This is a genomic window from Bacteroides sp. 14(A) (assembly GCF_000526555.1).
GTDB classification, from domain to species: domain Bacteria; phylum Bacteroidota; class Bacteroidia; order Bacteroidales; family Bacteroidaceae; genus Bacteroides; species Bacteroides cellulosilyticus.
The window spans coordinates 346,029-461,371 of the sequence record NZ_JAGH01000005.1 but is presented as its reverse complement, the minus strand read 5'-3'; the positions used below and the strand labels follow the sequence as shown (position 1 = coordinate 461,371).

General features: G+C 41.2%; 99 protein-coding genes, 7 tRNA genes and 2 pseudogenes (2 of these 108 cut by a window edge). 52 read left to right on the top strand and 56 right to left on the bottom strand.

Annotated features, from left to right (window positions below; all coding sequences use genetic code 11):
- Nucleotides 1–75: the start of a PspC domain-containing protein gene (locus K429_RS0124765; RefSeq protein WP_029328481.1), read on the bottom strand. Its footprint begins 1,047 nt before the window's first position; the window shows 75 of its 1,122 coding nt (coding positions 1–75); the start codon lies at nt 73–75; its stop codon lies off the left edge, out of view.
- A 52-nt stretch (nt 76–127) separates the two neighbouring features.
- Complete coding sequence (locus K429_RS0124760) at nt 128–454, bottom strand: PadR family transcriptional regulator (RefSeq protein WP_029328479.1); 327 nt, start codon at nt 452–454, stop codon at nt 128–130.
- Between the two features lie 246 nt (nt 455–700).
- Between K429_RS0124760 and K429_RS0124755 the strand changes: the two genes are divergently transcribed.
- Entirely contained in the window at nt 701–1,201 is a 501-nt protein-coding gene (locus K429_RS0124755) for a GNAT family N-acetyltransferase (protein ID WP_007218262.1), read from the top strand.
- 89 nt (nt 1,202–1,290) lie between these two features.
- On the opposite strand, the gene K429_RS0124750 is transcribed toward K429_RS0124755, so the two are convergent.
- The 4 genes from K429_RS0124750 to K429_RS0124735 all read right to left on the bottom strand — a co-directional run bounded on the left by K429_RS0124750 (nt 1,291) and on the right by K429_RS0124735 (nt 7,050).
- Complete coding sequence (locus K429_RS0124750) at nt 1,291–2,853, bottom strand: peptide MFS transporter (RefSeq protein ID WP_029328478.1); 1,563 nt, start codon at nt 2,851–2,853, stop codon at nt 1,291–1,293.
- Between the two features lie 93 nt (nt 2,854–2,946).
- Nucleotides 2,947–3,426 carry a Cys-tRNA(Pro) deacylase gene (gene ybaK, locus K429_RS0124745; RefSeq protein WP_029328476.1) on the bottom strand — a complete coding sequence of 160 codons (480 nt, stop codon included), beginning with the start codon at nt 3,424–3,426 and terminating at the stop codon, nt 2,947–2,949.
- Between the two features lie 3 nt (nt 3,427–3,429).
- Nucleotides 3,430–6,258 (bottom strand): excinuclease ABC subunit UvrA, encoded by a 2,829-nt coding sequence (uvrA, locus tag K429_RS0124740; protein ID WP_029328475.1) that lies wholly within the window; start codon nt 6,256–6,258, stop codon nt 3,430–3,432.
- Nucleotides 6,259–7,050 carry a gliding motility-associated C-terminal domain-containing protein gene (locus tag K429_RS0124735; RefSeq protein ID WP_231501914.1) on the bottom strand — a complete coding sequence of 264 codons (792 nt, stop codon included), beginning with the start codon at nt 7,048–7,050 and terminating at the stop codon, nt 6,259–6,261. It lies immediately after the preceding gene.
- 98 nt (nt 7,051–7,148) lie between these two features.
- Here K429_RS0124735 and K429_RS0124730 point away from each other — a divergent pair, with 98 nt between their 5' ends.
- Complete coding sequence (locus K429_RS0124730) at nt 7,149–8,927, top strand: LysM domain-containing protein (protein WP_022209127.1); 1,779 nt, start codon at nt 7,149–7,151, stop codon at nt 8,925–8,927.
- A gap of 26 nt (nt 8,928–8,953) precedes the next feature.
- The gene (locus K429_RS0124725) at nt 8,954–9,637 is read left to right on the top strand and encodes a porin family protein (RefSeq protein WP_007213884.1); all 684 of its coding nucleotides are present in this window, start codon (nt 8,954–8,956) and stop codon (nt 9,635–9,637) included.
- A 126-nt stretch (nt 9,638–9,763) separates the two neighbouring features.
- Here the strand turns inward: K429_RS0124725 and K429_RS0124720 are convergent, their stop codons facing one another.
- The 5 genes from K429_RS0124720 to K429_RS0124700 form a co-directional block, all read right to left on the bottom strand.
- The gene (locus tag K429_RS0124720) at nt 9,764–10,231 is read right to left on the bottom strand and encodes a DUF4293 domain-containing protein (RefSeq protein ID WP_007213883.1); all 468 of its coding nucleotides are present in this window, start codon (nt 10,229–10,231) and stop codon (nt 9,764–9,766) included.
- Between the two features lie 77 nt (nt 10,232–10,308).
- The gene (locus K429_RS0124715; RefSeq protein WP_007213882.1) at nt 10,309–10,644 is read right to left on the bottom strand and encodes a DNA-directed RNA polymerase subunit omega; all 336 of its coding nucleotides are present in this window, start codon (nt 10,642–10,644) and stop codon (nt 10,309–10,311) included.
- Nucleotides 10,645–10,666: 22 nt separating this feature from the next.
- Nucleotides 10,667–11,482 carry an outer membrane protein assembly factor BamD gene (locus K429_RS0124710; RefSeq protein ID WP_007213881.1) on the bottom strand — a complete coding sequence of 272 codons (816 nt, stop codon included), beginning with the start codon at nt 11,480–11,482 and terminating at the stop codon, nt 10,667–10,669.
- Nucleotides 11,483–11,633: 151 nt separating this feature from the next.
- Entirely contained in the window at nt 11,634–12,059 is a 426-nt protein-coding gene (locus K429_RS0124705) for an amino acid-binding protein (protein ID WP_007213880.1), read from the bottom strand.
- Between the two features lie 100 nt (nt 12,060–12,159).
- The gene (locus tag K429_RS0124700; protein WP_029328473.1) at nt 12,160–13,458 is read right to left on the bottom strand and encodes a phenylacetate--CoA ligase family protein; all 1,299 of its coding nucleotides are present in this window, start codon (nt 13,456–13,458) and stop codon (nt 12,160–12,162) included.
- A 115-nt stretch (nt 13,459–13,573) separates the two neighbouring features.
- Here K429_RS0124700 and uvrB point away from each other — a divergent pair, with 115 nt between their 5' ends.
- Nucleotides 13,574–15,625: an excinuclease ABC subunit UvrB gene (gene uvrB, locus K429_RS0124695; RefSeq protein ID WP_029328472.1), complete on the top strand. Its 2,052-nt coding sequence runs from the start codon at nt 13,574–13,576 to the stop codon at nt 15,623–15,625.
- A gap of 240 nt (nt 15,626–15,865) precedes the next feature.
- On the opposite strand, the gene K429_RS0124690 is transcribed toward uvrB, so the two are convergent.
- Entirely contained in the window at nt 15,866–16,615 is a 750-nt protein-coding gene (locus K429_RS0124690; protein WP_029328471.1) for a DeoR/GlpR family DNA-binding transcription regulator, read from the bottom strand.
- Between the two features lie 228 nt (nt 16,616–16,843).
- Here K429_RS0124690 and K429_RS0124685 point away from each other — a divergent pair, with 228 nt between their 5' ends.
- The 6 genes from K429_RS0124685 to K429_RS0124660 all read left to right on the top strand — a co-directional run bounded on the left by K429_RS0124685 (nt 16,844) and on the right by K429_RS0124660 (nt 27,765).
- Nucleotides 16,844–17,359, top strand: coding sequence for a 5'-nucleotidase (locus tag K429_RS0124685; protein ID WP_029328469.1), 516 nt, complete (start codon nt 16,844–16,846; stop codon nt 17,357–17,359).
- 102 nt (nt 17,360–17,461) lie between these two features.
- Nucleotides 17,462–19,669 (top strand): alpha-galactosidase, encoded by a 2,208-nt coding sequence (locus tag K429_RS0124680; RefSeq protein ID WP_029328468.1) that lies wholly within the window; start codon nt 17,462–17,464, stop codon nt 19,667–19,669.
- A 260-nt stretch (nt 19,670–19,929) separates the two neighbouring features.
- Nucleotides 19,930–23,181: an exodeoxyribonuclease V subunit beta gene (locus K429_RS0124675; protein WP_029328466.1), complete on the top strand. Its 3,252-nt coding sequence runs from the start codon at nt 19,930–19,932 to the stop codon at nt 23,179–23,181.
- A 6-nt stretch (nt 23,182–23,187) separates the two neighbouring features.
- Nucleotides 23,188–23,895 (top strand): energy transducer TonB, encoded by a 708-nt coding sequence (locus K429_RS0124670; RefSeq protein ID WP_029328465.1) that lies wholly within the window; start codon nt 23,188–23,190, stop codon nt 23,893–23,895.
- A 29-nt stretch (nt 23,896–23,924) separates the two neighbouring features.
- Nucleotides 23,925–24,845, top strand: coding sequence for a TonB family protein (locus tag K429_RS0124665; RefSeq protein WP_029328463.1), 921 nt, complete (start codon nt 23,925–23,927; stop codon nt 24,843–24,845).
- Between the two features lie 22 nt (nt 24,846–24,867).
- Entirely contained in the window at nt 24,868–27,765 is a 2,898-nt protein-coding gene (locus tag K429_RS0124660) for a PD-(D/E)XK nuclease family protein (RefSeq protein WP_029328462.1), read from the top strand.
- A gap of 65 nt (nt 27,766–27,830) precedes the next feature.
- Here K429_RS0124660 and K429_RS0124655 read toward each other — a convergent pair whose 3' ends face one another.
- From K429_RS0124655 to K429_RS0124635, 5 genes are all read right to left on the bottom strand, one after another.
- A complete protein-coding gene (locus K429_RS0124655) occupies nt 27,831–28,958 on the bottom strand; it encodes a response regulator (protein ID WP_007213866.1) in 1,128 nt (375 codons plus the stop codon).
- 36 nt (nt 28,959–28,994) lie between these two features.
- On the bottom strand, nt 28,995–29,933 hold the full coding sequence (locus K429_RS0124650) for a UDP-glucuronic acid decarboxylase family protein (protein ID WP_029328461.1): 939 nt from the start codon (nt 29,931–29,933) through the stop codon (nt 28,995–28,997).
- A gap of 163 nt (nt 29,934–30,096) precedes the next feature.
- The gene (locus K429_RS0124645; protein ID WP_007213864.1) at nt 30,097–30,630 is read right to left on the bottom strand and encodes a ParB/RepB/Spo0J family partition protein; all 534 of its coding nucleotides are present in this window, start codon (nt 30,628–30,630) and stop codon (nt 30,097–30,099) included.
- Nucleotides 30,627–31,919 carry a DUF3440 domain-containing protein gene (locus K429_RS0124640; protein WP_007213863.1) on the bottom strand — a complete coding sequence of 431 codons (1,293 nt, stop codon included), beginning with the start codon at nt 31,917–31,919 and terminating at the stop codon, nt 30,627–30,629. Before K429_RS0124640 ends, K429_RS0124645 begins: the two co-directional genes overlap by 4 nt.
- Nucleotide 31,920: 1 nt before the next feature.
- Nucleotides 31,921–32,316, bottom strand: coding sequence for a hypothetical protein (locus tag K429_RS0124635; RefSeq protein ID WP_007213862.1), 396 nt, complete (start codon nt 32,314–32,316; stop codon nt 31,921–31,923).
- Between the two features lie 1,245 nt (nt 32,317–33,561).
- Here K429_RS0124635 and K429_RS0124615 point away from each other — a divergent pair.
- The 24 genes from K429_RS0124615 to K429_RS0124500 all read left to right on the top strand — a co-directional run bounded on the left by K429_RS0124615 (nt 33,562) and on the right by K429_RS0124500 (nt 62,469).
- Entirely contained in the window at nt 33,562–34,764 is a 1,203-nt protein-coding gene (locus K429_RS0124615; RefSeq protein ID WP_029328460.1) for a hypothetical protein, read from the top strand.
- A 26-nt stretch (nt 34,765–34,790) separates the two neighbouring features.
- Nucleotides 34,791–35,663 carry a FimB/Mfa2 family fimbrial subunit gene (locus K429_RS0124610; protein ID WP_007213856.1) on the top strand — a complete coding sequence of 291 codons (873 nt, stop codon included), beginning with the start codon at nt 34,791–34,793 and terminating at the stop codon, nt 35,661–35,663.
- Between the two features lie 12 nt (nt 35,664–35,675).
- Nucleotides 35,676–37,112 carry a DUF4906 domain-containing protein gene (locus K429_RS0124605; protein ID WP_029328457.1) on the top strand — a complete coding sequence of 479 codons (1,437 nt, stop codon included), beginning with the start codon at nt 35,676–35,678 and terminating at the stop codon, nt 37,110–37,112.
- A gap of 8 nt (nt 37,113–37,120) precedes the next feature.
- Nucleotides 37,121–39,088 (top strand): fimbrial protein, encoded by a 1,968-nt coding sequence (locus tag K429_RS0124600; RefSeq protein WP_029328456.1) that lies wholly within the window; start codon nt 37,121–37,123, stop codon nt 39,086–39,088.
- 30 nt (nt 39,089–39,118) lie between these two features.
- Nucleotides 39,119–41,275, top strand: a complete 2,157-nt coding sequence (locus K429_RS0124595; RefSeq protein WP_029328455.1) for a hypothetical protein — start codon at nt 39,119–39,121, stop codon at nt 41,273–41,275.
- A 17-nt stretch (nt 41,276–41,292) separates the two neighbouring features.
- Nucleotides 41,293–41,874 carry a DUF3575 domain-containing protein gene (locus K429_RS0124590; RefSeq protein WP_029328454.1) on the top strand — a complete coding sequence of 194 codons (582 nt, stop codon included), beginning with the start codon at nt 41,293–41,295 and terminating at the stop codon, nt 41,872–41,874.
- Between the two features lie 7 nt (nt 41,875–41,881).
- Entirely contained in the window at nt 41,882–43,321 is a 1,440-nt protein-coding gene (locus tag K429_RS0124585) for a DUF3868 domain-containing protein (protein WP_029328453.1), read from the top strand.
- Between the two features lie 441 nt (nt 43,322–43,762).
- Nucleotides 43,763–44,608, top strand: a complete 846-nt coding sequence (locus tag K429_RS0124580; RefSeq protein ID WP_029328451.1) for an alpha/beta hydrolase — start codon at nt 43,763–43,765, stop codon at nt 44,606–44,608.
- A 169-nt stretch (nt 44,609–44,777) separates the two neighbouring features.
- Complete coding sequence (locus tag K429_RS0124575) at nt 44,778–45,098, top strand: hypothetical protein (RefSeq protein ID WP_022209107.1); 321 nt, start codon at nt 44,778–44,780, stop codon at nt 45,096–45,098.
- 337 nt (nt 45,099–45,435) lie between these two features.
- Nucleotides 45,436–45,996 carry a DUF3575 domain-containing protein gene (locus K429_RS0124570; protein WP_149950730.1) on the top strand — a complete coding sequence of 187 codons (561 nt, stop codon included), beginning with the start codon at nt 45,436–45,438 and terminating at the stop codon, nt 45,994–45,996.
- Nucleotides 45,997–46,030: 34 nt separating this feature from the next.
- The gene (locus K429_RS0124565; protein ID WP_029328449.1) at nt 46,031–47,398 is read left to right on the top strand and encodes a DUF3868 domain-containing protein; all 1,368 of its coding nucleotides are present in this window, start codon (nt 46,031–46,033) and stop codon (nt 47,396–47,398) included.
- Between the two features lie 71 nt (nt 47,399–47,469).
- Nucleotides 47,470–49,212, top strand: a complete 1,743-nt coding sequence (locus K429_RS0124560; protein ID WP_029328448.1) for an Mfa1 family fimbria major subunit — start codon at nt 47,470–47,472, stop codon at nt 49,210–49,212.
- A 99-nt stretch (nt 49,213–49,311) separates the two neighbouring features.
- Nucleotides 49,312–50,328, top strand: a complete 1,017-nt coding sequence (locus K429_RS0124555; RefSeq protein WP_029328447.1) for a FimB/Mfa2 family fimbrial subunit — start codon at nt 49,312–49,314, stop codon at nt 50,326–50,328.
- A gap of 9 nt (nt 50,329–50,337) precedes the next feature.
- Complete coding sequence (locus K429_RS0124550; RefSeq protein WP_029328445.1) at nt 50,338–51,483, top strand: hypothetical protein; 1,146 nt, start codon at nt 50,338–50,340, stop codon at nt 51,481–51,483.
- Nucleotides 51,484–51,496: 13 nt separating this feature from the next.
- On the top strand, nt 51,497–52,591 hold the full coding sequence (locus K429_RS0124545; protein WP_029328443.1) for a fimbrillin family protein: 1,095 nt from the start codon (nt 51,497–51,499) through the stop codon (nt 52,589–52,591).
- Between the two features lie 11 nt (nt 52,592–52,602).
- Nucleotides 52,603–54,078, top strand: a complete 1,476-nt coding sequence (locus K429_RS0124540; RefSeq protein WP_029328442.1) for a hypothetical protein — start codon at nt 52,603–52,605, stop codon at nt 54,076–54,078.
- Nucleotides 54,079–54,085: 7 nt separating this feature from the next.
- Nucleotides 54,086–55,795 carry a fimbrillin family protein gene (locus tag K429_RS0124535; RefSeq protein WP_029328441.1) on the top strand — a complete coding sequence of 570 codons (1,710 nt, stop codon included), beginning with the start codon at nt 54,086–54,088 and terminating at the stop codon, nt 55,793–55,795.
- A 23-nt stretch (nt 55,796–55,818) separates the two neighbouring features.
- Nucleotides 55,819–57,996, top strand: a complete 2,178-nt coding sequence (locus K429_RS0124530) for a fimbrillin family protein (RefSeq protein WP_029328439.1) — start codon at nt 55,819–55,821, stop codon at nt 57,994–57,996.
- Between the two features lie 16 nt (nt 57,997–58,012).
- On the top strand, nt 58,013–59,428 hold the full coding sequence (locus K429_RS0124525) for a hypothetical protein (protein ID WP_155923477.1): 1,416 nt from the start codon (nt 58,013–58,015) through the stop codon (nt 59,426–59,428).
- A gap of 429 nt (nt 59,429–59,857) precedes the next feature.
- Nucleotides 59,858–60,427: a Crp/Fnr family transcriptional regulator gene (locus tag K429_RS0124520; RefSeq protein WP_008660906.1), complete on the top strand. Its 570-nt coding sequence runs from the start codon at nt 59,858–59,860 to the stop codon at nt 60,425–60,427.
- A 76-nt stretch (nt 60,428–60,503) separates the two neighbouring features.
- A complete protein-coding gene (locus K429_RS0124515) occupies nt 60,504–61,385 on the top strand; it encodes a hypothetical protein (protein ID WP_029328436.1) in 882 nt (293 codons plus the stop codon).
- A gap of 17 nt (nt 61,386–61,402) precedes the next feature.
- Entirely contained in the window at nt 61,403–61,642 is a 240-nt protein-coding gene (locus tag K429_RS31040) for a hypothetical protein (protein ID WP_029328434.1), read from the top strand.
- Nucleotides 61,605–62,012 (top strand): RteC domain-containing protein, encoded by a 408-nt coding sequence (locus K429_RS0124505; protein ID WP_197031253.1) that lies wholly within the window; start codon nt 61,605–61,607, stop codon nt 62,010–62,012. The genes K429_RS31040 and K429_RS0124505 overlap by 38 nt, the downstream gene beginning before the upstream one ends.
- Before the next feature lie 130 nt (nt 62,013–62,142).
- Nucleotides 62,143–62,469, top strand: coding sequence for a helix-turn-helix domain-containing protein (locus K429_RS0124500; RefSeq protein ID WP_029328432.1), 327 nt, complete (start codon nt 62,143–62,145; stop codon nt 62,467–62,469).
- Between the two features lie 65 nt (nt 62,470–62,534).
- Here the strand turns inward: K429_RS0124500 and mobA are convergent, their stop codons facing one another.
- Nucleotides 62,535–62,984 (bottom strand): conjugal transfer protein MobA, encoded by a 450-nt coding sequence (mobA, locus tag K429_RS0124495; protein WP_029328431.1) that lies wholly within the window; start codon nt 62,982–62,984, stop codon nt 62,535–62,537.
- A 480-nt stretch (nt 62,985–63,464) separates the two neighbouring features.
- On the opposite strand from mobA, the gene K429_RS0124485 reads away from it, so the two are divergent.
- The 4 genes from K429_RS0124485 to K429_RS0124470 are packed head-to-tail and all read left to right on the top strand — an operon-like array spanning nt 63,465 to nt 64,735.
- The gene (locus tag K429_RS0124485; RefSeq protein WP_029328428.1) at nt 63,465–63,767 is read left to right on the top strand and encodes a DUF3408 domain-containing protein; all 303 of its coding nucleotides are present in this window, start codon (nt 63,465–63,467) and stop codon (nt 63,765–63,767) included.
- Nucleotides 63,764–64,069 carry a helix-turn-helix domain-containing protein gene (locus K429_RS0124480; protein ID WP_029328426.1) on the top strand — a complete coding sequence of 102 codons (306 nt, stop codon included), beginning with the start codon at nt 63,764–63,766 and terminating at the stop codon, nt 64,067–64,069. Before K429_RS0124485 ends, K429_RS0124480 begins: the two co-directional genes overlap by 4 nt.
- 10 nt (nt 64,070–64,079) lie before the next feature.
- Entirely contained in the window at nt 64,080–64,382 is a 303-nt protein-coding gene (locus tag K429_RS0124475) for a DUF3876 domain-containing protein (RefSeq protein ID WP_029328425.1), read from the top strand.
- Between the two features lie 59 nt (nt 64,383–64,441).
- On the top strand, nt 64,442–64,735 hold the full coding sequence (locus tag K429_RS0124470) for a helix-turn-helix domain-containing protein (protein WP_029328424.1): 294 nt from the start codon (nt 64,442–64,444) through the stop codon (nt 64,733–64,735).
- Nucleotides 64,736–64,951: 216 nt separating this feature from the next.
- Here K429_RS0124470 and K429_RS0124465 read toward each other — a convergent pair whose 3' ends face one another.
- The 3 genes from K429_RS0124465 to K429_RS0124455 form a co-directional block, all read right to left on the bottom strand.
- Nucleotides 64,952–65,800 (bottom strand): hypothetical protein, encoded by an 849-nt coding sequence (locus tag K429_RS0124465; RefSeq protein ID WP_029328423.1) that lies wholly within the window; start codon nt 65,798–65,800, stop codon nt 64,952–64,954.
- 42 nt (nt 65,801–65,842) lie between these two features.
- Nucleotides 65,843–67,075 (bottom strand): site-specific integrase, encoded by a 1,233-nt coding sequence (locus tag K429_RS0124460; RefSeq protein ID WP_029328422.1) that lies wholly within the window; start codon nt 67,073–67,075, stop codon nt 65,843–65,845.
- 243 nt (nt 67,076–67,318) lie between these two features.
- Nucleotides 67,319–67,392 (bottom strand) — tRNA-Asp (locus K429_RS0124455).
- A 197-nt stretch (nt 67,393–67,589) separates the two neighbouring features.
- Here K429_RS0124455 and K429_RS0124450 point away from each other — a divergent pair.
- A complete protein-coding gene (locus K429_RS0124450; RefSeq protein ID WP_029328421.1) occupies nt 67,590–68,903 on the top strand; it encodes a pyridoxal phosphate-dependent aminotransferase in 1,314 nt (437 codons plus the stop codon).
- A gap of 10 nt (nt 68,904–68,913) precedes the next feature.
- Here K429_RS0124450 and K429_RS0124445 read toward each other — a convergent pair whose 3' ends face one another.
- Nucleotides 68,914–70,494, bottom strand: coding sequence for a SusD/RagB family nutrient-binding outer membrane lipoprotein (locus tag K429_RS0124445; RefSeq protein WP_029328420.1), 1,581 nt, complete (start codon nt 70,492–70,494; stop codon nt 68,914–68,916).
- A gap of 20 nt (nt 70,495–70,514) precedes the next feature.
- On the bottom strand, nt 70,515–73,487 hold the full coding sequence (locus tag K429_RS0124440) for a TonB-dependent receptor (RefSeq protein WP_231501913.1): 2,973 nt from the start codon (nt 73,485–73,487) through the stop codon (nt 70,515–70,517).
- 279 nt (nt 73,488–73,766) lie between these two features.
- Here K429_RS0124440 and K429_RS0124435 point away from each other — a divergent pair, with 279 nt between their 5' ends.
- The gene (locus K429_RS0124435; protein ID WP_022208600.1) at nt 73,767–74,360 is read left to right on the top strand and encodes a YqgE/AlgH family protein; all 594 of its coding nucleotides are present in this window, start codon (nt 73,767–73,769) and stop codon (nt 74,358–74,360) included.
- Here the strand turns inward: K429_RS0124435 and K429_RS0124430 are convergent.
- The 4 genes from K429_RS0124430 to recR are packed head-to-tail and all read right to left on the bottom strand — an operon-like array spanning nt 74,357 to nt 77,207.
- On the bottom strand, nt 74,357–74,890 hold the full coding sequence (locus K429_RS0124430) for a GNAT family N-acetyltransferase (protein WP_029328418.1): 534 nt from the start codon (nt 74,888–74,890) through the stop codon (nt 74,357–74,359). The genes K429_RS0124435 and K429_RS0124430 overlap by 4 nt on opposite strands.
- Nucleotides 74,891–74,892: 2 nt before the next feature.
- Nucleotides 74,893–76,101: a glycosyltransferase family 2 protein gene (locus tag K429_RS0124425; RefSeq protein WP_029328417.1), complete on the bottom strand. Its 1,209-nt coding sequence runs from the start codon at nt 76,099–76,101 to the stop codon at nt 74,893–74,895.
- Entirely contained in the window at nt 76,098–76,556 is a 459-nt protein-coding gene (locus tag K429_RS0124420) for a hypothetical protein (protein ID WP_022208597.1), read from the bottom strand. The genes K429_RS0124425 and K429_RS0124420 overlap by 4 nt, the downstream gene beginning before the upstream one ends.
- Before the next feature lie 33 nt (nt 76,557–76,589).
- On the bottom strand, nt 76,590–77,207 hold the full coding sequence (gene recR, locus K429_RS0124415) for a recombination mediator RecR (RefSeq protein ID WP_007213814.1): 618 nt from the start codon (nt 77,205–77,207) through the stop codon (nt 76,590–76,592).
- 211 nt (nt 77,208–77,418) lie between these two features.
- Here recR and yihA point away from each other — a divergent pair, with 211 nt between their 5' ends.
- From yihA to K429_RS0124385, 6 genes are all read left to right on the top strand, one after another.
- Nucleotides 77,419–78,024 (top strand): ribosome biogenesis GTP-binding protein YihA/YsxC, encoded by a 606-nt coding sequence (gene yihA, locus K429_RS0124410; RefSeq protein ID WP_007213813.1) that lies wholly within the window; start codon nt 77,419–77,421, stop codon nt 78,022–78,024.
- 13 nt (nt 78,025–78,037) lie between these two features.
- Nucleotides 78,038–78,640 carry a DUF4923 family protein gene (locus K429_RS0124405; protein ID WP_029328416.1) on the top strand — a complete coding sequence of 201 codons (603 nt, stop codon included), beginning with the start codon at nt 78,038–78,040 and terminating at the stop codon, nt 78,638–78,640.
- Nucleotides 78,641–78,726: 86 nt separating this feature from the next.
- On the top strand, nt 78,727–79,089 hold the full coding sequence (locus tag K429_RS0124400) for a transposase family protein (RefSeq protein WP_044096339.1): 363 nt from the start codon (nt 78,727–78,729) through the stop codon (nt 79,087–79,089).
- Between the two features lie 58 nt (nt 79,090–79,147).
- Entirely contained in the window at nt 79,148–79,942 is a 795-nt protein-coding gene (locus K429_RS0124395) for a transposase (protein ID WP_369796100.1), read from the top strand.
- Between the two features lie 48 nt (nt 79,943–79,990).
- Nucleotides 79,991–80,353, top strand: a complete 363-nt coding sequence (locus tag K429_RS0124390) for a transposase family protein (RefSeq protein WP_044096339.1) — start codon at nt 79,991–79,993, stop codon at nt 80,351–80,353.
- 133 nt (nt 80,354–80,486) lie between these two features.
- Entirely contained in the window at nt 80,487–81,332 is an 846-nt protein-coding gene (locus K429_RS0124385) for a transposase (RefSeq protein WP_025726102.1), read from the top strand.
- A 102-nt stretch (nt 81,333–81,434) separates the two neighbouring features.
- Here K429_RS0124385 and K429_RS0124380 read toward each other — a convergent pair.
- From K429_RS0124380 to K429_RS0124345, 8 genes are all read right to left on the bottom strand, one after another.
- Nucleotides 81,435–81,510 (bottom strand) — tRNA-Gly (locus K429_RS0124380).
- Between the two features lie 31 nt (nt 81,511–81,541).
- Nucleotides 81,542–81,623: transfer RNA gene (locus K429_RS0124375), tRNA-Leu, on the bottom strand.
- 34 nt (nt 81,624–81,657) lie between these two features.
- Nucleotides 81,658–81,730 (bottom strand) — tRNA-Gly (locus K429_RS0124370).
- 15 nt (nt 81,731–81,745) lie between these two features.
- Nucleotides 81,746–81,829: transfer RNA gene (locus K429_RS0124365), tRNA-Leu, on the bottom strand.
- A gap of 46 nt (nt 81,830–81,875) precedes the next feature.
- Nucleotides 81,876–81,957: transfer RNA gene (locus tag K429_RS0124360), tRNA-Leu, on the bottom strand.
- A 27-nt stretch (nt 81,958–81,984) separates the two neighbouring features.
- A tRNA-Gly gene (locus K429_RS0124355) sits at nt 81,985–82,057 on the bottom strand.
- Nucleotides 82,058–82,167: 110 nt separating this feature from the next.
- Entirely contained in the window at nt 82,168–83,310 is a 1,143-nt protein-coding gene (nspC, locus tag K429_RS0124350) for a carboxynorspermidine decarboxylase (RefSeq protein ID WP_029328414.1), read from the bottom strand.
- A 10-nt stretch (nt 83,311–83,320) separates the two neighbouring features.
- Complete coding sequence (locus K429_RS0124345) at nt 83,321–85,672, bottom strand: ATP-dependent helicase (RefSeq protein ID WP_029328412.1); 2,352 nt, start codon at nt 85,670–85,672, stop codon at nt 83,321–83,323.
- A gap of 67 nt (nt 85,673–85,739) precedes the next feature.
- Between K429_RS0124345 and K429_RS0124340 the strand changes: the two genes are divergently transcribed.
- Entirely contained in the window at nt 85,740–87,479 is a 1,740-nt protein-coding gene (locus tag K429_RS0124340) for a hypothetical protein (protein WP_052340682.1), read from the top strand.
- A 61-nt stretch (nt 87,480–87,540) separates the two neighbouring features.
- Here K429_RS0124340 and K429_RS0124335 read toward each other — a convergent pair whose 3' ends face one another.
- From K429_RS0124335 to K429_RS0124315, 5 genes are read right to left on the bottom strand one after another with little or no spacing between them, the layout of a single operon-like run.
- The gene (locus K429_RS0124335) at nt 87,541–88,512 is read right to left on the bottom strand and encodes a hypothetical protein (RefSeq protein WP_022208321.1); all 972 of its coding nucleotides are present in this window, start codon (nt 88,510–88,512) and stop codon (nt 87,541–87,543) included.
- A gap of 38 nt (nt 88,513–88,550) precedes the next feature.
- Nucleotides 88,551–89,555 carry a hypothetical protein gene (locus K429_RS0124330; protein ID WP_029328410.1) on the bottom strand — a complete coding sequence of 335 codons (1,005 nt, stop codon included), beginning with the start codon at nt 89,553–89,555 and terminating at the stop codon, nt 88,551–88,553.
- A gap of 2 nt (nt 89,556–89,557) precedes the next feature.
- Entirely contained in the window at nt 89,558–90,487 is a 930-nt protein-coding gene (locus tag K429_RS0124325) for a hypothetical protein (RefSeq protein WP_022208320.1), read from the bottom strand.
- A 27-nt stretch (nt 90,488–90,514) separates the two neighbouring features.
- Nucleotides 90,515–92,791 carry a hypothetical protein gene (locus K429_RS0124320; RefSeq protein WP_029328409.1) on the bottom strand — a complete coding sequence of 759 codons (2,277 nt, stop codon included), beginning with the start codon at nt 92,789–92,791 and terminating at the stop codon, nt 90,515–90,517.
- A gap of 42 nt (nt 92,792–92,833) precedes the next feature.
- Nucleotides 92,834–94,537 carry a tetratricopeptide repeat protein gene (locus K429_RS0124315; RefSeq protein ID WP_029328408.1) on the bottom strand — a complete coding sequence of 568 codons (1,704 nt, stop codon included), beginning with the start codon at nt 94,535–94,537 and terminating at the stop codon, nt 92,834–92,836.
- 205 nt (nt 94,538–94,742) lie between these two features.
- Between K429_RS0124315 and K429_RS0124310 the strand changes: the two genes are divergently transcribed.
- Both K429_RS0124310 and K429_RS0124305 read left to right on the top strand, forming a co-directional pair.
- The gene (locus tag K429_RS0124310) at nt 94,743–95,363 is read left to right on the top strand and encodes a superoxide dismutase (protein ID WP_074435178.1); all 621 of its coding nucleotides are present in this window, start codon (nt 94,743–94,745) and stop codon (nt 95,361–95,363) included.
- 160 nt (nt 95,364–95,523) lie between these two features.
- Nucleotides 95,524–96,132, top strand: a complete 609-nt coding sequence (locus K429_RS0124305) for a thiamine phosphate synthase (RefSeq protein WP_007213801.1) — start codon at nt 95,524–95,526, stop codon at nt 96,130–96,132.
- Between the two features lie 20 nt (nt 96,133–96,152).
- On the opposite strand, the gene K429_RS0124300 is transcribed toward K429_RS0124305, so the two are convergent.
- The gene (locus K429_RS0124300; protein WP_007218054.1) at nt 96,153–97,037 is read right to left on the bottom strand and encodes a sensor histidine kinase KdpD; all 885 of its coding nucleotides are present in this window, start codon (nt 97,035–97,037) and stop codon (nt 96,153–96,155) included.
- A 166-nt stretch (nt 97,038–97,203) separates the two neighbouring features.
- Nucleotides 97,204–99,930 (bottom strand): pyruvate, phosphate dikinase, encoded by a 2,727-nt coding sequence (gene ppdK, locus K429_RS0124295; protein WP_029328406.1) that lies wholly within the window; start codon nt 99,928–99,930, stop codon nt 97,204–97,206.
- Nucleotides 99,931–100,130: 200 nt separating this feature from the next.
- Here ppdK and rlmD point away from each other — a divergent pair, with 200 nt between their 5' ends.
- Together rlmD and K429_RS0124285 are read left to right on the top strand one after the other, a co-directional pair.
- Nucleotides 100,131–101,561: a 23S rRNA (uracil(1939)-C(5))-methyltransferase RlmD gene (rlmD, locus tag K429_RS0124290; RefSeq protein ID WP_029328405.1), complete on the top strand. Its 1,431-nt coding sequence runs from the start codon at nt 100,131–100,133 to the stop codon at nt 101,559–101,561.
- 40 nt (nt 101,562–101,601) lie between these two features.
- Complete coding sequence (locus tag K429_RS0124285) at nt 101,602–102,513, top strand: RluA family pseudouridine synthase (protein WP_007213797.1); 912 nt, start codon at nt 101,602–101,604, stop codon at nt 102,511–102,513.
- Nucleotides 102,514–102,575: 62 nt separating this feature from the next.
- Here the strand turns inward: K429_RS0124285 and K429_RS0124280 are convergent, their stop codons facing one another.
- From K429_RS0124280 to araJ, 3 genes are read right to left on the bottom strand one after another with little or no spacing between them, the layout of a single operon-like run.
- Nucleotides 102,576–102,983, bottom strand: coding sequence for a hypothetical protein (locus tag K429_RS0124280; RefSeq protein ID WP_007213796.1), 408 nt, complete (start codon nt 102,981–102,983; stop codon nt 102,576–102,578).
- A gap of 16 nt (nt 102,984–102,999) precedes the next feature.
- On the bottom strand, nt 103,000–103,416 hold the full coding sequence (locus K429_RS0124275) for a hypothetical protein (RefSeq protein ID WP_029328403.1): 417 nt from the start codon (nt 103,414–103,416) through the stop codon (nt 103,000–103,002).
- A gap of 58 nt (nt 103,417–103,474) precedes the next feature.
- Nucleotides 103,475–104,617, bottom strand: a complete 1,143-nt coding sequence (gene araJ / locus K429_RS0124270; RefSeq protein ID WP_029328402.1) for an MFS transporter AraJ — start codon at nt 104,615–104,617, stop codon at nt 103,475–103,477.
- Between the two features lie 119 nt (nt 104,618–104,736).
- Between araJ and K429_RS0124265 the strand changes: the two genes are divergently transcribed.
- A complete protein-coding gene (locus K429_RS0124265) occupies nt 104,737–105,276 on the top strand; it encodes a glutathione peroxidase (RefSeq protein ID WP_007218048.1) in 540 nt (179 codons plus the stop codon).
- Between the two features lie 71 nt (nt 105,277–105,347).
- Here K429_RS0124265 and K429_RS30480 read toward each other — a convergent pair whose 3' ends face one another.
- From K429_RS30480 to K429_RS0124210, 11 genes and pseudogenes are all read right to left on the bottom strand, one after another.
- Nucleotides 105,348–105,446: a smalltalk protein gene (locus tag K429_RS30480; protein WP_149950450.1), complete on the bottom strand. Its 99-nt coding sequence runs from the start codon at nt 105,444–105,446 to the stop codon at nt 105,348–105,350.
- A gap of 34 nt (nt 105,447–105,480) precedes the next feature.
- Complete coding sequence (locus K429_RS0124255) at nt 105,481–105,990, bottom strand: HU family DNA-binding protein (protein ID WP_007218046.1); 510 nt, start codon at nt 105,988–105,990, stop codon at nt 105,481–105,483.
- Nucleotides 105,991–106,152: 162 nt separating this feature from the next.
- A pseudogene (locus K429_RS29130) lies at nt 106,153–107,718 on the bottom strand (ATP-binding protein).
- 450 nt (nt 107,719–108,168) lie between these two features.
- Nucleotides 108,169–108,352 (bottom strand): annotated as a pseudogene (locus K429_RS31345) (hypothetical protein); the annotation flags it as partial.
- A gap of 99 nt (nt 108,353–108,451) precedes the next feature.
- A complete protein-coding gene (locus K429_RS0124240) occupies nt 108,452–108,946 on the bottom strand; it encodes a hypothetical protein (RefSeq protein WP_155923475.1) in 495 nt (164 codons plus the stop codon).
- An 85-nt stretch (nt 108,947–109,031) separates the two neighbouring features.
- Nucleotides 109,032–110,288 (bottom strand): AAA family ATPase, encoded by a 1,257-nt coding sequence (locus tag K429_RS0124235; RefSeq protein ID WP_029328399.1) that lies wholly within the window; start codon nt 110,286–110,288, stop codon nt 109,032–109,034.
- A 140-nt stretch (nt 110,289–110,428) separates the two neighbouring features.
- The gene (locus K429_RS0124230; RefSeq protein ID WP_029328398.1) at nt 110,429–111,568 is read right to left on the bottom strand and encodes a DegT/DnrJ/EryC1/StrS aminotransferase family protein; all 1,140 of its coding nucleotides are present in this window, start codon (nt 111,566–111,568) and stop codon (nt 110,429–110,431) included.
- Nucleotides 111,569–111,670: 102 nt separating this feature from the next.
- Nucleotides 111,671–112,261, bottom strand: a complete 591-nt coding sequence (locus tag K429_RS0124225) for a sugar transferase (RefSeq protein ID WP_029328397.1) — start codon at nt 112,259–112,261, stop codon at nt 111,671–111,673.
- A 13-nt stretch (nt 112,262–112,274) separates the two neighbouring features.
- Nucleotides 112,275–112,892: a hypothetical protein gene (locus tag K429_RS0124220; RefSeq protein WP_118437671.1), complete on the bottom strand. Its 618-nt coding sequence runs from the start codon at nt 112,890–112,892 to the stop codon at nt 112,275–112,277.
- A 179-nt stretch (nt 112,893–113,071) separates the two neighbouring features.
- Complete coding sequence (locus K429_RS0124215; protein WP_029328395.1) at nt 113,072–114,061, bottom strand: glycosyltransferase family 2 protein; 990 nt, start codon at nt 114,059–114,061, stop codon at nt 113,072–113,074.
- A gap of 3 nt (nt 114,062–114,064) precedes the next feature.
- On the bottom strand, nt 114,065–115,343 hold the 3' portion of the coding sequence (locus K429_RS0124210; protein WP_029328394.1) for a nucleotide sugar dehydrogenase. Its footprint extends 2 nt past the window's final position; only the last 1,279 of its 1,281 coding nucleotides appear in the window; only part of the start codon is in view: it crosses the right edge, with 1 base visible at nt 115,343; it ends in the stop codon at nt 114,065–114,067.

The window sequence follows — 115,343 nt, the reverse complement described above, 5'->3', positions numbered from 1 at the left end:
ATCCAAAAGGCGATAGGCGTCTTCATCAATGTGGAAAACAGTTCCGCCCAAATTTACTGTTAATGTCTTTTTCATTGCTATTTGTTTTTAAAATTTATACTGATACGAGGTTTTTAATATCTTGAATCTAATAGTTGGCTATATGATTCACTGTTTCATTCAACTCACGCCAGGAGATTTCCAACTCTCCAAGAAAAACCTCCCCTTTCGAAGTGAGCTTGTAATATTTACGTGGTGGTCCTTGTGTGGACTCTATCCATTCGTAACTTAATAGATCGTCATTCTTCAGACGAGTAAGCAGGGGGTAAAGCGTTCCTTCCACTACGATCAGCTTGGCTTCCTTTAGTTTCTGGATGATATCCGAAGCGTAGGCCGGTTCTTTGTGAAGCAGCAGCATGATGCAATACTCTAACATGCCCTTACGCATTTGCGACTTTACATTATTTACGTCCATCTCTTATTGGTTTACGATTCGACAATTTTCTATTTTACAGCAAAGATAGCAACTGATTGAAATAGAGCTTTTCTTTGTATGACACAAATATATGTATTATCTTAGTACTATGCAATACAAAGTACCTTGTATTTTATTTAATTAACACTATTATCTATTCACACCTTATTAATAAAGCACCAAGGGAGAGAATAACATATAAGAGAAAAATGTATCTTTGCGGAAAAGATATAAATACAACGAACTATGTTAACTATCAGAAAAGCAACTACAGCCGATTGTGAGCTGATTCATAAACTTGCATGGCAGATATTTCCGGAGACTTACAAGGACATACTTTCACCGGAGCAGAATGACTACATGATGGAATGGATGTACTCCATAGAGAACATCCGTAAGCAAATGGAAGAAGAAGGGCATGTATATTTCATTGGATACAAGGACAAGGAAGTGTGTGGTTATGTATCTGTGCAACAACAAGGTGAAGATCTATTTCACCTACAGAAAATATATGTACTCCCCTCTTTTCAAGGATCACATTGCGGTAGCTTCTTATTCCATGAAGCCGTCAAATATATCAAGGAAGTACATCCTGGTCCATGCCTGATGGAGTTGAATGTGAACCGTAACAATAAAGCGCTGAATTTTTATGAACGTATGGGAATGAAGAAATTGAGGGAAGGGGATTTTCCGATAGGAAACGGATATTATATGAATGACTTTATAATGGGGCTGGAGATCAATTAGAAATTGAAAATTAAAAATTAAAGGCTGCGCAAGATTCTCTTTTGAACTGCGCAGCCTTTAATTTTTAATTTTTAATTTTCAATTTCTAATTATTCCGTTACTCGTTCTAACCATTTTACCATGCCAAACATAACGCCCATTGACACAAGACAAATAACAAAGAACACAGTCCAGCACTGCCAGATAGGAATCTTATTATACATCATAGGACCAAGGAATAAGAAGAGATTTCCTATCGCTGTTGCACCCAGCCACAAGCCTTGACACAAGCCCTGAATATGCTTGGGAGCTACCTTAGAAACAAATGAAAGACCAAGCGGCGAAATGAAAAGCTCAGCTACAGTCAGGAAGAAATAAACCACTATCAATACCCATGGTCCGGCTTTCAACCCAGCTTTGGCAGAATCCGCCATTGCCTTAAATTCAGTACCTGACGGGTAACCTTGCATTGCCGAATAAATGGTAAGGAATAAGAATGCAAGTCCTGCAATACCCATACCAATGGCAATCTTCTTAGGAGTAGAAATTTGCTGACCACGACGGGCAAGTGTACCAAAGAAGAGCATTATGAGCGGGGTAAGTACTATCACAAAGAATGGATTGACAGCTTGCCAAATTTCGGGTGCAATACTATCGGTTACTACGAAGTCGCGGGCAAAAAGTGAAAGCGACTGTCCGTTCTGATGGAATGAGAACCAGAAGAAAATCACGATACCCAATACAGCAAACAGTGCATACAAACGTTGCTTTATCTCCTTTGCCATGGCTGCTTTCTCGGCAGGTGTATAAGTCACCGATTCTTGTTTTTCCTTCTTGCCCGGCGTAGGGAATACCTTCCGACACGCAATGAAAATGAAAAGAGAAATAAGCATAGCTACTACCGAAGCTATGAATGAATAGTGGATACCTGTATTAAATACATCAAGATATTGGGTACAGAAAACGCTCAAATCAGTTGTTAACGTACCTCCCACTTTGACAACCAGTTCATTTAAATTAGAGAGATTATCGGAAGCCATATCTCCACCTTCCTTAATATATTGATGGCACAATGCAGGCAGATCAGCATTGTACATCATGCTATGAACCTTCAACCACCATTCTCTGAGCAGAGGAGCAACAAAAGGTGCAATCAAACCACCAATATTGATAAATACATAGAATATCTGAAAACCAGAATCACGACGACTCTTAGCCAGCTTCAAGGCTTCAGGTCCTTTTTTCTCAGCTTCTTTTTCGAGATTGTCGTACATCTGACCTACGATAGCCTGTAAATTTCCTTTAAAAAGTCCGTTACCGAAAGCAATGAAAAACAAAGAGACACAAGTCAAAGGAAGCAACCAACCAATATTTTCAGTAGTAGACAGTACAGGAATAGATAGAATTACATAACCCAATGACATCACTATCAATCCTGACATGATTGTTCCTTTATAGTTTTGCGTCCTATCGGCAATAATACCGCCTACCAAACTCAGTACATAGATACCACAATAAAAGACCGAGTAGATAATGGAACTGGTTTCGTCACTCAGGCCGAATTTGGAGCAGAGGAACAGTACCAGTACGGCATTCATGATGTAGTAGCCGAACCTTTCGCCCATATTGGAGATAGCAGCTGCCAACAGACCTTTAGGATGATTCTTGAACATAGATATAAGTTTTTAAATTAGTAATTAGATTGATTTTCGTTTATTAAATGCAAATATATACATTTTGCTGAAATAACCTGTAAAAAAGTGAAATTAGTCATGAAAAAGGATGCAAACTTCAGCATGAACCTCCTTAATTAAATCATTTGGATCAAGTTTAAGCTGCAGGCCACGCTGACCTGCACTTATGTAGATATAAGGATAATTGAGACAAGATTCATGAATGTATGTAGGAAAAGGTTTCTTCATACCGATAGGAGTACATCCCCCACGAATATATCCCGTCAAAGGAAGTAATTCTTTCATCGGAATAAGATCACACCTCTTATTACCGGAAGCCTTAGCAGCCAGCTTCAGGTCCACTTCATGTTCGCCAGGAATGACGCAAACAAAATGACCATTCTTGTCACCATGCAGTACAAGGGTTTTGAATACCTGCTCGATATTCTCCCCCAAGCTATCAGCCACATGAATAGCACTCAAATCATTTTCATCCACTTCATAGGGAATCAGTTCGTATGCAATTTTGGCCTTGTCCAAAAGCCTTGCCGCATTTGTTTTATTGATCTTCATAATTTATCCTTTTAATTCTTCTTTCAGGAATTTAGGAGTATATCCCTTCTTACTTTTCGCCACTTCTTCCGGTGTGCCGCAGCTGAGGAGTTGCCCCCCACCCTTACCACCGTCAGGACCCATATCGATGATATAATCAGCCATCTTGATAACATCCAGATTGTGCTCGATGACAATCACTGTGTTACCTTTGTCCACCAATTTATTAAGTACATTCATCAGTACACGAATGTCCTCGAAGTGAAGTCCGGTGGTAGGCTCATCAAGAATATAAAGGGTTTTTCCCGTATCTCGCTTGGAAAGTTCCGTAGCCAATTTCACACGTTGGCTTTCACCACCGGAAAGTGTGGTGGAAGATTGCCCCAACTTTATATATCCCAGACCGACTTCCTGTATCACCTTAATCTTATTCAGAATCTGCGGCACATTTTCAAAGAACTCCACCGCACGGTTAATGGTCATATCCAGTACATCAGCAATAGATTTTCCCTTGAAGCGCACTTCCAATGTCTCACGATTATAGCGTTTGCCATGACAGACTTCACAGGGTACATATACATCGGGCAGGAAGTTCATTTCAATAGTTTTGTAACCATTTCCCTGGCATGCTTCACAACGTCCGCCACTCACATTAAAGGAGAAGCGCCCCGGTTTATAACCGCGTATCTTGGCTTCCGGTAATCCTACAAACAAATTACGAATATCAGAAAAAACTCCCGTATAAGTGGCCGGATTAGAACGCGGTGTACGTCCCAACGGAGACTGATCCACATTTACCACCTTATCGATATTTTCCAATCCTTCGATGCTATCGTATTCCAGAGGATCCTGAAGCGAACGATAGAACTTCTGCGAAAGAATAGGTTGCAATGTTTCGTTGATAAGAGTAGATTTTCCGCTACCGGATACACCGGTGACACAGATCAACTTACCAAGAGGAAATTCCACATCCACCCCTTTCAGGTTATTCCCCCGTGCACCACGCAACCAGAGGCTATGCCCATTACCTTCACGACGTTTTTTGGGTATTTCTATCTCACGTTCACCATTAAGATATTGTGATGTCAATGTATGCGTCTCCAACATTTCCTTCGGAGTTCCTGCAAAAACAACCTCACCACCCAAGCGTCCGGCTTTCGGACCCATATCAATCACATAATCGGCAGCCATCATCATATCCTTATCATGCTCCACAACAATGACGGAGTTACCGATATCCCTCAGTTCCTTCAGAGAATGAATTAGCCGCTGATTATCCCGCTGATGCAAGCCAATACTCGGCTCATCAAGAATATAAAGTACATTTACCAATTGCGAACCGATTTGAGTAGCCAAACGGATACGCTGGCTCTCACCACCGGACAGGGTTACAGAACCACGGTCAAGAGCAAGGTAATCCAGTCCCACATCCAACAGGAATTTCAAACGGGTGCGGATTTCTTTCAATATTTCGACAGCAATTTGTTTTTGTTTATTATCCAGATACTGATCGACATTCATCAGCCAGTCGTAAAGCTCATTGATATCCATACAAGACAGTTCATAGATATTCTTATCATGGATACGGAAATGAAGGGCTTCTTTATTCAACCTCGCTCCTTTACATTCAGGGCATACAGTAGTTTTAGCAAACTGTTCCGCCCACTTTTGCGCAGTAGCGGAAGCATCCTTTTCCTGTAACATCTGAATATACTTCACTACTCCCTCAAACGTTACAAAGTAATCGGAGGAAGTGCCGATAAGAGAGCTTTTAATCTTAATACGCTCATCCGAACCGTAGAGAATTTCATCAATGGCTTCATCCGGCAATTCCTTAACAGGAGTCTTCAAGGTAGCTTCATATTTTTCCAATAAAGCGGCAATCTGCCAGAAAATCATGCTATTCTTGTACTTACCTAATGGAATGACAGCTCCTTCGTATATAGAAAGTTCCCGATCCGGAATCACTTTTTCCACATCAATCTGATTCACAACTCCCAATCCCTTACATTTAGGGCAAGCACCTTGCGGAGAGTTGAATGAAAAATTGTGGGGTGCCGGCTCACGGTAGGACAAGCCTGTAACGGGACACATCAACCGCTTGCTATAATGGCGCACATTTTCGGACTGTAAATCAAGTATCATTAACAAACCGTCACCTTGCTGCATAGCGGTAGCCACACTATTTTTTAAACGGACATCATCTTTGTCCGTCACAATCAGTTTATCAATAACTACCTCGATATCATGGTTCTTATAACGGTCCAACTTCATGCCGGGTAATGCCTCCCTGATTTCACCGTCTACACGAACATAGAGATACCCTTTCTTACGCACCTGTTCGAACAGTTCTTTATAATGTCCCTTACGAGTACGGACTAATGGAGCCAGAATATAAATTTTCTTTCCTTTATAATCATTCAGGATCAAATCAAGGACTTGCTCTTCAGTATATTTTACCATTCTCTCACCCGAAAGATAAGAATAAGCTATACCGGCACGTGCATAAAGCAAACGCAAATAATCATAAATTTCCGTTGTAGTGCCGACTGTAGAACGGGGATTCTTATTCGTCGTTTTTTGTTCAATAGAAATAACCGGACTCAATCCCGTAATCTTATCGACATCGGGACGCTCCAGATTTCCCAGGAAATTACGGGCATACGCAGAAAAGGTTTCGATATACCGACGTTGTCCTTCGGCAAAAATCGTGTCGAATGCCAAGGACGACTTACCGCTTCCGCTCAGTCCCGTAATAACGGTAAGACTGTTACGGGGAATTTCCGCATCGATATTTTTTAGATTGTGCACGCGCGCACCATATACATTGATGTATTCTGTTTCTTCTGTCATTTATCTTAATATATTAATATCACTTTTAATCTTGTAATTAACTCCATCTGCTCCCTCCGCTTCTACCACTATAAAATAAACACCTTCAGGAACATTCTTTCCATGCGCAGTACCGTCCCATCCTGCATCAATATTCTGTAATCCCCAGCGGTAAAGTTCTTGTCCCCAACGATTGAAAATATACGCATTGAAGCGAACCAGCGACTTGTGCTTTACACGAAACACATCATTCACTCCGTCGCCATTAGGCGAAAAAGCATTCGGCACTTTAAGTTCCGATTCAGTAATGCGGATCATAAAAGTACCGGAAATATTCGTTTCTTCCGTCTCAACATCCGTTATAATCAGACGAACATAAAACATACCTGACTCCTGAAAACTATAAATGGTTTCAGCATCAAAACGTGTCAGAAAGATATCGTTGAAAGCAGCGTCGCGAGAAAAATTCCACTCATAACGCAGATTTACCGTTTCGTCCGATTCTCCTCCGGAATCTTCGTCTCTCCACACGAATCGGAATTCAAGAGGAGCAGCACCGGTATATGTATCATCTGGCGAAATGGTAACTTTCTCTTCAGGAATTGCTCCGTTTTCAGAAAGCAAGATTGCCACGGGAGACATATCCAACAGTTCTGTCTTTCCCCCGTCAGCCCACACCGGTAAATATCCAAGCAGCAACATTGCTGCACAACCGATATATGAAAACAATCCGCATCGCATAATACCTGCAAAAATAACGGTTTCCAAGCGAATATCAGCGGATACATGGGATTTTTCAGTTTTAAAATGCACAATATTATTTCTTAACGCATTCCTTTCGTTAATTTTAGGCAAAATTCTTACCTTTGCAGCTACTTTGGGAAATTGTAAACGTAAACCAACGATATCGAATGAGAACGATTAACCGGATTTTCTGCTCCTTGCTGCTTGCCGGCGCATGCAGTCTCGGTGCAATTGCGCAAGAGAACCAGTCATATTTTCTGCATACCATTGAAAAAGGCCAAAGCCTTTATTCCATATCCAGTATGTATGGTGTCACACAGTCGGACATCGTAAAGTTAAATCCAGGAAGTGATGAAAAAATATTCGTAGGACGCACTCTCCGTATTCCACGGACAGCTGCCAATACTCAGACAGAGACCTTTCACACCATAGCACAAGGTGAAACGCTCTATCGGCTAACCGTCAAGTACGGTGTGTCTGCCAAAGCCATTTGTGATGCCAATCCCGGACTGAGTGCGGAAAACTTCCGCATCGGACAGGTAATACGCATACCTTCTGCCAGCGAAGCCGATGTAGTCACCACTGAAAATGTTACAGAAGTTGCCATCCCCACTATCCAAGGCCCCGTACAATCACGTTGCCGGGATATGCACAAGGTAAAACGGAAAGAAACCGTATACAGCATCAGTCGTGAATATGGCATCTCAGAGGCAGAATTAATAGCTGCCAACCCTGAATTGCAAGGTGAAGATAAGATTAAAAAAGGTACTTTCTTATGTATTCCTTATCCTACCGCACAAGTAGAGAAACCCGCGCAACCACAGGTAGCACCCAGCAACAGTGAATTATTCAGCGAAAATAAAAAAGAAACAGAACGCTTCAGCACTATCAAAGCCGCTCTTATCCTTCCTTTCCTGGATGTTTCCAAAAGTGAAGCGGCACGCATGGTAGAGTACTACGAAGGATTCCTCATGGCTGTAGACAGTTTGAAACGCAGTGGAGTTTCCATTGATCTATACACTTACAACTCAGGTCCTGAGAATGCGTCTCTGAACCCCATTCTTTCCAAAAAAGAAATGAAAGATATGGATATTATCTTTGGTCCGTTACACCAGCAGCAAGTCAAACCTTTGGCAGATTTTGCACAGAAGAATGATATCCGCCTGGTAGTACCATTTACCTCCAAAGACAACAACGTATTCCGCAACCCATCCATTTATCAGATTAATACTCCTCAATCATACCTTTATTCTGAAGTGTACGATCACTTTGTACGTCAGTTCCCAAATGCTAACGTAATCTTTATAGAAGCCAGCACGGGCACAAAAGATAAAGTAGAATTTATCAAAGGGCTGAAAGACGAACTGAAAAACCGTTCCATTCCTATGAAATCATTGAAAGAGGATGCAACGGTAGAATCTCTGAAAACTGTATTACGTACCGACCGGGAAAATATATTCATTCCCACTTCGGGAAACAACATGACTTTGATAAAGATACTTCCCCAATTGACTTTGTTGGTTCGCGATAATCCGGAAAGCAATATTCATTTGTTCGGTTATCCGGAATGGCAAACTTATACAAAAGATCACTTGGAAGCATTCTTCGAACTGGATACTTACTTCTATTCATCATTCTATACCAACAACCTGTTACCTGCCGCCATCAATTTCACAAAGAGTTATCGCAGATGGTATGGTAAGGAAATGGACGAACGCTATCCCAAATTCGGAATGTTGGGCTTCGATACCGGCTATTTCTTCCTGAAAGGTCTGTCGCGTTATGGTTCTGAATTAGAAAAGAACATGCAACGCATGGATCTGGTACCTATCCAGACCGGATTCAAATTCCAACGTGTAAACAATTGGGGTGGATTCATCAACAAGAAAGTATTCTTTGTACATTTCACCAAGAATTATGAGTTGGTAAAACTGGATTATGATTGATTACAGAAGTTTTAAATCCAAAGACAATGAAGATAAAAAATAGTATAGGGGCTGCCTTGTTGCTTGCCGCATGGGCTTTGCCCAGTCATGCACAGATTGGCGAACAACGCCAGAACTTTGCAGTAGGCTTCAACGGTGGTATCAATATCAATAGCGTCAGCTTCTCTCCTACGGTCCGGCAAAAAAGCCTGATGGGTATCAACGGAGGCTTAACAGCACGCTATATCTCCGAGAAATACTTCAGCATGATTTGTGGTGCACAAGTCGAACTAAACTTTTCTCAACATGGTTGGAGTGAATTTGATGAAGATCACCCCGAACTGGAATATATACGCAAGATGAATTATGTAGAAATACCGCTTCTAGCACATCTGGCATTCGGCAGAGACCGTGGAGTGCAGTTTTTCGTTCATGCAGGTCCGCAAATAGGCTTTTTTATCAGTGATACCAGGAAGAAGAATGACGCATGGAACAACTACACCTCTACTCCTGAGCAACACGATAAGAATGTAGAAAACAAATTCGATTATGGTATTACCGGTGGTGCCGGATTGGAACTACGTACCAAAGCCGGTAATTTCCTAGTAGAGGGCAGATACTACTATGCCCTGTCCGATTTTTACAAAAGCACCAAGAAAGACTATTTCTCCCGTTCAGCACACGGCACTATAGTAGCGAAAATAACCTATCTGTTTGATCTCAAAAAATAAATTCCCTAATACAGAAGAATAAATTACTCAATACAGAAAAAAGAAATTCCCCAATACAAGATAAAAGAAAGCGTCCCGAGACTTCTGTACGAAATCCCGGGACGTTTCTCTTTTATCTGCTTTCTCTTATTTTCTCAATCTGAAACTATCCGCTGCTTTCACCATTACTTCATCACGATAAATAGCCCGGAAAGACAAATAATTCAAAACAATAGAAACTGCGGGGAGACACAGTGCCCAACCTAATTGGAAAGACATTGCCTCCAAATCATCTTTCAACATAAACATAAATACGAAAAATGCCGCATAATATCCAATCAATAAAATACTGTTGAATACCGTCATACGAACTTGCAACATCCGGTTACGAAACAGGAAAATAGTACAGAATGCCACAACAGTACTCAAAAACAAAATTCCAAATAATCCCCACGTAGATTGAAAGGCATCACTTGCCAGCGTCACACCCAATGGCTTAAAAACAAATGCAGTAACTCCATCCGAAGCTATAAATTGCCCTACCGGCAAACACATAGCTGCTATCAGCAAGCCTGTCACAATTAATAAATAGACAGATTGAATTCGTTGTATCATAGTTCTTTTTCTTTGTTAAAGCAACAAAGGTGTGCCTAAGTAAACTTTACTCGGGCACACCTTTGCAGTAATTTCATTTACTGTAATTTTTCTTTTTCTTTAGCCGGGTTACGATAGTAGATCTTACCTTCAACGTACTCTTGCGTTGCGATCAATGTCGGCTTCGGCAATTTCTCATAATAGCGTGAAATTTCAATCTGCTCCCGATTTTCGAATACCTCTTCCAGGTTGTCATTATAGGAAGCAAATTCTGACAGCTTCTTGGAAAGATCACTTTTGATTTCCACACTGATCTGATTTGCACGCTTACCTATAATAGATACGGTTTCGTACACGTTACCGGTATCTGCACACAACTCCATCATGTCACGGGTAACCGTGCTGCTGGGAGCATTAGTTTTCTTGTAATCCATAAATATCTAAATTAATATTATCCTAACTCTGTTTATCTTCATTCAATATCTTCTCTGAATCTTTAAAGATTCTATCGGCTTCCTTCATATATTTACTTTCAGGAAACTCGTTCTTGAAAGCGTAATATTCATCCACCGTTTCACGATAACGCTCTGCCCTCTTATCTTCCACACTATATATGGCCATTTCATATTTGGCACGCAAAATAAGAATAGACAGGTCTTCGCGAAGGTTTGTATAAGGATAGTCCTTCAAAGCGTTTTGCGCAGTAATTACACAAGACTGATAATTGTTTCCTAGGTAATTACCCAAGTTATAGTACAATTTGGCTGAAAGATATTCTTTCATCACCAATTTATCCTGCAACTTAAATATCATATCCTGAGCTTCTTCCTTCTTTGAACTTTGCGGGAAGTACTCCATAAACATTTGTAATTGCTGAATAGCGGCATAAGTACCAGACTGGTCAAGACGGGGTTCAGGGGTATCCAAATACAATGCTTTTCCTGCATGGAAACGTGCCAGTTCGGTAAACGTACCACGAGGATATACATTAAAATATTGAACGAATGTTTGGGCGGCTGTCTGATAGTCTTTCTGATTATAATAGCTCATACCCAGCATATAGAGGGATTCCTCTGCCTTGTCCGTACCCTTAAGGATAGCAATTAACTCATTAAGCAATGTTGCAGCACGATTATACTGTCCTTTTGCGAAGTAGTTCTTTGCCGCCTCATACTTATACTCATAGTCGGTGCTCTTTAACAGCTTATTGTATTCTCCACACGAGGAGAGCAACACTGCCGCAAGCAAAGTTATTAAGATATTCTTCTTCATTCTTAGCTTTTCAAATAATGTGCAAAGATAAAGGTTCGCACCGAATAAACCAATGATACGAACCTTAATTTTTCAAAAACCAGGAAATGACCGACAAACGCCAATCAATTCACGACGAACCGGGATAATGAACAGTCTGAAAAAACAGTCATTATAATTTATACAAATCGCTCGCCGCAAGCAAATCTACTTTCTTTTCAGTCAGTACACGAATACAGTTTTCCATATCGTTGGGACGAATAATGACATTCGCCGTTTCACCATTGGCAAATGAATACATATATTCAATGAAAACACCCTCATCAGACAAGAAACGCAGGACTTTTGAGAGAGAGCCCGGAATATTAGGACAATTAATGCCCACCACATCCGTCACATTCACAGCAAAATGATTATCTTTTAAAGCTTTATATGCCTTATCCGGTTCAGACACAATGCCACGAAGAATACCAAAATCAGCATTCTCGGCAATACAGAGAGCGGAAAGATTGACACCTTCTTTCGCAAGCACTTCAGTCACTTCTGTCAGACGACCGGACTTATTCTCAAGGAAAATAGAAAGTTGTTTTGCTACCATAATAAATGAATTACAAATTACTAATTATGAATTACAAATCGCGAATTACCAATTATGAATTACAAAATCGCTGTAATTAGTAATCGGTAATTCGTAATTATTAAAGTTTCCGATTATCAATCACACGTTTAGCTTTACCCACACTACGTTCGATGCTGCGAGGTTCTACCAAACGAACATCCACACCCAGTCCCAGGACACTTTGAAGACGACCGGCCAATTTTTTCTTTAATGCCAGCATTTTATTGATTTCATCAGAGTAGTATTCCGGACGCACTTCAACCTGTAATTCCATGGTATCGGTATTATTCTTACGATCCACGATCAAAAGATAATGCGGTTCAAATTCCTCCATTTCAAGGATGACAGACTCTATCTGAGTCGGGAATACATTGACACCACGGATAATGAGCATATCGTCACTACGGCCAAGAATACGATCCATACGAACCAGCGTACGTCCACAAGTACATTTGTCATAATGCAAGGCAGTAAGATCCTTGGTACGGTAACGCAACAGAGGCATACCTTCTTTGGTCAGATGGGTGAATACAAGTTCGCCTGTCTCACCGGGAGCAACCGGTTCCAAGGTATTCGGATTGATAATTTCAGGGAAGTAATGATCTTCGTTAAGATGAGTACCATGCTGACATTCACACTCATAACCTACACCGGGACCAGCAATCTCACTCAATCCATAGATGTCATAGGCTTTAATGCCCAGTTTTTCTTCAATCTCATTACGCATATTCTCTGTCCAGGGTTCTGCACCGAAAGCCCCTATTTTCAGTTTGAATTCTTCGCGGGGCAAACCGGAATCTTTAATGGCATCAGCCAGATAGAGAGCATAAGAAGGTGTACAACAAAGTACCGTAGAACCAAAATCATGCATTAAAGTAATTTGCTTTTCCGTGTTTCCGCTTGACATCGGAATTACGGAAGCACCTATATTTTCAGCGCCTGCATGAGCACCCAGCCCGCCTGTAAACAAGCCATACCCGTAGGCTACATGAAAAAAGTCGGAACTATCCGCACCATAAGCTGTAAAAGCACGCGAAAGACATTCTGCCCAAGACGAAAGGTCCTTGCGGGTGTATCCTACTACGGTGGGCTTACCTGTAGTACCGGACGAGGCATGAATACGTACGATCTGGCTCATAGGCACGGCACAAAGTCCGAAAGGATAATTATCGCGCAAGTCATATTTGGTAGTAAAAGGAAGTTTTACGATATCATCTATACTATTAATATCGTCCGGAGTGATCCCTAGTTCCTGCATTTTCTTACGGTAGAAAGGAGTGTTATGATAAACATGCTCCACGATCTTTTTGAGGCGAATGCTTTGGATTTTACGGAGACTTTCACGATCCATACATTCGATGCTTTCATTCCAAATCATGTCTTTGTTGTATTACATTGATGGTTATTATTAATTCTTATTTCCTGCAAAGGAATAAAAAAATTTTGTTTATCTCAAGTATTTTCCCGAATATTGCCGACCATAAGGAGAGAAAATGAATAAATTTGAATTAACATCCGCCTATAAGCCCACCGGTGATCAGCCGGAAGCTATTGCAGAGCTCACTGAGGGCGTACTTCAGGGAGTTCCGGCACAAACGTTACTTGGTGTCACCGGTTCGGGAAAGACGTTCACCATAGCTAATGTTATTGCTAATATCAATAAACCAACGTTAATATTAAGCCATAATAAAACGTTGGCCGCACAACTTTACAGTGAATTTAAGTCTTTCTTCCCCAATAATGCCGTAGAATACTACGTTTCTTATTATGATTATTATCAGCCGGAAGCTTATCTTCCGTCTTCTGATACATATATAGAAAAGGACCTTGCCATCAATGATGAAATAGACAAACTGCGTCTTGCCGCTACTTCTTCCCTACTCTCGGGCCGGAAAGACGTAGTGGTCGTGTCTTCTGTATCCTGCATCTATGGTATGGGAAATCCGTCCGACTTCTATAACAATGTGATAGAAGTACAGCAAGGAAAAGCATTCAGCCGGAACGTTTTTCTACGTCGTTTGGTGGACAGTCTTTATGTACGCAATGACATTGACCTGAATCGTGGTAACTTCCGTGTGAAAGGAGATACGGTAGACATTTATCTGGCGTATGCCGATAATCTGCTGCGTATCATTTTCTGGGGAGATGACGTAGACAGCATCGAAGAAGTCGATCCGATAAGCGGTGTTACCATCGCCCGCTTTGATGCATATAAGATATATCCCGCTAATCTGTTCATGACCACTAAGGAAGCCACTCTGCGAGCCATTCACGAGATTGAAGACGACTTGCACAAGCAAGTGCAATGGTTTGAAAATGAGGGACGTCCCTTTGAAGCGAAACGCCTTCAGGAGCGGGTTACCTATGATATGGAAATGATACGCGAATTAGGGCACTGTTCAGGCATAGAAAACTATTCGCGCTATTTCGATGGGCGTAAGGCCGGCAGTCGTCCTTACTGTTTATTGGATTTCTTCCCGGAAGACTTTCTGATTGTCATTGATGAAAGCCACGTAAGTGTACCGCAGATTCGAGCCATGTATGGGGGTGACCGCGCACGTAAAATAAACCTTGTGGAATATGGTTTCCGTCTTCCGGCTGCCATGGACAATCGTCCGTTGAAGTTCGAAGAATTTGCGGAAATGGCAAAACAAGTGATTTATGTGAGTGCAACACCTGCCGACTATGAACTTATCCAGTCGGAAGGTATAGTTGTGGAACAAGTGATTCGTCCTACCGGATTGTTAGATCCTATAATCGAAGTACGTCCCAGCCATAATCAGATAGATGATCTCATGGAGGAAATCCAGATACGGATCGAGAAGAACGAACGCACGCTGGTAACAACGCTTACTAAGAGAATGGCGGAAGAGTTAACAGAATTCTTACTGAATAACAATGTGAAGTGTAACTACATCCACAGCGATGTAGATACCTTGGAGCGCGTAAAGATTATGAGTGATTTGCGTGAAGGCATCTATGACGTCCTTATTGGTGTCAACCTGCTGCGTGAGGGGCTAGACTTACCGGAAGTGTCACTTGTAGCCATTCTTGATGCAGATAAGGAAGGTTTCCTACGTTCTCACCGCTCGCTGACCCAGACTGCCGGACGTGCCGCCCGAAATGTAAACGGAATGGTTATCATGTATGCCGACCGTATCACCGATAGTATGCGACTGACAATTGATGAAACGAACCGTCGCCGCGAAAAGCAGCTGAAATATAATGAAGAACATGGCATTACGCCTCAACAAATCAAGAAAGGGAAGAATCTGAATGTATTTGCATCAAATGCTCCAACAGAAGACAGTTATATCGAAAAAGGAGCGACGATCACTCCCCGCCCCTACATCGAACAAGAAAGCTCTGCTCATATTGCCGCCGATCCGATTGTACAATACATGTCTCGCCCGCAATTGGAAAAGAGCATCGAACGTACCAGAAAGCTTATGCAGGAAGCTGCCAAGAAACTTGACTTCATTGAAGCGGCACAATATCGTGACGAATTACTGAAAATGGAAGATATACTGAAAGAAAAAGTCTAATACCACTTTTCTTAAAATAGTCCCCGCCTTTTCTTAAAATAAATAGAGAAAGCGGGGATTTTCACTAATAAGTGTTATTAAACATACTTTTTTTCTTGGATAATTTGCAGTTATCCTGAAAGTACGTATCTTTGCACTGTGTTTTTCATAGTATTAGATTTAAGGTTAACAAAGGTTGGAGTACAGCGGTACTCCTTTTTTTATGCCCATATACTTGGTATGCACAAAATCGGCCGATACTCAAAGTACCTGATAGGAAGATTTCGGCCAGTTCTGCCTGATGTAATCAACTTTACTATCTTCCGTCACCAGATAATCAATGTCTCCTAAAGAAGCAACGCTATAAGCTTCAGCCGTATTCAACTTATGGCTGTCTGCCAGTATAATCCTTTTTTTCGCACGTTCCATCATGAGGCGTTTCATCATAGCCTCTTCCCTATCCGGTCCGGTAAGTCCTTGATGGGGATGTACATTACTGATACCCAGCACCAACCAATCCGGCCGTATAGTCTGTAATGCTTGGAAAACAGAAACTCCGACTGTCACTTGAGAAGAAGGAAATACTTTTCCGCCGAGGAAAATCAATTCCAGATTAGGATGATGCATCAAGACATTTACAATAGGAAAACTATTGGTATAAATGCTTAATTCCGCATCTACAGGAATCTGTCGGGCTACTTCCAGATTGGATGTACCACCATCCATCAACACAATATCTCCGGGACTGAACAATGGAATCACCTTGGTTGCCATCTGCTGCTTTCCTGCTATCCCCGTATTCAGCCTATCGGTAAATTCTACCGGAATACCTGATCGGGCAATGGCACCTCCATGTACTTTAGTCAATAAACCAAGCTCATCCAATTCTGCCAAATCTCGCCGTAAAGTATCATCTGACACTCCCAGTTCTGAACTTAATGCGGTAATGTAAATCCGATAATTCTGATTAATACGGTTTAAAATGTACTGATGTCTTTCTTCTTTAAGCATATCTCCATGTGTTTAAACATTGCATATTACCGCAAACATACTTATATTTAAGCATGAAAACAATAAATACTGAGCGATTATTTGAAATTATGCGGAGTTTTGCAATTTATAAAATAGATAATATATAAAAACCGCAAGTACAAGAAAACCCCGCATAGTAGTAAAATAAGTAATAGCTCGCTTTTTATAAGAAAAACGAATGTTTAATTATTAATAAAACTTAAAAGTATGAGACAACAGATCTTGGTAGACATGGATGGAGTATTGGCAGATGTATATGCCCAGTTGATCATTTTCGAATACAGGGATTCAGGGATCAAACTGAACATTGAAAACACGTATGGAAAAACCGAACTGGAAGCTTTTCCTTCTTTCGAGAAACATGTGAGAAGTAAAGGCTTCTTCAGAACAGCTCCTCTTATTCCCGGAAGCATAGAGGGATTGAAATATCTGAATGAGAAATACAACGTGTTGATTGTATCTTCGGCCACCGAGTTTCCACAAAGTCTGAATGAAAAGGAAGAATGGCTGAGCGAGCATTTTCCATTCATCACGTGGGAACAAATGATATTTTGCGGCCGTAAGGATAGCATCAGAGGAAACATCATGATCGATGATCATCCCAAGAATCTTTCTACATTCGATGGAGAACAGTATTTATTTGCACAACCACATAATATGTGTGTGCCGGACCGTAACTATCACAGAGTATCGGGCTGGCAAGATATTATCAGGCTGTTATAGGCAGACTATCAGAATAAGATAAAACACTATCAATTCATCTTATCGGAATTGCCTATCTTTGCCGCACTTATCAATATTCAGAAATCTAAAAAAAAGAAAAACATGAGCATCAGAAAACGAATGAATGTGTTGTTTGGAACGTTACTGCTGACCGGCAGTCTGTTTTCACAAAATGTATGCGTATCTACCCCTGAAACCTCCCTGGTACTCTCGGCACCTGTCGGTGGTGAGCTAAAACATGTATATTATGGAGATAAACTCTCGGAGGTAGATTTGCAGAATATAAATCTTACAGGAACTCCGGACATGCCCGCTTATCCTGTGTATGGACTTAACTGTCCCGGAGAATCCGCTTTAGCCGTAAAACATGCCGACGGCAACATGACTTTGCAGATGGAAATCGTACAGGTAAAAACGAGCAAAGAAGAAAATGCGGAAATCACTGCCATCGAACTGAAAGACAAGGTATATCCTTTCTATGTAAACGTGTATTATAAAGCCTATCAAGATGCAGATGTCATCGAGATATGGACAGAAATCCGACATCAGGAAAAGAAACCGGTTATACTCAATCAGTTTGCCTCTGCTTTCTTACCTATTCGCCGGGGCAATGTCTGGCTATCTCATCTTTACGGATCATGGGCGAACGAAGGGCGTTTGTGTCAAGAGGCATTGGAACCCGGCATGAAGGTAATAAAGAATAAGGACGGGGTACGAAACTCGCACACCTCACATGCCGAAGTCATGTTCTCACTGGATGGAAAGCCACAGGAAAATGCGGGTTGTGTCATTGGCGCCGCCCTCTGTTACAGTGGTAACTACAAACTGCGCATTGATACGCACGACGATGAATATCACCGGTTCTTTGCCGGAATCAATGAGGAAAATTCAGCTTACTCATTAAAGAAAGATGAGATTTTCCGTACTCCCGAACTTGCTTTAACTTACAGTAATGAAGGATTAAGCGGAAGTAGCCGGAACTTCCATCGCTGGGCACGCCTGCACAAGCTTGCTCATGGCACTGTTCCCCGCAAGATTTTACTGAATAGCTGGGAAGGTGTCTACTTCGACGTTAACCAGGCGGGTATGGATCAGATGATGAGTGATATCGCTTCCATGGGTGGTGAACTGTTCGTGATGGATGATGGTTGGTTTGGCGACAAATATCCGCGTAAAAATGACAGTTCTTCTCTTGGAGATTGGGTAGTGGATAAGAATAAGTTACCCAATGGCATTGAAGGTCTACTGAAAGATGCACAAAAGAACGGTGTCAAGTTCGGCATCTGGATAGAGCCGGAAATGGCCAATACAACCAGTGAATTTTATGAGAAACATCCGGACTGGGTGATTAAGGCTCCCGAACGTGACGTGGTGCAGGGACGTGGTGGTACACAAGTAGTACTGGATCTTGCCAATCCGCAGGTACAGGAATTTATCTTCAAGATTGTAGATGATCTTATGAGTAACTACCCGGAAATCGACTACATCAAATGGGATGCCAATATGTCCATCTTAAATCATGGTTCCAATTATCTGACGAAAGACAATCAAAGCCACATGTATATTGAATTCCACCGTGGCTTTGAGAAAATATGCCAGCAAATACGCGCTAAATATCCGGACCTTACCATACAGGCTTGCGCCAGCGGCGGCGGTCGTGTCAACTATGGCATCCTGCCCTACTTCGATGAGTTTTGGGTAAGTGATAATACGGATGCTCTGCAACGTATCTATATGCAATGGGGAACTTCATATTTCTTCCCTGCCATTGCCATGGCATCGCATATCAGTGCCGCTCCCAACCACCAGACTTTCCGCACCATTCCTTTAAAATATCGCATTGACGTAGCGATGAGTGGTCGCCTGGGTATGGAAATACAACCAAAGAATATGACAGAAGAAGAGAAGACACTTTGCAAGAATGCCATCGCTGAATATAAAACGATCCGTCCGGTAGTGCAACTAGGTGATATCTATCGTTTAATGTCTCCGTATGATAAATTGGGAGTAGCTTCTATGATGTATGTAACGCCCGAAAAAGATAAGTCGGTGTTCTATTGGTGGAAGACAGAACACTTTGTCAACCAGCATCTGCCACGAGTGAAAATGGCAGGACTCTCTCCCGATAAACTTTACAAAGTGCATGAACTGAACCGGATAGATAATGATCCGCTGAGTTTTGAGGGAAAGACATTTAGTGGTGCTTATCTGATGGCGAATGGGTTGGAGATACCTTATAATCATAAGGTAGATTACCATAAGCAGAATGATTATTCAAGCAGGGTGCTTTGGCTGGAAGAGGTGAAATAGCAAAAAGTGATTAGGGTTTAGCGAATAGTGCCATTCGGTATATTATTTTTTAGACGCGGATGACGCAGATAACGCGGATTTAAAAGGCTAGGCTATAGAAGTATTTTATTTAAAATCCGCGTCATCCGTGTCATCCGCGTCTAAAAGATTATTTATTATTTAACTCATAACCTTATAGAAACAAATTAATTCCCCCACCAATCCCAATAATTTCACATTTTTGCGTATGTTTGTACAAAAGTTCAATCCAGCAAATCTACATGGAATTATTAGTATATAAAGCCTCAGCCGGCTCAGGAAAGACATTCACCCTTGCTGTAGAGTATATCAAGCACCTGATACTGAATCCAAGGGCCTATCGGCAAATACTGGCCGTAACTTTTACCAATAAAGCTACGGCAGAAATGAAAGAACGTATTCTGCAACAACTTTACGGTATCTGGTTAAGTGATCCGGCATCAGAGCCCTACCTGAACCGCATCCGGGAAGATTTACGACAGAAAAACTTATCTGACTCTGACATCCGTCGGGCAGCAGGAACAGCATTGCAATACATGCTGCATGATTACAGCCGTTTTCGTGTAGAAACCATCGACTCCTTCTTCCAGTCCGTAATGCGCAATCTGGCACGGGAACTGGAACTGAGTCCGAACCTGAATATAGAACTGAACAATGCCGACGTACTGAGCGATGCCGTGGACAGCCTCATTGAAAAACTGACACCTTCCTCCCCTGTCCTGGCTTGGTTGCTGGATTATATCAACGAACGCATTGCCGATGACAAACGTTGGAATGTATCCGATGAGATCAAGCGATTCGGCTGGAACATCTTCGACGAAGGTTACATAGAACGCGGTGAAGGACTCCGGCAACAACTGAAAGAACCGGACATAATCAAACTGTACCGTAATGTGTTGCGGGAAATGGAGACCGAGGCTCTGGAACAAATGAAAAGCTTCTACGACCAGTTCATCGGAGAATTGGAATCACATGCACTCACCGCCGAAGACCTGAAAGGCGGAACGCGAGGCATAGGCAGTTATTTCCGTAAATTGCGTGACGGACGGCTATCAGACAAAGATGTGCTGAACGCCACTCTGAAGAATAGCTTGGATGACGCAAAGAATTGGGCCACCAAGACTTCGCCCCGAAAGAACGATATCATCCACCTGGCAGAAACAAGTCTGCTTCCTTTATTGCAGGATGCAGAAACATTCAGACCCCGCAACAACAAGACCGTAAACAGTTGCCGGTTATCACTGCAACACCTGAACAAATTGCAATTGCTTGCCCACATTGACGAAGAAGTACGGGAGCTGAACCGCGAACACAACCGTTTCCTGTTGTCAGACACCAATGCCTTGCTCCATAACCTGGTACGAGATGGAGACTCTTCATTCGTATTCGAGAAAATCGGTGCCAATATCCGGAACGTAATGATCGATGAATTCCAGGACACCAGCCGTATGCAATGGGATAACTTCAAAATCTTATTGCTTGAAGGTCTTTCACAAGGAGCCGACAGCTTGATTGTAGGTGACGTGAAACAATCCATTTACCGTTGGCGAAATGGAGACTGGGGAATATTGAATGCGCTGGGTACCAAAGAAACGCCTATTCCCTACCCTGTACGTGTAGAAACTTTAAAAACAAACCGTCGAAGCGAAACAAATATCATCCGTTTTAACAACAGTTTGTTTACGGCCGCAGTGGAGTACCTGAATATGCTCCATCTGAAAGAATTACAGGAAGATTGCCGCCCGTTGCAGCAAGCTTATGCCGACGTGGAACAGGAATCTCCACGAACCGAAGCCAAAGGATACATCAAGGCTACTTTCCTGGAACCGGACGAAGAACACGATTATACGGAACTGACCATCATCTCTTTAGGCGAAGAAGTACAGAGACTACTGGCTGCCGGTGTAAAACTAAACGATATCACCATCCTCGTTCGCAAGAATAAAAACATTCCTCCCATTGCCGATTATTTCGACAAAACAATGCATCTGCCTATTGTTTCAGACGAAGCTTTCCGACTGAATGCTTCACAAGCATTGTGCATGTTGATGGATGCTTTACGTTACCTTTCCAATCCTGATGATAAAGTAGCAAGAGCCTCATTAATTATAAATTACAAATTACAAATTACAAACGAAAACAAAGAAGGGCGAATGGAGAAGGAAGGAGCAAATGCGCCTGAAACGAAGTGGGATGATATACTAACTTCCCGACCGGAGGATGTATTGCCCGAGGCATTTGTCAACCGCATAGAGCCTCTTCGTCTAATGCCGCTATACGAATTACTGGAAGAACTGTTCAGTCTGTTTGAGATGAACCGGATCAAAGAACAGGATGCGTATCTCTTTTCTTTTTTCGATGCCGTAACGGAGTACCTGCAAAACAACTCATCGGATCTGGATGTGTTTATCCGCTATTGGAACGAAACCTTATGCAACAAAACAATCCCCAGCGGAGAAATGGATGGTATTCGTATCCTTTCCATTCACAAGTCAAAAGGATTGGAATTCCATACCGTCTTAATCCCCTTCTGCGACTGGAAGTTGGAGAATGAGACCAATAATCAATTAATATGGTGTTCACCTTCCGAATCACCTTTCAGCGCGCTCGACATTGTTCCGGTCAATTATTCCTCTACCATGGCAGAATCAGTATACAGGCAAGAGTATCTTAACGAGCGTCTGCAACTTTGGGTGGATAACCTGAATCTGCTCTATGTAGCATTTACCCGTGCCGGAAAGAATCTCATCCTTTGGAGTAAAAAAGGCCAGAAAGGAACAATGTCCGAACTGCTTGCCAATGCACTGCCACACGTAGCCGCCCAGGAAGGTAATGAAAACTGGGACGAGGAAGAACCTTACGAAAGCGGAATACTCTGCCCATCGGAAGATAGCAAGCCGACGACGACCGCCAAAACCTCAGTCAACCGCCTTGCTCAAAAGCCTGACAAGCTCCCGGTACACATGGAGAGCATGAGGCATGAAATCGAATTCCGGCAATCAAACCGTTCAGCCGATTTCATTCAGGGAGTTGACGAAGATGAATCAGACAATCGCTTCATAAACCGGGGACGCTTACTGCATACTCTTTTTTCAGCCATTGAAACAGAAAAGGACATCGACAATGCCATCGACCAACTTATATTCGAAGGCATCATCGGCAAACCGGAAACAGAAGATGAAATCCGGGAACTGACCCGGCATGCCTTTTCCATCCCCCAAGTGCAGGATTGGTATTCGGGAGACTGGCAATTGTTCAACGAGTGCGACATCATCTGGCAAGAAAAAGGGGAACTCCGAACCCGCCGACCGGACCGCGTCATGATGCGCGACAACGAAATTGTTGTCGTGGACTTCAAATTCGGAAAACAGAATAAAAAATATAATAAGCAAGTGCAGGGATATATGCAACTGCTCACACGCATGGGATACCCGAAAGAAAACATAAAAGGATACCTGTGGTACGTAGAAGAAGATTTAATAGAAAAAGTATAAAGAATCATGGTACGAGGAAAGCAAACTTGCAAAATCTTAAAAGACATCCGCCGGCAAATTGCCGAAGCAAATGATATCGAATATATCACTTCCGAATGTCAATACAAAGGGGATTGTACGGGTACATGTCCCAAATGCGAGGCAGAAGTGCAGTATCTGGAGCAACAACTGGCACGTAAACACATGGCAGGAAAAGCGATTACCATACTTGGAGTATCCGCAGGATTGGCAACAATGATGCCACAACCTGCCTGTGCGGAGCCGATCCATTCCGAAGCTCCGCATGGTTATTATATAGTAACTCCGGAAATACAGGAAAAACCGGTAATAAGAGTCCTCCCGCCGGACTCTCTCGTACAGGAGGTTATTCCGCAAGATACTACCATATATGGCACAAATCAGTACGATGTACCGGATACAATGCCCGAATTTCCCGGGGGCATGATCGAACTGATGAAATTCATAAGCAAAAAATTAGATCTGAAACTACCCGTTTATCAAGGTAACGGAACCCAAGGACGAACCACAGTCAGATTTGTCATCGAAAAGGATGGGAGTATCACAAATGCCAGAATCCTCAGAGGCGTTGATCCGTATTTAGATAAAGAAGCTCTGCGCGTAGTCAGAGAATTCCCTAAATGGAAACCCGGTACGGTAGCGGGACAACCTGTACGTGTGGAATATACTGTCCCGGTCATGTTTCGATTGCAGTAGATATAAGGCAATTATAAATCAGAATAATCATGGTACGAGGAAAGCAAACATGCAAGATATTAAAAGACATTCGCCGGCAAATTGCCGAAGCAAATGATATCGAATATATCACTTCCGAATGTCAATACAAAGGAGATTGTACAGGCACATGTCCCAAATGTGAATCAGAAGTACGATATCTGGAACATCAACTGGAACGACGGCGCATGGCGGGAAAAGCGATCACCCTATTAGGATTGTCCGCAGGGATTATCGCAATGAATGCCTGCGCCAACTCACCAGGCCAGTCAGCAAAGAACACCTCAGAGATCAAACTTGAGTGTCAGAGCGTGCCGGCGGATAAGGACTCACTCTTTTTAATCAAAGGTACAGTTACAGACAGTCTGACTCAAAAACCAATTGTCGGGGCCAATGTCTCTGAAAAAGAAACTACAAACGGTACTCTAACAGATGCGAATGGTGAGTTTACACTAAAAGTTTCCGGTAAATATCCGCTAATCATCCAATACGTTGGAATGGAAGCACAGGAAATTGAAATAAATAAGAAGGGAGCAACTTATATTCAGGTTGCACTGCGTGAAAGCAATATGACAATGGGAGAATCAACAATAATATCCGGAGAAATACTGGAAGGAGATGTTGATTACGAAACAATAGAAACAACACTACCGGAATTTCCCGGAGGCACACAAGCTTTATTCAATTTCATACGTGAGAATCTGCAATATCCCAATAACGATACATGCGTGACAGGGCGCGTTGTAGCACAGTTCACTGTCAAAGAAGACGGCAGCATCGCAAATGCCCGAGTAATCCGTGGCATCCATCCTGATTTTGACAAGGAGGCTCTGCGGGTGATTAATATGATGCCCAAATGGAAACCTGGTACCAAACAAGGGGAAGTGGTTGACACAGAGTACACCGTGCCCATAATGTTCAGTGCAGAATAGTTATCAAAAACAAAAGATTAAGATGCAAACTTTTCTTCAATTAGTTGCCCAAGACTTACACCAAAAGATAGGAAACGATCTTTCACGGGTCGCCATTGTTTTTCCGAACAAACGTGCCAGCCTTTTCTTCAACGAGCATTTGGCGGCACAAAGTGACCGCCCTTTATGGTCTCCCGCTTACGTCAGCATCAGTGAACTGTTCCGACAGCTTTCTCCATGGAAGCTGGGCGACCCCATCCGCCTTGTTTGTGAGCTCTATAAAGTATTTCGTGAAGAAACCCATAGTGAAGAAACACTTGATGATTTCTATTTCTGGGGAGAACTTCTTATCAGCGATTTCGATGATGTCGATAAAAATCTTGTTGATGCCGACCGTCTATTCTCTAATCTGCAAGACCTGAAAAATATCATGGATGATTACGACTTCCTTGACTCCGAACAGGAAGAAGCCATCCGTCAGTTCTTTCAAAACTTCTCCATCGAGCGACGCACGCAACTGAAAGAGAAGTTCATCTCCTTGTGGGATAAATTAGGCGATATTTATCACGGCTACCGCGACAATCTCGCAGAACTTGGCATTGCTTATGAGGGTATGATGTATCGCTACGTCATGGAAGAACTGCAACCGGAAAAGCTGAAATATGACCGGTATGTTTTCGTTGGTTTCAATGTATTGAATAAAGTGGAAACCCGTTTTTTTGAGCGTCTGCGTGATGCCGGCAGAGCATTGTTCTATTGGGATTATGACTTGTTTTACACCCGTCTGCCTCGTGAAAAGACTCCGCCTTACACACATGAAGCCGGCGAATTCATTCTCCGCAATCTGAAAATCTTCCCCAACGAACTACCCGAAACCGCATTCGATGTATTAAGACATCCTAAAAATGTACGTTTCATCTCCGCCCCTACCGAAAATGCACAGGCACGCTATTTGCCGGAATGGGTACACTCCGTAATGAAAAATGATCCATCAGGTACACCAACCCAGGAAAAAGAGAATGCTGTGGTACTTTGTAATGAATCTCTTTTATTACCCGTACTCCACTCCATACCATCAGAAGTAAAGAATGTCAATATCACGATGGGATTTCCGCTGGCACAGACCCCTGTATACAGTTTCATCAGCGCACTCATAGAACTGCAAACCAATGGCTATCGCAGAGATACAGGACGTTATTCATACGAAGCCGTCCAGGCTGTATTGAAACATCCCTATACACGCCAATTGTCCCCCTCCGCAGAAAAACTGGAGAAACAGCTGACGAAAGACAATCGCTTCTACCCTCTGCCTTCCGAATTAAAGCAAGATGAATTTCTGGAACAGGTATTCACTCCGCAGACCGGCATTTCAGCCCTCTGCCAATATCTGACGGATACACTTCGCGAAGTCTCCATCCTCTACCGGCAAGAACAGGAAACAGATGATATTTTCAATCAGCTTTACCGGGAGTCCTTATTCAAGAGCTATACCCTCATCAACCGTCTGCTCAGTCTTATTGACAGTGGCGAACTTAATCTGCAAACTGACACTTTGAAACGTCTTCTTTGCCGCTTGCTTGCAACCTCAAATATTCCGTTCCACGGTGAACCAGCCATCGGTATGCAAGTAATGGGAGTGCTGGAAACACGTAACCTCGATTTCCGAAACCTCATCATGCTCTCCCTCAACGAAGGTCAGTTGCCCAAAGCCGGTGGAGAATCATCCTTCATCCCTTACAATCTGCGGAAAGCTTTCGGCATGACCACCATCGAACATAAGAATGCGGTCTATGCATACTACTTTTACCGACTGATACAACGCGCTGAAAATATCACCTTATTATATAATACATCTTCTGATGGACTGAACCGTGGAGAAATGTCCCGTTTCATGCTGCAATTTCTTGTTGAATCGCCGCACGATATTTCACGCGAATACCTGGAAGCCGGACAATCTCCTCAAAGCGGCAGAGAAATCCGTATAGAGAAAACACCGGAAATCATTGCGAGAATGTATGAGAAATACAATCTCGTCCGCCATCCCAAAGCACTGTTCTCTCCTTCCGCACTCAATGCTTATCTGGATTGCCGTTTGAAATTCTACTATCGTTATGTGGCCGGATTAAAAGCTCCCGATGAAGTGAGTGCTGAAATAGACTCCGCACTGTTCGGTACTATCTTCCACCGTTCAGCCGAATTGGCATATAAGGATCTGACTGCAAATGGAAAAGAAATACGAAAAGAAGACCTGGAGCAACTGTTACGCAATGACGTGAAGCTACAGAATTATGTAGATACAGCTTTCAAAGAAGAGTTCTTCCACGTTTTCCCCACAGAAAGGCCTGAATATAATGGTACGCAACTTATCAATGCCAAAGTGATTGCATCCTATCTCCGCCAATTGTTGCGCAACGACCTGCAATATGCTCCTTTCACCATGGAAGGTATGGAAGAACCTGTAAACGAGATCATGGAAATAGAAACTGCGCAAGGAAAACTGGCACTGAATATCGGTGGTACCATCGACCGTATGGACAGTAAGGGCGATACCTTGCGTATTGTAGACTATAAAACCGGTGGCAGCCCCAAAACTCCCGAGAATATAGAGCAACTGTTCACTCCTGCCGACGGACGTCCGAATTATATTTTCCAGACTTTCCTGTACGCTTCCATCATGTGCCGCAAACAATCGTTGAAGGTTGCCCCTTCCTTGCTCTACATTCACCGTGCAGCATCAGAAACTTATTCTCCTGTAATTGAAATGGGGGAAGCCCGCCAACCAAAAATACCGGTCAACAACTTCGCTTTTTATGAAGATGAGTTTCGCGAACGCCTGCAAAACCTATTACAAGAAATATACAATCCGGAAGAACCCTTCACACAAACTGAAGATAAAAGGAAATGTGAGTTCTGTGATTTCAGAGACCTGTGCAGGCGCTAATAACAAAACAGACCGTCCGTTCACCTGGAACAGACGGTCTGTTTTGTTTTTCTTTATTGTATCATTTATTTTTTCAACGGAACTGAAAAACTGAATATAGAACCTTCACCCTTCTTCGAAGTAAACCACAACTTACCACCATTCTTCACCACAAAGTCCTGGCACAACAACAATCCCAAGCCGGAACCTTCTTCGTTGTTAGTACCGAATGTACTGAAGTGAGTATCTGTATGCAGCAATTTCTTTTGTCCTTCTTCGTCAATACCGCAACCGTGGTCTTGCACGCTGACTACTGCCATGCCATCCTTCGCTTCCAGCTTCACCAGCACCTCAGAGTTTTCGTTACTGAACTTAATAGCATTGCTTATCAGATTGCGTACTACGGTCTTCAGCATATCGATGTCGGCAGATACAGCTAACTTCTCCGGTTTCTCTTCACGGATTGTAATCTTCTTCATACCGGCTACCATATTGAAAATGTCGATCACTCCATCTACAACCTCCACTACATCAATGTCCTGATATACTACATTCAACTTACCAATCTGGCTCTTGGTCCACTTCAGCAAGTTATCCAGCAAAGAGAACACATCTTCTGTCGTCTGGTTTGCCATTGTCAGCAGTTCATACATCTCATCACCGATTTTCTCGGACGGCAGATTCAATATCAACATATTCAGCACCATCTTGATAGAGCCCATAGGAGAACGTAAATCATGAGCAATCACCGAATAAAGTTTGTCACGTCCGGCAATGGTACGTTGCAGTTCTTCGGTCTTATTCAAAATAATACGTTTGGCAGCTACCAACGAAATCTGGTGGGTTACACGGATAATCAGCTCTTCCTTGTTAAAAGGTTTGGAGATAAAGTCATTTGCTCCCACCTGGAAACCTTTTACAATATCCGTCGTGCTGTTCAGTGCAGTCAGGAAGATGATAGGAATATCTGCGGTTTTGGGATTTGCTTTCAAATGTTGTGCCACCTCAAAACCACTCATATCCGGCATCATCACGTCCAGCAACACCAAATCCGGGTTTTCCTTATCTACCTGCTCTAATGCTTGCCGACCGTTACTTGCCGTAGCGATTGCAAATTTTTCATTTGTCAAGAGTACCTTCAACAATAATACGTTGGACATCACATCGTCGACGATGAGAATTTTGTACTCAGAAGGATTAATTTCCATATTCATCTTATACAATATTGTTTTCCCGTTTATCTATATAATCTATTTACGATATTCCTTAAAATATTCCACAATCCGCTTCAAACCGTCTTCCAGTTCAATGGCAGGCTTCCAGTTCAGCTTCTCTTTTGCCAGCGTGATATCCGGTTGACGTTGTTTAGGATCATCATGCGGAAGTGGTTTGAACACCAACTTCGACTTCGATCCTGTCAACTGAATCACTTTTTCCGCTAACTCGAGGATGGAAAATTCATTCGGATTTCCAAGGTTCACCGGACCAATAAATTCATCCTCCGTGTTCATCATTCTCACCATTCCCTCTATGAGGTCATCGATATATTGAAAGCTTCGCGTCTGATCTCCTGTTCCATAGATAGTTATATCATGATCCAGCAATGCCTGAACCACAAAATTGGAAACCACTCTTCCATCATTCGGCAGCATTCGTGGGCCATACGTGTTAAAGATACGAATAATTTTAATACGAATGTTGTTTTGCCGGTGATAATCCATAAACAAAGTTTCAGAACAACGCTTCCCTTCATCATAACAAGAACGGATGCCTATTGGATTTACGTTTCCCCAATAACTTTCTACTTGAGGATGCACTACCGGATCACCATATATTTCACTGGTAGAAGCTTGTAGAATCTTGGCATTCGTCTTCTTTGCCAATCCCAGCATATTAATGGCTCCCAATACAGAAGTCTTTATCGTTTTGATCGCATCATATTGGTAATGTATCGGTGATGCCGGACAAGCTAAATTGTATATTTCATCAAGAGTTTCGGTATGATAGGGAAATTCCACATCGTGATGCACAAACTCAAAAAGAGGATTGCTTTTCAGATGCTCGATATTTGCTTCCGCGCCGGTAAATAGATTGTCAAGACATATCACATGATGTCCTTCATTTATCAACCGTGTGCATAAGTGCGACCCTATAAAACCAGCACCACCGCTAACCAATATATTTTTCATGTAAGTTTTTTATAATGTCCGAAGGCTTATGAAACCTGTTCGTTTGTTTATGATGGCAAAAGTAGGAGATTTGGTTAACTTATGCAAGTTTGTAACAAGATATTTCACTTGTTAATGATAACAAAAGAACATAATAGAAACAAAAATGCCCCAAACGGGCATTTTATTCTTCGGGAACCGGCGTTTCAACCGGATTTGGAATACTAAAACTTTTGTCCGAGAACAAATCCGCCAAGCCGGAAATCTGTTTCAAACGAAGAAGTTCATCACGATCCATGCCTATATTTTTCATAATCCATTGGTCGGACATACCCGCTTTATCCAGTTCGGCCACGATGTGGCACATCAGTTCAATATTGTGCGAACCTCGTGCACGGTTATGCCGGATGGTAGATGCCATTCGATTGGATAATTCTTTATCAATCACCACTACAGGCAACAAACCGTTTTCCCGCTGATAAATTCGCTTGGAGCTTCTCAATACACTATAACGATGATACCCGTCTACCAGTATATAACGGTCGGTTTCGTTATCATAATAACATACGCAAGGCATCGTAAAACCATCCTCCCAAATAGAAAGTTCCAGTAATTTCATTTCAGGTGGTGCCACTATGTTGGGATTATAATCATTCGCCACTATTTTCTCCAACGGCACAGCTTTTACAGCATATACCGGACTTTGATCTACACTCATAACATCATATTTTTGAATTGTTCCATTATTTTATCTCGTTTGTATGCTTCCTCCTTATTTAAGGCAAAACCCATATATTTGCAGGCATGATCATTCTTCAGAATACATACACACATTCTCTTATACGTGGGGATCTCACGAAACTCAGAAATGTCTATGTCATCCAGATAATCCATTTTAACGGGCTTTTTATTCGTTTTATAATTGGTCGTATTCACCACTTCCAATGACACACCGGCTTTTCTTAGTTTCTCAATGGTCTCCTCAGCAAGACACCCGCCTTTCGTACGCCAGAATTCAATGCTGACAGTCAGTTTCTTCAAATAATTGCGTCGGGTAGTTTCGGGCAAAGTAGAAAGCAGGAATTGCATGAATTCTTTCCAGGTATATCCCTTCGGCAAACGGACGGTTTGCCAGCCCATAGCATGGGTTCCGCCATAAATTCCGGTAAAGTTCACCCCATTAACACGGCCTACCATCTTGCCCCATGTACTTGGATCAATCACTTTATAAAGGCGAAGACTTTCCTGAGCTTCACAAAGGAAGGGGCTTGCTACGCGCTGGCGCTCAATGTTTACACCTGCTTTATAATATAAATCATATAAATGATTATAGTCCCAGCCAAACCTTCCATTGGCTACCCAGATATCTGTCGTTTTCCAGTCGAAAACAGGATAAGCATTGAATATATCATTTCCAATTTTAGAAGTCCATCGGTAATTATGATACATCTGATATTTCCGGGCAAGGTGAATACTGCGCCAGCGATTGAAACTTTCCTGCGTACGAATACCTATGAGAAAGCAGGACCGAACCGCATCTTTCCTTGCATGCAACCATTTGGCAAAATGCATCTGAAATTCATAATCCCACATTGCATCCGTATAAAAAGGGAAGTTCTCTACGGTCATGCTGCCTTCCGGTATGTTCCGCACCCATATATCACGCATTTCCGGATCCCAAGGACGCCAATAATTCTGATACATAGACGTACAGGTGGTTACTTTAAAAGGTACGCACACGCGATATACCTCCAGAATATCCTTATTAGCTTCCAAAATACGGTCCACGTAATCGATAGTCATGCTATACTGAATTTCATAATCCATGTGGTAAACAGAAAGTTTACGCTTCAGATTATTGCGGCGGATGTAATCAATGCATAAATTCAATAACACACCACTATCTTTCCCTCCCGAAAAGGATACACAGATATTATCAAATTCTTTAAATATAATGTGTAACCGTTCTTGTGCTAATTCATATACATTCTTCTGAACCTCCCCCATTCTATTTCTCCTTATTCATTTTTACATAGCGTTTCCATTCTTTCTCCACAGAAAAGCCTAATTCCTGGAATATTTTTTGATGCTCAATAAATGTAACCGAGCTCAACTGCTTATCTTCATCCGTGCTGTCTATAACTTTCTCCAAAAGAGCTTTTAATACTTCTGCATTATTCTCCTTTATATAATAGTTATTAATAATTGCTTCCGATTTCTTATGTTCCAGTGGTATAAAGCCAACTATTTCTTTTCCTTCCACCGCAACAAACCATATAAAGTTTTCTGAAGTGCGAAAAGGATAATTATAGTTCTGTTTCAATACTACAGGATTCATAACCAATGGAGCGACCAGTTGATACAACCGTTTCTCCGTGCCTTTTAATTCAACTATTTGTGTCATTATCGATTTGTTATTTATTATGGTTTGAGTTTACATTCCCACATAAAATAGTGCAGACAAAATTAAATAAAAAAAGAATAGAGACAATAAAGAATGGAGAAAATTAATAAAATTATATTTATTAAACATATGAATCTTAAACTACAGTATATTTCTATAAAATTGCTTATTGAGTTAGCCGGTAAAATCGTTGCCACAACCTAACGCATTGCCCGGCGATACCGTGGTTCACATCTGTGCCGCTTCGCTCCGTATCAATTATATGAAAATAGAAAATTTCATTTTCAACCGATTACCCAAAAGAGTAAATAGAAGTAATGTATTTTCATAACATTAGTATGGAAATATTCAGCTCTGTTTTTGATATAAAACCATTTATTGACAAATCCTGAATGAAAGGATTAAGGCAAGCATTATTTACTGATATTCAAGATATTAAGCAAGAGAAAAAACATCATATTGGTGTCATTTTGGTGTCAGTGTCACCTATACACACATTTGGAAGCAAAAAACAGAAAAAGGAAGTATCGATATGTTTATATTTAAGATAAAAAGAGAACAAGCTCAATTTACGGCAAAAAATTCCGCACAGACGGTACATGTATACATATTTCACAATCTAAATATCTACTCTTGCAGTGCAGAAGAAAGAGAATTGAAGAACATGCTAAAAGACATAAAAAAGTATAAACACAAAATACAAATTAAAAATAATACACTATTAATCAACAAGTTGCCAATAAATTCAAGCCACACACTCTCCAAAATACGTGTATAGGTGACACTGACACCAAAAATGACACCTATTCACTCGCCAGAACCTTGCCGATCAGGATTGATTTAGTAAATATATTTCCAATACTATATCAATAGTATTAGAAGAAGCAATGTTCTGTCCTGAAAGAAGCAATGTTCTATTCAAAAGCATTGCTTTATATGCGACATAACATTGCTTCATATTCTATCTCATTAAATCAACTTTAGAGCCTATTTATCAAACAGCCCAGTTGCGCAATACAACATCCTATAACGGAGCTCACGCTCTCCAACATGGTTAACAAAAGTTGTAATCGATACAATTTTGGATAAAATTCATAAAAATATCATTGTTTTGATTATTTCCTGTAGAAAATACTACCTGCACTCAAAACTTTCCTATGCAACTGTTGTTGTTATGATCCCAACAGGACGTACGCAACCAAAATTAGTATTGGGAAATTTTATAAACAATTATTTTTATAAGACATGAAAATTAAACAGTTATTATTAGCAGGAGTCGTAAGTATAGCATTATTCTCTTGCAGTGACAAAGACGATGTTTCTGTTTCACAGGACGAAATAAAATCCATTTCAGTATCATTAGGCGGGATCAAGACAAGAGCTTCTTCTCCAACAGATATCATCACATCGGATATTAAGAATGTGAACAGTGTATTAATCAATCTGACTGACGTAAATGAAAAAATCATAACTTCCAAAGCCGTCACCAAAGATGAAGTGCTTAACTCCGACTGGAATAAATTGACCGATCCAGCAAAAGGATTGAAGTTCATAAACATTCCCGAATCCGTTTCTAAAGTGTATATTTATGGAAATCCCGGGAATGCCGTAACTAACAATGTAGTTAATACCAAGTTAGCCAATCAACAGGGTAGCGAAGTGCTTTACTATGGTATGGACGATGATCTGAAACCTATCGTTAATGAACCGATAGATCCGACTCCGACAGCAGGTAAGACTTATACGGCACAAGTGACCATAGTCCCTATTGTAGCCCGACTGCAAATTACCAAGATTTCATTCAAGAATTCAGGTAACTTCGATTTTACGCGAACCATTGACGGAACAGATAAGAAAGCAACAGTTAGTTGGACAGGATTCTCAGGAAATGTAAAAGGCTTCTATATGAATAACTTCTATAACACTTACAAGAATCCGGGAACAATGGACAACCTGCTTCTGAACTCAACTTTCGAAGGACATATCCATGATGGTATGTGGACTTTTGACACGACTCCGATAATAGACGCAGCTCCGTTTGCCAGCTACATTATATATAATGAAGACGGAACCTACGGTAACCTGCCACTGGATTTAGCCGGCAAATGTTATGCTTTCAATTTCTTCCCGGGCACAGCCATACCGCAATTGCATTTAGATCTTTCTGATTTGAACATTACCGGCCTGAAGTCATCCGATACGGAAGTATTTAACCCGGACTTAGCAAATGGCGCACGCTTTGCCAACCTGGTGAAGTATTATAAAGAAGTAAACACTGAACTGACAGCAGCCGACTTCAAACCCGGTACCCTTTATAATATGGAGATAGAGTTAGTTCCGATGCTCGACAATGACTTAGGAAATGTACAATACAACGTACTGGTACACGTCACAGTCGCTCCGTGGAATGAAGAAACAATCACTCCGGGATTTGATCTGGAACAATAAGTTTCAGACTCAACAAACCCTGAAATATGAAAAAGGCAATAATTCTATACATCCTGCTACTGGTAACAGTGACAGGGTGTATAAAAGAAAACCTTGATGATTGTGAGACAACTTTGTACTTCAGCTACCTGGGTGATGGAACAAAGGAAATCTTTCCTCAGAAAATAGAAAAGGTAGATATGTATATATACAATCAGAACAATGTATTTGTACAGAAAACAGTTCTCAACCGGAAAGAGCTCAACCGCCAACGCGGCACTACCTTGAATTTGCCAAGCGGTCAATATCACATTATATGCTGGGGAAACTCCCTCAACGACACACGGATAAACGAAGGTTCATCCTTGCAAAACAACCTTGTCGGAGCCCCGCATTATTTTACGAAAGAGTTGATATCGACTAATGACAGTCTGTATTTTGGAGAAAGAGAGATTACAATTGTCAATGAAAGCTATAAGGTTGACACCGTTTATTTCAGCAGTGCGCATATAAAAATGCAAATAGAGCTGGAAGGACTGGATGTTGGCAGTACACGTGCAGCCACTTCCCCCGTCAGTATAGAAATGGGGAAATTAAGTTCAACAGTGGACTTCACCAAAACGTTTTCAAACGAACGCGTCTCTTATTTCCCGTTGGTAACTTTTGACTCCAACGTACAAAAGTTTGGTTCAAAATTCAACGTATTACGATTTAATGATGATAATGAAGTATATCTGCGATTGCGCGACCTTCAGAGCAATGAAGAATTATACACCATGCAATTAAAGGACTTCATGAAAGATAATAATATTACTGTAAATGGCATCAATGAAGCTGCGGTAGGCATCCGCATCTATTTCAATGGAACCGCCATCACAGTAAAACCCTGGGACGAGGAAGTGATCAGACCGGGGATATAACCCCCAATGTATATGAAGCTAAAATTAAAATACCGGTTCTGTTTGCAGTTGTTTGCCATGGCACTGCTACTGTACTCTTGCAGTGAAAACGAGACGCCGATATCCGATACAACCGATAATCAGGCCCGGCTAAACTTTCTGATCAAAACGGCTCCTACAAACAAAGCTTTGATTCATGGAGACGATGGCAGCTTTTCCAGTCTGGCACTCTATATTTTCAATAAAGCAGACCAGCACTGTGAATATTCGGAACTGATTCCGGAATTCACCCCGCAGAGACTGGAAGAGTTTTCACGCTCTGTCAATGTGTCGCCACAGACAAAAGTAATTTATGCGATCGCTAATTATAACGATCCCGATAAGACCTTTTCTGTTCCGGTGTCTCCCGACCTTACATTGCAGCAATTGGAAAGCTTGACGGTATCCGGCAACGCTTTTACTGACAGCAATATCCTGATGGTCGGAAAAAAGGAAGTTGCAATCAATAGTGAATATGTAGTAGCGGAAGTTCCTATGGAACGCCTGGTAGCACGGCTGGACATCTATATGTTCAAGAATCAGGGATTGGAGAGTTCGAGTGTAGTTGTCAACTCCATAGAATTTGTCAATCAGATACTTAATACAAATAGTAGTCCGGAGGTAACATCAATGCCGACGCCCATTAGCAAGAAGAATGTTTCGGAGGTATTTCTTGGAGGAACAACTCTGCAACTTATGCCGTCTGATTTATCTGAAATAGTACCGGAGAATGCACATGCTTCATTCTATACATATCGAAATATAGTTCCTGACGCTACACCTGACGCTAACACTCCCTATATCCGCATAAAGGCGCTGTTCAACGGGATCAGTTATACGTACAGGGGATATCTTACCGATCAGGGGCAGACAACCCATAAGTACAGTCTGCTGCATAATACAGTTTACCGCGTCATGGCTATGCTCGACCATCCGGACAACCAGTTAATAATAAAAACGACTCCCTATCCATGGGAGCTTACCTCGTCTGAAATCGGACAAGAGATCACGGAGGACGACTATCAGCTTCAACCGTACAATGGAGATGACGCCGGTGCCACTACAGGCATCGTGCAATTTCCCTACATAGCGAACGGAGAAGCCCATAATGAGACTTCCTACGCCAACTACAGTTTTAGTCTGACAGCCCCTGCCGGTGCCATCTGGACCGCTACTCTGACCAATGGACTTGACTTTACGTTTGGCATGAACGACGGTCTCAACGTTTCCAAAGGAATAGCCCGTGATGAAGCATATACGATACAGGTAGGAGCCACCAAACGCTGGAGTGGGAATCCTAAGAGCACTTACTTCTACATAACCGCAGGAGGCGTGAAACTCAGGATCAATCCGAAGCAAAGCAATGGCAACCGCCAGTTTCCGGGCGACAACGACACGGATATTTTAATCCGCCAAACCGAATATAAATAAGATGAATTATGAAACGAAATAAACTATATATCCTCCCGCTGATACTCTCATTATTCTGGGGACTCACCTCTTGCGAGGATGATTCCTCCATCGAATCAGCAGGAACAGGATCGGTAAGCGGAATTACCCTGAAACTGTCTATGCCCAGCTCCGTGGCTTCGCGTGCCGTAGAAGAACCGGGCGAAGAAGCGCTCAATGAAAATACGATAAAATCATTAGATGTTTTCGTTTACCGTGAAGGAGCAGACGAATGCCTGTTCTACCAGCATTTTGCGTTCTCTCCCGAGCTGACCGGAACCGGGGAACATACAGCTACCCTGGATGCCGCACAGGAGAAATTCGATCAGAACATCAACCATACCATTTATGTAGTAGCCAACCATACGGCAACCATTCCGGCTGCGGGATTATCCCTTCCGGAACTGAAGGCGCTCACCGCCCCTACTCTGGATGCAGATAAAAAACAAGATGCATTCTTAATGGACGGAAAGCATACAATGGTGCTGAATGACGGAATCATCGTCAACAAAGAGATTCCCGTTGTTCTTAAACGCGCGGCCGCCAAGATCAGAATAAGCCTGAATTATGTAAACGGTTTCACCCCCATAGACAATAATATACCTTCAAAAAAAATGGTCAACTATGCCGCCAGTGGCTCATCCATTGCAGACGGTAGTGTAAATACCCCCACTCTGCAAAGCATGAACTCATTTACGGAACAAAATACAGGTGCAGGCAATAGCAATCAATTCATCCTCTATTCGTATGCCAATGATTGGACCAAAGATACGAACAGGGAAAGTTATGTACTCATCAATGTCCCTGTAAAGGACACTGATGGTAACGCTACTACTCAGAACTATTACAAAATACCGGTAAACTACCGGCTATCGGACGGAAGCACGGGCCAGACTGAAAATCTCTATAAACTGGAACGTAACCGCCTGTATGATATCCGCGTGAACATAGACAAGAAAGGTGATACCTACCCGCATTCCGCACTTCCGCTGAATGCCGGATACACCATACAGGATTGGAGCACCCACGAAGTACTTGTTTCCGTAGAAGGAATCAACTTCATCTATGTAAAAGATACCAAGATTTCGATGCCCAACAGTACGCAGTTCACCACTACCTTCCAGTCATCCACACCGGATGTAGAAATACAGAAGATTACTGTAAATGGTGTATCGGTTTCCAACGGTGGAAAAGAGATAACCATCACCGCTACCCCGAATGTAAAGTCCGGCAACATAACCATAACGAGTCCTCTTCCTGAAAACTTCCTAGCCAAAGATATCACCTTTCAGGTAGTCAATGGTGCCGGACTTACACAACCTGTCACTGTCTCCCAATATCCGGCCCTCTACATCGGTTCTGACATTTCAGCCGATGTCCCCGGAGGAAGCCAGGGGCAAAATAATACGAAGATGTATATAATGAATTCCTTCGTCGCCGACTTCTCTACTCTTCCCAATCCGGACGAGTTTGACGAAGACTTCGGTAGCGGATATTCCCATTATGCAGCCAATCCCGCATTAGGCGCATCTTACGCTTCGTACATACGTGACAATGCCGTACTCGGTTATCCGCTGACAGATAGCGAACACGCAGCCATAGATACGGAAGAAAACAACCGGAGAATCTCTCCGCACTTCATGCTTGCCTCACAACATGGTACGACAACGGCAAGCACATACACCGCATCCAGAATCAAATGCCGGGATTATGTAGAGCGGGATGCCACTACCGGAGAAACCTATTCCGACTGGCGTATGCCCACGCAAGCGGAAATCTACCTGATAGATGTCTTACAGAACATACGGATATGTGAAGTTAAAGGCATCCTTGAAGGAAATTATTATTGGAGTTCGAATGCTTCCGGTGCTGTTAACTTCATGGACCCCCGCGTTGGAGAAGGTGGTAAATTCAGTCCGCTGAATGCATCCGTCCGATGCGTCCGCGACATCCGGTAAACAGTATTGATGGATTAAAATTAGAAAAGTATGAAACGATTAACCTACCTTATAACACTCCTCGGTCTTCTTCTGGCTTCGTGTACAGATGAAGCTACTCTCGGCACTCCCCTGACTGGAAATGACGATAAGACCGCCTTTCAGTTCTCGGTAAACATGCCTGAATATATACCGGCACTCACCCGTGCCGCCACGGATGAGAATGCTGTTAACGACCTGTGGTTGATGACCTTCGATACCAACGGACTATTCATAGGGCGGGCTCATGCCTCGCTCCTGAGCAGTAACAGTAATGGTACCGGGACATTCCAGGCACATATACCCGATGACGCAAGAATCATTCACCTCATTGCCAATTATTCCCAATGGGATAGTTTTGACGAACGTGCCGCCATGCAGAAAGATGAAAGGGAGATTATACCTTCATTGAACAGCAGCAATTTAGTATTCTGGGGAAGACAAACAATCTCTTCCGCCAATGACACTCCCAATGTCACACTTTACCGCAACCTGGCCAAAGTGACTGTAGAAACCGAAGCTACGAATTTCGAAGTAACAGGATATGCGCTCTGTAACTATGCAAGTAACGGAACGGTGGCTCCATTCAACCCGAATGCCCCCGCTACCCCGTTCACCTTGATAGACGGCACGCCGACCTTGCCTCGCAGTCCCGTCTCCAAAATCGATCAGACAGAAACAGACTGTAACATGGATGCCAAATATATGTTCGAGAATGAGAACTATTCCAACGATCAGACCTATATCATCATTAAGGGAAAACTGACAGGAAAGACCGAAGAACTTTATTACAAGATACAGCTTCTTGATACGGACAAGAAGCCCTACCCCGTCATGAGGAATTACCACTACAAGGTTGTGATAAAATCCTTCAGCGAGAGTGCAAACGGAAGTACTGAATTTGCCGATGCTAAAACCTCAGAACCTTCCAATAATATCTATGCCGAGATATTCAAGGAATCTCCTTCTATCTCCGACAATAACAATAATGTGCTGACAGTAAGCCGACTGCACTTCCTGTTCACCCAGGCAGGCACCTTGAAGGTATCAGCCCAATACACGGCCAACGGCGTGACTGATAACTCTAAAATCAGCGTATCCATAGCCGAAGATCAGGGAAGCATACTTCATAATCTCTCTTATGACGGAAATGGGAATATTTCTGCCGATGTATCCCGCATCATTACGGGACAATATGAGGCTACAATTACCGTTAAGGCAGGTGTACTTTCACGTACCATCACGGTCATATCCAGTGCGTTATATCTGTTTGATCCCGCCGGCTTATCACCCGAAATATACACTGCCCGTGACCAGGACGTAGCACTGAGCTTCACTATTCCATCGGCAATACCCTACTATTTGTATCCGTTGAAGTGTACCATTACCACAGGCAACCTCTATCCGGTAGAGCCTAACAAAAACCTGCAACTGGAGTACACTAACGGAGGGTATCAGTATGTCTATTGGGCCACCGGTCCCGGAACCAAAGTATTGAACTTCCGTACCAGTCTTGAAAACAGCGATGAAACCGTTTTGATAGCCAATGAAATCTTCCAGACAAAGAGCGTGGAAGTAAAATCGCGCCACTTTACCAATGTTTCCGTCAACGGAGACAATACGGTAAATTACGGTGTGAACAATACAGCCAGCTTTATGTTTACCATTCCATCATACCCGGATTATCCGCCCACATACCCGTTAACGGTGTTTATTGCAACCCAAAATCTGCAAACCACCCAAAGCGGATGGACAGCAGTTGCAGGTGGTTATCAACGGACTTACGCTTCGCAGCCTTCAGGAGGACAAACCGTCACGTTTACCTCTAAGAAAGCTTTAAGCAGTGAAAAGCTGATAATATCCGCTCCCGGATTCAGTCCTACGACCATTGGCTTTGAGAATATTCTGGCGCAGTCAATAACGGTGGGTAATACGATAAAGGTTTATCAGAATAACGGCTTGCTCAATATCCCCCGCTATACGGTAACCTCATCAGATACCGGCATTGCATCTGGTTTTACCACCAGCCGCACCAGCACTTATTCAACTACTATATACGCCGGAGCCAAATTGAATGATGTGGTTACTTTCACTCTGAGGAATTATAACTATTCCGCCACATATAAAGTGGAAGAGTTACTGCAAAATCCGGCTATTGTTTTACGATAATATAATGTAATGAAAATATGAAAACGATTAAATTCCTTTTATTGGCAGCCCTGATGCTCACATACACCATCAGTACGTACGGACAGGACAAAAGCCACTACATGCCTAAATTTGCAATAAAGACCAATGCATTGTATTGGGCTACCACTACGGCTAACCTTGGATTTGAGGTCGGGCTCTCCAAGAAGCTGACCCTCGATATATCCGGTAACTACAATCCCTGGAAATTCTCGGATCACAAACAAATCAAGCACTGGCTGGTACAGCCTGAACTTCGTTACTGGCTGTGCGAGCGCTTCTACGGACATTTCTTCGGCCTGCACGCCCATTATGCAGAAGCGAATGTAAGCAACCTGAATATATTAGGTTTGGGACACGAACGCTATCAGGGCAATATCTATGGAGCCGGCATTTCTTATGGATATCAATGGATATTGAACAAGCACTGGAGCATGGAAGCGGAAATCGGTGTAGGCTATGCCCGCATAGACTACGATAAGTACAACTGCGGCAAGTGCGGCAGCAAACTCGACAGCGGACACAAAAACTACATTGGTCCTACCAAGGTAGCATTAAACATCATATACGTCATAAAATAATATAGTCATGAAAAAAATACTGATATACTCTGTTTTGTGCCTCATAGCCGCACTTCCGGTCAGCGCGCAAAAATTCTATAAAGATGCCATCAACATCACCAATGCCTCCCTATGGCAACAGGGAGAGTCGCTCTACATAAACATGCAGATGGATATGCGGAACCTGAAAGTCAGCAATGACCGCACCCTGACGCTAACTCCCGTACTAACAGGCCCGGACAATAATGTCGTATTGCCAGAAATCGTTATCAACGGACGCAGAAGGCAAAAGGCCTATCTCCGCGCCATGGCTTTGGATAAGGCAACCAATATAGAGATTCCTTACAATACTCAGGAAGTTCTGAACTACACACAAGTCATCCCTTACGAACCATGGATGGAAAATGCTTATCTGAATCTGGAAGAAGATTTATGCGGATGCGGAGGACACCAGGAGGTACTGACACAGGAAATGATTATGAACGGAGTTTCTACGGAGACCAAACGTCTGGCTGCACTGCAACCTGTCCCCTCTTACATTCAGCCGAAAGCAGAAGTAGTAAAAGCACGTAGCGAACAATATGAAGCTTATCTCGATTTCCCCGTAGGCAAGTCCGTTATTCTACCGGATTTCATGAACAATCAGACGGAGTTGCGGAATATCCGGGAGATGTTCAATAAGGTACAGAATGACAAGAAGTTGACCATTACCAGTGTTTACATTGAAGGATTTGCCTCCCCCGAAGGACCGCTTAAACTCAATGAGCAACTCTCTAAGAGCCGTGCCGAAGCGTTGAAGAAATATCTGTCCGTACACGAACAGATTCCTGCCAATCTCTACAATGTCTCCTTTGGCGGTGAAAATTGGGAAGGACTGGTAAAAGCTCTGGAAGCCTCTAACACGAAAGAGAAAACCGAATTCCTCAATATCATCCGAAACACCAGCGATATAGCCCGCCGGAAAGAGGAAATAAAACGTGTAGGTGGTGGCGCTCCCTATCGTACAATGCTAAAGGAATTATACCCTGCACTCCGTAAAGTGAATTGCCGCATAGACTATACGATTGCCAATTTCAAAGTAGACGAAGGAAAAGAGATTATCAAGACACAGCCCCAATATCTCAGTTTGAACGAGATGTATCTGGTGGCCAACAGCTATCCCAAAGGTGGCGACGACTTTATCAAGGTTTTCGACATCGCTGTACGTATGTATCCTGATGACGAAGTAGCCAACTTGAATGCTGCCGCTGTAGCCTTGTCTAAAAAAGATTTGCCCGATGCCCGGAAGTATCTGGATAAATCCAATAAACAGACAGCCGAATATGCAAATAATAACGGCATTTATTACCTGCTGAGTGGCAATGAGGATCAAGCTATTGTTGAATTTACCAAAGCTGCCCGGAATGGTAACGAAGCAGCCCGGTATAATTTGGAAGAAATAGAAAAAGTGATAAAGATAAAGAAGTAACAGAGAGAATAGAATAGAGAATCCCCGGAATTTTAATCAGTTCCGGGGATTTTCTATTTTTATGTACCTCATTCAATTACGATGTAAAAGTAAATCACACACTTTTACTTCAAAGAGAAGCTATGATTTTATCTCATTAGCCAAACATCAGGATAGCTACACCCTTTGGTCAGGATGGTGTAGCCCTAAGCACAAAAGGGTGTAGCCATTCCGAGCAAAAGGTGTAGTCTTATTATACGATTGAAATAGAACCGATTACAAACGACTTATTCGTCAAAAAGAAAAAGCCTGAATTGGGGTAATGGCAGAAGCTTGTAACAAAAGAAGAAAGAGATAGAGATTTATGACCAACTTTGGCGAATAATCCTACCCAAAATACCCACAAGTAGGGATTGATAAAACCAATATTTTCTTCCAACTTTGTAACAAGAATCAGATAAAATGAAAAGTTTTTATATACTATTGCTTATTACGATAACTTGGACGTCTTCTCTACCGGTACAAGGGCAGGACTCTATTAATATAGGAACCCGCCATTCTTTATTCTCCAACATACTGAATGAAGAAAGGATGTACTGGATTTATGAACCGGAAAAACAACCGGGTGAAGAAGAAAGAGACTACCCGGTTCTCTACTTATTGGATGGAGATGTATTTTTCCATTCCGTAGTAGGTTTTACCCGTTTCTTTGCTTCTTCAAGGGTTTCTTCATTACCCCCTTGTGTTGTAGTCGCTGTTTTGAATACAGACCGTACCAGAGATTTCACCCCTACCAGTTCGGCTGCACGACGGGATGGCAGTATTCAGCCTGGAGATACTCCAAAAGGTGGAGGGATGAAGGCTTTCTATCGTTTCTTAACTGAAGAGCTGCGCCCGGAAATAGAAAAAAAAGTTTCTGCCAACGGCCGTAATTTCTTAGTAGGACATTCATACGCAGGTTTATTTACCCTACAGGTTCTACTCGACTATCCTGAGTCGTTTGATACCTTCATGGCAATAGATCCCAGCTTATGGTGGGACCGGGGAGTTTTCCTGAAGCAAGCCGAGAAAGAAGTTGGTCAGAAGGACTTTTCGGGAAAACAACTCTATGTTGCCTTTGCTACCCGCCAACGTCCTAATGTGAAGTTGGACCAGTTCGCATTGGCTGACAGTTTAGGAGAAAGAATCATTCCAGAGATGAAGAGCCAACATCTGCGTGCTATATACAAAAAGTTCCCGGACGAAGTGCATGGTACAATAGCCCTTCCAGGTATGTTTGATGGCTTGAAGTTCTTGTTCATGCGTTAGTATTGAGACACATAGCATTTTGTTATGTTCTCTTTTATACTGTTAATAATCTGAATAGTTTCAACTCTTGAAAAAACAGTAGAGCGGGAAGTTTGTTTTAAATATAGGGAAAATAAGTTCCGATTGATCGTACCATATAATATAGACCTAAATAAATAAATAGATTATCATGAAAAAAGAAGTTTCTGAAGTATTTGAAAAAGAACAATCTAATGAAAGCTGCATCCATCTGTATCTGGAAGAATGCGGTTGGTGTGCTTACGAAGTTTCAGCTTATCTACTAATGAACCTTTTAGGAGGAAAATGTATAGTCGAAAAAATAGAGAAATGCGGCTTGAAGCTTGTCCGCGCATTTCTGAACATAGATTTGCTGGGTGGCATCAATTATGGCGAATACCGCTATGCGGGCTTAAACTCCTACAACCTGCAATTAATAGGAAAAGATAAAGTCGACAAGAATTCATTTCTTCATTGGAAAAAGAATATATAAAACATCATACAACAGACTTTATCAATAGGATTTTTATATATCTCCCATATTATTGTAATGATAATATGGGAGATATTTTATTATATATGGTTGATATCATCACCTATATTATTCACACAGAAGCAGCAAGAAGAATATATCCCGGATAATTATTACATAATTGAAATGCTTACATACTATTGATATACAAGCACATACTACTTTTATTAATATATTAAAGGACTTTTTTTAATAACAGCAACACTAAAAATAATTTATAAGTTTATATTATATGCGATTTTTGCAAAATAAATATTGCATTAAAAATAGTACAACAAAACTGACAGATATAATGATGCTGAGAAAATTCATTTTATTTTTCTTTTTGTGGTTCCAATTCGGCACTTTATGTGCTCAAGTTACGGTCAAGACGAATCTACTGGGATGGGGAACTGCTTCCATTAATGGTGGCATAGAGACAAAAGTATCTGCCAAAAGTACCATTTCTCTGTTTGGAAGCATCAATCCTTTCGAATTTGGCAATCATAAACAATGGAAACACTGGTTATTACAACCTGAATACCGTTATTGGTTCTGCGAACCGTTTTATAAAGGTTTTATAGGTGTACACACACTGGGTGGTGAATTTAATGCTGCCGGAATAGAATTGCCATTCGATATTTTTCCGGAACTGGCCGATTATCGGTTTCAAGGATGGATGGCAGGAGGCGGCATCAGTTTCGGATACCAATGGCTGCTGAACAGGCACTGGAATCTGGAAGCCTCAGTGGGCGTTGGCTACCTTTACGTGAAGTATGACAAATATCCGTGTGCAAGCTGTGGAACACGCCTCGATAAAGGACACAAGAATTATGTGGGTCCCACGAAAGCGGCAGTAAGCCTCGTTTATATGTTCTGATCTCCTAATAGCAAACAACATACTTACAAAATCAATGAAACCTATAATTTATATATTAGCCTGTCTATTTGCCACTAACACATCTGTGGCACAAACACAGACTGCTACCCATGACGAAGGAGAAAATTCAGGAAAAGTGATTGTACGGCAACAGTCTGTACAACGCGTGGATTCTTTCCTGCTGATAGACCTGACATTGGATCTCACTCCTCTCATTGTAAAATCATCCCGTTCAGTAGAGCTCACTCCCCTACTTTCGGGTGGCGGACATCAGGATACACTGCCCGCAATGCTGATTAATGGACGCACTCGGCATCTGCTTTACCAACGGCTTCCGGCCAAAAAACGCAATGCCAGTTACGTTGTACAACGTAAGGGACAGACCGCTCAAACAATGAAATACAACGTACGCATTCCCTACCTCCCTTGGATGGAACAGTCTGAACTAAAGCTCATTACTGATCTTTGTGGCTGCGGTTGGGAAGTATTGCAACAAAGTACCGAACCGGTAGCACAGATGGACTTCCGCGAACCGGAAGAACCTCAACTACTGGTGGAATACATCGCTCCGAAGCATGAAGCAGTGAAGACACGCCAACTGGCAGGAAGTGCCTTCCTAGATTTTCCCGTCAACCGGACAGAGATTCATCCCCAATATCGCAACAACCCGCGCGAGTTGGCAAAGATACAGGCCACTATCGACTCGGTACGCAACAACCGTTTCGCCACCATCACAGCCGTCGACATCAAAGGATATGCATCGCCTGAGGGTAGCTATAGCAACAATGCACGGCTTGCGCAGGGACGTGCCACAGCCCTGCGCAATTATGTGCGTGGGCTGTATGATTTTGGCAACGCCGAATTCTCCGTGTCATCCGAACCCGAAGATTGGGAAGGATTACGCCGCATGACAGAAACTTCGGACCTTCCGGAAAAAGAGCAAATACTCGCCATCATAGATGGAACGGACATCTTCGACGGCAGAGAGCGGAAGTTGATGGAGATAAGTGGTGGGGATGTCTACCGATTCATGCTGCGTGAGTGGTTCCCTGCTCTACGCCATTCGGATTACCTGGTGAAATATACCATTCGTAATTTCACCGTAGAGGAGGCCAAAGAATTGATATATACTGACCCTCGCCAATTAAGTCTGGAAGAGATGTACCGGGTGGCACAAAGCTATGAACCGGGTACACCCGAGTTCAACGAAGTGTTTGAGATTGCCGTACGCATGTATCCCGACGATCCGGTATCTAACCTAAATGCTGCAAATGCAGCGTTAATGCGTCGTGATGCAGAGGCTGCACATCGCTACCTGCAAAAAGCAATGGAAGGCCCGCAGAAAGAGCTGGCAAAAGAGACGCTGAAAGAACTGGAAAAACAGCTGAAAGAGAGAAAGTAAGTTGATAAACAATAAATAAAAAAGAGTTACGATCATATATTTAATTAACGTATAAATAAAAAGCAACAATTATGAAAATCAGGAATTTACTATTAGCAGGATTGGTGCCTATATTGGCATGGTCGTGCAGTGATGACAAATTGCAAGGTGGTGAGAATATTCCTCCATCTACTGCGTCACAGAATTATATGGAGGTTAGTATTAAGATGCCGATAACTACGAGAACTGCCAGTCCTTCGACTGAAACAGAAGATGGACAAGATTACGAAAACTCTGTGAAAGAAGTACTGGTTGTTGTAGTAAATGTGAAAGATAAGGAGCAACAAGAAGATACATATTATGTGAAAGAGGAAGGAGAAATCTGCTTTGTGAAATCAGTGGGTATAACATCAAGTCAAGATAAAACAACGGAGGGTGTACACGGAAACGATAAATCTTATATCGCCCGTATAAACAATGTGACATTAGACACAAATTCAGATAAATACTATGCTGTTTATGCGTTTGTTAATCCGACCTCCGAGATATACAACTATTATAACGGAAAGCTCACACAGACAGGATGGAAAGACCAATCAGAAATGGCTACTACAGAAACTGCAACTGAATTTATAACAAAGTATGCAGATAAAGACAAAGAACGTTTCTTTATGACCGATACCAACGTAGGAACTGGAAATTATAGTGGCCCCGACAGAAAGCAGGCTGTACATTTTGTAGCTGAAGAGGGAAATTATAAACTGGCAGCCACAGCCAAAGTAGAAAGAGCTGTAGCACGTTTCGACTACAAAGCTGCGAAAAATAAAAATGAATATGAAATCAAAGATAGAAATGCAGATGCCACTAAACTGACTGTTACGCTAGAAGGATATAAATTAATGAATGTCTCCAAATCATTCTATCACCTGAAACGAGTTGCAGCGAAGAAAGAAGGAGACAGTACTGATCCGGATGAGACTAAAATAACTTATGGTGGTGCAGAAACGGTAAATAATTATGTTGTGGACTGTGACTGGAATAGTACCAACGGTAAAAAGACTTGGTTATCAAAAATCACAGAAGACGGAAAAGAGTCATCAGAAGCTTTGGCTATAAGAAAAGGGCTATTTTTCACTCCACTGGCCAACAGCGAGATTGATAAAGAAGAAAATAACGAGCCATACTTACCTTTAGATTTTAAAGAACCAGAGAATACAGCAAATCCTGCGTATTATATCATGGGCTACTGTACCGAAAACACTGTTCCCAGCGTAGCTTCTCAACAAAACGGACTGTCTACAGCTGTAGTATTCAAGGCTAAAGTTAGCGGTGATTTTATCAATGAGGCAACCACTGCAGCTCTTTATGAATATAATGGAAGTTTCTATAACCATTGGGATTCATTCAAAAAAGCATGGAATATTTCGGGAAATACTCCATTAACAGCTGCTAACGAACCCACCACAGGCGAAGAATTGAAGACTCTCAGGGAGACATTAAACGGTAAAGCCAAAAGAATCCCAATTCAGGGAATGGATGAGGACAAATATGGCAATGTTTATTACATCTATTGGAACCGCCACAATGATAATGGACAGAATACTAATATGGGAATTATGGAATTTGCCGTAGTGCGTAACAATATATATAAGCTGTCAGTTTCTAAAATCTCAGAACTCGGACATCCTAATGACCCGACTAATCCGACCGATCCTCAAGAACCGGATCCAGATCCTGTTAATCCTCCTAAGCCGGACGAACAGAACAAAGCCTATATGGAAGTCGATGTTCAAATTTTAGACTGGACCGTTCGTGTAAACGATATTGAATTTTAATCCTTTAGCATACAAATAAGGAAGACTCTGCCGGAAGGCATTCATGCATCCGCCTTCCGGCTGTTTTTTCCTAACCTTTACTTGAAAAAACAGTTCATTATGAGACGTTCTGCTTATATACATTCCGTTTCAGCCGTCATGGGTCTGGCATTTTCCCTGCTGTTGGCGACGTGCAGTTTTGTGCACGAGGTTCTTCCTCCCTGCGAGCACTATCTGCATTTTGTTTATGACTACAACATGAAATTTGCCGACGCCTGGCAACACGAAGCGGATCAAGTCTCTCTATTTATCTTTGACGAGGAAGGAAACTATCTGAAGGAGATGAATATCTCCGCTGAAGAAGCCCGAAGAAACAATATTCTGCTGGATCTACAACCGGGAACTTACCAGATATTGGCATGGACCGGACTGAACAGCGACGATTACCTCTGCCTGGCTCCTGCCGACAGAACAAATTCACGCATCAAGGACTACAGCGTTCGGATGAATGCCGAAGCACAAAACGTAGACCGTGATCTCGTGCCCCTATTCTACGGTATGCAAACCGTAACCATACCCGATGCTGCAACATCAGACATCCGCTTTCCACTAATGAAAGATACCAATACCTTCCGTCTTATCATACAGGCTGACGCCAACAATACATCCTCCAGCGTCCCCTCCGATGAGTTTGAATTCAGCATTACGGACAACAACGCCCTATTAGCCTATAACAACACAGCGGTTACCGAAGAATTACCCCTCACCTATTCCCCTTATTACTTGGGTGATGGCGATATCCACGACCCCGAAGGCAACGTAGTACTAACCACTACTTGTGCTGAACTTAATACCAATCGACTGATTTATGGTACGCATCCACGGCTTACCATCCGGCATAAGACCACCGACAAGGTATGGCTCAATGTAGACCTCATAGAGTATATCATGCTAATGCCTACCGAAGGTTCGCTGGACAAAATGCTTGACCGTGAACATCCCCAACAAGAATACCTGGACCGTGAGGACGAATACGTTATCGTCTTTTTCTTCACGCAAAGCTCCAACGGCAACATGATTAATGTAAGAATCACCATTAACGGCTGGACCGTACGTATAAACAATATAGAAATGTAAAAACAACCCATGATAACCAAAACAGCACATATTATCCTTCTGTTCACCCTACTACTTTCCAGTCTTTGCAGCTGTCAAAGCAATGAGGACATAGAACAGTTCATCCAACAGCCCAAACCTGTGTTGTTGGACCTTAATGTGATGCTGGCTGCCCCTCAAGACGACTCCAATAAGCCCGAGTGTGAACGGGTAAAGACATTGCGTCTTATTGTAATAGATAAAGACAGTAAGAAAGTGGAGTTAAACAGGTTATTGGATTATAAAACTACAACAGACAATTTTGAATATCGGACGCGACTGAAGACTACACAAAGTGTGAAGTGTATCTATGCACTGGCTAATGTGGAAAACATATTGAAAGACAAGATGAATTGGGAAAATGAAACAATGATTATAGACAATCTGAGCCTGCTAGTACTTGACTCAGAAATCAAGGAGTCATATCAGTCAAATAGCGACGGATACCTTCCCATTACTTCCAAGAAATACGAAGTAGATCTTACACAACCAGAAGACTGGAAACCGGAAGAAGGAGAATCATCCATATATACTGTAAAAGAAACTATATATATGGCTTACGCAGCTGTGAAATTTGATTTTACTTTTGAGATGAATAATAATATTACGATAAAAAAATGGACTATCAGAGATATAGCAAAGCAATCTTATCTGATTCCGAATATAACCGATAATGCTTGGGAAACTCTAATAAAAATTCAAGGACAAGTGGATCCTAAAGATGATGATAATACAATTTGGGTTACAGATTACAAAATGCCGGAAGGAACAGCATTATCACCATATGAATCTTCCCAAGAGATTAACTTAAAGCTTCAAGAAAATAAATGGATAGATCCAACCGCTTATTATTTGCCTGAAACCAAGAACTGGATTTCGGACTTTAGCAAGCAAATCTATATGCTTTCGTTAACCGTAGAATCAAATGGCCAAGAATATGAACTAACACCCAAGCAATTCCCAAACTTAGAATCACTGGTACGTGGCACACATGTCAAGGTTCATGCTAAGATTTCAGACGTATCACCCGGAGCGGAAGGGGAAGTGGAACTCGAAGCACAAGTGGTAGACTGGATTTCAGAGCCAGAGATAAAAGGAGACTGGGAAGAAGTAAATTCCACTACTGAAATACCCTAACAAACTTAAAAGAATGATGAATAATAAGATTCAATACATATTAATAGCACTGTGCTCGGTGCTCGGTGCCTGTTCATCAGAAGAAGTTCCGGTGACCATTCCACAGCAGGACACGGAAACTATGACATTCAGTGTTACCATGAATGGAGACAATAGTGATGAAGTGAATGTGGTTCCCTATTTCAAAAAAGGGGATCAAATCCGATTATACAATCCGGTGAGTTATTCAACTCCGGACTTTACAGATAACTCCCCAACAGCATACATCTACGAATGCGACTTTGAAAGGACTGCATTAGATGAAGAATATCCGTACAAGTTTATTCCCTTTAACAATAAGGGTTTCAAATGGAAGAATTTGAATCCTACATCTATTTATTATATGTTTGAAGCAGCATACTTCCCCGGCAATAAGTATTTCAATGAAGTACCGTTTGATCAAAGTACAAAGGAAAACTTCAAAAATGCCGATTTACTGCTTACCCATCACCGCCAACTCATCAGTGAACAAGACAAAACCGTAAAATTAAAATTTCACCACGCATTTGCCATGGTACAGGTAAAGGTAAAACTCCCGGTCAGCGAATTTCCCGATCAAGGAATGTTTCCAGAAAATGCTTTAAAGGGTGTTTATATGCGTGCAATGCTGAGAAATTATGAAGTGGATTATTCAGGAGTGATAGATAATGACGCACTCCGTACGGTACGAGTCCCCAAAAATGATGAAGCACTTCCCGTCAATGACCCGAAAAGAAAGAATATCCAAATGTATTGCTCATCAAGGACAGCCCCCACACCGGAAACTGATAATACAGGTAAGGAAGTTATTTATCAAGAATATATTTTTCAGGGAATTGTACCAGAACAGAATTTTTTAAATGAAGGTAATGATTTTCTCTATTTCCAAGTAAAGAGACATGATGCTGAAGAGGTACTATATAAGTTTAAAACAGAAACTTTGACATTGAAATCATCGCACATACTTAATTTGACACTGTCTATTGACAGCAATACTTTAGAAATAATCGTTCTGACAGCAGAAGTTAAACCCTGGAATACAGCTACGGTTGATGATATGGAAATAGGACCTGTTACACCCACAAACTGATAGATATACATATGAATACACAAAGAAAATTATATTCTATTTTATCGGGATTTCTACTTATTGCAGTGCTTCTGCTGACAGGAGCATGTACAACAGAGGAAACAGAAAATACTATTCCGGTATTTAATCCCGATGACCCGATTATGATTTATGCTACGGTAGATGGAACAAGTATCGCCACCCGGGCTGGTGAGCATGAAAAGATAAAGAGCCGAACTATGCTTTTCACTTATCCGTCGTTATCTGCCGGAAAGATACAAAGTGCAATATGTGAGTTCGATGAAAAAGGATACGGATATGTATATACCAATAACAGCAAAACGGAGAAGTTGAGATGGAAAGATATAAATATTACGGGAAAAGATACTATCTATTTGGATAATCTTGTGAATTATCCTGTACAAGACCCTACACTGACAACCATTCATAAAAAAAATAATGAGATAGAAGTATGGATTGATAACTTTACATATTTCTATTTTGGTCCGGAGGATCCGAATATGAGTACGAATAGTGGATATAAAGCTATGATAGCGCCCACGAATAGTGAGGAGGCTAAAGAAGTGGATATAATCTGGGGAATGATCCTCAATCCGGAAATAGGTCAACCACTCCGATTTGAGCTAGTGCACAAGATGAGTGCAGTCACATTTCGATTTTACAGTGACGATGAATCTATTCAGCAAGCTTTCAAGAAAGAAGTTAATGTCTGGTTGAATAGTGTGAAAGTACCGCTAAATAATCCAGTTACCCCATCTTCCACTATCTTCAGAAGAAATAATGGAGTGATTGGTAGAACTGGTGGATATAATTTTGATAATGCATGCCTTGTTGAAAACAAACCACTGACGAAATCAAATAATGAGGATACCCAAACAACAACGTATTACTCTACTCCTATGTGGATTTTCCCACCACATAGTTTCGGTGCTTATCCTTTTGGTAGCACTTATTGGCCTAAAGTGATAATCGAAATACAAGATGAAGATGAGAATCAAAAGACTCAATACGCAGGCTTCCTGCCTGCAAGAATGAAGTATTATACAAAAGATAACGTTTTTGATAACATCTCCCTGGAATTCATGTCAGGGTATCACCTCATAATCGATGTAAAGCTGGTTAAAGATTTTGGTAATCCAGAATTACTTTTCGGGGACATTCAAGTATGGCCATGGAGCAGAGTAATGACCGACAATCCTACGATAAACGAAAGTGGAATAAATGATTGGAGTGACCTTGTGGCACTGGTGGAAGAATTCAATGAAAATTCCTCAGAGACAAACTACAGATTGATGAGATATGGAAATTGGGATGAAAATCAGTGGAAATTCAAATTATGGAAAGATATAGAAATACCGACAAATGTGCCAATGCCACTATTTGAATCCGACAAATTTGAAATTGATCTTGGAGAACACATAATTGTTATACAAAATACAGAAGTAAATGCTGAAAATTATAAAATATTCTTGTGCTCTAAAAATTAAGTAAAAGATGAGAACAGATATCAAGTACATTTCCATAACAGGAGTTTTACTCCTCATTCTTCTCACCGCTTGCAGCGAAGAAAGCGGATGGGAAAATATTGTGGGCACAAATAAGTACCTACAAATAGAAGGAGAGATTGCGGGGACTGATGTGGTAACCAAAGTAACAGGTGACGACCTTGGAACAAACATCCGTTTTACGGAAGGTGATCAGATAGGTTTCTATTCGTTTCATAAAAACAAATGTGCAGGAGGCACACAAAGTAGTCATCCGGACAGCGAAACATGTGATAAAGAATATCTGAAAAATGAACCTTTATCTTATTCCATATCTTCTGGAACAAGCAAATTTGTATTCATATCGGAAAATGTACAAAATGTAATAATGAACACATTAGGTTTAACATTCGCCTACTACCCCTATTCTGATGCAAAACCAGCAGATAATTACCTGCCAGCTGATGATCATACCCACTATATCCATATATTCAATGAAGATTATGAAAAAAATGGAGGTTATCAAATAGAAGATATACTCACCGCTACCAAGCGACAATATTCAGATGTGAATTATACATTTGGCCATCAATTTTCGATGGTACTGATATTCTTAGGAAAAGGGTTCACTCCAGAAAAAAATAAAGCATTGACCGTACATCTCACTGAAAAAGTTATCGGTGCACATATCACCCGGAAGTGGAACGGAAACGCCGAACAGTTTACATTCACAGTAGATAAAGTACCAACAGATAATGAAACGACTGGACTTTCTGCCTTCAAAACCCGCAAAATAGAAAATTATAAGTTGTCTGAAACCGAAAAGGAAAGTAGAACTGTATATCCGGTAATCCTGCCTTCTGGGATGGAAATAGATTATATTGAGGCTACTGATGTAAACGGCAATATACAAAAAATTAGATCAGTAAAAGAAACACTGCCTGAATTGAAATCCGGATGGAAGTATCCAATGACCATTCGGATGGATGGTATCGTACCCACAGTGTACCCCCATGAAATAGAGCCATGGGGTGAACCGACAAAAATAGAAGTAGACAAATTGCCGGGAATTTACACTCCCGATGATTTTGAGAAATGGCTTGCTCTGTATAACACATATATTGCTGATAAGAAGGATATCCCCGAGGAAAAACAAGATTCATTAGAAAAGTATGGAGATTATACAGAACAAAAGAAATGGATATTCTACCTTAGGGATAGTATAGACTGCTCCAAAATAGAGAGTACAAGCGGTACGCTTATCAAAAGGCTGGTAGAAGGAGTAACATTGGATGGTGGTAATCACATTCTGAAAAATCTTATGCTAGACTTAAAAGACAGTGAACCTGAGCAAGGAATGGGACTAATTGGTGAAATTACTGATGGCGGATATTTGCAAAACCTGCGTATGGAATTTGTAACAGTAAGAAGTAAAAGTAGTGATAAACCTTCCGGTTACATCGCTGCCAGGATCAGTGGCGGACAGATAACTAATTGCACGGTGAGGCAAGCAATCATGATTTGTAAAAGTACTTCGGGAATCTTGGCAGGAGAAATGACAAATGGCTCAGTAGATAACTGCAAATTTCATGGTATGGTACAAGCACCTTTTTATCCGCTACCGAAAGAGGAATATAAAGGTATTGTGGGTAAAATAGATGCTGGTACGATTATTGATAACAATTTAACCAATCATGTGATTTTTATAGAGGCAGAGTAAAGTTTCAATAAAAAAGAAATAGTATGAATAAAAAGATAGGAATAATATATAGTATGCTATTATTGGTGTTGTGCAGTTGCCACAATGAACTAGCACCCTTATCCGGCAGAGATATACGAGAAGGAGTACCGGTACAGTTCACAGTTGAGTGTCCGCAATATGACATGCAGACAACTCGATCCATTACTGACAAGAGAGAATTTAAAACAGGAGACGTAATACATGTATCAGCAGTATTCAAACTTGATAAAGAGGGTGAAAGTGAAAAGCAATACGCCACTCTTACGCTGACAGAAGAAGGTTGGGTGAATGAAACGGATTTTCCAATGAACTGGCCATGGAATGCCGTAAATGCGACATTTACTGCTTATTATCTGGAAAAATGGAATGGACCTATTACAGACAACACCCCCTTGAAACCGGTAGTATTAGATCGCTTCGTATACCAGACAACAGAAGAGAACAATCCTGACCCTCTGAAAGCCGAAGTCGCAGATGTAAAAAACGGACATGCTGTACATTTGAAGTTTCGCCACCTTTGCACCCGGCTCACTATAGAGGATATTGGCGATGAAGAAGAATATTGGCTGAAGTATAAAACATTTCTTGGGGAAGAGAATTCCCAAGTCTTACTGAATGCCTGCCAATTGACTCTCCAAGATAATACATTAAAATTTGAATTCGTACATGAGGAGAGCGATAAAGTTTCCGCTCAAGTATTTACAAATGAAGAGAACGGAAAAAGAACGGCCACTTTTCATCTGGCTCCGGACAATTACAGTACGTTTATGTTGAGACGGCGTAACGACTATCCCTACATTACCATCTCTCAAGTAGATAAATTAAATAAATTAGAGGCAAATAAGGAATATGTTATCTCATTGGAAAATCTGACAGGAAATATCCATCCAGACGATTCGGATGACGAGTGGTGGAATGATCGAGATCCGGAAATTCCTGATTATAAAGATTTCAAGATTCAGGATTTTCTAAATGCCCTTCAACAATGTGAGCAGGACTATATCTGCAATACGAAAAAAGGCGATCCAATAACAGTCTTAAAGAAAGACGAGTATCGGAAAGAAATGCACCTCATGACTGATGTAGATTTCGAATATGGGACTTTCCAATCAGTAGAATTGCCCAATACAGTGACTTTTGATGGTGGAGGCAAAAGCATTTTAGGTGTGGCACACCCATTGTTCAGTACCCTGTATGGAACGGTAAAAGAACTTGATATAGAAAATGCAAAAATAGATAGTAAAGATAGTGGTATCAAAACTGAATGGGGAATATTAGCTCGTGAATGCGATGGAGGAATAATTAGCAATGTCAATTTGATAAATTCTGAATTGAAGGTTACTATTCCACACACTACAAATGATCCAGCATATAATATCGGTGCACTGATAGGTTGGGTAAAATCTGGAAATATATCCAACATTCAATTGGTTGATAACATATCTGTTACAGTAGATTCTCAAGATGAGAATAGTTATTATATCTTGTCCGTAGGTGGAGTAATTGGTCAGTTCAATGGTACGTTAATGAAAATGAGTAACCTCACGGGAGGATCAGTAATACATGTGACGAATAGCAGCCAGGGACATTCTACACGATATACGGGCGGAGTAATCGGGCATCTTAATGGAATTATACAAGATTGCGAAGTGAATGTAATGGTTGATGCCAGTAAATCCATTGGAACATGGAATTATGTTGGGGGAATAGCAGGAGTAGCAAGGACAACATTATCCGAGAAGAATACAACTATAGATAATACGCCTTCTATTATGAATATATCCGTTGTAGGAAGTGTGATAGGAGGAAGAATCCCCCAATATGAACGCAATGAAGAGGACAAAACTATAACTTCCCATTCGTCTACCGGAGGCATTGTGGGACATGTGCAAGCAGCTTCAGTAACAGGAGGAGTTACTTTTAGCAAAGTATCCATTGCCACGAACTATAATGTTTCAGACTATACTTACTACACCATAGGTGGCGTAATAGGTTCTATGAAGAATGCTGTGCATATTAGCAACAATGAAGGATGGGACAAATTCAATGCCGACTTCTATAAGGCCTATCACTATCATGCCGGTACATTTTGTGGCGGCGGCGGAACAACAACAGATTTGAAGAAAGAAAATACAGCCGAAGGTACAGGTGCATTTGTCGGTACAGAAAACAAAAACTAAATAAAAAGAATCATTTATGAAAAATCTAGTTAGAGTAATAATATATATGTGTTTGTCTACATTCCTTTTTGCCAGATGCGACAACGAAAAGATGGAGGGTACACCAGAGCATCCAGTTGAAATAACCTTTGCAGGAAATGAAAATGTTTTTGCACAAACACGTTCTTATTATCCCATAGGGCAAGATGGGAATGGTCCTCTATATGGTACTATCTATATACGGCAAATAGAAGCTAAACAAATTGACACAAACGGAAAAGTCACCGAAGGGACAATATCTTGGGGCCATTATAAAGTGGCATCAGGCACTGGAGATCAATTGGAAACCACAGGAGATATAGAACCATTAAAATGGAATAGTAGTCAGACTAGTTATTTTTTTCAAGCTTTATCCGTACCTATCAATGCGAATGGAGACCCTGCAGGAGTGGAATTCACCCATAAAGATCCTAATAACGAAATTGGAAATGGTAAAGTGACATTCGGAGGATATAAAACTGGATTGGAATATTTCGTAGGTGCCACCGTCGGGCCGCAACAATTGTCTCCCCATGGTCCGAAAGTAGTTATAACACTGCAGAGGCAAGTGGCGAAAGTAATATTTGGAGGGATACACCATATAGATATCAATGGAAAGAAAGAAGAATACATAACAGATTCTTGCGACATCATATTTCCTAACCTGCCAGCTAACGCCACATTCGATATGGGGCATTTTCGTGAACAACAGAAGGAATATGATGGCGTATTGAAAGATAACCATGACTGGATTACGCTAAATTACGAAGATTCTCAGAAAGGCATTGTCGTAAAAAATTGGTATAAGAAAACAGGGTCAATTCAGATTGCAGAAGATATATTACAAGCTATTTATGTACCTCCATTTATTTTTTGGGATAATACAGAAAATAACAGGCCTGAAAATCAATCTGGCTTTTTTGTCATAAAACGTAAGTCAGCCAATGGCATCAAAACTTATACTGGAAATATCAACAATAACAACAATAGAATACAACTATTTGCCGGTGAGTCTATTAGATTGAATGTTACATTGAAAGATGGTCCGGCAACGGGCGGTGGTGACGGATCGATTATTACAGAATGGAGTACTGCGGGAGAGGCTGATGTTCCCCATCACCCTATTCCCGGTATTTATACAAAAGAAGAAGCTGGGAAGTTGCTTGAGGCATTGCAATCAAAAACACCCAATAAAATCCCAATCCCTGAAGCTTTTTATAAAATGGAGGATGGAAAGAAAGTAATTCGCCTTTTTATAAATATCGACTGGAGCAATTTAACAGAAACACTGACTCTTCCTGACAATATTGTCCTTGATGGACAAGGATATAATGTGAAACTGGGATCTAATGGCTCCATTGAGGGAAATCTAAAAGATATTTATATCAGTGGTAAAAGTATTAGTGACATCTGATAAGCTTTTTAATAAATACAAATACTGATTCATTAATATATTGAACAATATTTTGACAGAAAACCGACACATTTAAAGCCTGGTGCTTATTAGAGGGATAATTTATCACGCAATAAGAATGGTTATCATATTTTTTTATAATAAAAAAGGTCCTAATTCTATTAAGAATTAGGACCTTTTATTGAGAACTGAGCGGTGCGTACGGAAGATGAACTTTTCTTCTATGCTTCACGTACTCAATATCTTATCAAGCTCTTTTATTCTTTCTCCCACTGATAACCCCACGTGTGCAATTCGCTTAATTGCTTGGTGTTGCGGTGGTTGTTTGAGTTGGTGCAAATATAACGCTTTTATGAGAATAAATGAAAGCGTAAAGTACTATTATTTCCCCAATATTTGTATTTTTGTTCTGAAACTGAATATTTTAGTATGGATAAGTTTAATGTAGAGAAAGAAATATTAGATACCTCTGAATTAGAAAGACTTTTTCTAAGAGAGGGCATATTTACAACAATAAAAAGAAATGAGTATTTGATTCGTCAGAATGAAATGACAAATCAAATAGGCTTTGTTGTATCTGGCATTTTCCGTTTATCAAGAATAGACGTTAATGGCAATGAGTGGATAATTGGATATAGTTTTAAAAATGATTTTGTTTGTGACTACCCTTCTTTTATAAACAAAATGGGAGCTACCGTAAATATACAAGCATCAACCGATTGTGAGGTGTATCTTCTTTCTTTGAACCGACTAAATCAATTTTGGGAAACTGATATGAATACTCAACGTTTGGGCAGACGGATTGCAGAAACGATGTTTGCAGAAATATATCAGAGATTATTAGGTTTCTATTGCGACACTCCTGAACAACGCTATCAAGCCTTGATGAAACGCTGTCCTGATTTACAAGGAAAATTATCTTTAAAGGAAATAGCCCACTTCTTGGGAATAACGCCCGAAACTCTTAGCAGAATACGAAAAAAGATACTATTAAAATAGAGGTCTTGACTTTGGTCAAGGCTTTTTTGTTTTATATGCCCTAATATTGCTGCCACAATTTTTTAATAAATATAGTATGAGCACCTATAAACATTTTGGCAAGCAACCCGATGTCTTAAAACATTTGGTCTTATGTGAAATTCTTCAGAATGAAAATCCCTCGACCTATGTAGAAACTAATTCTGCATGTGCCATTTATCAAATGGAACATACTCTTGAACAGCAATATGGCATTTATCATTTTTTGGAACGGGCAAATGATGAAAACGGGCTGAAAGATTCTATGTATTATAAGTTGGAAAAATCAGAAATGCTGAAAGGGAATTATTTAGGTTCACCGGGGTTAGCAATGAATGTTCTAAAAGGAGTAAACGATTTCATCTTTTTCGATATAGAAAAAAGTGCTTTGGATAACGTATCATCCTATGCCGGACAAATAAAAATTCATTCAGATGTACGGCTTCTTAACATGGACTCTTTAAACGGAATAATTGATTTATTGCCTACTCTTCCTAAATCTACTTTTATTCATATAGACCCATACGAAATAGACAAGAAAGGAGCATCGGACTTAACCTTTCTTGATATTTTTGTAAAAGCAACCCAATCGGGAATGAAATGCTTACTTTGGTATGGTTTTATGACCAACCAAGACAAAGGACGTATAAATCAATATGTAATTAGAAGTTTGCAACAAGAAAATATCAAAAACTACACTTGTGTGGAGCTTATAATGAAATCAATTAAAGAAAATACCGTTTCATGTAATCCCGGTGTTTTGGGAAGTGGAATTTTAGCAGCAAATTTATCACAGAAATCCCATAATATGATTTTTGATTATAGTCGCAAACTTGTAGAACTTTACAAAAATGCCCAATATAACGGCTATGACGGTAGTTTATCTAAAGATATTGTAAAAAATGTAAGTAGAAGAAACTCTTTTAAATTTAGATTATAATCTTAAACAGATTGGTTATGATTCAATTATCCCAACAGAGATTTTTCCGATTATTATCGGAATACTCGCAGCACAAAGTTTCTGCCTCTGAACTTGTAGAAGCTATTGAAGAATTGGCTATTCATTTAGCCAATTTTAGTACCAACGAACAGAATTATAGTGTTTTGCTTCGCTATTTTTCTTTTGGACTGCACAGACTTAAATCGTACCGTATGCGGTTTGAGCAAGAAAAAAATACCCTATCTGTACTTGATTGATGAAGCAATAGAACTGCTCAACAATGAAATACGCATTGTAAAATGGCGTATCAAATACCCTGAACAATTCCAACAGAACGCAAACGGACACATTCTTTCCCCTTTCCACTTGGCAGACAAGACCAATCTTATTAATATCATGGAAATTGTCAGTGGTCTGTTCTTATCCCAACGCGTCATAAAGAATGATAATCCTGCCTATCTTACTGACCTGACAAAAGCATTTGAATGGCTATTTAACATCAAGCTGGGTGACTGCCACCAAAAACATGAGGATGTCATCAAGCGAAAAGCAGTCAAAGCAACGGAGTTTCTTAATGGACTGATAGCTCTTATACGTGAAGAACGTGCAAGAAAAGGGTATAGATAATCAATCACTTAGCACCAATTTATACGGGGTAGCGTATGCTACCCTACAATTCTTTTACTCCCATTTTCCGAACTTTGCTTCATCAACCGGTTGGTAATCATTTATGTATAATCTGAAAAATGAAGCGAATATGTATATAGAAAACTATGAGTTTAAAGAGTGGATGCAAAAACTGCTCGACAAGTTGGAAGAAGTGGGCAAAGGTGTAAGGTCTTTGCAAAACAACCCCGAAGTAATGCCGGGTGACAAACTGTTGGATAATCAGGATTTGTGCCTGCTGTTCAGGGTCAGCACCCGTACACTGCAAAGATTGAGAGCCAAGAAAAAGCTCCCTTTCATGATGATTAGCGGCAAAGCCTATTATCGGGCTTCCGATGTCAAGGAGTTCATCAGGGAGCGGTTCGATGTAGGCACGCTCCGAAAGTTCGAGAAGGAACACAGAGAGAATAAGCAGTAAGGAAGTTATCCCGAAATTGCGGCACGTGGGCAGTTTCGGGATATTTCTTTTTTGGCAGGTTCCCATCATTCATCCGCCGATATTATACCCTCTCTCTGATAGGATTGCTCAAACCGCTTGCAGAGCAGGACTATCATTTCATTGGTCTTTATCAGCTCAACGGTACATTGTTCCAGTCTGTAAAGCAGTGCAAGTGCTTTCCTTTCCGAAAAATTGGAATGCAGTTCTTTCACCGCCTGATTGTAATTGTTGGCTATCTTCCTGAACTGGGAATAGAATTGTGTCAGCTGGATATAATAGTCCACCTTGCTTTTGTCCCTTACCACAACCTTGAATGATTTGCCGAAAATACAATTCTTGATGAAATGTGCCTTTACCGCATACCCCGACCTGTCAAAGAACGACAGGAATTTGGCGTTCTCCACATCGTCCAGATTGAACGAATAGCGGTGTACTTTCGGGTTTGACAAGGGCTTTCGCCCTCCCTTGTTGAAGCGTTTCTTTTTCTGTTCCATAAGCTGATATTTTTACAAGTTTCTCGACTTCGGAGAGAAACCGCCCACCTGCAAAGGTGCAAGGTTTTCAGGCACTCAGAAGCATCTGAGGACCTGAAAACACAACTTGCTGCTTTCGTTTGAAAGCAAGAATCCTCGTTCCCTCGGATTGCCGAAGCAAGCGGTCAGGCTTCTTTCCCCGTCCGTTTATCCGCTGCAAAATTACATACAACCGTTTGCTGCTGAAATACGGTCTGCCGTGACAATCCATGACAAGGGAAGACAAAACAATCACTTTTTATAAAGCGTCTGTTTTTACCATTTTCTTTGTTGCGGATTGATTGAAATAAGGCAATACACAAGACAATCAACCAAGATGTAAATATGTCTTTATGTCTTGTTTGCAAGCTGTCCAAAGATATAGCCGTATATCTGTACGGATGTCTTTTTTTCTTTCAATAGGAATGAAGAATTATCTATCAACCTTTAAAAAGTGAATATATGGAAGAAGTAAAACAACAACCCTTGCAAGGAATGGAAAGCAGGGAACGGGACGGTTATAAATCATTGTTCCTCAAAAAACGGACGGTCTGCACCCGTCAAAGTGTGTATGTCAGTGGAGAGATACACGGACGTATTGCCCGAATGGTGGGTATCATTGCGGGCAAGCGGGTAAGCATCGGCAACTTTATAGACAATGTATTGGAACATCACCTGAACAGCTATAAAGAAGTCATTTCCTCCCTCTATCGGGAAGAAGCCGACAAAGGTATCATCAACCCGCCAAAAGGAAATCAAGCATGAAAGTAATGGCTATCGAAGAACAGACCTTTCAACTGGTGTGCAGGCGTTTCTCCACCTTTGCCAGTCAGGTGAAAAGTATCTGTATGGAAAGTTCCCGAAAATCGGAAGAATGGCTTTCCAGCCGTGAAGTGTGTGCGCTGCTCGGTATCAGCCTGCGAAGTTTGCAGAATTACCGGGATAGCGGAAAACTGGGCTATTCCCAAATAAGGAACAAGATGTACTATAAGGCTGCCGATATTGAGAGACTGGTTGCAGAATGTACGGAAAACAAGATAACGAATTATAAATCAAACAATAAATAAATATTGTCCTATGGAAAAGAAAGAAGGAAATAATACGGAAATAAACCAGTCATTCAAATTGTCTGCTATTGTCGGGATTTGGGAAAGTTTAAACCTTCATCCTACGGTGATGATATACCAAAGCAAGAAAAAGTATTTCCTTTCAATGCTCCATGTATCTGATAACGGACAGGCGAAACCAGCCGTTTACGAGATACAGAAAGAAGATAACCGTTACTTCATCGTTTCAGCCTTTAAACGGCTTTATATTGACTATGATGTGGTAAAAGATAGTATTTCCATATTTTACTATGGCGAGTATCTGCGTAACTGACACGTGTATGTATGTCAATCATTTAAACCAATTATAAATCAATAGAACAGTATAACAATATGGAACTTATAAACAGCAATAGTGAGATAATCAAGGACTTCTTTCAGTCTATGGATAGAATGTTAGATGGTATCAGTCGACTGGCAAAGGAAAACAGACCACATTTGAACGGTGAAAAGTTTCTAAGCAACAGGAATGCAGCTAAATGCCTGAAAGTAAGCATCCGCACACTGCAAGAATGGAGAGATACAGGCGTTATCCCATACATTCAGATAAAAGGAAAGATTATCTACCGTCAAAGCGATATAGAACGGCTTTTGCAAACCTATTACAACAAAGAACGGCAGGAATAACCTACCGTCCTCAAAACAATACATTTTTTTCCAAAACTGACCTAAGAACATTAACTTTATTAGTGTAGTATTCCGTCTGTGCAAGTCTTTGGAAGAAAATACTACACGGAGCGTAGCGCAGGTGTGGAGATTTTTTTTCAAATCCGTAGGGCTGGGGCTTGAACGGACGGAATACGGAGCTTACATTTGTTAATGTTTTATTCAGCTTTGGAAAAATTATCTCATTAATACTAACTCTTCTCGCTGCCGAATAATTTTATTCATTAAATATTTAAACATTCTATGGTCAGCTTCATTACCACAATTCATCATTACCTCTTCTGTTTCTCGCATAAGTTTGGAGTATTCTATATCAGCCTGTTCTCTATCTGAAGTCTTAATTGTAGATAATTTATCCAATTTATTTGTAATTCTTTCGTATTCTATTGCAGCAATAGAATTTCTTTTAGAAAAAAATCCTTTTCGTCCTTCATGCATCATTGCTTCCAACATCATTCTTAAATCAGTCATTTGAGAACGCATAACATCTAATGCTAATACTTCTTTATTAGAATTATCTAAAACAGGAATAGATGCGGGCGAACTCAAAGCCATTAATTTGACGATAGAATTTATATTTCCGATATCTCCTTCTACTGCTTTTGTTGCCTCAATTGCTTCTTTTAATTCTGTTTGAGATTTTAACACCTCATGATATTTCATCTCTTTTGAATATTCCAAATATCTCAAAGGAGCAATATCAAAAATCTTAGGAGTTCCTTTTTCTTGCATTAGAACGACTGGTTTATCAAACGCTTGACGAATACCTAATTCAAATAAAACATTGGGATTGCGTGTACTTAAATCACAAACAGCAATAGGAGCATCTATTAATTTTTTCAATATATCCAAATGGATAAAGTTCGTTTCCTTAACTTCATCTGCCCTTACAGGAATAAATTCAGTTTTCTCAATAGCAGGTTTTATAATATCATTATAGACATGACCGAAATGTCCTTTCTCATAACCATCACACTCACTAATTGGCATGATTACAAAGCAACTTTTATTTTCTTCCTTCGCCATATTTCTATATTTTTTTTCAAAAATAGGAATTAATTAGTATAATTACAAATACTTACAGAAGTTCTTTTCTACATTCCGCATTTCCCGCATAATAGAACTATCCAAAACTTTTGCATAATGTTGTGTCATTCTGATATTGGAATGTCCCAAAATCTTAGAGACATTTTCCATTGATACATCATTGGCGAGAAAAACTACGGTAGCCGCAGTATGGCGGGCAACATGTGTCGTTAAGCGTTTGGCAATACCGCATAAATCTGCGATTTCTTTCAAGTAGGCATTTATGCGCTGATTACTGATTACGGGTAAAAGCACACCTTTCTTTATACACTCCGCATTATCTTCATATTTCCCCAATATTCTTTGGGGAATGGATAAAACGGGAATGTTACACATCTGATTGGTTTTCTGTCGTGCCTTGCGTATCCATAAAGCACCGTTATTGTCTTTTATCAGGTGTTCACGGCTTAACTGCTGCACATCAACGAAAGCAAGTGCGGTGAAACAGCAAAAGACAAAAATATCCCTTACCTGCTCCAGCCTTTTGATTGTAAATTCCTTGTTCATCAGAATATCCAGTTCCTCACGTGAGAGGAACTCTACGTTTACTTCCTCCTGCTTGAAGCGAATGCCGTAAAACGGGTCTTTCTTTATCCAGTCGTTAGCCAAAGCAATGCGGACAACCTTTTTCAAGTTCTTCAAATGCTTCAATGCGGAATTGTTTTGGCAGTGCTTATCCGTTTTCAGCCAAAAATCAAAATCACGGATAAATTGCCCGTCCAGTTCTGCCAGCATCATATCATCACGGTGGTAGCAACTGCGGATATACTCTTTCAGGCGGTTTATGGAAGTATCGAACTTGGTTACGGTGCTTTCCGTATATTCCTTGCCAATCAGGACACGGCATTTCTCGTTATGTTCCGCATAAACTTCCAATAAACTACGTTGTACTTTATCTCGTCCGTAGAAACAATCCTTTATTATATCGGCTGTTATCGTTTTGTTGTCTATTTCCAGTTCACGGTGTATCTGCAATATTTTGGCACGAACCGTATTGATATAGTGGTTCAGTTCTGTGGCTACACGGTCTTTTCCTTTGGAACATTCCTTTTTCTGATTCCATAAATCTACGGGAATGCTCCGTTTAATCATAACTTCGGCTACTCGCTTGTTTACGGTGATGCGCATGCAGATAGGAACTTCACCGTTTTTCAGAAGTTTCGATTTCTTGATGATGAACAATACGCTCAATGTGTTTCTTTTCACTGCTCCCATAATTCTTTGATTTTTAAGTGGTACAAAATTAGTTTGCCATACTCAAAAACCAGCTACGCAAAAAGCTGACAATCAAAGACAAATGCGTCAATTCGTGGGAGCAAAAACGGCTTTCAAAAAGTCCCACGAATAAGCCACGTGAGAACTGCCTGAAACCGCTGTTTTTTACCTAAGTGGGGAAAAATAAAAAGCTCTGAAATCCTTGAATTTCAGAGCTTTACTTTAATTTGCTATTTGCTTTCGCGGTGCGTACGGGACTCGAACCCGTGACCCCATGCGTGACAGGCATGTATTCTAACCAACTGAACTAACGCACCATAATTTCATTTCTTTTATCGCTTTCTCTCTCGATTGCGGTTGCAAAGGTAGGTGTTTTTTTGAAACCTGCAATAGCTTGAAAGAAATATTTTTCATCTTTTTTAAAGTAGGCTTGATTATAAGATATTTATATTACCTTTGTGTGGCAAAAAAAATTCGAATGACAAATCAAAATCAATTAAAAGCGAGAAAAACCATGAGAAATACTCCTATTGAACGTAAACTGATTGACGAAACCATCGAAGCATTTCAGATTGCAGACTTTGGAAAAGCAACCATCCGCGAAGTAAAGGCGATTGCCGCCAAGGCAGAAGCTGAATCTGGTATAGAATTTATAAAAATGGAAATGGGTGTGCCGGGACTTCCCCCTTCGGCTGTAGGTGTAAAAGCTGAAATAGAAGCTCTGCAAAAAGGAATTGCCAGTCTTTATCCTGACATCAACGGATTGCCTGCACTGAAAGAAGAAGCTTCGCGTTTTATAAAAGCATTTATTAATGTAGATTTGCAACCGGAAGGTTGTGTACCTGTTACCGGTTCCATGCAAGGCACCTTTGCTTCGTTCCTCACTTGCAGTCAGTGTGATGAAAAGAAAGATACGATATTGTTTATTGACCCGGGATTTCCTGTACAGAAGCAACAGCTAGTCGTTATGGGACAAAAGTTCGAGACTTTCGATGTATATGATTTCCGTGGCGACAAATTGAAAGAGAAACTGGAAAGTTACCTCAAGAAAGGGAATATCTCTGCTATCGTCTATTCCAACCCGAACAATCCCAGCTGGATTTGCCTGAAAGAAGAAGAGCTACGTATCATCGGAGAACTTGCTACGCAATATGATGTTATTGTTCTGGAAGACCTGGCTTACTTCGCTATGGACTTCCGGCAAGATTTGAGCAAACCATTCCAAGCACCTTATCAACCATCAGTGGCACATTATACAGACAACTATGTATTGCTCATTTCCGGCTCTAAAGCATTCAGCTATGCCGGACAGCGTATTGGTGTCAGCTGCATTTCAAACAAGCTCTATCATCGCTCTTATCCCGGATTGACAAAACGCTATGGTGGCGGCACATTCGGTACAGTATTCATTCACCGTGTACTCTATGCCCTCTCCTCCGGTACGAGTCATTCGGCACAATACGCGCTTGCCGCCATGCTGAAGGCTGCTAATGAAGGACAGTACAACTTCCTTGACGAAGTGAAAATATATGGTGAACGCGCTCACAGGCTAAAAGAGATTTTTCTGCGCCACGGTTTTCATCTGGTATATGACAATGACCTTGGTGATCCCGTAGCCGATGGCTTCTACTTTACTATCGGTTATCCGGGGATGACCAGCGGCGAATTGGCTAAGGAATTGATGTACTATGGTGTCAGTGCCATATCTCTGATTACCACCGGTAGCCATCAGGAAGGTTTGCGTGCCTGTACTTCATTCATCCAGGATCATCAATATGCACAATTAGAAGAACGGATGGCAATCTTTGCAGAAAACCATCCGATATAATAGAATAAACTTACCAATTAGTGCCGGTATCCCACCACAAACGGGTGCCGGCATTATCATCTCCTCCCAAAGCTTTCACCAATGCACGGTATTGCTCCGGATTTTCCGTTTGTAATCCTCCGGGAAAGTTTAAACGGCGAATCATAATTTCCGTATCAACGCAGCCATCCTTACTATGATTGAAACGAACAGGAAAAAGGCGTGGATATCCGGTTCTGCGCTGCTCCGCCCAGGCTTCACATCCTTCAGGAAACATTGCCAGCCATTTCTGCGTAATGATCTTCTCCAACTTCGTATCACGGTCTGCTGTTTCAATCCACTTCGGTGAGACTTTACAATAGACTTTTATATTATTTTCAGCATCAAATGTATCCACAAAATCAATTGGCAATTTATCACTATTCAAATATGAATCAGTCTGCATGATACCATACTGATGTAGAGAGGAAGTAATTCCTTTTTCATAGCATATACCGGCATCTTCATCTGTCCAGTTCCTCAAAGCGGCTTCCGCACGCAGAAACCAGACCTCGGCAGCAGTCATAAGAACCGCATCCGTTGACTGAGTAGCCTTCAGTTTCGACAAACCCATATAATTGCTATGAGAGAAGCAAGTTCCCTGCCGGATTCCACGATACTGTCCTTTAAACGACTCATCCTGGCATGTGGCAAAAAAGACAGTACGCCGAGGATCTTCATAACCGTTCATGATAGACTCCATTGGAGCACTCATATAAGTTTCGTTCCACACCAGATTGAGTTCTCCCAACGGATTGGCATACCCTTTCTTTGTAGATACCGCCACCGGTTCATTTTCCGCTTCCAATATTCCATATTCATTATTAAAAGCTTTCAGGAACTCTGAACGGGCTTTCTCTTCATCCACTGTGGCTATTCGCATTGCAAGCCGCATTCTCAATGAATTGGCAAACCTTATCCACGAAATGTATTCGCCATCCATCAGTATATCAAAACGAGAAAACTCAGCAGCTTCCGGATTTGACTCGACATAACCGGTAAGGGTACTCACAGCCGTATCTAATTCACAAAAGAACTCTTTATAAACCGCTTCTTGTGTATCAGGCATATATTCTGCGTTAGGATCAGCAAACCGTGAATAAATGATAGGACCATAGTAATCCGTAACGCGATGCATCACTTCCACTTTCAGAATCTTGGTGACTCCGAAGAAACCCGGATGTTTCTCACGCGTTGCGTTCTCCGACTGGTATATCTGTGGAAAAATATACGAATAGGTATGTCCCCACATTGCACTGTTCCAACCATCTTGCAAATTATAGTCCGAATTATGGCTACCTCCATTCAATGGTTTTCCATCATGCATATATCCACTGAACATATCTGCATTCAGGTTCTGCGTCAACTGGAAAGGCCAGTTCTTACCCTTTCCATAATCATAATTGAAGTAAATGCCCTGCTGAATCACTCCCAGACGAATACCATGTTCATTATAATCAATCTGCAAATCTTCATCCGTAATTCCGGATAAATCCGTATTGATATCCTTAAAGTCACCCGTGCAAGAAGTTAAAACTAACAGAGCACCGAATATCCAACTATATCTTTTCATATCAATCCTCCCCTCTCCCATTAAAATTCACACTTCAATGAAAAGCCCCAACTGCGCGTTGTTGGCATCCCATACACATCAATGCCTTGATTATCATTACCGGTAGATAACACCAGATCCGGATCAAAAGGCGCCTTCTTATAAAAGAAGAACAAATTGCGGGCTATAAAAGAAACCTGCGCTTTCTTCAGAACTTTAGATTTTTCCATCCAGGAAGCAGGTAACTGATAAGACAATGAAAGTTCTCTCAATCGGATATTGGTCGCATCATACATATAATATTCCGTTGTCCCTGCGCGTCCGCCTACAATCTTATAGAATCCCTTCACGTTCTCTATCCGCTGCCCCTCCAGCATAACATAACCATTATCACGGGCCTTTCCGGTAATTTCCGATACACCGTACAAGTCCATATCTGCCTGAGTTTGCGAAAGTACCTTACCGCCGTAACGACAATCTATCAGGAAATAGAGAGACAAGTCTTTATAAGAAAGCGTATGATTCCATCCCAGCTGGAACTTCGGATTGGAGTTTCCAACCTTTACCGTATTCCCGTCACCTTCTACTTTTGGCAATCCTGCATTATTCCCTTCCGTCTCATAAACAATATTACCGGAAGCATCTCTGACAAAAGCTTTTCCATAAATATCGCCAATCGATCCACCTTTTATCAATTTCATGGCATAACTGGAAGAGAAACTGGTAGGGCCATAAACAAATTCTTTCAAATCTTCATGCAAAGCAACTATTTTGTTCCTGTTAGAAGCAAAATTAAGAGTAGTGCTCCACATAAAATCTTTTGCCATCACAGGAGTAGCGTCCAATGCGATTTCCCATCCCTGATTCTGAATGTTACCGGCATTCACATAGCGGTAAGCATATTTGTCACCCGCCAGCGTAGGCAATTTAAAAAACTGGTTATGAGTATTTGTTCTATAGAAAGTGATATTAAACCCGATACGGCTGTTCAGAAAACGTCCTTCTGCACCAATTTCCCACGAATAATTCATCTCCGGTTCCATTTCCTTGAAAGGTGCCGCATCATTCGCCAGATATTCACCACCGGCAGTGATATGGGAAGCGGAATTCGTAATATACAAAGGAATATCATTCCCCACCATACTATAAGCAGCACGCACCTTTGCATACGACACCCATTCAGGTAAAGTCAGCAGACGGCTTAGGATCAACGAAGTACCAACTGAAGGATAAAAATATCCCCTGCCTTCGTGCTTAGTATGTGATAAAGTGGAAGACCAGTCATTGCGGGCCGTCAAATCTATATAGGCACTCTCTTTATAACCCACCTGCGCCGTAGCAAACAGCGATTGCAGCTGACGGTGTGAATCAATTTTCTGGTCAAGAGCTGCTGAACCGTTCATTATAATATTTGCCAGAGTAAATACATTGGCATAGTACAAAGAAGCTGTTTTGGAATCATAACGGGTAGAATTAGTAGTCTTATCAGTAATACTTCCCCCAAATGCACCATTTACTGAGAAATCGCCCCATTTCTTCTTCATCATAAGCATTAGGTCACCATAAAACTGGAGATCCTGATAATCCATTTCCAGGTAACGTCCATTAGCACCGGCTAACGCCGGAGCTGTAGAAGCATAAAATTTCTGACGGACTTTATCGTCAATGCAATCCACATTGCCACGGGCCTGTACCGTCAACCAGTCATTTACTTGCAAGTTTGCCGATAAGGAGACAATGGCATGCATACGCACTTCTTTAGTTTGTATGCGGTTCGTTATCCAATACGGATTCTGCTCAAAATCTTCATAGGCAGTATGCCAGTTCTGTATATTCAGGTTTCTACTTTCATCGTACACTTCGAAATTATCCCTATAATACGACAAGTCCTCTCCACGGGGAAACCGATAAAGCCCCACCAACGGGTTCATATAAAATCCGCCTACTGTCGGTTTATTTTTAGAGACTTGTCGCATCAAATTCACATTACCATCCAGTTTCAAACGATTATTGAATATCACAGAAGTTTCCCTAAATGTAATATTATGCTTGGATAAGCGATTTTTATCAATAATCCCTTTACCGGTAGTATTGGCATATGAAAAATAATTCTGCAATTTCTCATTGCCATGGCTTACGGATACGGAAGTAATGGAAGTCACTCCGGTAGAGAAGAAATCATTCAGATTATCGTATTTCGGCAAGTCTTTTCGTTCTCCCCAACTATCCACCCCATCGCTTACTCCATAACGATTTTGCATTTCGGGTAAAGAAGATGCTTTATCGAACATCAGACTGGTAGAAAATGATATGCTCCGTTGTCCTTGTGATTTACCTTTCTTGGTCGTAATCAATATCACACCGTTACCTGCCTGGCTACCATAAAGTGCCGCTGCAGGAGCCCCTTTCAGAATACTTATGCTTTCTATATCTTCCGAGTTTAAGTTTGAGATACCATCACCGCCATCGCGGTTACCTGCATTAGCTGTTCCGCCAATGGCACTGAAAGCCTGTTCCGAAGTTGAATTTAACATAGGAACACCATCAATTACATAAAGAGGTTGATTCTCCCCGGCTACCGAACGGATTCCGCGAATATTTACTTTAGCGGAAGCACCCAGTCCCGATGATACCTGATTAACCTGCACACCGGCAGTCTTACCGGTCAATGAAGTTATCAGATTAGGCATTTTAACCCGTGTCAGTTCTTCACTTTTCACCTGACTCATTGCATAGGAAAGAGAGTGCTCCTTCTTTTCGATACCCAATGCAGTCACAACTACTTTATCCAGTTCCACCGCATCTTCTTCTAATACAATATCCAGAAATGTATGTCCTTTTACGCTTACCTCCTGCGTCTTATATCCCATAAAAGAGAATCTCAGCACCGCATCATCAGCAACCGTCAGTGCAAATTTGCCTTCCAAATCCGTCACTGCACCATTCGAAGTACCTTTTTCCAACACTGTAGCTCCCGGTAAAGGCACACCGTCTCCATCTACAACACGCCCCATTATACTTTTCCGAGCGATAAGTACTTCAAGCCGATGGTTCACATCGTCTGCAACAAAAGCACAACAAGAACTACTATACGAAAAAAAATAACCAAAAACAAAAAAACAGATATAATTATAGATAGTCAATTTCATGATTTACAATAAAGAGATAACAATTTGCAAAAGTAACCAATTTCTTCCTAATAAAAACCTGTTATATAACATATATGAAAATTCTATCAGTGAAAAAAGAGAAATAATATTTGTTTTTCAAGGATTTGTCTGTATATTAGTGGCATGGATATTAACACAGACATATTCAAAATTGAAACGAACCACGTATTACCTTCACGTGGAAAAGTACTGATATCCGAGCCTTTCCTCTATGACGAGATGTTCGGACGTTCTATTATCCTGCTGGTAGACCATACGCTGGATGGTACAATGGGGTTGGTATTGAACAAATCTCTCCCGCTATATCTTAATGACGTATTGAAAGACTTCAAAGATGTGGAAAATATACCTATTTATAAAGGCGGTCCGTTATGTACCGATACGCTGTTTTACCTTCATACACTAAAAGGTGTAAAAGATTCTCTGCAAATAGGAAAAGGATTCTATCTGAACGGAGATTTTGACGCCATCCGCCGTTATATTTTGGAAGGCAATGACATCACCGGAAAAATACGCTTCTTCTTGGGATATTCAGGCTGGGAACATGACCAGCTATGCCAGGAAATTGAAGAAAACACCTGGCTGATAGGATCGACAAACATCGCTTCCCTTATGGATGAAAAGGGAAGCGCAGAACTTTGGAAAAATGTTTTGGGAGAACTGGGAGGCAAATATCAAACATGGTCACGCTTCCCGCAGATACCCACATTGAATTAATCAACCCGGATGCACTGCAGTAATGCAACATCTTTGAAATAACCTTCTACACACAACCAATCTTTTAACAACCCACACTGAACAAAGCCGCAAGAGGTGAACAAACGCATGCTTGCCTCATTATCGGTGGCGATATGAACAACCAACTGTTTCATACGCAGAAAGTCGAAAGCATAGTCACAAAGTAGTGTCAATGCATCTTTTGCATAGCCTGCGCCACGAAACTCTTTCCGGATAACGATACCCACTTCTCCGCGTGCATGCATCGGAGAAAAGTCTGTAATATCAATCGTTCCTATCGTAGCATGATCTTCAAGGCGCACCACCATCATACGCAGTTGCTTATCGGAAAACATATCGCATTGTGAATTCTCCATATATTGCTTCATCACATAGCGTGAATAGGGTACGGTGAAGTTACTGATATCCCACTGTTGCGGATCGTTTTCCATTTCACAAATCAATTCCAGATCCTCCGGTTCCATAGCACGAAGGCGAATACGTTCGTTTACAAAATAAATATGTTTCATGATCAGAGATAACATTTTTCGGAAGTCACCAGTACGCGACTTTCCGGGTTATAAATTCCCAGACGCAATCCCATTTCCCGATGGCGGGACAGCAAGCGGATAATTGTAGAAAAAGAAAAGGCACGGCAATCATACACCACATGCGTGAAACCTTTCAGCGAGATGAATGGACCGGCATGTCCGTCGGCGGCAGATGCTTCGTTTGCCACAACGAAATGATGCTTTCCGATCAGCCCGTTACGTTTGAAAAGTCCACGCAAACTATGAATAGTGGCTTCTTCACCGAAAACAAGAAAACGAGGGAAAGCTTGTCCTTTAAGAAAGGGAACTTTCGCTTTTTTTCCCGGAATACTGAATATACGTCTCAAGGAAAGCATCAGCAAACGAATATACATCTGTAAATGGATACCAATCCGAACAAGCCAACGCCCCATGAGCCCATAACGTTCACCATGCTTGCGAAAGAAAATATCCATTGCTCCACAAAATACGCGCACATGGTGATAGGTATCTTTCGATGTACTTTCTCCCTTATAATGCAATATAGGATAAGGCAAGTAGTAATTTTCATATCCCGCCTCCTCAATCCGACAGGACAAATCTATATCTTCACCATACATAAAGAAGTCTTCATCCAGTAATCCGGATTTTTCCAATGCAGAACGGCGCAGCAACATGAATGCACCTGCCAATACTTCCACCCGGTGAATGGCATCCGCATCCAAGGCATTACAATAATACCCACCTAAACCTTTAGAACGGGGGAAAAGTTTTCCCAAGCCGGACAGTTTACCAAAAGTGGCTGCCAAAGTAGGATATCCACGCTTTGATTCCCGCAGAAAACGTCCGTCATCCGTCAGCATTTTCACACCAGCAGCTCCGACGCAAGGATGCGTGTCCATAAACAGAAGCGCTTCTTCCAAAGTCTGCTCCGGCAATACCGTATCAGGATTCAGCAACAGCACGTATTCTCCCTTCGCTTGACGAATGGCCTGGTTATTAGCACGGGCAAAACCAACATTCTCCTTATTATATATATAGGTAATACGCGGGAAACGTTCGGTAAGGTATGCCTCCGAATCATCGACGGACGCATTATCTACTACAAAAATTTCGGCTGAAAGATTGTCAATAGCCCTGTATAAGGAACAAAGACACTGTTCCAGATAATACTTTACATTGTAATTGACTATGACAACAGAGAATTTCATGCTTCCTCCTCTTTATTGATATGCAATTCTTTACGTAAACGGCCTTCACCGGGCAAACAGAACAGCGAAGCCGTAAGAGCAATAAAAGCACAAAGCAAACCTTTGTTACTCAATGTTAGATAATAAACTGCAAGACCTACCCATACCGGCAGCGAAAGCATAGCTACCCGAACTTTACTCCAGAAAGAATATAAACGTAAAGCTTCAGGCAAACTAACTTTATCAATCTTCCGCGTCAGCACCCAGGCGAAAAGCTTCAAAGAAACCGGCACGCAAGCAGCAACCAGCAAAATAGACAAAGTTTCTGCAAAATAAGTCGTACGGACATCAGCGGCATATATACCTACCCAATCTCCACCGGTTTCACCGACTATGATCCATATCACCGGCAGCAACCAGAAACTGATAAATATTACTTTTAAACGACTCGCAACGTGTTTTATCTGTTCTTCCATTCTCTTATAAACAATAGACTTAATAACAATAACTTAATTCGTTCCCGTAAAAAGCGTCCGGTTTACAATACTACGTCCCAGAGTGACTTCGTCCGCATATTCCAACTCATCGCCCACTGAAATGCCACGGGCAATCACACTTAGCTTCACCCCCATCTTTTCAAGCTTACGATAAATATAGAAGTTTGTTGTGTCACCTTCCATCGTAGTGCTGAGTGCCAGGATCACCTCCTTGATTCCACCGGCAGCCACACGCCGTACAAGACTTTCTATCTGCAAGTCACCCGGCCCTACCCCGTCCATTGGTGAAATAACACCACCCAAGACGTGATATAGTCCACGGAATTGCTGCGTCGCTTCCACCGCCATGACATCGCGGATATTCTCTACAACACAAACTGTAGATGCATCCCGCTGCGGATTGGCACAAATACGGCAAGTTTCCGTATCTGAAATATTGTGGCAAACCCTGCAATATTTCACTTCATGCTTCAGTGTAACAATAGCGTTACCAAAGGCTTCTACCACTGCCGTATCTTGTCTCAGAAGGTGTAGTACCAGGCGCATAGCAGTCTTCCGCCCCACTCCTGGCAGTTTGGCAAACTCGCTCACCGCCTTCTCCAATAATATCGAGGAAAATTGTCCGTTCATACTAAAAAATCAACTATTGGCGGCAAAGATAATGCAAATTGAGTGCAGAACTTTCATGCAAGCATGAAAAAGTTATGCCAAAATGCAACTTATCTTCTTAAAAGATAATTAGATTTCCGCATTCCGAACATAGATTTTTGAAATAAGTACTACCTTTGCATACGCAGAAAAAAAGAAAAAGAGTAAGAAACTTTCTAAATTTGACATAAAAATGGAGATTACAAGCGCTGAATTCGTCATTAGTAACACAGATGTGAAAAAATGTCCCCCCGGAATATTTCCTGAATATGCCTTTATCGGACGTTCCAACGTTGGAAAATCCAGCCTCATCAATATGCTAACAGGGCGTAAAGGACTTGCCATGACTTCCGCCACTCCGGGAAAGACTATGCTCATCAATCATTTCCTTATTAATAAAAGCTGGTACATCGTCGATCTACCTGGCTATGGTTATGCCAGACGCGGACAAAAAGGAAAATCACAAATACAGCGTATCATCGAAGATTATATTCTGGAACGTGAACAGATGACCAATCTCTTCTTGCTTATTGACTCACGGCTTGAACCACAAGTCATCGATATCGAATTCATGGGATGGCTGGGCGAGCACGGAATACCTTTCTCCATTGTCTTTACCAAAGGGGATAAGCTGAAAGGCGGCAGGCTGAACACCAATATCCAGCAGTATCTGAAAAAACTAAAAGAGCAATGGGAAGAACTTCCCCCTTATTTTGTGACCTCTTCTGAGAACAGAATGGGCAAAAAAGAGTTATTAGATTATATAGAGAGTATTAATAAAGAATTAAATACCAAATAAAGTAATAGTAAATATGAAAAAGAGTGTATTTTCACTGGCATTTATTGCCACCTTACTTCTTGTGTCGGCCAATAGCCAGGCACAATCGCTAAAAGATTTATTCAACAAAGAAAATGTAGAAAAAGTAGTCAGCGCCGTTACCGGCAAGAATACTGTTGATATGATAGGTACATGGTCGTATACCGGTGCCGCTATCGAATTCGAATCAGACAACCTGTTGATGAAAGCCGGCGGAGCCGTTGCTGCTACCACTGCCGAAGCCAAACTCAATGAGCAACTGAGCAAAGTGGGTATCAAACCCGGACAAATGAGTTTTACCTTCAATGCCGACAGCACTTTCAATGCTAAACTGGGAACCAAAACTCTGAACGGGACTTATATGTATAACGCTACCGAAAAGCATGTAACCATGAAGTTCGTCAGACTGATAAACATGAATGCCAAAGTTAACTGTACATCCGGCAGCATGGATTTACTGTTTGAGTCGGACAAACTACTGAAGCTAATCACTTTCCTTTCCAGCAAGAGCAGCAATGCCACACTGAAAACAATCAGTTCACTAGCAAACAGTTACGACGGCATGATGCTAGGCTTCTCACTTGAGAAGAAAGAATAAAGGGTCAGTCCGAAAACCCTGTGGGTATGTTATGTTAATACGCGAAAGTGAACTATCTTTGTGTTCAAATTAAAATAATCTGTCCAATGCCTTCCAATCGCAACCTACATAAGTTACTACGAGTCATCTTCCCCGAAGTTTTAATGACGTATTTCGAGATCTCCGGTTGGCATGACGACTCCGTCAAAATCGAAGTTTGGCTTGATGAAAAAAACTACATGGAACGTTCTGATTACAAGAGTGGGACTGTGATATCACATGGTTTCACAGATGAGAAAGTGATTCAGGACTTTCCTCTGCGTGGCAAACCTGTTTATCTCCACGTAAGACGTCGTCGCTGGTATGACAAAGCTACAGGGGAAACGTTTTCCTATACCTACGATGATCTTACGGCCGAAGGGACGAAACTCACTCCTGAGTTCGTTGCTTTTTTAAAAGAAGAAGATTGAAACTACCGCGGCTAGCATAAGCTCCATAGCAGATGCTTATGGGGTAAACGGTAAACTGTTGACTTCACAGTACAAGGAGTTTATCAGCGCATACAGACAGTGGGACCAGTTAGATCATGCCTCAGAATATGTCCTGTTCAAACATAACATAGGTCCTAGCCTTTGTATTGACGAGACTTCTTTGAGCTGCGGAGAATTATATACTGTTGTCACTAACCGTGCGGGACGTGGTGGCAAAGGTACACTTGTGGCCATGATACGTGGTACGAAGTCTGAAGACGTCATAAAGGTGCTTGAAATGATTCATGTCTCCAAGCGCAAGACAGTCAAAGAGGTCACTTTAGATCTTTCGCCGACCATGATGCGAATTGTCCGAACGGCTTTTCCAAACGCCACTATGACAAATGACCGGTTTCATGTACAGAAGCTCTTTTATGAGGCAATTGATGAACTCAGGATTACTTATCGCTGGCTGGCACGGGATTTAGAGAACGATGAAATTCAGAGGTGCAGAGAGCAACATATAGAGTATGTTCCGTTTCGATATACCAATGGCGATACCCGTAGGCAGCTGCTGGCAAGGGCTAAACATGTACTTGTCAAGCATTTTAGTAAATGGACTGAATCTCAAAGAATACGTGCGGAAATCATATTCGAACATTATCCGGAATTGAAATCAGTTTACGACTTAGCTATAGAATTGACCAACGTGTATAATAAGCACTATGACAAGGATGTGGCACGTGGAAAGCTTGCCTTGTGGTACAATAAAATAGAAAAGCTTGGATATGGATGTTTCAGAACCGTAACAAATACGGGTCAGTCCGAAAACCCTGTGGGTATGTTATGTTAATACGCGAAAGTGAACTATCTTTGTGTTCAAATTAAAATAATCTGTCCAATGCCTTCCAATCGCAACCTACATAAGTTACTACGAGTCATCTTCCCCGAAGTTTTAATGACGTATTTCGAGATCTCCGGTTGGCATGACGACTCCGTCAAAATCGAAGTTTGGCTTGATGAAAAAAACTACATGGAACGTTCTGATTACAAGAGTGGGACTGTGATATCACATGGTTTCACAGATGAGAAAGTGATTCAGGACTTTCCTCTGCGTGGCAAACCTGTTTATCTCCACGTAAGACGTCGTCGCTGGTATGACAAAGCTACAGGGGAAACGTTTTCCTATACCTACGATGATCTTACGGCCGAAGGGACGAAACTCACTCCTGAGTTCGTTGCTTTTTTAAAAGAAGAAGATTGAAACTACCGCGGCTAGCATAAGCTCCATAGCAGATGCTTATGGGGTAAACGGTAAACTGTTGACTTCACTGTACAAGGAGTTTATCAGCGCATACAGACAGTGGGACCAGTTAGATCATGCCTCAGAATATGTCCTGTTCAAACATAACATAGGTCCTAGCCTTTGTATTGACGAGACTTCTTTGAGCTGCGGAGAATTATATACTGTTGTCACTAACCGTGCGGGACGTGGTGGCAAAGGTACACTTGTGGCCATGATACGTGGTACGAAGTCTGAAGACGTCATAAAGGTGCTTGAAATGATTCATGTCTCCAAGCGCAAGACAGTCAAAGAGGTCACTTTAGATCTTTCGCCGACCATGATGCGAATTGTCCGAACGGCTTTTCCAAACGCCACTATGACAAATGACCGGTTTCATGTACAGAAGCTCTTTTATGAGGCAATTGATGAACTCAGGATTACTTATCGCTGGCTGGCACGGGATTTAGAGAACGATGAAATTCAGAGGTGCAGAGAGCAACATATAGAGTATGTTCCGTTTCGATATACCAATGGCGATACCCGTAGGCAGCTGCTGGCAAGGGCTAAACATGTACTTGTCAAGCATTTTAGTAAATGGACTGAATCTCAAAGAATACGTGCGGAAATCATATTCGAACATTATCCGGAATTGAAATCAGTTTACGACTTAGCTATAGAATTGACCAACGTGTATAATAAGCACTATGACAAGGATGTGGCACGTGGAAAGCTTGCCTTGTGGTACAATAAAATAGAAAAGCTTGGATATGGATGTTTCAGAACCGTAACAAATACCATGCAGAACTATTATGAAACGATACTAAACTATTTCGTTAACAGGGAAACGAATGCATTTGCAGAATCATTCAATGCAAAAATTAAAGCGTTCAGGGCACAGTTTAGGGGAGTCGGAGATATACCATTCTTTATTTTTAGATTATGCAAACTAACAGTGTAAATTTAACATACCCACAGGGTTTTCGGACTGACCCAGAATAAAACGGAATATCAATAAAAAAGTCCCGTAAACATTATGTTTACGGGACTTTTTTATTCTCAATGGAGCGGAAAACGAGACTCGAACTCGCGACCCTAACCTTGGCAAGGTTATGCTCTACCAACTGAGCTATTTCCGCATTAGATGACTCTCTTTTCACAAAGAGAAAGTGCCCAGAACAGGACTCGAACCTGCATGCCTCTCGACACACGCACCTGAAACGTGCGCGTCTACCAATTCCGCCACCTGGGCATTATCAGTCATCCAGACAAAAACAAAAAAAATGAGCGGAAAACGAGACTCGAACTCGCGACCCTAACCTTGGCAAGGTTATGCTCTACCAACTGAGCTATTTCCGCATTATGATAATCGTGTGAAGAGGAGGAGACTCGAACTCCCACAACATTTCTGTCACTACCACCTCAAAGTAGCGCGTCTACCAATTCCGCCACCTCTCCATACTATCTCATACTTTCAAAGAACTAAAACTTGCCTCACCTAATGTGCCCAGAACAGGACTCGAACCTGCATGCCTCTCGACACACGCACCTGAAACGTGCGCGTCTACCAATTCCGCCACCTGGGCATTAGGTAATTGCAATCTATGTACTTGAGCGGAAAACGAGACTCGAACTCGCGACCCTAACCTTGGCAAGGTTATGCTCTACCAACTGAGCTATTTCCGCGTTTGCGGTTGCAAAGGTAGATATTTTCTCCAAACCTGCAAACATTCTACTTATTTTTTTCGCGAAGAAAAATACACATTTACCATACGAAAGCGGCAGACTTTTGATTATCAACTCATTCTGTCGCGATAATCCTCATAAGAAAATTGCTTGAAAATCTCAGCTTTCCTCTCTTTGGTCCACATAGCAATAGCAGGATGGTGAATTCCATTGAACATATTTGTTTTCACCATGGTATAATGTATCATGTCTTCGAAAACAATACGCTCTCCGATTTGCAATTCATGGTCGAAGCTCCAGTCGCCCATATAGTCACCACTCAAACATGAATTTCCACCCAGACGATACACATGACAACCACCATTATTTCCTATTTCAGCACCACGTACGGCAGGCTGGTAAGGCATTTCAAGACAGTCGGGCATATGACAGGTAAAACTCACATTAAGAATGGCAGTACGGATACCACGACTTACTACAATATCTACTACTTCAGAAACCAATACGCCGGTTTGCCAAGTAAAGGCAGAACCTGGTTCAAGGATAATACGCAAATGAGGATAACGAGCACGCAAATCTTTCAGCAGTTGAATAAGATGCTCCACGTCATAATCTTTACGCGTCATCAGATGACCACCTCCCAGATTCAACCACTTGATTTGCGGAAACCAGCGAGAGAATTTTTCTTCCAAATGTTTTAATGTCCGTTCCAGTTCATAAGATGAAGATTCGCAATGACAATGACAATGGAAACCTTCAATACCTTGCGGCAGAACCTCAGTCAATAAATCCGCCGTCATACCGAAACGGGTGCCGGGAGCACAGGGATTATAAAGTTCCGTTTCCACTTCGGAATATTCCGGATTGATGCGAATACCGCAAGAAATGCCACTTCCCTCTTTCACTACCTCTGGATAAAAACGACAGAACTGCGACAAAGAATTAAAAGTTATATGACTACTACAACGCATGATTTCAGGAAAATCAGCTTCCGTATAAGCGGGAGAATAAGTATGTGCCTTACTGCCGAATTCTTCCAGTGCCAGACGTGCCTCGTAAACAGAACTTGCTGTAGAATGCTCTATGTACTCCCTAAATATAGGAAACGAGCGCCACATAGCAAAAGACTTAAATGCCAGAATGATCTCTACTCCAGCACGGTCAGCAACACTTTTTATGAGAGTGAGGTTCTTTCTCAACAATTCTTCATCCATGATATAGCACGGAGAAGGAAAACAATTGAAATCTATCATATTTTCTTTTTTAACCAATGATCTTAAAACGGGCAAAGCGCAATAAAAGTTGTTTGTCGCCCGCATTTTTGAAGTGAATGGTAGCTTTGGCATTATCGCCCTGACCTTCCACTTTCATCACTTCTCCCAGACCGAAACGTTCATGCTCGATCAGTTGTCCCGGCTGCACAGCCATTACAGAAGCAGAGGTGGGTGTAGAAGAAGAGGTTGCCGGAGTCACCCGTTTCAGATTGCGCGGAACGCTTGGAGCTATAATCTGCTGTTTGGAACGCTGCGGAGTTTCTTTTTCCGTATTATACAATGATTCACGAACATGAGGTGAGCGAGAGAAACCGCCGCTATGTTCCCTACGGAAAGATCCGGCCTCTTCATCAATTTTACTACCAATCCCTGCGTCCTGAGGCAAGCGGAGGAAGCGGATGTCGATATCTTTCAGAAAACGACTGGGGCTACCAAATTCCATTTTCCCATAACGGAAACGAGTACGTGCATACGAAAGGAAACAATGTTCTTCTGCGCGAGTGATAGCCACATAAAACAAACGCCTCTCCTCTTCCAGCGCACGGGGAGAATCTCCGACCATACCACTGGGAAAAAGATTTTCTTCCATTCCCACCACAAATACATTTCTAAATTCCAATCCTTTGGCAGAATGAACGGTCATAAGCGTTATTTTCTCATCATCCCCATTGTCCGAGTCCTGATCAGTCAGCAATGATACTTCCGATAAAAAGTCCGTCAATGAAATATTCAGATTACCCTCTTCCATGCGCAAAGCACAGAAATCGCTCATACCATTCACTAATTCCTCAATATTCTCTTTGCGACTAAGATTTTCCGGTGAATTATCTTGGCAGACGTCATTAATAATGCCGGACTGACGGATGATTTCCGTACCAATCTCATAGGCATTTTTCTCCACTGTTCCTTCTATAAATCCACCAATCAGGTCACGGAAGATTTGCAATTTAGAGTGCGTGCCTTTATTGAAATTCAATCCGTATGTCAGCGGCTCACAAAGCACAGCCCAAAGACTGATATTGTTTTCCGTAGCAGCAGTAATAATTTTACCTACTGTCGTATCTCCGATACCACGGGCCGGATAATTGATAATACGCTTGAATGCTTCTTCATCATTAGGATTGACCACCAGCCGAAAGTAAGCTATCACATCCTTAATCTCTTTACGCTGATAGAAGGATAGACCGCCATAAATGCGATAAGGCATACCCCGCTTACGCATAGCTTCCTCAAATACGCGGCTCTGCGCATTGGTCCGATAAAGTATGGCAAAATCCGAATAGGCATAATGCTCCGAACGGCGCAACTCAGCAATCTTATTGACTACAATATCTCCTTCTTCCACATCACTATATGCCTGAAACACCCCGATGGCTTCCCCTTTCTCCTTTTCAGAGAAGACCTCCTTGCGTATCTGTCTCTCATTCTTTTCAATCAGGCTGTTGGCAGCACAGACAATAGTTTGCGTAGACCGATAGTTCTGTTCCAGCTTGAATACTTTCGTATTAGGATACACTTTTGTAAAATACAATATATTGTCAATATCTGCTCCCCGGAAAGAATAGATACTCTGCGCATCATCCCCTACCACACACACATGCTGATGATCTTTTGCCAACTGCAACACAATGCTGTGCTGGGCATAGTTGGTATCTTGATATTCATCTACCAGAATGTAGCGAAACTGCTCCTGATAACGTGCCAGTACTTCGGGATGATCTCTGAAAAGAATAAAAGTATAAAAGAGCAAATCATCAAAATCCATGGCATCCGCCTGCCTGCAACGATCCCAATAACGATGGTAAATATCCCGGATCGCAGGCATCTTGGCAGCACAATCACCTTCATAAGCCTCCTTATTAGAGGCATATCCCGCAGGAGAAACCAAGTGGTTCTTCGCATTCGAGATACGTGCCTGCACACTACCCGGTTTATAGACTTTCTCATCCAGCCCCATTTCTTTTATGATAGAGCGTACCAGACTTTTACTGTCTGCCGTATCATAGATGGTAAACTGTGAGGTAAAACCAATATTCGCAGCTTCCGCATGCAGAATACGTAGAAATATGGAGTGGAACGTACCCATCCATAAATGGCGTGCCCGTTGATCTCCCACCTGCCGGGCAATACGTTCTTTCATTTCACGGGCAGCTTTATTAGTAAAGGTCAAAGCCAATATATTCCATGGCTGATAACCATTCTCCAACAAATATGCTATCTTGTAGGTCAGCACCCGTGTCTTTCCAGAACCTGCACCGGCTATAACCAATGACGGACCCTCGTTGTAGAGCACTGCAGCGCGCTGTCCTTCATTCAATTCTTCGATATAATTCGCATTCATGTATGCAAAATTAAAAGAATCTTTTTATATTTGTACAATGTTATTCAAACTAAAATCATAAGAAACTATGGAACAAATTAAAAATATGCGACTTTACATTTCTTTTATCTGCCTGTTGGTCTTCTCATGTGCTTCGCCTGTAATGGCGCAAAAGCAAAGTAAAGTAGAAAAGCTCTTGAAATTTCTTGTAAACAATGAGAATGAGAAATTTACAAAAAACCGGGACAAATTAGATGCTGAAACAGCAACAGCTTTTGAAGCAGAAGTCAAACTAATCGATTTGTGCGATCAAATCTGGAATCAGCAAGAGGTAACCGTTGCCAAAGATTTTTTCCAGGCTTATGTAGATGCTACCAAAGCCAACTTTATTTCCATCTGTCAGGAAGCCGGTGCTGATCCGGCCGCAATCCGTAAACGTATGGAAGATAACATCAGTGCCATATTAGATGAATATCCCAATAAATTAGTCTATTCCAGCACTCTGGTAGATGCCGTAAAAGCATCAGGATATGAATTGTCCGATGAAAGCAGAAAACATCTGTATGATGTACATGAAGAGGAATTATGGAAAGATTTCGTACGCAACAAGAACATTCCGAAATGCGAAAGATATCTGACAGAATATGCTGATGGTAAGTATAAAACAGAAGCTATGATAGAATACAATCGTCTGCTGTTCCAAACCGTACAGAAATCACCATCTGCCAGTAACTTTAAGAGATTCTTCGATCATGACCGGCTCAACACATTCTTCAATGGGCGTTCCAAGCGGGAGTCTATGGCACAGGCTCTCTCCATTTATGATGATTATCTTTACGGTAACATCTGCAAAGCGCAGGCCATAGCTTCCATTAAGCAGGCTATTGCAGAATATGAGCAGGCCCCTTATTTGAGTCCAGACGATAAAAAATATACCAATACTCTGGAGTACAAAAAAGACAGTATTGACTATGAGACACTAAAGCTGGAAGTGAACTCTCCAAGCAAACTGGGACTCATCAAAGAATACCTCCTAACTCATAAATACAAGGAATTCCGTGATAAAGCCAACAAATTACGCGTACCTTTTGAGCAACAATTAGTATGGAGTAATCCTACTACCATCCAGGCATACACCCATGGATTATTGATGAAATCCAATGAGACGAAGAATGGAAAGAGTACTCAGAAAACCTATACGTATGATGAAAACGGAAGACTGGTTAGTATCAAGGAAGTTACGGAAGATAAGGGAACCACTACCCTACAGACTAATTTCTTGTATGATTCTCAAGGTAACTGCGTAGAAGAAGTGCAGGTAAACCAAAGAGGCATGAAGGAGGTGTACAAACGCCTGCGTGCTTTCAGCACACTGGGTGTCATTCTTTCGGATTCTGCTTTCTATCAGAGCGGAAAACTGATCGTAAGAAAATATCATCCACAACTCGGTCTGCTGGCAGGAGAGACAGTTTACGAGAAAAACATTCCGGTATCTTCCGTAATCAACCAATATAATAAGAAGGGACAGATCATCAAGAGAGAAGAGACATTCCCATTGCCTAAAGATCCGTTACCCACCCAGGTAAGTAAACAAGTGGATGTATATGAATACGATACTTATGGTTATCTGACAAAGATCACATTTGAAAAGACTCTTGTCAATAGTGATAAGACCAGCGGTTCACTCATATTCTTGTATGACGAATTCGGTAACCAAATAGACAGTAATGCCTATTATGAATATGACAGCACCGGACGCTGGATACAAAAAACAGATCGGGGAGATGCCAAGAATACAGAAAAGATTCAGATTATCTATCAGCAATAACCATAAAAAATACCGTCCGCATAATGAAATACGGACGGTATTTTTATATAATCACTCTATTTTATGATAATCGTTGCGCAATTTCCTGAATAGAAAAAGAGCCTTCCAAAGTACGAACCTGTATCTTTCCATGCAGCAAGTTAAAGAAGAAATCAGCGACCTTCTCCGGAATAATTTCACAAAGCTCTCCATTCGCATCAACTCCCAGATCATAGGTTTTCAGCAATTGACTTCCCAACGCCGTAGCTCCTATCAGGAAATGATTTCTCAATTTATCCACATTGACCAGATCCGCAGCCAACACCTTTCCTACTACCGAATAGCAATGCACCAGTACCTTTTCATCTCCTTCAAACAGTTGAGATTCTTGTTCGTCAGAATAGGTATTCATCTCTATAATACCTGTATTTTCCATCTCGGGAGTTCCTTTATAAAGAGCGCCCAAATCCGCCAGACTTAAATTGAACAGGCGGGCTTCACTCGTGACTTGCATTTCTTCGCCACTGAATGCGCTGGGTAACAGCAACTTTATATCCCCACTAACAGCTACATTCTTCGCATTGAAAGTTCCCACTATACAGTCTTTCATGGTCAACTTAGCCGTAGCAAAAACTCCTCCCAATACTATACAGTCCTCCAATATCACTTCATCCGCAAAAATACTGCCGGCAACGAAAGCATTGCACAATTTTACAGTCTTTCCGTTGATGTCAGCCATGAACATCGGACGGCAATCACGAGCATACGACACCAGAGAATCCGAAGTGGCTACCGTCTTACGCAAGATAATATCCCCTTTCGCATTATTGCTGATATGGAATTCAAGCTTAGTGAACACCGCACCAAGTATTTCCACATCTCCATTCTGTATCTCCAGCTTGCGGGCATAAACAGCCCCTTCTACAATGGTATCGTTCTGTATCAGCACATCCCTTTCCAGTTCAGCAGATGTACGGGGGAGAATAGAACCTTTTACCAGATTCTCACTTAAAATCACTCCATTCTCCAAACTTATTACTTTCAATTCTTTCATAACTCTACTTCTATTTTATAGAACATAAGTAACGGTATTTACGATAAAAAATTCCCGGCAAGTTTCCTCATCATTCCGGCTACCCGTTTTTCATGTTCTGAAGAACCTAATCTTTGAATCTCTCTCTCCAGATGCTTTCCAATGCGCTGCTTATCTTCTTGTGTCATGGCAGGCATGGACGCTTGCTGAACATTCTGACGTACTTTCCAGTCACTGACTCCCATACGTGCAGTCTGTTCATTCATCACGACCTCAGTTTCTTTACTGCCACCAGCAACAGTCTTCTCTACTACTACCACCGGCAACATCCAACGGGCATTTTTACATCCGCCAATCAACACATGTTCTATATGACTGGCCAATTGCTTTTGCCCAAGCAGATATTGCTTGGCACTCTCTATCAATCCGGCAGCCCGCTGCTTCACTGTGATAGCAGAAATACGTGCCTGTACATCCAACTGCTCTTTATGCCCAACTAATGCCATTGCCGACAGAGATGAGTCCGTATTGCGCAACTGTTCCTTGCGGCTGCTTTCCACAAAGCGGAAGCAAGGTTCCATCAACATGTGAATACGTTGCACCAACTCTCTGTCCAAATTCTCAAAAACAGCGGAGTAACGGGTAGTCAGAATATCATAGTCGTCTATCATCACCAACTTACGATTGGCAAGTTCATCAGACTGAGACTGTAATTCGGCAACTACGGCTTCCACATTCGAGCACTCTTCCATATTTTGCATATCCAGACTGGCAGTGATATATCCCAAAAAGCCTTTGGATATATGTTTACCGATTTGCTGAGTACTGGCTATCTTATGGGCAACTTCAGCTGCATTACATGCCACAACAGAGTTACGCAAGCTTTCAATGTGTTTACTGCAATCGTGTACGCTACTGTTATAAGGATTGTCGTCTATTTCCAGATAGATATCAATCGGCTCTTCCAGAACTACAGTCTTGGAAGCTGACTTATCACCTACGGTGAGTGTCACCGTTTCGCTCTTCCGGATCACATCATGTAAGATATGTCTTCGTCCTCCCATAATCAACCCTCCTTCACATTAAGCCAGGTTTCATTCCGGGCCATAAGTTTCTTCATGTTCTCCTTCACTCTTTCATTTAGATCGGAAGTTGCAATCAGTCGTTCCAGCTTTCCAGCCACCATCCGTTGCGATTCTATAGAAACATTTTCCCATCCAGAACCTTCAACCGTGCGTTCCATATTTTCCCGTATCTTCGTGCATGAGCGTTGTCCAATTAATTGTTCAAGTCCTGAAGGCAGTTTCGTTTCCACCACTTCTCCTCTATCTTCTTTTTTCACCAGCATGATAGCAGGCAAATAGCGAAGAACAGACTTGCCAACAAAGGAGTTCAGCTTTATTCTTTGCATTTTAGCGCTTTGCTGCTTGCATGTAGTGAGAAAATTAGTCATTTGTGCAATTAAAGCTTGCGCATTACGCTTAATATGGGCGGCGGCAATAGCTTGTGTAGTAGCCAGAGATTCCGTCTGATTAACCGGAACGGTACCAATCAGATTATTCAGACGGTTCAAAGTAATGGCAACATCCCACTCGCAGAATCGAATAACAGGTTTGTCCAACTCATGAACACGATTATGCAGAGCTACATCAAGTCCTCGGAATAACTTAGAATAACGCTCTGTCAGAATCACAAAGTCATCTCCCATTCTCTTTTTCAAATCAAGCAACGCCTCTTGTTGCTGTATCAATTCGGACGCATACGCATTTACCGAGCTTAACGCTGTGGCATTTTTCTGTTCTATCTGAGAAGTAACCAGAGAGAAAAAGCCTTTATTAAGCCGTTTGCACAGTTTGTTCGTAGCATCCCTTTCGGCAGCAATAACAGCCGCCTCCATAGCAACCACTGCTGTTGTGACCCCGGAGACCTTATTAGATACAGTATCTATTTTATTGGCCATGTCGCGGGTATCCACTGTAACATCATATTTTGCCATAATCTTTCATTTTCAAGTTTATGAATGCTATTTCTCTTTCTCCAGATCGTTAAAGTCATCCAAATCGTCCAGATCATCCAAGTCGTCCAAATCACTCAGATCGTCCAACTCGTCCGCTGTCTCCGATGCTTTAGGAGTCTCATGAACTTCCAGAGCCGTTGTTGTCTCTGTATTTTCCGGAACTTCCGGCTGTACAGGTTCCACAGCTTCAGCCACCGGAGCCATTCTAATAGTTTTTTCCGCTTCTTCCGCCACTTCGGGTTGTGCCGCCGGTTCATCCACGTTTACGGTTTCAGTCACTTTTGCGCTTTGAGGAGCATATCCCGAATAGTCCATAGCCTCGCTGTCATCCACTAATTCAGCATGATGATTGAACACAACATCCTGTCCTTGCTCAGCAATTTCATGCAATGAGTCGGTAGCTACCTGAGCTATATCCAAAGTCATATATTCTTCCACACAATCCTCAACAGCAGGAGCAGGCGGAATATTCGAAGCAAATGCATAAAAAGGATTGATGCCTGCCAAAGGACGGCGACGATCATCCAACAAAGCTACATTATCATTAGCATCCACGATTTCCTTTGCCATTTTATCGCGAAGACTGGCATCAAAGAATTCAATGAATCCATAAACTTTTGCCCGTTCATTAATATCACTCTGCAAAGCTTTCATATATTCCTTGAACTCTTCCTGAGTTTGTTTGAATGATTCAGACTGTTCGGCAAATTGCTGCAAATTACTTTCCAGCTTATCTCCTGCATTCTCCTCCAACTCCTGAGCATCTCCATCCATCATTTGTTGCAACATCCGTGCCTTCATACGATCCAGACGTTCAAAAGTGGATTGTGCAGCAAGGAATTTTGTCAAATTGCTACGCATAATATTAATCAAATCATCTCCGGAAGTCCGGTTACGCCCATAAAAGTCTTGAGTTTCCCGGTGCCATTGATTCAGATAATCACGCTTCTGATTATCAATGTCATTATAGATATCCAAACGGTTCAGTCGCGTTTCCGCTAACAGATTCTGTACGATAGGTGCTACGATTTCTTCTTGTATCTGGCTGATACCATAAGGCATTGTCGTACGGCTTCCGTCTTCTGCAACCCACGAATGATCCTTCATATCATAGCGCATTCGTGAACTTTCCTTCAATTGGAAAGGTGTGTAGTTCTCCACCGTATCGCGGAAGTTGAAATTCGTCTGGCGGATTTTCTCCAACTCATCCTTCTCCAACTTCGGTGAATAGTGATTATAAGAGGTTTTCAGAATGGTGAACAGCAATTGATTAGAACTTTCCACCAGCGAATTAGTGGATTTAACCTTCGCTGCCGCAATTGTCTGTACTGCATACCCCACGTTTGAAATCAAACGGCGTAATACATCTTCAAATTGCTCGCTCTGGTCAGACAATGAATGGCGCATTGCATTCAGCGAATTAAATTGCTCTATTTCTTTATCATACGCTGCCGTATCAAATACATTCAGCACAGGCGCTCCCGACGGATTGGCCGTACCATATTCATTCAAATAAGAAATAACCGGCGAATCGGGAGGAATGACAGGCATGCCTACAGAAACAGTATGCAAGTCCGACAAGAAGTAAGCACTGTCACGCAGATTACGATCCATACGTCCAAAGTAATCATAGAACTTCACTTTAGGTATAGATGTTGAATAATCCTCTGTAGAAACTTCTTCCACTCCCTTACTTTCTTCTACCAAAGGAGCCGTAGTGGAGAGTTCATCCAGTTCTCTCAATTTCTCGGAAAGTGCTCCCTGGTTATTAACTAATTGCAGTTCAAAGTTCTGTACTGAACTATTTCCGGTATGATCTATCACAAAGCTCTTATTCTCGAAAGGAACCTGACTGGCAACGGGGACATAAACCACCCCCATCTTTTCAATCTTATAGTCTCTGAAAATCTGCTGATGCTTGTTTTCCAGTTCTTTCAACTCCACTCCGACATCATCAATGGATTTACCGCTGGATTTAAACAGCTTGTAGTTTTTCATCCCCCAATAAAGACCGGCTACTGCAATAGCAATACTTAGCCACCCAATTACTGCTATCAATGCAAGACCGACAACAAGAATTCCAATTCCTACGTACATCTGCGTCTGGGCTTTTTTCTTACCCGTAGCATTCATAGTCAACGAATTCTTTAATTCTCCCATCTCCTTTTCTAATTCTTCTTCTTGCGACACTATTTTTTCTGCCGCATCTTTATAAAAATCAAAAAGGATTTTCGCTTGATCCTGATACAAATCTTGCGAAGAAGAAAAAACCTTTCCTTTCATAACCAGATATGTTTTTATAGTAAATAAATAAGAATTTAATTTCTAATTGTAACCTAGCTCCAACAGCTTACGCTCGGCCATTGAAAAGCCTTTCGCTTTAGCTTTCCGGTACCACATAACAGCTTCGAAGATATCAATATCAACGCCTTTTCCTGTTTCATACATGATACCCAGACAATATTGTGCTTCTGCATTTCCGGCATTGGCTAAAGATTTATAAATATCGAATGCTTTCTTGTAATCACCATTCTGCGTTGCTTCCCGAGCTGCTTCCAAAGAGTTAGTCTGAGCTTTTTTCTCTGTTTTCTCAGGTTCGGCCTGTTGTTGAGGTTCATTAACAGGAGTCTTTGCCTCCGGCTGGGCTTTAGGTTGAGGTTGTTCTTCAACTTTAGGCTGCTTTTGCTGCCCTACAGCCTTAACCGGAGTTTCCTCAGGAGTAGCAACAGGCGCCACAGTCGTGGTATCCTGCACCACAGTAATAGTGTCAGTAACCACAGCCGGAGGTGCAACAACTGGCTTAGGTTTGGATGCAAACACAAAATACAAACAGATCAAAACCAAGATCAGAAATATACAGCCACCTACTATATATAGAGATTTTCTGGATTTCTTTTGAATAGCAGGGGCTTCTTCTTTTCTTTCCGGATCCGGCTGCTTCACTTCAGGCTCTGGCGATTTTATTTCCGGTTGATTTGATTCAACAACAACCGGCTCACTTTGCTTCATTTCCGGTTCAGCCTGTACAACTTCCGGTTCAACCTGTTTTACATCTGCTTCTGCAAGTTCTAGTTTATCCTCAGTAGGTTCTGATTTTGCTTCAACAAGTTCCGGTTTTGCTTCAGTAGGTTCGGAAACAACTTCAGCAGGTTCACTCTCTGCCGATTCTATTTCCGGTTCTACTTGTTCGATCTCCGGTTCCGCTTGTTCTATTGCCGGTTCAACCAATTCATCCGCAATCTCAGTATTTTTCTCTTCTATCTCTTCAAGGACTTCTTCCGGTTTTTCCTCAATAGCCTCTACTTCCTCTGGTTGACCTTCCTCAATCAATGATATTTCCGCTGGAATATCCAGTAGAATAGTCTCTTGCCCTGACTTTCTATAAAATGCATCTAAAATACCCCGAATAATACTAAAGTAATAAACTTCCTCCTTAAACAGTGATGGAAAATTCAAATACAACTGTTCAGCCATCTTCCAATACAATTCTTTATCGGAAGTATTGTCACAAGTATCAAACAAATTATTCGCTTCTTTCAATAAAGGCAAGAAACGTAAATTGATTCGAAGCACTTTCAGTCTAAGTACATTCAGGAAATTCGCCTCACATAAATCAGCATATTCATTCAGGTACTTCACCAATTTAGGCACCTTTTCTGCATAAGGTTTTATTTGAATACGCAGCTTGTTGATAGCCTGTTGGCACACCTCACTATCTGCCTGAGGCTTCTTGAAGTTTTCAGCAAGTACAGCCAGCTCCGGAGCTATTTTCTTTAGAATAACATGTTCCACATTCTTCTGAAGGGTAGACCGCAAAAGTTGAAAGCGTTCTGCATCTTTCAAGTTTAAAACAAACTTCTGAGGGAACAGATCTTTCCTGATTGCCTCCAGCATAGCCACCAATGAAACATTATCCACCTCCAAAGCAGCAGCAATGCTTTCGCACTCTTTTAAAGTAAACTTTCCACTCTTTTCAATAATAACCCGACGGATTTTAGTTATCTCATCCAACAAATATGTTCTATTCATAATACCAAATTCATAAAAAGTCTCTAAAAATACATATTATTTTCACCAAAACAACTCTTTTCACGACTTTTTCACTCATATATGCCTATTTCTCACGGTTTTCCGTGACAAACTATATTTTACTTTGGAAAAATTAATAGAATCTGAGAGAACATTTATAAGATACCAAACGTTATATTAACAAAACCATAATTCAAGACAAATTATGAATACGTTATTAACATCTTTAATGCTTATAATTATGACTCACGAAATGCCGAAACTTCCGTATGCAAATAATGCATTGGAACCTGTAATCAGTCAGCAAACCATAGATTTTCACTATGGTAAACACTTACAGACATACGTAAATAACCTCAATAACCTGGTACCGGGTACAGAGTATGAAAACAAAGATCTAGTGACTATAGTAGCCACTGCACCGGATGGAGCAATTTTCAATAATGCCGGACAAGTATTAAATCATACCCTCTACTTCCTGCAATTTTCCCCGAAACCCGCTCAAAGCGAGCCTACAGGAAAATTAGCAGAAGCCATCAAACGCGACTTTGGAAGCTTTGACAACTTCAAGAAAGAATTCACAGCTGCCGCTGTAGGATTGTTCGGATCAGGTTGGGCTTGGTTATCAGTAGATAAAAATGGTAAATTACATATTACCAAAGAAGCCAATGGCAGTAACCCTGTACGTTCAGGATTTACCCCCTTGCTAGGCTTTGATGTTTGGGAACACTCCTACTATCTCGATTACCAAAATCGCCGTGCCGATCATGTAAATGCTCTTTGGGGTATCATTGATTGGAATGTAGTAGGCAGCCGGATGAAATAACAACAACATCATAAACTCTTTTTCAAAAAAACGCACCTGCGGGAATTATCAGTCCCAAAGGTGCGTTTTGCATATCCTATCTAACATATTTTAAAGAAAAACGTTGGCTACTGAAAGCTTTTATCATTAACTTTGCTAACATAAACGTTTATCAAAAGAAATGAAGCTCATTGTAGTCACAGCACCCACATTTTTTGTGGAAGAAGACAAGATTATCACGGCACTCTTTGAAGAGGGGTTGGATATTCTACATCTGCGAAAACCGGAAACACCTGCAATGTATTCCGAGCGACTCTTAACGTTGATACCAGAAAAATATCACAGGCGTATCGTCACTCATGAACACTTTTATCTAAAAGAAGAATTCGACCTCATGGGCATTCACTTAAATACGCGCAATCCGCATGAACCGCATGACTATTCAGGGCATGTCAGTTATACCTGCCATTCTGTAGAAGAAGTAAAAAGTAAAAAACATTTTTACGACTATGTATTCATGAGTCCCGTTTATGACTGCATATCCAAGGAAGGAATTCTTTCCGGCTACACACCCGAAGAATTGCGTGCGGCAGGAAAAGAAAGAATCATCGATACTAAAGTCATGGCTTTAGGTGGAATTACTCCCGACAATATTCTGGAAATAAAAGATTTTGGATTCGGAGGTGCGGTAGTACTCGGTGATTTATGGAACAAATTTAATGTCTGTACAGACCGGGATTATCTGGGCGTAATCCGCCACTTTAAGAAACTAAAAGAAATGGCGGACTGAAAAGTTAAAAAACATCTATATTAAAATTTCCCATATTCCCTATACTCTGCACTGGCAGGTAAAGTAAAGTAGAAAGTAGATCCCTCTCCTTTTTTCGACTCTACACCAATGCCACCACCATAGTGCTCTACAATGGATTTTGTGATGGAAAGACCTAAACCTGTACCACGAATATTATAGTTCATCTTTACAAAGCGCTCAAAAATAGCACGGCGGCTTTCTTCATCAATACCGCAACCTGTATCAGCTACGTAAAAGTAAAAACTATCATTACTCAGACGACGGTATCCAATTCTGACACTACCTTGTTCTGTAAACTTCAATGCATTCTTTACCAGATTATTAATCACCTGCGCAAAACGTACCCGATCAATCATTAAACGACATTGAGGCAGTTTCTCTACAAACTCGATCTGAATACCCGATGGTCTGGGATGTGCATTCTCCGCAGCACATATTTCCTGAATCAATGCATTTACATCCACATCTCCATCTTTATATTCCATTGTATTGGCCTCTATTTTCGAAAAATCCAATAAATCATTGATCATCTGAACCAGGAAGTTTTTATTATCATTAATTTCTTTCAGAAAAATCATCCGCTCTTCTCTACTTAAATTATCAGTTTCGGCAAGCACATTTGTAAATCCTACGATAGCATTGAGCGGCGTACGTATTTCATGCGTCATATTGGCAATAAAGGCATTCTTCAATTGATTGCTTTCCTCTGCCACTTCATTCAGTTGCTGCAATGTTTTCAAACGCTTGGTTTTATTGATGGACACAACAATCATAATAACCAGAAGCAATAAAATAATAACCCCAAAACAAAGCAGCAGTATTTCATTCTTCTGAAAAAAATCAGTAGCCCAAAGAGCATATAATGTAGAAAAATCCAGATTCATAAAGTTGGTGATTAAAATATTAGGTAATCAGACAGTTTAAGTGATGGCAAAGATAATAAAGAAAAAACAAATATTTGATTATTAGATACATGTTTTTCCAAAAAGATAGGCTGTAAACCTATTTAAAAAAGGTTTACAGCCTATAAATATAAGATTTTAGAGTATTTTACTTCAAATCTTCAATAGCCGCCTGAGCCGCTGCTAACCGTGCTATAGGCACTCTGAACGGAGAACAGCTCACATAATTCAAACCAACTTTATGGCAGAACTTCACAGAAGAAGGCTCACCACCATGTTCACCACAGATGCCGCACTTCAAATCCGGACGGATAGCCCGACCTTTTTCAGTAGCCATACGCACCAGCTGTCCCACACCGTTCTGGTCGAGAACCTGGAACGGGTCTACTTTCAAGATTTTCTTTTCCAGATAAACCGGGAGGAAGGAAGCAATATCGTCACGTGAATAACCGAATGTCATCTGTGTCAAGTCATTCGTACCGAATGAGAAGAACTCAGCAGAAGAAGCAATACGGTCGGCAGTCAAGGCAGCACGAGGTATTTCAATCATTGTACCCACCTTAAAGTCAATACTGTCACCCACTTCAGCGAAAAGTGCAGCAGCTTCTTCACGAATCACCTTTTCCTGTTCTTTAAACTCATACAAGATACCAGTCAGCGGAACCATGATTTCCGGATGTGTTTCCACGCCTTCCTTCTTCAGTTCCAAAGCAGCACCAAGAATGGCACGCGTCTGCATCTGAGTAATCTCAGGATATGTATTACCCAAACGACATCCACGGTGTCCCAACATCGGGTTATGTTCGCAAAGCGATTCTACACGTTGCTGGATATAGTGCAGGCTAACACCCATAGCATCCGCCATTTCCTGCTGACCTTTCAGATCGTGGGGAACGAACTCATGCAAAGGAGGATCAAGCAGACGAACTGTTACCGGACAACCTTCCATAGCCTGGAAGATCCCCTTAAAGTCAGCTTGCTGGTAGGGCAATATCTTAGCCAACGCTTTGCGACGTCCTTCTGCATCTTCCGCAAGAATCATCTCACGCATAGCCTTAATCTTTTCACCTTCAAAGAACATGTGTTCCGTGCGGCAAAGACCGATACCAATAGCACCAAAGTTACGAGCCACAGCAGCATCATGAGGAGTATCTGCATTGGTACGAACCTGGAGTTTCGTATACTTATCAGCTAGATCCATCAGTTCTGCGAAATCTCCTGAAAGTTCAGCAGCCTTCGTTTCTACCTGGCCTTTATAAACCACACCTGTACTACCATTCAATGAAATATAATCGCCTTCTTTCAGCAGAACACCATCTATTTCTACCGTACGAGCCTTATAGTCAATATTCAAAGCACCGGCCCCCGACACACAACACTTACCCATACCGCGGGCCACTACTGCTGCATGAGACGTCATACCACCACGGGCAGTAAGAATACCCTCTGCAACTGCCATACCGGCCAAGTCTTCGGGAGAAGTTTCGATACGTACCATTATAATACGCTTACCGGCAGCATGCCATTCTGCAGCATCATCTGCAAAGAACACAATTTGTCCAGTAGCAGCACCCGGAGATGCAGGAAGACCGCGAGTCAGAACTTTAGCTTGTTTCAAAGCAGTCTTATCAAATACAGGATGAAGCAATTCATCCAATTTATTGGGCTCACAGCGCATCAAAGCTGTTTTTTCATCAATCATGCCCTGATGCAGCAAATCCATTGCAATCTTTACCATAGCTGCACCGGTACGTTTACCATTACGCGTCTGAAGGAACCAAAGCTTACCTTCCTGAACGGTAAACTCCATATCCTGCATATCCTTATAGTGGTTTTCCAGTTTAGTTTGCAACATATCCAGCTCCTTGTAGATTTCCGGCATAGCCTCTTCCATGGACGGATATTTGGCTGCACGCTCTTCTTCGCTGACGCCTGCAAGTTCTGCCCAGCGTTGCGAACCGACCTTTGTAATTTGTTGCGGAGTACGGATACCTGCCACAACGTCTTCACCCTGTGCATTGATCAGGTATTCACCATTAAACAAGTCTTCACCCGTACCGGCATCGCGGCTGAAACAAACACCTGTAGCTGAAGTTTCGCCCATATTGCCGAATACCATTGCCTGTACGTTGACAGCTGTACCCCACTCATCGGGTATACTTTCCATCTTACGATACAGAATAGCACGTTCGTTCATCCAGGAGTTAAATACTGCGCAAACAGCACCCCACAACTGCTCATAAGCACAAGCCGGGAAATCTTTTCCGGTTTGCTCCTTCACGGCAGCTTTAAACTTCTTCACCAATTCTTTGAGGTCTTCCACTTCCAATTCGTTATCCAGCTTCACACCTTTCGCATGCTTCACTTCTTCAATGATAGCTTCGAACGGATCGATATCCTCCTTATTAGTCGGTTTCATACCCAATACCACGTCACCATACATCTGTACGAAACGACGGTAAGAGTCCCATGCAAAACGAGCATTGCCAGTTTTACGTGTCAATCCTTCTACCACTTCATCGTTCAAACCCAGATTAAGGATTGTGTCCATCATACCCGGCATGGAAGCGCGAGCACCGGAACGTACCGAAACCAGTAAGGGATTTTCTATATCACCGAACTTAGAAGACATCAATTCTTCCACTCTTGCTATGGCGCTTTCTACTTCGCCTTTCAACAGAGCAACCACTTTTTCCTGCCCCATCTCATTATATTCGGTACAAACCTCAGTCGTGATTGTAAAACCGGGAGGAACCGGAACCCCAATAAGGTTCATCTCGGCAAGGTTGGCGCCTTTACCCCCCAAAAGATTTTTCATGTCAGCCTTTCCTTCTGCCTGACCGTTACCAAAGGTATAAACTCTTTTCTTGTCCATAATATAAATTTAAGTTTCTCAATTGTGATTTTTTTCTGTTCGCAAATCTAAGTATATTTCGCATACTAGAAAACTTTTTGAGAAAAAACTTTCTATCAAAATGCAATTTCGACATTGCAATCTTTAATATTTCACTTCATAGAGAGAATTCCCGAAAAAATGTCTATTTTTGCAGAATAATTTATTAGACTGGTGTAAAAGTGGCAAGAAATAGAAAAGAGCTTCCTCTACTGGAGAAAGTGACAATAACGGATGTGGCTGCCGAAGGAAAAGCCATCGCAAAGGTTAATGATTTGGTTATTTTCGTACCTTATGTCGTTCCCGGAGATGTAGTAGACCTGCAAATTAAGAGAAAAAAGCATCATTATGCTGAAGCTGTAGCAGTGAAGTTCCACGAATATTCTCGTGAAAGAGCTGTCCCATTTTGCCAACATTATGGCGTATGTGGCGGTTGCAAATGGCAAGTTCTTCCCTATTCTGAGCAAATCAAGTACAAGCAAAAACAAGTAACGGACAACCTTACCCGCATCGGAAAAATCGAACTTCCGGAAATTTCTCCGATCCTCGGTTCCGAGAAAACACAATTCTACAGAAATAAACTGGAGTACACTTTTTCTAACAAACGTTGGTTGACGGAAGAAGAAATAAAACAGAATGTGGTATACGAACAGATGAATGCCGTAGGTTTCCATATCCCCAACGCTTTCGATAAAGTACTGGCTATAGAGAAGTGCTGGTTGCAAGATGACATATCCAACCGTATCCGCAATGCCGTACGTGATTATGCATACGAACACAATTATTCTTTCATCAACCTCCGCACACAGGAAGGCATGTTGCGTAACATGATCATCCGCACATCTACTACCGGAGAATTAATGGTTATCCTCATAGCTAAAATAGAAGAAGAGGTAGAAGAATTGAGATTATTCAAGCAACTCCTACAATATGTAGCAGATACATTCCCTGAAATCACCTCTCTCCTATACATTATTAATAATAAACGTAATGATACCATTACCGACCTGGATGTGTACACTTTCAAGGGGAAAGATCACATCTTCGAAGAGATGGAAGGATTACGCTTCAAAATAGGTCCTAAATCATTCTATCAAACAAACTCCGAACAAGCATACAATCTTTATAAGATAGCACGCAACTTCGCCGGACTGACCGGTAAAGAATTGGTTTACGACCTTTATACAGGCACAGGAACCATTGCCAACTTTGTTTCCAAACAAGCCCGCCAGGTTATTGGTATCGAATATGTACCCGAAGCTATCGAAGATGCAAAGGTAAATGCAGAAATCAACGGAATTAAGAATACATTATTCTTTGCCGGTGATATGAAAGACATGCTGACCCAGGATTTCATCAATCAATATGGGCGCCCGGATGTTATCATTACCGATCCTCCGCGTGCAGGAATGCATCAGGATGTGGTAGATGTTATCCTGTTTGCCGAACCGAAACGTATCGTATATGTAAGCTGCAATCCTGCCACACAGGCACGCGACCTGCAACTGCTCGACGTAAAATATAAAGTAAAAGCCATACAACCGGTAGATATGTTCCCCCACACCCACCACGTAGAAAACGTAGTGCTTCTGGAATTAAGAAATGAAGACTGAGAATTTTATCACTAATCACTAACCATTAATCACTATCAACGTGGCAAAAGGAAAAATAGTAGCGCGAGCCCGCACCCAATATACGGACTACACAGTAAACGAACCGATGGAACTTATGGAGTTTCTGGCAGCCAAGATGCCGGATGCCAGCCGTACCAAACTAAAATCATTGCTCAGCAAGCGAGTGGTATTCGTAGACAGTGTGATCACCACTCAATATAATTTCCCGTTAAAACCGGGTATGAAAGTACAAATCAGTCGTGATAAAGGCAAGAAAGAATTCCATAACAACCTGCTGAAGATTGTATATGAGGATGCATATATCATAGTGGTGGAAAAGATGCAAGGCCTGCTATCAGTCAGCAGTGAACGTCAGAAGGAACGTACAGCATACCATATTCTAAATGAATATGTTCAGCGCTCTAATGGACGTGGTAGCAACGTGTACATCGTTCATCGCCTCGATCGTGACACTTCCGGACTGATGATGTTTGCAAAGGATGAAAAAACGCAGCGCACATTGCGTGACAACTGGCATGAGATTGTAACCGACCGTCGCTATGTAGCCGTAGTCACAGGAGAAATGGAAAAGAATGCGGGTTGTGTCATATCCTGGCTTACAGATCGTACGCTTTATGTTTATTCCAGTCCAACAGATGACGGAGGGCAGAAAGCAATCACACACTATCGCACAATTAAGCGTGCCAATGGTTATTCCCTTGTAGAGTTGGATCTTGAGACCGGTCGTAAGAACCAAATTCGTGTGCACATGCAGGACTTAGGGCATCCTATTATTGGTGATGGCCGCTACGGAATAGAAGACGTAAACCCCATTGGACGCTTGGCGCTTCATGCCTTCAAGCTTTGTTTCTACCATCCGGTTACGGGAGAGTTGATGAAGTTTGAAACGCCTTATCCGAATGAATTCAAGAAGTTATTTTTGAAGAAATAATGAATAACACAAAAACAGGTCACTCTTTCGAAGTGACCTGTTTTATTTATATACTTTGGCAATTACTCCATCTCAAGTACAAAATCAAATCCCGGACTATCAGCTGACAAATGGAATGTACCCCTAAATCTGTTTCCAGTTACGAAAACATCATCCATATATGAAATACCTGCCCTACCATAATCTAATACAAGGTTATTGTTATATCCATCTTCCCACATCCATTGAAAACGGAAATGATCATACAGTTTTCCATCATATGAGTAATACTGATATTCTTCACCAAATCCATCACCTCCAAAAGTAAACGTGCTAAAAATCGGCTCCCCGTTTTCTGCATTCATGCCGACATCTCCTGTCCATGCACGTCCTATGATTACTGATTCTATACTATACTGATCATCATCCTCACAAGATGTCAGGCTCATAGTCAGTGCCCATGCAAATATAATATATAGATATTTTTTCATTTTATTCAGTTATTAATTAATTCTGCGTATAGCTGGCATCCGTCATCATTACAATCTTTCCATCCATTTTACCACTGAGGTAATGATCACGTACCCATACATTTTCGAAGTACTTAACTTTCCCATCATTAAAAGTCAGCCTCAAGGCTTCCTTACTTCCATCGGTCCAGCGCCAAGTAAATCCTCTGTCAATTATTACCTTTCCACCGGCATCGTACGTTGTTGTGACTTCCTGCCCTTGATTATCCTTGTAGAATCGAAGCTGATAAGTACAGGGTAAGCCCTCCTCCGTTTCATATTCATCTATCCAAGTCCTGTCGCATAGCTTCTTATCATCATTCTCCATTGTATAATATACATCATCTCCACAAGACGCCAATCCTATAACAAAAGCACATAGCAGTAATATTTTTCCAACATTCAAAGTTTTCATAATTCGTTTCGTTTAGTTAATACTTGCGGACAAAAATACGAAAAGATATTGAAATGTTTTAATATTTCGCCTGATATTTCTTGTAGAAGGTCAGAAACAGGATAAAACCTACCATAGCGAAAGGCACTCCAGCCAGTGCCGGATAACGGTATCCACCACTAATGGCTAATCCTCCCACATAGGCTCCAATAGCATTTCCGAGATTGAATGCTACCTGTACACAGGCTGCTCCCAGCATCTCTCCCCCTTTTGCCACACGGATTATCAGCACCTGTTCCGGACTGGAAACCGCAAACAGACCGGCCGTACACAGACACATCAACAATGCAGATAACCACGGATAAGGAGACAGGAAGAATATCAACAGCAATACAATACAGATCATAGCCTGCACAGTAGTCCCCACTTTCTCGGGAGTATAACGGTCGGAAAGCCGTCCGCTAACCAGATTACCTACCACCATACCAAAGCCCGCCAATACCATCAGCGCGGTAATGCTTTCCGCAGTAAATCCGGACACCTCCGTCAGCAACGGATTGATATAACTATACCAGCAGAAAACACCTCCGTTTCCTAAAGCCGTTGCACCCAAAATCAGCCAGGGAGCCGGTGTTTTCAGGAATCGGAATTGCCCCTTAAATCCAGTATCTTTCAACCCTTCCACATGAGGCACCCAACGCCAGATATAATAAAGTATAATCACACCCCAGCAACCCACCAATAAGAAAGTGACACGCCAGGAAATGGAATTACTCAAAGAAGTACCCAGTGGAACTCCGAACAGATTGGCTATGGTCATCCCCGCTATCATTATCGATACAGCCTCGGAACCTTTTCCTTTATCAGCCAACTTTTCCGCCACAATAGAGGCCACTCCGAAATATGCACCATGAGGAAGTCCGGAGATAAAGCGTGCCAGCAATAACACCCAGTAGTTAGGTGCCAGTGCCGCACAGGTATTTCCTACCATCATCAAAGTAACCAATGCCAATAAGATATGTTTTAATGGATGCTTACGAGCTAAGATCAATACAGGTGCACCTACACAAACTCCCAAAGCGTATGCGGAAATAAAATGTCCCGCAACAGGAATACTGATACCTAAATCTTTAGCCACATCGGGCAAGATGCCCATCATGACAAATTCGGCAATCCCTAATCCCAAGGTGCCGAATGCTAATGCGATAAGACTCTTCTTCATACCTATTTTACCTACAAAAAACTAATCTTTTACCGGGGCGCAAAGGTAGTTTTTTTTTTATTTCAATGATAAACTATTTAAGTCTCCATTTTGTTTTTATAGATAAACAGAATATAAAGATGAAAACAATTATTATAAGTATTTTTATGGCAATGATGGCAATAGCTGCTCAGGCACAGCAAAAGAGTTTCTACGACTTTACAGTCAAGACCATTGATGGAGAAGATATATCACTTTCCACCTTTAAGGGCAAAAAAGTACTGGTAGTTAATGTCGCTTCCAAATGTGGATTTACTCCGCAATACGCTAAGCTCGAAGAGTTATATGAGAAGTATGGAAAGGATAATTTTGTAATAATCGGCTTTCCTGCTAATAATTTCCTAAGTCAGGAGCCGGGCAGTAATGAAGAAATCAAAGAATTTTGTACATTGAATTATGGAGTAACCTTTCCTATGATGGCTAAAATCTCTGTAAAGGGAAAAGACATTGCTCCTTTGTATAAATGGTTAACCCAGAAGAGCGAAAATGGTGTGCAAGACGCAAAAGTCGGTTGGAATTTCCATAAATTCCTGATTGATGAAAACGGGAAATGGGTAGCTTCCTATGGTTCAAGTACCAATCCATTATCGGAGGAAATAGTGAAATGGATTGAAAAGTAGCTTTCCAGTCTACTAAAAAAAATAGCCGGGAGTACATTTGTTTTGCACTCCCGGCTTATTTTAAACAGCCCTTATACTTGCGTCATTGCCTGTACTCCAATTACACCTGCAATGGCAGTAACTACGGCAATAATCACTTTTAATATCATATTCCAACTCGTTTTCTTCATAAAGATCTTCTTTAGCTTTAATTATTAGTTTTCGTTAACCGAGAGGGTTCTCATCCAGTCCTCCGTCGCCCGAGTCACCTCCCGAACCACTATCCGAACCACCTCCCGTAGGAACATTCGATAGGCCCTTCAGATAATCGTCCAAGCTGACCAGATCCAACTTTTCACCGGCACGGGTAGCAGTCTTGGTTATCTTCAACTCCTTATTGGCTTGAAAGCAGATACGGACACTATCCACGCTCTTGGCTGTAATATCCTCCGCCTTATCCGATCCTTTCGACTTGGCAGCCAGCATAAATACGCCCAACCCGGCAATATTCACCGTCTTACCTTCCAGCAACTGTTCTTTCAATTTCTCTACAAAATTCTGTACTACACTTCTGATATCACCGATAGACAGCGATGAACGATCCTGCATCTTTTGGGCAATAAATGCCAGATTCACACTTTGTCCTAAAGTTACTAATTGCGGGAAATACTTTTTGGGAGAATTCTCAACCCGAGGGTCAGACGGTCTCTCCACCGTTCTAAAAATTACACTCATTCTACTTTTTCATTTAGAGATTTAAATTCCGTTTTTAATTCACTCGTTTCGTTGATCAACGATGCAAAGGTGAGGATTAAATCTCTAATAAAAGAAGGAAAAGGGGCAGTGAGAGCAGTTTTTCTGAGAAAAGTTATAAGTAACAATGAATCAGATCATAAATCAAACACCGACCACTATATATTCATCAATATTCCGCGTCTTCTTACTGAAGTTCACCCCTATTTTCACCAACTGTTTATTATCCAGCTGATAAGGAATCAGATAACCTTTGCCATCAATCTACTTCAAGGCTTCTTCAGCTGTGCCATTCAGTTTGAACTCAAATATATAAACAGCATCTTGCGTCTTCACCACAGCATCAGCACGACCATGAGAACTACGGACTTCCGTCTCCACAAATTGCCCAATCAAGGTGAATACTATATAAAAGATAGCCTGATAATGACGTTCGGTATCGTCACTCAAATCGTAAGGAATACCGGTAAAGAAAACTTTCAGACGTTTCATAAACTCATCCACTTCTCCCGTACGAAGTTCACGCATGAACTTAGCAATATGAAAACCGGTCTCATCATCTGAGACTTTGGTATAATATGGTACTAAAAAATTCAGGAAACCATAACGAACTTCATCATTAGGGAACTTCAACGTATAAAGTTCCACCTCACTATCATAATCCTTTATTGTGAGATATCCACTCTGATAAATCATAGGGAGCGGATTGTTGACTTCTGCGCGATATTCCGAAAAAGCGGGGAAGGTCGTTTCAATACCGTCTATCAATAAGCGAAGATCATAATCACTTTGCTTTAACAAATCTACCAGATAGGTAGGGGTACCCGTTTGGAACCAATAATTGCCCAACTTCAACTTCTGGAATGCATTCAGTATGCTGAAAGGATTGAATAATCCTACTCTGGTATCCTCACAGAAATGATAGCCGTCATATTGCCTCTCCATACGAGATAAAAGCTCGTGGAACGAGCATCCAAGGAAATGACTTAACTTCTCTATCTCAGGAGTAAAAGTAGCCACTAATTCTTCTTTAGTAATACCACACAGTGTATTGTAAGCATAATCTATACTAATATCATTCAGCTGATTCAGATCACTGAACACACTTACCTGGGCAAACTTTGTAACGCCTGCTAGAAATACGAAACGAAGATAACGGTCGGCACTCTTCAATACACCATAAAAAGATTTAAGAATACATCGATATTCTTCCAATAAGCCATCATCTAAAAGAGCCTGTAGCAAAGGTTTATCATATTCATCGATCAGAACAACCACTTGCTTACCAGTTTGCTCATAGGCACGGCGAATAATACCTATAAAACGATCAGAAAGTGTCACCTCACGTTCTTCCCGTCCCCAAACATCTTCCCACAGATTCAGATGTCGGGCAAGCATAGATTCCAAGCGAGAAGCAGAATCATACTTCTCTGCATTCAAGTCCAAATGCAACACTGGATATTCGATCCACTCTTTCTCCAACTTTTCAATAGCGAGCCCTTCGAACAACTCCTTACGACCTTGAAAATACGCTTCAAAAGTAGATATAAGCAAACTCTTGCCAAAACGGCGGGGACGACTCAAAAAATAAGGCTTCCCGGCATGAACTATCTGATAGATCATATCTGTCTTGTCTACATACAAAAAACTTCCCTTACGGATATCTTCAAATGTTTGTATCCCTATCGGCAAATTACGAAGCTGTTCCATCATACTCTATATTAATCTTTATCTAATAAGATCCTCGCTAAGACATTCACATACGATTACAATAGTTTAATTACTCACTTTTGTTTCCATTACTATATCTCTGACTAAGGCAAAGATATAAACTTCCGTTTGATAACCAAAACGAGACTTCAATTATTCACAGGACTGCTAACATTTCGAATATACACCATCAGCTACAATACTTGGTTTCTAAAGAAAAAATCCCTGAAACTCACTTTTATTATGAGCTTCAGGGATTCTCCATATATAGACCACTTACATTAAATCTCAAATAACAAGCCTATCATCCTTTACAACATACCTTTAATTGCTATACAATATAAGCCACATCTTCATCCGTCACCCAACAACTTCCTTATCCTGTCCTACAAAATGTTTCAGTTCATCTTCGAAAGCATTCACATTGGGACCCAAAGGAACAACCCAGTTAGTATCGGGAGCACCCAAAACCTGAACAGGAATTATCTTCTTTCGGGTATCCTTGTACCATTTTACAAACGGGTTATAAGGAACTTTATTGGAAATACAGAATTTCTCAATCGAAACACCAGAGGGGAGGCATTCCAATTTATAGCGCAAAAAAAAGACGCTCAAAATCATTGTAACTATACATAAACTTTGCTTTTGATTTAACGAAAGCAAAGGTCGGTCTTTTATATCCATATACGTCATTTTTGGACGCTAACGGAAAAAAACTAGTACATACAATGGATTACCTCTTAGCCCCCCTCAAATACCCTTCATTTAATATCTCTACTTCATTTTCTCCTATAATAATAACTCCCCACTTTTTTTTATATTCTATTTTTTGATCCTGGTTCATAACAAATGCGTCAAAAGGAGCTATATTACTATGATCCGGTATAGAAATTATCCAATATATACGATAACGTCCGGAATCTATGATCTTCATCTCATCTTTAAAGAAAAGATGGGTATCTTCCAATTGTTTTAATGCATTATTAGTATTTATTGCTACATTTTTCTTCAAACAATATTTTAACTCCAGCAGAAATAGCCACCCTTTATTTTTCGCTTTGGAAGAGACGCACATGCATTCACACTGTTTTACGACTTTGCCATCCTTGTTTCTCAAAGCCGCCTTATTTTCTTCAAAGTTTATAGCGTCAAAAAAAACGCCATGTTTATTTTTCAAATAAAAGGCTTCAATCAAATCAGGCTTGACATCGGATATAGTTACACCCATAAATGGTGTATTATGTGTCTTTGAGTATTCAGTATAGTCAACTATGTATAAGTCAGAACTAAAGTTATTTATGTGTGAAAATAAACTATTCATCTTCCTCACAATAATTAAGCATATTATTAAAATCGCTCATAATTCCTTGCATAATTCTATTAAAATAGTTGGCTCGAATCAGCCCATCTTTGTCTTGAATCGTACCATTCACACTGTGAATATCCGCTCGCATCATTCCATTTTCAATTTCCCATACAGCAACTTCTTTAGAATCCAATACGACTTCTTTACAGTCAAGCTCCTGATACTCCTCTTTCGACATTTTATTCTTCACAGCATAAGCCATTAAACAATTATTCAATGCATATAGAATATAAGGACTATGAGTAGTAATAACTAAACGATGATTTCTTCCATGATTAATAGCAGTAAGTAAGTAAAATAAAAGATCACGTTGCGCTTCTGGAAATAAGTTTTGTTCAGGCTCTTCAATTATGAACTGCGTATGAGTATACACCTTTCCTTTTATAAAACCTGCCAGACGTCTTTTCAATTCTTCCAATTCATCCGAAGTTCGGTTATTACCAGTCTGCAATCCTTCTAACAATTGGGTAATCTTCTCACTTTCAGCATAAGAGTAAGGTTTTTCCTCTTCATATATCCCTTTTGAGAGCCAATCTATTAGTAGTAACAAAGGGACAATTGACTGTAACCCGCTAGACGCAGTACGCAAAGTTAATTTCTTACCATTTTCCATTTGCAACACGTCTGTATCACCATCTCCTAAATAATATTCTATTCCCATATTCAAGACCTTCATCTTGTGGTCAACCGGATATTTGCGTTTAGCATCATACCAATTTTTTATAAAATCCAAAAGATTATCATTATCTTCTGCATAATTGCGCAAATTAGGAACTACAGAAACAAAATTACGTTCCGCAGGAATATAAATAACTTTAGGATTTATTTTCTTATCAAGAGATAGAAAGAAATACTCTTTCTCAATATAATGTTCCGTATAATATTCATCATATAACACCGGGATTTCTTCTTTTTCTTTCCAATTATAAACATATGTCAAATTTTCACCGGCATAATATATCAACGAGTCTTCATTAAAATAAGAACCGGACAATTTGTGATACGACTGCAAACGCTTATAAGCATCTTTCCATGCCATCTTCTCTTCAAATGCATTTGTCTTTTCCATCCAAGTGCAGAAACTTATAATCTTCGCCAATGTACTTTTACCACAACTTTGTGGTCCCATGAATACATTTACTTTTTTAAGCTCTATATCCACACTCTTGATAGGCCCTATATTTTTTACAATCAACCGACTCATACTATCACATTCATATTTATCTCTTGCAAAGAAACAAATTCCACTCCAAATATCCTAAAATCCATCTTTCTATTTTAAAAAGAAAACCCCGAAACTTTCAGTTATTGAAGTTTCGGGGTTCAAAGTGCTTTTGAAAAAAATCATCTCTTATAGCACTTTTTTATTTGCTCTACAATATAAGCCACATCTTCATCCGTCACCCAAGGACCAGCAGGAATGCATAAACCCATATTAAACAAACGCTCAGAAACACCATTCACATAACAAGGATTAGTTGCATAGACAGGCTGCAAATGCATAGGTTTCCACAAGGGACGAGTCTCAATTCCCCGCTCATCCAGTTTACACCGGACCTCATCATAATTAGTACCGGTCTTCACTGGATCTATCAGAATAGTAGACAGCCAGTAATTAGCGTTGAAGCGACCATCAGGATTAGATTTCAACGTTATACCATCCACACCTTCAAAAGCATTCTCGTAAAGAGCATGTACATGGCGGTGATGCGCAATATGCTCATCCAATACAGTCATCTGACCACGACCGATACCCGCACAAATATTGCTCATACGATAATTGTAACCGATCTTTTCATGCTGGTAATGAGGGAAAGGTTCACGAGCCTGCGTAGCATAAAACATCGTCTGCTTCTTGGTGCTTTCATCAGGAACGATCAAAGCCCCGCCACCCGAAGTAGTGATCATCTTATTACCGTTAAAAGACAACACGCCAAAGGTACCGAAAGTACCGCACTTCCGGCCATTAAACTCAGAACCTAAAGCTTCCGCAGCATCCTCCAGCACAGGGATTTCATATTTAGCGGCTATCGCGCAAATCTCATCAATCCTGGCAGGCATACCGTAAAGATGAACAGGAAGAATAGCTTTCGGTTTCTTACCCGTCTTCAAGATTCTGTCTTTGATGGCTTCTTCCAGCAAAACAGGGTCCATATTCCAGGTATCCTCCTCACTGTCGACAAACACAGGTTTAGCTCCCTGGTAAGCTACAGGATTGGCTGACGCGCAGAACGTAAACGACTGGCAGATAACCTCGTCACCGGCTCCTACACCAAGTTGGATTAATCCCAGATGGATGGCTGCCGTACCCGCAGATAAAGCAACAACTTCCTTATCCTGTCCTACAAAATGTTTCAATTCATCTTCGAAAGCATTCACGTTGGGGCCCAAAGGAACAACCCAGTTAGTATCGAAAGCTTCCTTTATAAAAGCCTGCTCCTTGCCGCTCATGTGAGCAAGGCAAAGATAAATTCTCTTGTCCATTGAAGTATTTGATTAAAAAACGATAATATAGAAAAGTAAGAGTATAAAAAGAAAGGCTATTTACGCCATAGATAATAAGGCACAAATAACCATTTTATGATACTACAAATCTTTTCCAAATATTGTATAAATAATGATTTTAATGTCATTCCAGAAAGACCAGTGATCCAAATATTCTATATTAATTCTCACTTTGTCGGGAAACAGTACCTCATCATTGTATTTTTGAGGATCTTCCTGTTGTGCTAATAATTCTTCTTCATTTCGGTATTTCAAACTCGCTAGCCCGGTAATTCCCGGTTTCAGCAGCAGCATTCTTCTATCGTTGCCCTTCAGCTTATCCGCATATCCCGGAATATCCGGACGGGGACCGACAAAACTCATGTCACCTATCAGCACATTCCATAATTCGGGTAATTCATCTAATTTATATTTCCGCAATTTCGCCCCCAAAGGAGTGATGCGGCTCTCTCCTTTCACAGAAACAGAACTACCGGAATGGCTGACGATCATAGAACGGAATTTGTACATGGTAAACAGCTTACCATGTTGTCCAACCCTTTTCTGCTTGAAGATAACAGGACCACCTGACATCTTGATACGAATCAAGAGAGCTACAACCAATAGAACAGGAGACAAAAAGATAAGACCGAAGAAGGAACCTCCACGATCGAAAAGAGATTTTAATAACATAATAAAAAAATCATCAATACTTATTTCTTCGCATTGCTTCCATATTCAAAATAGCTTTTACAGATTGAACAGAAATCAGCTTACGAAAGGGGAATAATATATTTATAGCAATTTTCATCCACCATTGGTAAACTATCTGCAGTTGACAATAAGCTTTTCTAAAATGGAATTTATCTATCAAAAAAGACTGAATATTAGAGTGTTCCGTAATACTTCGAGCGCCATCACTTACATACTTAAAACCCAGTTCTTGTAAATAATAGCAATTCATTTCATAGATAAGCCCATAATAAGGATAAGTGGAATTTCTCAAATAAGAAGGGTCAGCCTTCATGGTATTATACTCACAACAATCCTTATGAAGCGTATTAATGGCTAACGCTACCGCCTTATGGGTTTCCTTTGTATATACACACCAAAAATCAACATTGCCTGCTTTTTCACTTTGCTGTATTCTAGTTTCAAAAGCATCCATAGTTATCCGAGTAGCCTTCACTTTATAGTTTTCTACCGCTACTTGAAAAATAGGAAAACCTACCCGAAGCATCTCATTTGCCGATACACGACACACATCGTATGTCTTCAACGATTTCTTCACTTGATTTCTCATTTTTGAAGACAGCTCTTCCATTCCTCCAAAAGAATCCTTTATGACAAACCAAAATGAAGTTTCATGCTCGCAATCCCAATCATAAACATTCCTTAACAGATACCCCCCTGTTTAACAATTTATCACATTCATGTGTTTTCAAATAACGACTACTATGTGGAGGACATTTACGCAGCCAACACCCCTTATATAAAGTAAAACTATTTTCCATACTTCAATACACTAATTATCCCATTCAAAGATCCCCATCCATACGATAAATGCAAAACCACAAAAGTCATCATCAAATAACTGAAACACAGTTTTTTTTTCAGAGACAATGATAAACTGATTACAGAAATCGAAATGAGGTACAATAATAAGGAGGTTAACGAAATAATTACAGCCGGAAAATAGAACAACATCATAACCAATGGAACAATCAAAGACAACAAAAACAATAACGGTACAAAATGTCTTATTGAAAGGGATTTCATTTGTTTCGTATAGTACACTGTCAATATATTCCATTTCCCATTTCCAAAATTGTTCTTCGCCACCCCTTTGAATGTCTCACGAGCTAAATAAACACAATACGTATCAGGCACAATATAAATATGCCCTCCTCCACGTACTATGCGCTTATTCAGTTCTATATCCTGGTTTCGAATCAAACGTTCATCGTAGACTCCATATTTATCAAAGACATCCCTTTTCCAACAGCCAAAAGGAACTGTATCTACCTCCATCACCTTGTCAACTCCTAAACGAAATGTAGAATTCCCCACACCGAATCTATTACTCAACACCTCTCTAATAACCAAAGATTTAGGTGTCTTATTAAGCACATCCGTTCGGCAAGCAGCTCCAACATTATCAGCATCCAAAGATTTCAGTGCTTTCACTAATATCGAAAAATAGTTTGTCGGATATTGTGCATGAGCATCTAAACGCATGATAACATCTCCCTTTGATGCTTTTATTCCAATATTCATAGCTATCGGCACTATGCGTTTTTCATTATCCAACAAATGGATAAAAGGATATTGCTTAGAATAGTTACCCACTATATCACGAGTACCATCCTGGCTCATGCCATCCACAAATAACACTTCCAAGTGTTCTTTAGGATAATCTTGAAGCAAAATAGATTGAATGCACACATCAATATATTTTGCTTCATTATAAATAGGACAAATAACAGAAAGCATAACTTATAGTCTTCCGTCTATAATTTCCCTATCCAAAATGCCCTTTACATCATATACTACCCCATCCATATTTTTCAAGAAAGAACGAATATTTTCATTTTTAAAAGTATCATGGGCTACACCTAACACAACAACGTCAAATTCCCCACGCAACTCTTCCAAAGAGTTTTCTGTAAGAAAAATACCATATTCATGGTAAACTTTAGCAGGGTCCGCCCACGGATCATATACTGCAATGTTTTTAGTATATTCAGATAATGTGCTATAAATATCCACAATCTTTGTATTACGGATGTCCGGACAATTTTCTTTAAATGTGATACCTAACAGCAAAATTTTAGCATCCTTCACCAAGACACCTTTTTTATTCATCAATTTAATCACTTGATTAGCTACATAATCCCCCATACCATCATTCAATCTACGCGCAGCAGACATCACCCGTGGTAGTACGCCATAGACTTGCGCTTTCTGTATCAAATAATATGGATCTACGCTAATGCAATGTCCACCTACCAATCCTGGTTTCAGTTTGATAAAGTTCCATTTGGAAGCAGCAGCCTCTATTACATCGCTCGTATCTATACCCATTGCATTGAATATTTTCGCCAATTCATTCATAAAGGCAATATTCACATCTCGCTGAGAGTTTTCAATAATTTTAGAAGCTTCCGCCACCTTAATGCTTGGAGCCTTGTGAGTACCGTTCACCAAAACTGAATTATATACACTATCCACAATGTCTGTAATTTCAGGAGTTGATCCAGAAGTTACTTTTTTAATTTTCTCTACTGTGTGCTCCTTATCTCCCGGGTTAATACGTTCTGGGGAATAACCAGCAAAAAAATCGACGTTAAATTTCAAACCCGAGACCTTTTCTACAACTGGTAAACACTCTTCCTCAGTGACCCCCGGATAAACTGTAGATTCATAAACTACAATATCCCCCTTTGATATAACTTTTCCAACAGTTTTACTGGCTTCCCATAGCGGCTTCAAATCCGGACGGTTATTTACATCTACAGGAGTGGGAACTGCAACAACATAAAAATTGCAATCTTTAATATCTTCCAACTTTGTTGTACAGACAAAACCATGATTTAGAATAGCATCTTGAAGCAACTCATCTGAGACCTCCAATGTAGCATCGTGTCCTGCCATCAAAACATCCACACGCAATTGGTTCATATCAAAACCCACTGTTTTATACTTCGTCGAAAAAAGGCGGGCCAAAGGAAGCCCTACGTAACCGAGGCCGATTACGGCAATTTTAATCTGATCC

Bases quoted from the DNA above. Each gene is read 5' to 3' on its own strand.
- K429_RS0124610 (WP_007213856.1), top strand. From the start codon at position 34,791: ATGAAAAAGGCAATAATTCTATACATCCTGCTACTGGTAACAGTGACA.
- K429_RS30480 (WP_149950450.1), bottom strand. From the start codon at position 105,446: ATGAAGAAAACGAGTTGGAATATGATATTAAAAGTGATTATTGCCGTA.
- uvrA (WP_029328475.1), bottom strand. From the start codon at position 6,258: ATGACAGAAGAAACAGAATACATCAATGTATATGGTGCGCGCGTGCAC.
- K429_RS0124465 (WP_029328423.1), bottom strand. From the start codon at position 65,800: ATGGCGAAGGAAGAAAATAAAAGTTGCTTTGTAATCATGCCAATTAGT.
- K429_RS0124640 (WP_007213863.1), bottom strand. From the start codon at position 31,919: ATGGGGGAGGTTCAGAAGAATGTATATGAATTAGCACAAGAACGGTTA.
- K429_RS0124590 (WP_029328454.1), top strand. From the start codon at position 41,293: ATGAAAACGATTAAATTCCTTTTATTGGCAGCCCTGATGCTCACATAC.
- K429_RS0124275 (WP_029328403.1), bottom strand. From the start codon at position 103,416: ATGAAAACTTTGAATGTTGGAAAAATATTACTGCTATGTGCTTTTGTT.
- K429_RS0124330 (WP_029328410.1), bottom strand. From the start codon at position 89,555: ATGGGAGGACGAAGACATATCTTACATGATGTGATCCGGAAGAGCGAA.
- K429_RS0124725 (WP_007213884.1), top strand. From the start codon at position 8,954: ATGAAGATAAAAAATAGTATAGGGGCTGCCTTGTTGCTTGCCGCATGG.
- ybaK (WP_029328476.1), bottom strand. From the start codon at position 3,426: ATGAAGATCAATAAAACAAATGCGGCAAGGCTTTTGGACAAGGCCAAA.
- K429_RS0124650 (WP_029328461.1), bottom strand. From the start codon at position 29,933: ATGAAAAATATATTGGTTAGCGGTGGTGCTGGTTTTATAGGGTCGCAC.
- K429_RS0124545 (WP_029328443.1), top strand. From the start codon at position 51,497: ATGATGAATAATAAGATTCAATACATATTAATAGCACTGTGCTCGGTG.
- K429_RS0124535 (WP_029328441.1), top strand. From the start codon at position 54,086: ATGAGAACAGATATCAAGTACATTTCCATAACAGGAGTTTTACTCCTC.
- K429_RS0124435 (WP_022208600.1), top strand. From the start codon at position 73,767: ATGGATATTAACACAGACATATTCAAAATTGAAACGAACCACGTATTA.
- K429_RS0124305 (WP_007213801.1), top strand. From the start codon at position 95,524: ATGAAGCTCATTGTAGTCACAGCACCCACATTTTTTGTGGAAGAAGAC.
- K429_RS31040 (WP_029328434.1), top strand. From the start codon at position 61,403: ATGATTCAATTATCCCAACAGAGATTTTTCCGATTATTATCGGAATAC.
- K429_RS0124485 (WP_029328428.1), top strand. From the start codon at position 63,465: ATGGAAGAAGTAAAACAACAACCCTTGCAAGGAATGGAAAGCAGGGAA.
- K429_RS0124500 (WP_029328432.1), top strand. From the start codon at position 62,143: ATGTATATAGAAAACTATGAGTTTAAAGAGTGGATGCAAAAACTGCTC.
- K429_RS0124430 (WP_029328418.1), bottom strand. From the start codon at position 74,890: ATGAAACATATTTATTTTGTAAACGAACGTATTCGCCTTCGTGCTATG.
- K429_RS0124315 (WP_029328408.1), bottom strand. From the start codon at position 94,537: ATGAATAGAACATATTTGTTGGATGAGATAACTAAAATCCGTCGGGTT.
- K429_RS0124320 (WP_029328409.1), bottom strand. From the start codon at position 92,791: ATGAAAGGAAAGGTTTTTTCTTCTTCGCAAGATTTGTATCAGGATCAA.
- K429_RS0124575 (WP_022209107.1), top strand. From the start codon at position 44,778: ATGAAAAAAGAAGTTTCTGAAGTATTTGAAAAAGAACAATCTAATGAA.
- K429_RS0124750 (WP_029328478.1), bottom strand. From the start codon at position 2,853: ATGTTCAAGAATCATCCTAAAGGTCTGTTGGCAGCTGCTATCTCCAAT.
- K429_RS0124705 (WP_007213880.1), bottom strand. From the start codon at position 12,059: ATGGTAGCAAAACAACTTTCTATTTTCCTTGAGAATAAGTCCGGTCGT.
- K429_RS0124585 (WP_029328453.1), top strand. From the start codon at position 41,882: ATGAAAAAAATACTGATATACTCTGTTTTGTGCCTCATAGCCGCACTT.
- K429_RS0124655 (WP_007213866.1), bottom strand. From the start codon at position 28,958: ATGAATATGGAAATTAATCCTTCTGAGTACAAAATTCTCATCGTCGAC.
- K429_RS0124310 (WP_074435178.1), top strand. From the start codon at position 94,743: ATGAATACGTTATTAACATCTTTAATGCTTATAATTATGACTCACGAA.
- K429_RS0124470 (WP_029328424.1), top strand. From the start codon at position 64,442: ATGGAACTTATAAACAGCAATAGTGAGATAATCAAGGACTTCTTTCAG.
- K429_RS0124240 (WP_155923475.1), bottom strand. From the start codon at position 108,946: ATGGGTGTAACTATATCCGATGTCAAGCCTGATTTGATTGAAGCCTTT.
- K429_RS0124645 (WP_007213864.1), bottom strand. From the start codon at position 30,630: ATGAGTGTAGATCAAAGTCCGGTATATGCTGTAAAAGCTGTGCCGTTG.
- K429_RS0124265 (WP_007218048.1), top strand. From the start codon at position 104,737: ATGAAAACAATTATTATAAGTATTTTTATGGCAATGATGGCAATAGCT.
- K429_RS0124660 (WP_029328462.1), top strand. From the start codon at position 24,868: ATGCAAACTTTTCTTCAATTAGTTGCCCAAGACTTACACCAAAAGATA.
- K429_RS0124405 (WP_029328416.1), top strand. From the start codon at position 78,038: ATGAAAAAGAGTGTATTTTCACTGGCATTTATTGCCACCTTACTTCTT.
- K429_RS0124460 (WP_029328422.1), bottom strand. From the start codon at position 67,075: ATGGGAGCAGTGAAAAGAAACACATTGAGCGTATTGTTCATCATCAAG.
- K429_RS0124390 (WP_044096339.1), top strand. From the start codon at position 79,991: ATGCCTTCCAATCGCAACCTACATAAGTTACTACGAGTCATCTTCCCC.
- K429_RS0124715 (WP_007213882.1), bottom strand. From the start codon at position 10,644: ATGGATTACAAGAAAACTAATGCTCCCAGCAGCACGGTTACCCGTGAC.
- K429_RS0124595 (WP_029328455.1), top strand. From the start codon at position 39,119: ATGAAACGATTAACCTACCTTATAACACTCCTCGGTCTTCTTCTGGCT.
- K429_RS0124685 (WP_029328469.1), top strand. From the start codon at position 16,844: ATGAGACAACAGATCTTGGTAGACATGGATGGAGTATTGGCAGATGTA.
- K429_RS0124480 (WP_029328426.1), top strand. From the start codon at position 63,764: ATGAAAGTAATGGCTATCGAAGAACAGACCTTTCAACTGGTGTGCAGG.
- K429_RS0124230 (WP_029328398.1), bottom strand. From the start codon at position 111,568: ATGGACAAGAGAATTTATCTTTGCCTTGCTCACATGAGCGGCAAGGAG.
- K429_RS0124300 (WP_007218054.1), bottom strand. From the start codon at position 97,037: ATGAATCTGGATTTTTCTACATTATATGCTCTTTGGGCTACTGATTTT.
- K429_RS0124515 (WP_029328436.1), top strand. From the start codon at position 60,504: ATGAGCACCTATAAACATTTTGGCAAGCAACCCGATGTCTTAAAACAT.
- araJ (WP_029328402.1), bottom strand. From the start codon at position 104,617: ATGAAGAAGAGTCTTATCGCATTAGCATTCGGCACCTTGGGATTAGGG.
- K429_RS0124720 (WP_007213883.1), bottom strand. From the start codon at position 10,231: ATGATACAACGAATTCAATCTGTCTATTTATTAATTGTGACAGGCTTG.
- K429_RS0124680 (WP_029328468.1), top strand. From the start codon at position 17,462: ATGAGCATCAGAAAACGAATGAATGTGTTGTTTGGAACGTTACTGCTG.
- nspC (WP_029328414.1), bottom strand. From the start codon at position 83,310: ATGATAGATTTCAATTGTTTTCCTTCTCCGTGCTATATCATGGATGAA.
- mobA (WP_029328431.1), bottom strand. From the start codon at position 62,984: ATGGAACAGAAAAAGAAACGCTTCAACAAGGGAGGGCGAAAGCCCTTG.
- K429_RS0124635 (WP_007213862.1), bottom strand. From the start codon at position 32,316: ATGACACAAATAGTTGAATTAAAAGGCACGGAGAAACGGTTGTATCAA.
- K429_RS0124600 (WP_029328456.1), top strand. From the start codon at position 37,121: ATGAAACGAAATAAACTATATATCCTCCCGCTGATACTCTCATTATTC.
- K429_RS0124580 (WP_029328451.1), top strand. From the start codon at position 43,763: ATGAAAAGTTTTTATATACTATTGCTTATTACGATAACTTGGACGTCT.
- K429_RS0124400 (WP_044096339.1), top strand. From the start codon at position 78,727: ATGCCTTCCAATCGCAACCTACATAAGTTACTACGAGTCATCTTCCCC.
- K429_RS0124730 (WP_022209127.1), top strand. From the start codon at position 7,149: ATGAGAACGATTAACCGGATTTTCTGCTCCTTGCTGCTTGCCGGCGCA.
- uvrB (WP_029328472.1), top strand. From the start codon at position 13,574: ATGAATAAATTTGAATTAACATCCGCCTATAAGCCCACCGGTGATCAG.
- K429_RS0124255 (WP_007218046.1), bottom strand. From the start codon at position 105,990: ATGAGTGTAATTTTTAGAACGGTGGAGAGACCGTCTGACCCTCGGGTT.
- K429_RS0124340 (WP_052340682.1), top strand. From the start codon at position 85,740: ATGGAACAAATTAAAAATATGCGACTTTACATTTCTTTTATCTGCCTG.
- K429_RS0124605 (WP_029328457.1), top strand. From the start codon at position 35,676: ATGAAGCTAAAATTAAAATACCGGTTCTGTTTGCAGTTGTTTGCCATG.
- K429_RS0124755 (WP_007218262.1), top strand. From the start codon at position 701: ATGTTAACTATCAGAAAAGCAACTACAGCCGATTGTGAGCTGATTCAT.
- K429_RS0124420 (WP_022208597.1), bottom strand. From the start codon at position 76,556: ATGGAAGAACAGATAAAACACGTTGCGAGTCGTTTAAAAGTAATATTT.
- ppdK (WP_029328406.1), bottom strand. From the start codon at position 99,930: ATGGACAAGAAAAGAGTTTATACCTTTGGTAACGGTCAGGCAGAAGGA.
- K429_RS0124325 (WP_022208320.1), bottom strand. From the start codon at position 90,487: ATGGCAAAATATGATGTTACAGTGGATACCCGCGACATGGCCAATAAA.
- K429_RS0124560 (WP_029328448.1), top strand. From the start codon at position 47,470: ATGAAAATCAGGAATTTACTATTAGCAGGATTGGTGCCTATATTGGCA.
- K429_RS0124550 (WP_029328445.1), top strand. From the start codon at position 50,338: ATGATAACCAAAACAGCACATATTATCCTTCTGTTCACCCTACTACTT.
- K429_RS0124760 (WP_029328479.1), bottom strand. From the start codon at position 454: ATGGACGTAAATAATGTAAAGTCGCAAATGCGTAAGGGCATGTTAGAG.
- K429_RS0124235 (WP_029328399.1), bottom strand. From the start codon at position 110,288: ATGAGTCGGTTGATTGTAAAAAATATAGGGCCTATCAAGAGTGTGGAT.
- K429_RS0124520 (WP_008660906.1), top strand. From the start codon at position 59,858: ATGGATAAGTTTAATGTAGAGAAAGAAATATTAGATACCTCTGAATTA.
- K429_RS0124335 (WP_022208321.1), bottom strand. From the start codon at position 88,512: ATGAAAGAATTGAAAGTAATAAGTTTGGAGAATGGAGTGATTTTAAGT.
- yihA (WP_007213813.1), top strand. From the start codon at position 77,419: ATGGAGATTACAAGCGCTGAATTCGTCATTAGTAACACAGATGTGAAA.
- recR (WP_007213814.1), bottom strand. From the start codon at position 77,207: ATGAACGGACAATTTTCCTCGATATTATTGGAGAAGGCGGTGAGCGAG.
- K429_RS0124445 (WP_029328420.1), bottom strand. From the start codon at position 70,494: ATGAAAAGATATAGTTGGATATTCGGTGCTCTGTTAGTTTTAACTTCT.
- K429_RS0124425 (WP_029328417.1), bottom strand. From the start codon at position 76,101: ATGAAATTCTCTGTTGTCATAGTCAATTACAATGTAAAGTATTATCTG.
- K429_RS0124475 (WP_029328425.1), top strand. From the start codon at position 64,080: ATGGAAAAGAAAGAAGGAAATAATACGGAAATAAACCAGTCATTCAAA.
- K429_RS0124615 (WP_029328460.1), top strand. From the start codon at position 33,562: ATGAAAATTAAACAGTTATTATTAGCAGGAGTCGTAAGTATAGCATTA.
- K429_RS0124675 (WP_029328466.1), top strand. From the start codon at position 19,930: ATGGAATTATTAGTATATAAAGCCTCAGCCGGCTCAGGAAAGACATTC.
- K429_RS0124690 (WP_029328471.1), bottom strand. From the start codon at position 16,615: ATGCTTAAAGAAGAAAGACATCAGTACATTTTAAACCGTATTAATCAG.
- K429_RS0124710 (WP_007213881.1), bottom strand. From the start codon at position 11,482: ATGAAGAAGAATATCTTAATAACTTTGCTTGCGGCAGTGTTGCTCTCC.
- K429_RS0124345 (WP_029328412.1), bottom strand. From the start codon at position 85,672: ATGAATGCGAATTATATCGAAGAATTGAATGAAGGACAGCGCGCTGCA.
- K429_RS0124450 (WP_029328421.1), top strand. From the start codon at position 67,590: ATGAGAAATACTCCTATTGAACGTAAACTGATTGACGAAACCATCGAA.
- K429_RS0124530 (WP_029328439.1), top strand. From the start codon at position 55,819: ATGAATAAAAAGATAGGAATAATATATAGTATGCTATTATTGGTGTTG.
- K429_RS0124555 (WP_029328447.1), top strand. From the start codon at position 49,312: ATGAGACGTTCTGCTTATATACATTCCGTTTCAGCCGTCATGGGTCTG.
- K429_RS0124565 (WP_029328449.1), top strand. From the start codon at position 46,031: ATGAAACCTATAATTTATATATTAGCCTGTCTATTTGCCACTAACACA.
- K429_RS0124665 (WP_029328463.1), top strand. From the start codon at position 23,925: ATGGTACGAGGAAAGCAAACATGCAAGATATTAAAAGACATTCGCCGG.
- K429_RS0124440 (WP_231501913.1), bottom strand. From the start codon at position 73,487: ATGGGGCGTGTTGTAGATGGAGACGGTGTGCCTTTACCGGGAGCTACA.
- K429_RS0124225 (WP_029328397.1), bottom strand. From the start codon at position 112,261: ATGTTATTAAAATCTCTTTTCGATCGTGGAGGTTCCTTCTTCGGTCTT.
- K429_RS0124525 (WP_155923477.1), top strand. From the start codon at position 58,013: ATGAAAAATCTAGTTAGAGTAATAATATATATGTGTTTGTCTACATTC.
- K429_RS0124220 (WP_118437671.1), bottom strand. From the start codon at position 112,892: ATGGAAGAGCTGTCTTCAAAAATGAGAAATCAAGTGAAGAAATCGTTG.
- K429_RS0124280 (WP_007213796.1), bottom strand. From the start codon at position 102,983: ATGAAAAAATATCTATATATTATATTTGCATGGGCACTGACTATGAGC.
- K429_RS0124540 (WP_029328442.1), top strand. From the start codon at position 52,603: ATGAATACACAAAGAAAATTATATTCTATTTTATCGGGATTTCTACTT.
- K429_RS0124215 (WP_029328395.1), bottom strand. From the start codon at position 114,061: ATGCTTTCTGTTATTTGTCCTATTTATAATGAAGCAAAATATATTGAT.
- K429_RS0124670 (WP_029328465.1), top strand. From the start codon at position 23,188: ATGGTACGAGGAAAGCAAACTTGCAAAATCTTAAAAGACATCCGCCGG.
- K429_RS0124700 (WP_029328473.1), bottom strand. From the start codon at position 13,458: ATGATTTGGAATGAAAGCATCGAATGTATGGATCGTGAAAGTCTCCGT.